At 71.2% G+C, this 115,343-nt stretch carries 86 protein-coding genes (1 of these 86 running past the window's edge); 53 read left to right on the top strand and 33 right to left on the bottom strand.

Annotated features, from left to right (window positions below; translation table 11 throughout):
• Both ABD347_RS28890 and ABD347_RS28885 read left to right on the top strand, forming a co-directional pair.
• Window positions 1-601, top strand: partial view of a gamma-aminobutyraldehyde dehydrogenase gene (locus ABD347_RS28890; protein WP_344366737.1) — the 3' portion only. Its footprint begins 836 nt before the window's first position; the window shows 601 of its 1,437 coding nt (coding positions 837-1,437); the start codon falls outside the window, past its left edge; it ends in the stop codon at window positions 599-601.
• Between the two features lie 113 nt (window positions 602-714).
• The gene (locus ABD347_RS28885) at window positions 715-930 is read left to right on the top strand and encodes a hypothetical protein (protein ID WP_344366736.1); all 216 of its coding nucleotides are present in this window, start codon (window positions 715-717) and stop codon (window positions 928-930) included.
• A 195-nt stretch (window positions 931-1,125) separates the two neighbouring features.
• Here ABD347_RS28885 and ABD347_RS28880 read toward each other — a convergent pair whose 3' ends face one another.
• On the bottom strand, window positions 1,126-2,994 hold the full coding sequence (locus ABD347_RS28880) for a serine/threonine-protein kinase (protein WP_344366734.1): 1,869 nt from the start codon (window positions 2,992-2,994) through the stop codon (window positions 1,126-1,128).
• A 105-nt stretch (window positions 2,995-3,099) separates the two neighbouring features.
• On the opposite strand from ABD347_RS28880, the gene ABD347_RS28875 reads away from it, so the two are divergent.
• Window positions 3,100-3,633, top strand: a complete 534-nt coding sequence (locus ABD347_RS28875; RefSeq protein WP_344366732.1) for a hypothetical protein — start codon at window positions 3,100-3,102, stop codon at window positions 3,631-3,633.
• Window positions 3,634-3,822: 189 nt separating this feature from the next.
• Here the strand turns inward: ABD347_RS28875 and ABD347_RS28870 are convergent, their stop codons facing one another.
• From ABD347_RS28870 to ABD347_RS28860, 3 genes are read right to left on the bottom strand one after another with little or no spacing between them, the layout of a single operon-like run.
• Complete coding sequence (locus tag ABD347_RS28870) at window positions 3,823-4,608, bottom strand: SAM-dependent methyltransferase (RefSeq protein WP_344366731.1); 786 nt, start codon at window positions 4,606-4,608, stop codon at window positions 3,823-3,825.
• Window positions 4,605-5,309, bottom strand: coding sequence for a glycerophosphodiester phosphodiesterase (locus ABD347_RS28865; protein WP_344366908.1), 705 nt, complete (start codon window positions 5,307-5,309; stop codon window positions 4,605-4,607). The genes ABD347_RS28870 and ABD347_RS28865 overlap by 4 nt, the downstream gene beginning before the upstream one ends.
• Window positions 5,309-6,334, bottom strand: a complete 1,026-nt coding sequence (locus ABD347_RS28860) for an adenosine deaminase (protein ID WP_344366729.1) — start codon at window positions 6,332-6,334, stop codon at window positions 5,309-5,311. The genes ABD347_RS28865 and ABD347_RS28860 overlap by 1 nt, the downstream gene beginning before the upstream one ends.
• 93 nt (window positions 6,335-6,427) lie before the next feature.
• On the opposite strand from ABD347_RS28860, the gene ABD347_RS28855 reads away from it, so the two are divergent.
• Window positions 6,428-7,102, top strand: a complete 675-nt coding sequence (locus ABD347_RS28855) for a DUF4190 domain-containing protein (RefSeq protein WP_344366727.1) — start codon at window positions 6,428-6,430, stop codon at window positions 7,100-7,102.
• A 323-nt stretch (window positions 7,103-7,425) separates the two neighbouring features.
• On the opposite strand, the gene ybiA is transcribed toward ABD347_RS28855, so the two are convergent.
• Window positions 7,426-7,983, bottom strand: coding sequence for a riboflavin biosynthesis intermediates N-glycosidase (gene ybiA / locus ABD347_RS28850; RefSeq protein ID WP_344366725.1), 558 nt, complete (start codon window positions 7,981-7,983; stop codon window positions 7,426-7,428).
• Window positions 7,984-8,158: 175 nt separating this feature from the next.
• On the opposite strand from ybiA, the gene ABD347_RS28845 reads away from it, so the two are divergent.
• The 7 genes from ABD347_RS28845 to ABD347_RS28815 all read left to right on the top strand — a co-directional run bounded on the left by ABD347_RS28845 (window position 8,159) and on the right by ABD347_RS28815 (window position 15,945).
• Window positions 8,159-9,664 (top strand): gamma-aminobutyraldehyde dehydrogenase, encoded by a 1,506-nt coding sequence (locus ABD347_RS28845; RefSeq protein ID WP_344366723.1) that lies wholly within the window; start codon window positions 8,159-8,161, stop codon window positions 9,662-9,664.
• A 56-nt stretch (window positions 9,665-9,720) separates the two neighbouring features.
• Window positions 9,721-10,968, top strand: a complete 1,248-nt coding sequence (locus ABD347_RS28840) for a polyamine ABC transporter substrate-binding protein (protein WP_344366722.1) — start codon at window positions 9,721-9,723, stop codon at window positions 10,966-10,968.
• A 44-nt stretch (window positions 10,969-11,012) separates the two neighbouring features.
• Window positions 11,013-12,164 carry an ABC transporter ATP-binding protein gene (locus ABD347_RS28835; RefSeq protein WP_344366721.1) on the top strand — a complete coding sequence of 384 codons (1,152 nt, stop codon included), beginning with the start codon at window positions 11,013-11,015 and terminating at the stop codon, window positions 12,162-12,164.
• Window positions 12,161-13,090: an ABC transporter permease gene (locus ABD347_RS28830; RefSeq protein WP_344366720.1), complete on the top strand. Its 930-nt coding sequence runs from the start codon at window positions 12,161-12,163 to the stop codon at window positions 13,088-13,090. The genes ABD347_RS28835 and ABD347_RS28830 overlap by 4 nt, the downstream gene beginning before the upstream one ends.
• Window positions 13,090-13,884, top strand: coding sequence for an ABC transporter permease (locus ABD347_RS28825; protein ID WP_344366719.1), 795 nt, complete (start codon window positions 13,090-13,092; stop codon window positions 13,882-13,884). The genes ABD347_RS28830 and ABD347_RS28825 overlap by 1 nt, the downstream gene beginning before the upstream one ends.
• A 22-nt stretch (window positions 13,885-13,906) precedes the next feature.
• A complete protein-coding gene (locus tag ABD347_RS28820) occupies window positions 13,907-15,325 on the top strand; it encodes an NAD(P)/FAD-dependent oxidoreductase (RefSeq protein ID WP_344366717.1) in 1,419 nt (472 codons plus the stop codon).
• Between the two features lie 161 nt (window positions 15,326-15,486).
• A complete protein-coding gene (locus tag ABD347_RS28815) occupies window positions 15,487-15,945 on the top strand; it encodes a hypothetical protein (RefSeq protein WP_344366716.1) in 459 nt (152 codons plus the stop codon).
• 221 nt (window positions 15,946-16,166) lie between these two features.
• Here the strand turns inward: ABD347_RS28815 and ABD347_RS28810 are convergent, their stop codons facing one another.
• Together ABD347_RS28810 and gabT are read right to left on the bottom strand one after the other, a co-directional pair.
• Complete coding sequence (locus tag ABD347_RS28810) at window positions 16,167-16,943, bottom strand: phosphatase PAP2 family protein (RefSeq protein WP_344366714.1); 777 nt, start codon at window positions 16,941-16,943, stop codon at window positions 16,167-16,169.
• 97 nt (window positions 16,944-17,040) lie between these two features.
• Entirely contained in the window at window positions 17,041-18,375 is a 1,335-nt protein-coding gene (gene gabT / locus ABD347_RS28805; protein WP_344366712.1) for a 4-aminobutyrate--2-oxoglutarate transaminase, read from the bottom strand.
• 251 nt (window positions 18,376-18,626) lie between these two features.
• Here gabT and ABD347_RS28800 point away from each other — a divergent pair, with 251 nt between their 5' ends.
• From ABD347_RS28800 to ABD347_RS28785, 4 genes are all read left to right on the top strand, one after another.
• Window positions 18,627-20,669 carry a type IV secretory system conjugative DNA transfer family protein gene (locus ABD347_RS28800; RefSeq protein ID WP_344366710.1) on the top strand — a complete coding sequence of 681 codons (2,043 nt, stop codon included), beginning with the start codon at window positions 18,627-18,629 and terminating at the stop codon, window positions 20,667-20,669.
• Window positions 20,670-20,767: 98 nt separating this feature from the next.
• Window positions 20,768-22,330 (top strand): PucR family transcriptional regulator, encoded by a 1,563-nt coding sequence (locus ABD347_RS28795; RefSeq protein ID WP_344366708.1) that lies wholly within the window; start codon window positions 20,768-20,770, stop codon window positions 22,328-22,330.
• Window positions 22,331-22,502: 172 nt separating this feature from the next.
• Window positions 22,503-23,477 carry an EamA family transporter gene (locus ABD347_RS28790; protein WP_344366706.1) on the top strand — a complete coding sequence of 325 codons (975 nt, stop codon included), beginning with the start codon at window positions 22,503-22,505 and terminating at the stop codon, window positions 23,475-23,477.
• A gap of 109 nt (window positions 23,478-23,586) precedes the next feature.
• Window positions 23,587-25,029 (top strand): aldehyde dehydrogenase family protein, encoded by a 1,443-nt coding sequence (locus ABD347_RS28785; RefSeq protein ID WP_344366705.1) that lies wholly within the window; start codon window positions 23,587-23,589, stop codon window positions 25,027-25,029.
• Between the two features lie 192 nt (window positions 25,030-25,221).
• On the opposite strand, the gene ABD347_RS28780 is transcribed toward ABD347_RS28785, so the two are convergent.
• Window positions 25,222-28,383, bottom strand: coding sequence for a DNRLRE domain-containing protein (locus ABD347_RS28780; protein ID WP_344366703.1), 3,162 nt, complete (start codon window positions 28,381-28,383; stop codon window positions 25,222-25,224).
• A 612-nt stretch (window positions 28,384-28,995) separates the two neighbouring features.
• Here ABD347_RS28780 and ABD347_RS28775 point away from each other — a divergent pair.
• The 13 genes from ABD347_RS28775 (at window position 28,996) to ABD347_RS28715 (ending at window position 53,976) form a co-directional block, all read left to right on the top strand.
• Window positions 28,996-36,948: a polymorphic toxin-type HINT domain-containing protein gene (locus ABD347_RS28775; protein ID WP_344366701.1), complete on the top strand. Its 7,953-nt coding sequence runs from the start codon at window positions 28,996-28,998 to the stop codon at window positions 36,946-36,948.
• A complete protein-coding gene (locus tag ABD347_RS28770) occupies window positions 36,948-37,295 on the top strand; it encodes a hypothetical protein (protein ID WP_344366699.1) in 348 nt (115 codons plus the stop codon). Before ABD347_RS28775 ends, ABD347_RS28770 begins: the two co-directional genes overlap by 1 nt.
• A gap of 359 nt (window positions 37,296-37,654) precedes the next feature.
• Window positions 37,655-38,104, top strand: coding sequence for a hypothetical protein (locus ABD347_RS28765; protein WP_344366698.1), 450 nt, complete (start codon window positions 37,655-37,657; stop codon window positions 38,102-38,104).
• A 68-nt stretch (window positions 38,105-38,172) separates the two neighbouring features.
• On the top strand, window positions 38,173-41,484 hold the full coding sequence (locus ABD347_RS28760; protein ID WP_344366696.1) for a hypothetical protein: 3,312 nt from the start codon (window positions 38,173-38,175) through the stop codon (window positions 41,482-41,484).
• A 534-nt stretch (window positions 41,485-42,018) separates the two neighbouring features.
• Window positions 42,019-42,339: a MazG-like family protein gene (locus tag ABD347_RS28755; protein WP_344366695.1), complete on the top strand. Its 321-nt coding sequence runs from the start codon at window positions 42,019-42,021 to the stop codon at window positions 42,337-42,339.
• A 488-nt stretch (window positions 42,340-42,827) separates the two neighbouring features.
• Window positions 42,828-44,765, top strand: a complete 1,938-nt coding sequence (locus ABD347_RS28750) for an acyl-CoA dehydrogenase family protein (RefSeq protein WP_344366694.1) — start codon at window positions 42,828-42,830, stop codon at window positions 44,763-44,765.
• A gap of 385 nt (window positions 44,766-45,150) precedes the next feature.
• Entirely contained in the window at window positions 45,151-46,380 is a 1,230-nt protein-coding gene (gene aroA, locus ABD347_RS28745; RefSeq protein WP_344366692.1) for a 3-phosphoshikimate 1-carboxyvinyltransferase, read from the top strand.
• A 38-nt stretch (window positions 46,381-46,418) separates the two neighbouring features.
• The gene (gene dxr, locus ABD347_RS28740; RefSeq protein WP_344366689.1) at window positions 46,419-47,678 is read left to right on the top strand and encodes a 1-deoxy-D-xylulose-5-phosphate reductoisomerase; all 1,260 of its coding nucleotides are present in this window, start codon (window positions 46,419-46,421) and stop codon (window positions 47,676-47,678) included.
• Complete coding sequence (locus tag ABD347_RS28735; RefSeq protein WP_344366687.1) at window positions 47,675-48,976, top strand: M50 family metallopeptidase; 1,302 nt, start codon at window positions 47,675-47,677, stop codon at window positions 48,974-48,976. Before dxr ends, ABD347_RS28735 begins: the two co-directional genes overlap by 4 nt.
• A 134-nt stretch (window positions 48,977-49,110) precedes the next feature.
• Entirely contained in the window at window positions 49,111-50,265 is a 1,155-nt protein-coding gene (ispG, locus tag ABD347_RS28730; protein ID WP_344366685.1) for a flavodoxin-dependent (E)-4-hydroxy-3-methylbut-2-enyl-diphosphate synthase, read from the top strand.
• Between the two features lie 502 nt (window positions 50,266-50,767).
• Window positions 50,768-51,610, top strand: coding sequence for a GNAT family N-acetyltransferase (locus tag ABD347_RS28725; RefSeq protein WP_344366907.1), 843 nt, complete (start codon window positions 50,768-50,770; stop codon window positions 51,608-51,610).
• A gap of 45 nt (window positions 51,611-51,655) precedes the next feature.
• A complete protein-coding gene (locus tag ABD347_RS28720; protein ID WP_344366682.1) occupies window positions 51,656-52,213 on the top strand; it encodes a GNAT family N-acetyltransferase in 558 nt (185 codons plus the stop codon).
• Between the two features lie 68 nt (window positions 52,214-52,281).
• Window positions 52,282-53,976 carry a proline--tRNA ligase gene (locus ABD347_RS28715; RefSeq protein WP_344366679.1) on the top strand — a complete coding sequence of 565 codons (1,695 nt, stop codon included), beginning with the start codon at window positions 52,282-52,284 and terminating at the stop codon, window positions 53,974-53,976.
• Between the two features lie 89 nt (window positions 53,977-54,065).
• Here the strand turns inward: ABD347_RS28715 and ABD347_RS28710 are convergent, their stop codons facing one another.
• From ABD347_RS28710 to ABD347_RS28695, 4 genes are all read right to left on the bottom strand, one after another.
• Complete coding sequence (locus ABD347_RS28710) at window positions 54,066-55,001, bottom strand: slipin family protein (protein ID WP_344366677.1); 936 nt, start codon at window positions 54,999-55,001, stop codon at window positions 54,066-54,068.
• Between the two features lie 77 nt (window positions 55,002-55,078).
• Window positions 55,079-56,017 carry an aminoglycoside phosphotransferase family protein gene (locus tag ABD347_RS28705; RefSeq protein WP_344366674.1) on the bottom strand — a complete coding sequence of 313 codons (939 nt, stop codon included), beginning with the start codon at window positions 56,015-56,017 and terminating at the stop codon, window positions 55,079-55,081.
• 43 nt (window positions 56,018-56,060) lie between these two features.
• The gene (locus ABD347_RS28700; RefSeq protein ID WP_344366672.1) at window positions 56,061-56,483 is read right to left on the bottom strand and encodes a ferritin-like domain-containing protein; all 423 of its coding nucleotides are present in this window, start codon (window positions 56,481-56,483) and stop codon (window positions 56,061-56,063) included.
• Window positions 56,480-57,061, bottom strand: a complete 582-nt coding sequence (locus tag ABD347_RS28695; protein ID WP_344366670.1) for a hypothetical protein — start codon at window positions 57,059-57,061, stop codon at window positions 56,480-56,482. Before ABD347_RS28695 ends, ABD347_RS28700 begins: the two co-directional genes overlap by 4 nt.
• A 165-nt stretch (window positions 57,062-57,226) precedes the next feature.
• Here ABD347_RS28695 and rimP point away from each other — a divergent pair, with 165 nt between their 5' ends.
• The 9 genes from rimP to ABD347_RS28650 all read left to right on the top strand — a co-directional run bounded on the left by rimP (window position 57,227) and on the right by ABD347_RS28650 (window position 69,238).
• A complete protein-coding gene (gene rimP / locus ABD347_RS28690) occupies window positions 57,227-57,739 on the top strand; it encodes a ribosome maturation factor RimP (RefSeq protein ID WP_344366669.1) in 513 nt (170 codons plus the stop codon).
• Window positions 57,740-57,741: 2 nt separating this feature from the next.
• Window positions 57,742-58,743 carry a transcription termination factor NusA gene (gene nusA, locus ABD347_RS28685; protein WP_344366667.1) on the top strand — a complete coding sequence of 334 codons (1,002 nt, stop codon included), beginning with the start codon at window positions 57,742-57,744 and terminating at the stop codon, window positions 58,741-58,743.
• Between the two features lie 130 nt (window positions 58,744-58,873).
• Entirely contained in the window at window positions 58,874-59,152 is a 279-nt protein-coding gene (locus tag ABD347_RS28680) for a YlxR family protein (RefSeq protein WP_344366666.1), read from the top strand.
• 148 nt (window positions 59,153-59,300) lie between these two features.
• Window positions 59,301-62,312 (top strand): translation initiation factor IF-2, encoded by a 3,012-nt coding sequence (infB, locus tag ABD347_RS28675; RefSeq protein WP_344366665.1) that lies wholly within the window; start codon window positions 59,301-59,303, stop codon window positions 62,310-62,312.
• A 139-nt stretch (window positions 62,313-62,451) separates the two neighbouring features.
• Window positions 62,452-62,745: a DUF503 domain-containing protein gene (locus ABD347_RS28670; protein ID WP_344366664.1), complete on the top strand. Its 294-nt coding sequence runs from the start codon at window positions 62,452-62,454 to the stop codon at window positions 62,743-62,745.
• Between the two features lie 51 nt (window positions 62,746-62,796).
• Complete coding sequence (gene rbfA / locus ABD347_RS28665) at window positions 62,797-63,243, top strand: 30S ribosome-binding factor RbfA (RefSeq protein ID WP_344366662.1); 447 nt, start codon at window positions 62,797-62,799, stop codon at window positions 63,241-63,243.
• The gene (truB, locus tag ABD347_RS28660; RefSeq protein WP_344366660.1) at window positions 63,240-64,169 is read left to right on the top strand and encodes a tRNA pseudouridine(55) synthase TruB; all 930 of its coding nucleotides are present in this window, start codon (window positions 63,240-63,242) and stop codon (window positions 64,167-64,169) included. Before rbfA ends, truB begins: the two co-directional genes overlap by 4 nt.
• A gap of 503 nt (window positions 64,170-64,672) precedes the next feature.
• The gene (locus ABD347_RS28655) at window positions 64,673-68,251 is read left to right on the top strand and encodes a trypsin-like peptidase domain-containing protein (RefSeq protein WP_344366658.1); all 3,579 of its coding nucleotides are present in this window, start codon (window positions 64,673-64,675) and stop codon (window positions 68,249-68,251) included.
• A gap of 42 nt (window positions 68,252-68,293) precedes the next feature.
• On the top strand, window positions 68,294-69,238 hold the full coding sequence (locus ABD347_RS28650; RefSeq protein WP_344366655.1) for a bifunctional riboflavin kinase/FAD synthetase: 945 nt from the start codon (window positions 68,294-68,296) through the stop codon (window positions 69,236-69,238).
• A gap of 184 nt (window positions 69,239-69,422) precedes the next feature.
• Here ABD347_RS28650 and ABD347_RS28645 read toward each other — a convergent pair whose 3' ends face one another.
• The 9 genes from ABD347_RS28645 to eccE form a co-directional block, all read right to left on the bottom strand.
• Complete coding sequence (locus ABD347_RS28645) at window positions 69,423-70,394, bottom strand: ABC transporter ATP-binding protein (protein WP_344366654.1); 972 nt, start codon at window positions 70,392-70,394, stop codon at window positions 69,423-69,425.
• Window positions 70,391-71,350 (bottom strand): ABC transporter ATP-binding protein, encoded by a 960-nt coding sequence (locus tag ABD347_RS28640; protein WP_344366652.1) that lies wholly within the window; start codon window positions 71,348-71,350, stop codon window positions 70,391-70,393. The genes ABD347_RS28645 and ABD347_RS28640 overlap by 4 nt, the downstream gene beginning before the upstream one ends.
• Complete coding sequence (locus ABD347_RS28635) at window positions 71,347-72,219, bottom strand: ABC transporter permease (protein WP_344366651.1); 873 nt, start codon at window positions 72,217-72,219, stop codon at window positions 71,347-71,349. Before ABD347_RS28635 ends, ABD347_RS28640 begins: the two co-directional genes overlap by 4 nt.
• Window positions 72,216-73,244 (bottom strand): ABC transporter permease, encoded by a 1,029-nt coding sequence (locus tag ABD347_RS28630; RefSeq protein ID WP_344366649.1) that lies wholly within the window; start codon window positions 73,242-73,244, stop codon window positions 72,216-72,218. The genes ABD347_RS28635 and ABD347_RS28630 overlap by 4 nt, the downstream gene beginning before the upstream one ends.
• 3 nt (window positions 73,245-73,247) lie before the next feature.
• Window positions 73,248-75,080, bottom strand: a complete 1,833-nt coding sequence (locus tag ABD347_RS28625; protein WP_344366646.1) for an ABC transporter substrate-binding protein — start codon at window positions 75,078-75,080, stop codon at window positions 73,248-73,250.
• A 192-nt stretch (window positions 75,081-75,272) separates the two neighbouring features.
• On the bottom strand, window positions 75,273-78,062 hold the full coding sequence (locus ABD347_RS28620) for an SCO5717 family growth-regulating ATPase (protein ID WP_344366645.1): 2,790 nt from the start codon (window positions 78,060-78,062) through the stop codon (window positions 75,273-75,275).
• 447 nt (window positions 78,063-78,509) lie between these two features.
• Window positions 78,510-78,743 (bottom strand): DUF397 domain-containing protein, encoded by a 234-nt coding sequence (locus tag ABD347_RS28615; RefSeq protein ID WP_344366643.1) that lies wholly within the window; start codon window positions 78,741-78,743, stop codon window positions 78,510-78,512.
• Window positions 78,744-79,071: 328 nt separating this feature from the next.
• Entirely contained in the window at window positions 79,072-79,788 is a 717-nt protein-coding gene (locus ABD347_RS28610) for a hypothetical protein (RefSeq protein WP_344366642.1), read from the bottom strand.
• Complete coding sequence (gene eccE, locus ABD347_RS28605; RefSeq protein WP_344366906.1) at window positions 79,788-81,122, bottom strand: type VII secretion protein EccE; 1,335 nt, start codon at window positions 81,120-81,122, stop codon at window positions 79,788-79,790. The genes ABD347_RS28610 and eccE overlap by 1 nt, the downstream gene beginning before the upstream one ends.
• Before the next feature lie 181 nt (window positions 81,123-81,303).
• Here eccE and eccB point away from each other — a divergent pair, with 181 nt between their 5' ends.
• The 7 genes from eccB (at window position 81,304) to ABD347_RS28570 (ending at window position 88,553) form a co-directional block, all read left to right on the top strand.
• Window positions 81,304-82,830, top strand: coding sequence for a type VII secretion protein EccB (gene eccB, locus ABD347_RS28600; protein WP_344366640.1), 1,527 nt, complete (start codon window positions 81,304-81,306; stop codon window positions 82,828-82,830).
• Window positions 82,831-82,844: 14 nt separating this feature from the next.
• Window positions 82,845-84,101: a type VII secretion-associated serine protease mycosin gene (gene mycP / locus ABD347_RS28595; protein WP_344366638.1), complete on the top strand. Its 1,257-nt coding sequence runs from the start codon at window positions 82,845-82,847 to the stop codon at window positions 84,099-84,101.
• A 121-nt stretch (window positions 84,102-84,222) separates the two neighbouring features.
• On the top strand, window positions 84,223-84,687 hold the full coding sequence (locus tag ABD347_RS28590) for a hypothetical protein (protein WP_344366637.1): 465 nt from the start codon (window positions 84,223-84,225) through the stop codon (window positions 84,685-84,687).
• Window positions 84,688-84,693: 6 nt separating this feature from the next.
• Window positions 84,694-86,445, top strand: a complete 1,752-nt coding sequence (locus tag ABD347_RS28585) for a hypothetical protein (protein WP_344366636.1) — start codon at window positions 84,694-84,696, stop codon at window positions 86,443-86,445.
• 37 nt (window positions 86,446-86,482) lie between these two features.
• A complete protein-coding gene (locus ABD347_RS28580) occupies window positions 86,483-87,739 on the top strand; it encodes a S8 family serine peptidase (RefSeq protein WP_344366634.1) in 1,257 nt (418 codons plus the stop codon).
• 93 nt (window positions 87,740-87,832) lie between these two features.
• The gene (locus tag ABD347_RS28575) at window positions 87,833-88,183 is read left to right on the top strand and encodes a WXG100 family type VII secretion target (protein ID WP_344366632.1); all 351 of its coding nucleotides are present in this window, start codon (window positions 87,833-87,835) and stop codon (window positions 88,181-88,183) included.
• Between the two features lie 67 nt (window positions 88,184-88,250).
• Window positions 88,251-88,553, top strand: coding sequence for a WXG100 family type VII secretion target (locus ABD347_RS28570; RefSeq protein WP_344366630.1), 303 nt, complete (start codon window positions 88,251-88,253; stop codon window positions 88,551-88,553).
• Between the two features lie 287 nt (window positions 88,554-88,840).
• Here ABD347_RS28570 and ABD347_RS28565 read toward each other — a convergent pair whose 3' ends face one another.
• The 10 genes from ABD347_RS28565 to eccCa form a co-directional block, all read right to left on the bottom strand.
• A complete protein-coding gene (locus ABD347_RS28565; protein WP_344366628.1) occupies window positions 88,841-90,883 on the bottom strand; it encodes an outer membrane protein assembly factor BamB family protein in 2,043 nt (680 codons plus the stop codon).
• Between the two features lie 14 nt (window positions 90,884-90,897).
• Complete coding sequence (locus ABD347_RS28560) at window positions 90,898-93,111, bottom strand: protein kinase domain-containing protein (RefSeq protein ID WP_344366627.1); 2,214 nt, start codon at window positions 93,109-93,111, stop codon at window positions 90,898-90,900.
• 11 nt (window positions 93,112-93,122) lie between these two features.
• Complete coding sequence (locus ABD347_RS28555; RefSeq protein WP_344366624.1) at window positions 93,123-94,046, bottom strand: protein kinase family protein; 924 nt, start codon at window positions 94,044-94,046, stop codon at window positions 93,123-93,125.
• Between the two features lie 372 nt (window positions 94,047-94,418).
• On the bottom strand, window positions 94,419-95,036 hold the full coding sequence (locus tag ABD347_RS28550; protein ID WP_344366623.1) for a hypothetical protein: 618 nt from the start codon (window positions 95,034-95,036) through the stop codon (window positions 94,419-94,421).
• On the bottom strand, window positions 95,033-95,263 hold the full coding sequence (locus ABD347_RS28545) for a hypothetical protein (protein WP_344366620.1): 231 nt from the start codon (window positions 95,261-95,263) through the stop codon (window positions 95,033-95,035). Before ABD347_RS28545 ends, ABD347_RS28550 begins: the two co-directional genes overlap by 4 nt.
• A 142-nt stretch (window positions 95,264-95,405) precedes the next feature.
• Window positions 95,406-96,020: a hypothetical protein gene (locus ABD347_RS28540; RefSeq protein WP_344366618.1), complete on the bottom strand. Its 615-nt coding sequence runs from the start codon at window positions 96,018-96,020 to the stop codon at window positions 95,406-95,408.
• A complete protein-coding gene (locus tag ABD347_RS28535; RefSeq protein ID WP_344366617.1) occupies window positions 96,017-97,882 on the bottom strand; it encodes an alpha/beta hydrolase in 1,866 nt (621 codons plus the stop codon). The genes ABD347_RS28540 and ABD347_RS28535 overlap by 4 nt, the downstream gene beginning before the upstream one ends.
• The gene (locus tag ABD347_RS28530) at window positions 97,879-98,316 is read right to left on the bottom strand and encodes an amino acid ABC transporter permease (RefSeq protein ID WP_344366614.1); all 438 of its coding nucleotides are present in this window, start codon (window positions 98,314-98,316) and stop codon (window positions 97,879-97,881) included. The genes ABD347_RS28535 and ABD347_RS28530 overlap by 4 nt, the downstream gene beginning before the upstream one ends.
• A 129-nt stretch (window positions 98,317-98,445) precedes the next feature.
• Window positions 98,446-99,117, bottom strand: coding sequence for a hypothetical protein (locus ABD347_RS28525; RefSeq protein WP_344366612.1), 672 nt, complete (start codon window positions 99,115-99,117; stop codon window positions 98,446-98,448).
• Window positions 99,114-103,085 (bottom strand): type VII secretion protein EccCa, encoded by a 3,972-nt coding sequence (gene eccCa, locus ABD347_RS28520; protein ID WP_344366610.1) that lies wholly within the window; start codon window positions 103,083-103,085, stop codon window positions 99,114-99,116. Before eccCa ends, ABD347_RS28525 begins: the two co-directional genes overlap by 4 nt.
• A gap of 220 nt (window positions 103,086-103,305) precedes the next feature.
• Here eccCa and eccD point away from each other — a divergent pair, with 220 nt between their 5' ends.
• From eccD to ABD347_RS28490, 6 genes are all read left to right on the top strand, one after another.
• The gene (gene eccD / locus ABD347_RS28515; protein WP_344366607.1) at window positions 103,306-104,790 is read left to right on the top strand and encodes a type VII secretion integral membrane protein EccD; all 1,485 of its coding nucleotides are present in this window, start codon (window positions 103,306-103,308) and stop codon (window positions 104,788-104,790) included.
• A 155-nt stretch (window positions 104,791-104,945) separates the two neighbouring features.
• Window positions 104,946-105,236 (top strand): 30S ribosomal protein S15, encoded by a 291-nt coding sequence (gene rpsO / locus ABD347_RS28510; protein ID WP_003958228.1) that lies wholly within the window; start codon window positions 104,946-104,948, stop codon window positions 105,234-105,236.
• Window positions 105,237-105,535: 299 nt separating this feature from the next.
• The gene (locus ABD347_RS28505; RefSeq protein ID WP_344366600.1) at window positions 105,536-107,761 is read left to right on the top strand and encodes a polyribonucleotide nucleotidyltransferase; all 2,226 of its coding nucleotides are present in this window, start codon (window positions 105,536-105,538) and stop codon (window positions 107,759-107,761) included.
• On the top strand, window positions 107,758-109,137 hold the full coding sequence (locus tag ABD347_RS28500; RefSeq protein WP_344366598.1) for a M16 family metallopeptidase: 1,380 nt from the start codon (window positions 107,758-107,760) through the stop codon (window positions 109,135-109,137). Before ABD347_RS28505 ends, ABD347_RS28500 begins: the two co-directional genes overlap by 4 nt.
• A 35-nt stretch (window positions 109,138-109,172) precedes the next feature.
• Window positions 109,173-109,928 (top strand): 4-hydroxy-tetrahydrodipicolinate reductase, encoded by a 756-nt coding sequence (gene dapB, locus ABD347_RS28495; protein ID WP_344366596.1) that lies wholly within the window; start codon window positions 109,173-109,175, stop codon window positions 109,926-109,928.
• A gap of 8 nt (window positions 109,929-109,936) precedes the next feature.
• Window positions 109,937-110,392, top strand: coding sequence for a tetratricopeptide repeat protein (locus tag ABD347_RS28490; RefSeq protein WP_344366593.1), 456 nt, complete (start codon window positions 109,937-109,939; stop codon window positions 110,390-110,392).
• On the opposite strand, the gene ABD347_RS28485 is transcribed toward ABD347_RS28490, so the two are convergent.
• Window positions 110,382-110,933 (bottom strand): hypothetical protein, encoded by a 552-nt coding sequence (locus tag ABD347_RS28485; protein ID WP_344366592.1) that lies wholly within the window; start codon window positions 110,931-110,933, stop codon window positions 110,382-110,384. The two genes, ABD347_RS28490 and ABD347_RS28485, sit on opposite strands and share 11 nt — an antisense overlap.
• A 107-nt stretch (window positions 110,934-111,040) precedes the next feature.
• Complete coding sequence (locus ABD347_RS28480) at window positions 111,041-111,283, bottom strand: hypothetical protein (RefSeq protein ID WP_344366590.1); 243 nt, start codon at window positions 111,281-111,283, stop codon at window positions 111,041-111,043.
• Between the two features lie 187 nt (window positions 111,284-111,470).
• Here ABD347_RS28480 and thyX point away from each other — a divergent pair, with 187 nt between their 5' ends.
• From thyX to ABD347_RS28465, 3 genes are all read left to right on the top strand, one after another.
• Window positions 111,471-112,211 (top strand): FAD-dependent thymidylate synthase, encoded by a 741-nt coding sequence (thyX, locus tag ABD347_RS28475; RefSeq protein ID WP_344366589.1) that lies wholly within the window; start codon window positions 111,471-111,473, stop codon window positions 112,209-112,211.
• Window positions 112,212-112,409: 198 nt separating this feature from the next.
• Window positions 112,410-113,309 (top strand): 4-hydroxy-tetrahydrodipicolinate synthase, encoded by a 900-nt coding sequence (dapA, locus tag ABD347_RS28470; RefSeq protein ID WP_344366586.1) that lies wholly within the window; start codon window positions 112,410-112,412, stop codon window positions 113,307-113,309.
• A 110-nt stretch (window positions 113,310-113,419) separates the two neighbouring features.
• Entirely contained in the window at window positions 113,420-115,105 is a 1,686-nt protein-coding gene (locus ABD347_RS28465) for a ribonuclease J (RefSeq protein WP_344366584.1), read from the top strand.
• Window positions 115,106-115,343 lie beyond the last annotated feature (238 nt).

Below are 115,343 nucleotides of genomic sequence, written 5' to 3'. Positions count from 1 at the left end.
CAACGCCGGCCAGGACTGCACGGCCGCCACGCGCGTGCTCGTGCACGAGTCCATCCACGACGAGTTCGTGGCCGCCCTCGCCAAGGCCGCGTCCGAGACCAGGACCGGTCAGCCGGACGACGCGGACGTGCTGTACGGCCCGCTCAACAACGCCAACCAGCTGGGGCAGGTCAGCGGCTTCATCGACCGCCTCCCCGCCCACGCCAAGGTCGAGGCGGGCGGCCACCGGGTCGGCGACAAGGGCTACTTCTACGCCCCGACCGTCGTCTCCGGCCTCAAGCAGGACGACGAGATCGTCCAGAACGAGGTCTTCGGCCCCGTCATCACCGTCCAGTCCTTCCGCGACGAGGAGCAGGCCCTGGAGTACGCCAACGGTGTCGAGTACGCCCTGGCCTCCTCCGTCTGGACCAAGGACCACGCCCGCGCGATGCGCATGTCCAAGGCGCTGGACTTCGGCTGCGTCTGGATCAACACCCACATCCCGCTGGTCGCCGAAATGCCCCACGGCGGCTTCAAGAAGTCCGGCTACGGCAAGGACCTCTCGGCGTACGGCTTCGAGGACTACACGCGCGTCAAGCACGTGATGACCTCGCTGGGCTGACCCCCGAGACACCACCGCGAACGGGCGGGCCGGGTTCCTCCCGGTCCGCCCGCCGCGTTTTCGCGGCACGTTCCGGGCGTATGAGGCACCGCGCCACGGGTACCCGCAGGCCCATGAACGACATGACGCCGCAGTCGCCACAGGAACGCGCCCGCAAGCGGGCCGAAGAAGAACCCGGAGCCCACTCCGGCGCCGAGCGCCAGGCCGGCCACCGCACCGTCCCCGGCACGGCGAGCGCCGCCGAGGGTTACCGCCCCGGCGAGGGAACGGGCGGCGGTGAACCGCTCAAGGGGGTCGAGGCCGACGAGGACGACACCCGGGAGCGGTAGTCACCGGCAAGCGGTGCGCCGCGCGCCGCGCGCCGGTCCGCACGGGCCGGACCCGGTCCGCACGGGCCGGACCCGGTCCGCACGGGCCGGACCCGGTCCGCACGGGCCGGACCCGGTCCGCACGGGCCGGACCCGGTCCGCGCGGCGGGACGTGACGCGTAACGCGAGTGCCGCGCGGCGAGAGCGTCCGGGTGGTCAGGGGGTGAAGCGGTTCAGCTCCTCGCGGCCGGCGCCCTTCGGCCGGTCCGCGCGGTCCACGTAGAGCTTGCCCTCCCCGGCCGGGGTGATCACCATCGAGCTCCGCACCGGGCACGCGCTCCCGCCCGCGGTGAGCGGCCCCAGGACCAGCCGGTCGCTGTGGGCGCCGGCGAGCGCCCCCTTCCACCTGCAGTCCTTGAAGGAGCCCGCGCCGATCGCCGTGACGACCCCCTCGCCGACCCTTCCCTGCTTGATCGTCAGCCGGAGGCTGTCGACGGCGGGCTGGGTCGGCAGGTCCCAGGTTCCCAGGAACTTCGGGTGGACGGCCGCCGTGCTGGTCTCGGCCGGTCTGAGCGTCGTGCTGGCGCCCATCGACTCCCACAGCAGCGAGCCGTCCGGCTGGGCCGTGAGTGTCTGCCGTGTCGACGACCGTACGCAGTTCCTCGTCCCCTCCGGCACGCTCTTCGACCTGGTGCCCTCACCCAGGACGATCTTCGCGTCGTCGGTGGACAGCAGCGGGGCGCGATCCTGGCAGAGCGCGTAGGGGAGCGTGTACGTGACCGTGGCGACGACCTGGTCCTTCTCACCCTGGACGATGTCGAAGCGCCCCTGGAACTCGCCCTCCGCGCCCGCCTTCATCACACCCTCCCAGGCGCCCAGGTGGGCCTCCGGCACGGCCCCCTCGATCTCGTGGAGCGCGGGCGTCTCCTCCTTTTCGGTGAGCAGGCCGATCAGGAAGAGGAGGAAGACGCTCACCACCGGCAGCCCGACGACGACGCCCAGCACGATCAGTGCCACCCGCGCACCGCCACCGGACCGGCTGCCGGAGGTGTTCGGGAGGCTCGGCGGTACCGACTGAGGCACCGGGTACGGGTACGGCGGGGGCGGCGTCTGGAACGCCGTCGGCGCGTACGGCGGCCCTGGGTACGGCTGCTGCGGCACGGGTGCGTGCGCCGACGCGGGCACCTCGGCGTCCAGGAGCCGCGCCGCCCGCTGCCCGAGCTGCGCGAGCAGCGCGCCCGGCAGCCAGGCCCCGGCGGGTTCCGCGTCCCGCGTCGCCTCGATCAGCTCCGCGACCGAGGGCCGGCCGGCCGGGTCCTTGACCAGGCAGGCCCGGACGAGGCCGGCGAGCCGCTGCGGCACGCCCGCGAGGTCCGGTTCCTCCTGCACGATCCGGTACAGCAGACTGTGCACACCGCTGTCGGCGCTGCCGAAGGGCGTGCGTCCCGTCGCCGCGTACGCCAGGACGGCGCCCAGGCAGAACACGTCCGAAGCGGGCGTGATGCTCTCGCCGCGCACCTGCTCCGGCGACATGAAGCCCGGCGAGCCGACGACCGCGCCGGTGCGGGTGCGTACGTCACCGGCGCCGCTGTGCGCGTCCAGGGCCCGGGCGATGCCGAAGTCGATCACCCGCGGGCCGTCCACGGTCACCAGCACGTTGGACGGCTTCAGGTCGCGGTGCACCAGCCCCACGGAGTGGATGGCCTCCAGCGCCTGCGACAGCCCGCTCGCCAGGGCGCGTACCGACGTCTCGGGCAGCGGCCCGTGGCCGTCGCCGACGACCTCCGACAGGGAGGGGCCGGGGATGTAACCGGTCGCCACCCACGGCATGGCGGCCCCGGTGTCGGCGTCCAGCACCGGTGCCGTCCACCTGCCGCCGACCCGCCGCGCCGCGCCGACCTCCTGGGCGAACCGCCGCCGGAACTCGGGGTCCTGGGCGAGCTGACGCAGAATCAGCTTGACGGCGACGGTCCGGCCGCCCTCGCTGCGCGCGAGGTAGACACGACCCATGCCTCCTTCGCCCAGGCGGCCGAGGAGCCGGTACGGCCCTATCCAGGAAGGGTCTTCCACGCTGATCGGTTGCACGTTCGGATCTTCGCACAGCCGCCCGACGGCCCCGGCGCGCAGGGCGGGCGCACGGTACCGGGACCCCCGGTAAAAGGCGGGTAAACCCGGGCGTACGCTGCGGACATGAGCGAGACCCGCGCCCTATTGCGGCGCATACGCGTGTGGTTGGTGGTTTTCATCGTCTGCCTGGTGCTGAGCGGGGCGACGGCCTTCCCCCTCGTCACCGAACTGCACCTCCTCGAAGGCGCTCTGAACGGCTGGGCGTCCCCCGTCGCCGACACCTTCCCCGCCCTCCGGGAGTGGATCGAGCGCGTCCGCGCCGGCGTCGACACCGCCGACCGGCAGTACCCCTTCCTCCTCTACGGGACCGACTGGCTCGCGTTCGCGCACCTCGTCATCGCCGTCGCCTTCTACGGGCCCTACCGCGACCCCGTACGCAACATCTGGGTGATCGAGTTCGGCGTGATCGCCTGCGCCGGGATCATCCCGCTCGCCCTGATCTGCGGCCCCATCCGGGACATCCCCTTCTGGTGGACGGTGATCGACATGTCGTTCGGGGTCTTCGGGGTGATACCGCTGCTCGTCGTACGCCGCATGATCAAGCGCCTGGAAGCGCTGACCGCGCCGGTGCTCAGCATGCGAACGCTGCCCGCGTGATCGGCTCGGCCACCGCCGGAGAGGTCCTCGGTGGCCGCGACCATCCCGTCCACGACGGCAGGCCCCGGATCCGGGACGAGGCGCCCGGGGCGTACGGGCGGGCAGCGCCACAGCGACGTCGGCAGCGCTCCTCCAGTGACGCCGGCCACGCCGTCGCGGGCCCGCTGATCGGGGCCCGGGCCGTGCGGGTCACGGCTTGCGGGCGACCAGGCCGAACTGGGCCACCTCCGCCGACGCCGCGAACCGCCAGCTCGCGCACGACACGATGCCCGGTTCCAGCAGCTCCAGCCCCTCCACGAACGAGGCGATCTCGGCGCGACTGCGCGCGGTGATGGGCGGTGTGGCGTTCTTGTTCCAGAACTCCATCGCCTCCGCGTTGCCCTCGCCGCCCAGCTCCAGGGTCGGATGGGTCAGCACCAGGTGACTGCCGGACGGCACCCCCGCCATCAGCGTCCGCACGATCGAACGCGCCTCGTCCGTGTCCAGCACGAAGTTGAGGATGCCGAGCATCATCACGGCGACCGGCCGGTCGAGGTCCAGGATGGGCCGGGCGGCCTCCAGGATCCGGTCCGGCCGGTGGGCGTCCGCGTCGATGTACTCGGTCGCACCCTGCGGGGAGCTGGTGAGCAGCGCGCGGGCGTGCGTGAGGACGATCGGGTCGTTGTCCACGTACACGACCCGGGCGTCGGGCGCGACGCGCTGCGCGACCTCGTGCGTGTTGTCGACGGTCGGCAGACCCGTGCCGATGTCCAGGAACTGCCGTACGCCCGCCTCGCCCGCCAGATACGTCACGGCCCGGCCGAGGAACGCCCGGTCGGCGCGGGCGACTTCGCCGATGCTGGGGTACATGGCGACGACCCGGTCGCCGACCTCGCGGTCGACCGGGTAGTTGTCCTTGCCACCGAGCCAGTAGTTCCAGACGCGGGCGTTGTGCGCGATGTCGGTGCGGATCCTGCCTGTGCTGTCCGGGGTCACGTGCGGTTTCCCTTCAGTACGGCGCTCAGAGCGTCCACGCGGTTGGTGGTGATCGAGTCCACCCCGTCGGCGATCAGCCTACGCATGGTCCTGCGGGTGTCGGCCGTCCAGGCCGAGACCAGCAGCCCGTCCCGGTGGGCCCGCTCCGTCAGCGCCCGACCGACCAGCCCGAAACGGTAGTTGAGCCAGCGCGGTGCCACCGCCTCCAGCAGCACCGGGCGCGGCGGGGCGAGGGTCGTCCACGTCAGGGCGATCTCGGCGCCCGGGGCGGCGGCCCGGACCAGCAGCATCGCGGCGGCGCTGGAGCAGTAGTACACGCGGTCGTCCGCGCCGCACTCGCGGACGGTGCCGACGACGGCGCGCACCGACCGCTCCGTGGCGCCCGGCAGGTCGATCATCACCCGCCGGTCGCCGACCGCGTCCAGCGCCTCGCGCAGGGTCGGCACGCCCTCCGGGCCGGTCAGCGCGCGCAGCCGGTCCAGCGTGACCTGCGCCAGCGGCCGGTCGACGCCCCACAGGCGCTTCAGCGAATCGTCGTGCAGGAGCACCGGGACGCCGTCCCGGGTGAGCCGTACGTCGATCTCGACGGCGTCCGCGCCGCGCGCGAAGGCCGAGCGGAGCGACGCGAGTGTGTTCTCACGGACGCGGTACGGGTCGCCCCGGTGCGCGACGGCGGCGACGGGGCGCGGCGACGGGCGCATCAGCGGCGGAGCCACTCGGTGGTGTAGCTGTCGATCTCGGCGGTGATCCTGGCCTTGCCGGCCGGGTCGAGGAACGACGCCTCCACCGCGTTCTTGGCGAGGCCGGCCACACCCCGCTCGTCGAGGCCGAGGAGGCGGGCGGCGACCTCGTACTCGTGGTTGAGGTCGGTGCCGAACATCGGCGGGTCGTCGGAATTGATGGTGACGAGCACGCCGGCGTCCACCATCTCCCTGATGGGGTGCTCGTCGAGGTGCGCGACGGCGCGGGTGGCGATGTTGGAGGTCGGGCACACCTCCAGGGCGATGCGGTGCTCGGCGAGGTGTGCCAGCAGCTTCGGGTCCTTGGTGGAGCTGGTGCCGTGGCCGATGCGCTCGGCGCGCAGCTCGGTCAGGGCGTCCCACACGGTCTGCGGGCCGGTCGTCTCACCGGCGTGCGGGACGGAGTGCAGGCCGGCGGCGATGGCGCGGTCGAAGTACGGCTTGAACTGCGGGCGCGGTACGCCGATCTCGGGGCCGCCCAGCCCGAACGACACCAGGCCCTCGGGCCGCAGGTCCACCGCGAGCCGCGCGGTCTCCTCGGCGGCCTCCAGACCGGCCTCGCCGGGGATGTCGAAGCACCAGCGCAGGATGACGCCGAGTTCGGTCTCGGCGGCGAGGCGGGCGTCCTCGATGGCGGCCATGAACGCCTTCTCGTCGATGCCGCGCCGGGTGGAGCTGTACGGGGTGATGGTGAGCTCCGCGTACCGGATGTTCTGACGGGCCATGTCCCGGGCGACCTCGTACGTCAGCAGCCGGACGTCCTCCGGGGTGCGGATGAGGTCCACGACCGACAGGTACACCTCGATGAAGTGGGCGAAGTCGGTGAAGACGAAGTAGTCGACCAGCGCCTCGGGGTCGGTGGGGACCTTGGAGTCGGGGTGCCGGGCGGCCAGCTCGGCGACGATGCGGGGCGAGGCGGAGCCCACGTGGTGGACGTGGAGCTCGGCCTTGGGCAGCCCCGCGATGAAGGGGTGCAGATCGGTCATCGGGGTCCTCCGTGTGGGGTTCGCTCGCCGGGCTGGTCAGGGATCATCGTAGGACGGCCGTTAGCATGAACCGGACACGATGGGGGAGGGTCCATGGCAGGCAAGAGCGACTCGCACGACCCGTGGGCTCCGCCCGGGAGCAGGCCGCCCCAGGACCGTGTCGGACCGGCGCCCCACCAGCCGCCGCCGGGCCCGCCCGGTGTGCACGACCAGCCCACGATGACGTCGGTACCGGGTGCCGGGGCCGGCGGTGAGCCGCCACCGCCCCCGATAGCCCCGGGCGGCCCCGCTCAGCCCGCACCGGGCCCGTACGGCTACCCCGCCCCCACCCCGCCCGCCGGGACCTACGGCTACCCCGCGCCCGTCCCGCCCGCCGGCGCGTACGGCTACCCCGGTTACCCCGGCTACGGAGGCTACGGGCAGACAGGCTGGCAGCCGGCGCCGGCCAATGGCATGGGCGTCACCGCGCTCGTCCTCGGCATCGTCTCGATGGTCTTCTTCTGCGTGTGGGGCCTGGGCGTCATCGCGGGCATCCTGGCGCTGGTCTTCGGCATCCTCGGCCGCAAGAAGGCCCAGCGGGGCGAGGCCGACAATCACGGTGTGGCACTCGCCGGGATCATCCTCGGCGCGGTGGGCATCGTGGTCAGCGGTGTGTTCCTGGCGTTCCTGATCTGGGCGGTCACGACCTCCGAAGGCGGGTCCGACCATCAGGACCAGCGCGGCGGCGACCCCTTCGACACGTCCCTGGTCCTTCCGACGCGCGACTGACGCGCCCGCGACCGAGGCGCCCGGGGTGGGAGATGCCCGGGGCCTGGGGCGCCCGGGACCGGCTCCCGCGCCGGCCGGCGGAGGCGGTGGTCCCTGACGCCGGTGCCGCCCCGGTGCCGCCCCCGGAGCCCGCCCACCCACGAGGCCGGCGGCCCGGGGCCCGGGTTCCGTGACCGACCGCCGGGCGACAGCCCGCGCGGCGGCACGGGCACGGCCCCGTCCCGGTCGTGGCCGACTGCCGGTCCATGGGCCCGGGCGCGCGACTCGGGCGCCCGCACTCCCGGAAGGGCGCGGCCCCGCCGGCCGGCCCGGGGGCCGCACCGTCAGCCGGTGGCCGCCGCCCGGAGCTTCGCGCGGGCGTCCATCAGGGCGAAGCCCAGGAGGTTCAGGCCGCGCCAGTGCGCGGGGGACTCCGCGCGGGGGTCGTCGGCGGCCAGACCGATGCCCCAGACGCGGTCCAGGGGGCTCGCCTCCACCAGGACACGGTCGCCCGTCGACAGCAGGAACGTCCGCAGCTCCGGGTCCGAGGCGAACTTGTGCTCGCCGCCCCGCACCACGATCCCGAACCGCTCCCGCTTCCATATCGTCTCGTCGAAGCAGCGCACCAGCCGGCCCGCCTTCTTCGCGAGCGCCGGGTCGGGCGCCTCGACGGCCTGCCGCTCGGCGTCCGCGTCGCCGAAGAGCCGGGCCTTGGACGCCATCATCCAGTGCTCCGCCGTCGCGTACTCCACGCCGTCGACGGTGAACGGCGACGGCCACCACTGGCTCAGGCAGCTCGCCCCGAGCGTCCCGTCCCGCTTCGGCGTGTGTCCCCAGAAGTGCAGGAACTTGACGCGCTTACCGGTGCTGACCTGCTCGATCAGCTCGTGGATCCTTTCCATGCACGCCAGTCTGGCAGTCGCCACTGACACAACGTACGGAGATTCCGCCGCCCACCCGACACTTGGTCGACCGATTCCGTCGCGTAACCAAAAGGCAACAACGGAATCCCTTGTTGCCCTCCATCGCCTCTGTCAGGATCGGCACTCAATTCAAGCCGGGACAACGGAGAGCGTCATGGGCAACCCCTTCCAGGGACTCGACCGCTTCGCGGCCGGGGCGCAGTACATCGACGGGCGCCTGCGGCCCGGTACGTCGGGGCGCCGGCACACCGTCGTCGACCCCGCCACCGGGGAGGAGGTCCTCGACTACGTCCTCGCCTCCACCGCCGACGTGGACGCCGCCGTCGCCGCCGCCCGGGACGCGCTGCCCGGCTGGGCGGGCGCGACCCCCGGCGAGCGCTCCGACGCGATGCACCGGTTCGCCGCCCGGCTGGCGGAGCGGGCCGAGGACCTCGCCCACGCCGAGTCCCTCCAGTGCGGCAAGCCGATCAGGCTGACGCGCGAGTTCGACGTGCCGGGCACGGTCGACAACACGGCCTTCTTCGCCGGGGCCGCCCGGCACCTCCAGGGGCAGTCGGCCGGCGAGTACAGCGGCGACCACACCTCGTACGTCCGCCGCGAACCCATCGGCGTCATCGGCTCCATCGCGCCCTGGAACTACCCCCTGCAGATGGCCGCCTGGAAGGTCCTCCCGGCCATCGCCGCCGGCAACACCATCGTGCTCAAGCCCGCCGAACTGACCCCGCTCACCTCGCTGATGTTCGCGCAGGCCGCCACCGACGCGGGCGTCCCCGACGGTGTCGTCAACATCGTCACCGGCGCGGGCAGGGACGCGGGCGAGCACCTCGTCGGGCACCCGGACGTCGCCATGACGTCGTTCACCGGCTCCACCGCCGTCGGCCGGCGCGTCGCCGAGATCGCCACCTCCACCGTCAAGCGCCTCCACCTCGAACTCGGCGGCAAGGCGCCCTTCGTCGTCTTCGACGACGCCGACCTGGAGGCCGCCGTCCACGGCGCGGTCGCCGGCGCGCTGATCAACACCGGCCAGGACTGCACCGCCGCCACGCGCGCGTACGTCCAGCGCCCGCTGTACGACGCGTTCGTGGAGCAGGTCGCCGACCTGATGGCGACCGTCCGCATCGGCGACCCGTTCCACGAGGACACCGACCTCGGCCCACTCATCAGCCACGCCCAGCGCGACCGCGTCGCCGCCTTCGTCGACCGCGCCCGCGCGTACGCCACCGTCGTCACCGGCGGCGTGGCACCCCACAACGACGGCGCCTACTACCGCCCCACGCTGATCACCGATGCCGCACAGGACAGCGAGATCGTCCAGGCCGAGATCTTCGGCCCCGTCCTGGTCGTGCTGCCCTTCGACAGCGACGAGGAGGGCCTGGCCCTGGCCAACGACACACCGTACGGCCTCGCCGCCTCGGCCTGGACCCGTGACGTGTACCGCGCCGGCCGCGCCACCCGCGAGATCAAGGCCGGATGCGTCTGGGTCAACGACCACATCCCGATCATCAGCGAGATGCCGCACGGCGGCTACAAGGCATCCGGCTTCGGAAAGGACATGTCAACCTACTCCTTCGAGGAGTACACGCAGGTCAAGCACGTGATGTACGACAACACGGCGGTGGCCCGGAAGGACTGGCACCGCACGATCTTCGGGGACCGATAGCCAAGAGCGGTCCGCCCGACCAGCGGTCGCCGCCCCTCACCCGAAAGGCACAGCGCATGGAGCAGTACGAGCCCGACAGCCTGTCCGCGGCCCAGGCCGCCGCGACGCGGCGCAGCCTGACGAACGGCAGGGGAGCCCTCACCCGCCGTTCCCTGCTGCGCGCCACGGGCGTCGGCGCGCTCACGATCGGCGGTGTCGCCGGTCTGGGCGCCTGTGGAATCCCGCCCGCCAAGCGGGAGGGCGAGGGCCCCGCCTCCACCGACTTCTCGGCCGAGGAGAAGCAGCTCAACTTCTCCAACTGGACCCAGTACATCGACATCAGCGACGACGAGAAGTCCCGCCCCTCCCTGGAGGCGTTCACCAAGCGCACCGGGATCAAGGTCAAGTACACCGAGGACATCAACGACAACGTCGAGTTCTTCGGCAAGATCAAGCCACAGCTCGCCGCCGGCCAGGACACCGGCCGGGACCTGATCTGCGTCACCGACTGGCTCGCCGCCCGCATCATCCGCCTCGGCTGGGCGCAGAAGCTCGACCCGGCCAACCTCCCCCACGCGTACGCGAACCTGTCCTCCCAGTTCCGCCGCCCCGACTGGGACCCGGGCCGCTCCTACTCGTACCCCTGGACCGGCATCTCCACGGTCATCGCCTACAACAAGAGGGCCACCGGCGGCCGCAAGGTCGACTCCGTCACCCAGCTCCTGGACGACCCCAAGCTCAAGGGCCGGGTCGCGTTCCTCTCCGAGATGCGCGACTCGGTCGGGATGACCCTCATCGACATGGGCAAGGACCCGGGGAAGTTCACCGACGCCGAGTTCGACGCGGCGATCGGCCGCCTCCAGAAGGGCGTCGACACCCAGCAGATCCGCCGCTTCACCGGCAACGACTACACGGGCGACCTGGCCAAGGGCGACCTCGCCGCCTGCCTCGCCTGGGCCGGTGACGTCATCCAGCTCCAGGCCGACAACCCCGACATCCAGTTCGCGATCCCCAACGCCGGCTACATCACCTCCAGCGACAACCTCCTGGTCCCCGCCCAGGCCCGGCACAAGACCAACGCCGAGAAGCTCATCGACTACTACTACGAGCTCCCCAACGCCGCCCGGCTCGCCGCCTACATCAACTACGTCTGCCCGGTCGAGGGCGTGCGCGAGGAACTCAGCCGGATCGACCCGGCGCTGGCGTCGAACACCCTGATCCTCCCCGACGGGGCGATGGCCGCGAAGTCCCGCGCCTTCCGCTCCCTCACCAGCGAGGAAGAGACGGCGTACGAGCAGAAGTTCGCCAAGCTCATCGGTGCCTGAGCCGACCGCCGTCCACCCAACGAAACCCCTGGGATCGCGAACCCATGACTGACAGCACGAACACCGGCGGCGACGTCCGCCTCTCCGGGATCAGCAAGACCTACGGCTCCTTCACCGCCGTCCACCCGCTCGACCTGACCATCCCGCAGGGCTCCTTCTTCGCCCTCCTCGGCGCCTCCGGATGCGGCAAGACCACCACCCTGCGTATGATCGCCGGCCTGGAGGAGCCCACCACGGGCACCGTCCACCTCGGCGACAAGGACGTCACCGACCTGCCCCCGCACAAGCGGCCCGTCAACACCGTCTTCCAGTCGTACGCCCTGTTCCCGCACCTGAACATCTACGAGAACGTCGCCTTCGGCCTGCGCCGGCGCGGCATCACGTCGGTGAGGAAACAGGTCGGCGACATGCTCGACCTCGTACAGCTCGGCGAGAAGGCCGGCCACAAACCGCACCAGCTCTCCGGCGGCCAGCAGCAGCGCGTCGCCGTCGCCCGCGCCCTCATCAACCACCCCCAGGTGCTCCTGCTCGACGAACCGCTCGGAGCCCTCGACCTCAAGCTGCGCCGCCAGATGCAGCTGGAGCTCAAGCGCATCCAGACCGAGGTCGGCATCACCTTCGTCCACGTCACCCACGACCAGGAGGAGGCCATGACCATGGCCGACACCGTCGCGGTGATGAACGGCGGCCGGGTCGAGCAACTGGGCGCGCCCGCCGACCTCTACGAGAACCCCCGCACCACCTTCGTCGCCAACTTCCTCGGCACGTCCAACCTCATCGAGGCCGAGGTCCTCGAGGCGGCCTCCGACCTCACGGTCACGGCCGGCGGCGGCACGCTGAGGCTGCCCGCCGACCGGTGCGGCGCCGACACCCGCACCGGCGGCAAGCTGCTCGTCGGCATCCGCCCGGAGAAGATCACGCTCGCCCACGCCGACGACGCGGGCGCGATCCCCGACGGGCGCAACCGGGTCACCGGCCGGATCGTCGACACCTCCTTCATCGGCGTCTCCACCCAGTACGTCGTCGACAGCCCCGCGGGCACCGCCCTCCAGGTCTACGAGCAGAACGTCGAGCGCGACTCCCGGCTCGCCCCCGGCGCCGAAGTCGTCCTCCACTGGAACCCGGCACACACCTTCGGCCTGGACGCGGCCCAGGCCATCGACGCGGGCGTGGAAACGGTGGAGGACGCCGCGTGACGATCACCGAGGCACCACCCGCACCGCACGCGCCGGACCGGCCGGCCGTACGGAAGACGGCCACCCGCAAACGGCTCGTCCCCTACTGGCTGCTCCTGCCCGGCATCCTCTGGCTGCTGGTCTTCTTCGCGCTGCCGATGGTCTACCAGGCCTCCACCTCCGTGCAGACCGGCAACCTGGAGCAGGGCTTCCAGGTCACCTGGCACTTCGCGACCTACTGGGAGGCCTTCACCGCGTACTGGCCGCAGTTCGTCCGTTCCCTGCTGTACGCGGGCACCGCCACCTTCCTGTGCCTGCTGCTCGGCTACCCGCTCGCGTACCTGATCGCCTTCCGGGCGGGCCGCTGGCGCAACCTGCTCCTGGTCCTCGTCATCGCCCCGTTCTTCACCAGCTTCCTCATCCGGACGCTGGCCTGGAAGACGATCCTCGCGGACGGCGGCGCCGTCGTCGGCGCCCTGGACGCCCTGTACGTCCTGGACGTCACCAACTGGCTCGGCTGGACCCAGGGCGACCGCGTCCTGGCCACCCCCATGGCGGTGGTCTGCGGCCTCACGTACAACTTCCTGCCCTTCATGATCCTGCCGCTCTACACCTCCCTGGAGCGGATCGACGGCCGGCTGCACGAGGCCGCGAAGGACCTGTACGCCTCGCCCGCCACCACCTTCCGCAAGGTGACCTTCCCGCTGTCCATGCCGGGTGTCGTGTCGGGCACGCTCCTCACGTTCATCCCGGCCAGCGGCGACTACGTCAACGCCGAACTGCTCGGCTCGACCGACACCAAGATGGTCGGCAACGTCATCCAGTCGCAGTTCCTGCGGGTGCTGGACTACCCCACGGCGGCCGCGCTGTCCTTCATCCTGATGGCCATCGTGCTGATCATGGTCACCGTCTACATCCGCCGGGCCGGAACGGAGGACCTGGTCTGATGCGCCTGCTCCGCAAGAACCTCGTCGTCGTCGCGGGTCTGCTGACCCTCGCCTACCTGATCCTTCCGAACATCGTCGTGATGGTGTTCTCCTTCAACGATCCGGCGGGGCGCTTCAACTACTCCTGGCGCGAGTTCTCCACCGACGCCTGGCGGGACCCCTGCGGCGTCGCCGACCTGTGCGGCTCGCTCGCGCTGTCGCTCCAGATCGCCGCCTGGGCGACGCTCGGCGCCACCCTCCTCGGCACGATGATCGCCTTCGCGCTGGTCCGCTACCGCTTCCGGGCCCGTGGCGCGATCAACTCGCTGATCTTCCTGCCGATGTCCATGCCCGAGGTCGTCATGGCCGCCTCGCTGCTCACCCTGTTCCTCAACATGGGGGTGCGGCTCGGCTTCTGGACGGTCCTCATCGCCCACATCATGTTCTGCCTGAGCTTCGTCGTGGTGGCGGTCAAGGCACGGGTGATGTCCATGGACCCCCGCCTGGAGGAGGCCGCCAGGGACCTGTACGCGGGTCCCGTGCAGACCTTCCTGCGGGTCACCCTGCCCATCGCCGCACCGGGCATCGCGGCCGGAGCCCTGCTCGCCTTCGCGCTGTCGTTCGACGACTTCATCATCACCAACTTCAACGCGGGCTCGACCGTCACCTTCCCCATGTTCGTGTGGGGCTCGGCGCAGCGCGGCACGCCCGTACAGATCAACGTCATCGGCACGGCGATGTTCGTCATCGCGGTCCTGGTGGTGGTGGCCGGTCAGGTCGCGGCCGGCCGACGCAAGCGCACAGACGTCTCATGAGTTCCTGAGGGAGTTGGAAGCCATGGCCCCAGTCGCCATGCGTAGTGCCGCACGATCACTCTCGGACGCCCGGCCCGTCCCCTTCTGGCTGGAAGACCCCGGCAAGCCCGCCCCGCTGCCCGCCCTCACCGGCACCGAGCACTGCGACCTGCTGGTCGTGGGCGGCGGCTACAGCGGCCTGTGGACCGCGCTGCTCGCCAAGGAGCGGGACCCCGCGCGGGACGTCGTCCTCATCGAGGGCCGGGAGGTGGGCTGGGCCGCCTCCGGCCGCAACGGCGGCTTCTGCGCCGCCTCCCTCACCCACGGCTTCGGCAACGGACTGGCCCGCTGGCCCGACGAGCTGGCCACCCTCGAAGACCTGGGCATCCGGAACCTCGACGCCATCGAGGCGGCCGTCTCCACGTACGGCATCGACTGCGACTTCGAGCGCCCCGGCGAGATCGACGTCGCCACCGAGCCCCACCAGATGGCGGAACTCACCGCCCTGTACGAGGAGGCCGACCGCCTCGGCCTCGCCGGCGGCCTGGAGCTCCTCGACCGGGACGCCGTACGCGCCCAGGTCGACTCGCCCACCTTCCTGGGCGGCCTGTGGGACCGGCGGGGCGTCGCCATGCTGCACCCGGCCAAGCTGGCGTGGGGCCTCAAGCGGGCCTGCGTCGACCTCGGCGTACGCGTTTACGAGAACACCCGGGGCCTGGAACTCGCCCGCGCGGGGGCCGGTATGGCCGTACGCACCCCCTACGGGCGGGTCTTCGCCCGCCAGGTCGCGCTCGGCACCAACGTCTTCCCGTCGCTCGTCAAGCGCGTCCGCGCCTACACCGTCCCCGTCTACGACTACGCCCTGATGACCGAGCCGCTGACGGACGAGCAACTGGAGTCCATCGGCTGGAAGAACCGCCAGGGCCTCGGGGACAGCGCAAACCAGTTCCACTACTTCCGGCTCTCCGCCGACAACCGCGTCCTGTGGGGCGGCTACGACGCCGTCTACCCGTTCGGCGGCCGGGTCAGCGCCGAACACGACGACCGACCGGAGACGTACCTCAGACTCGCCGAGCACTTCTTCGGCTGCTTCCCGCAGCTGGAGGGCGTGCGGTTCAGCCACGCCTGGGGCGGCGCCATCGACACCTGTTCGAGGTTCTCGGCGTTCTTCGGCACCGCGCACGCGGGACGCGTCGCGTACGCGGCGGGCTTCACCGGCCTGGGCGTGGGCGCGACGCGGTTCGGCGCCGACGTGATGCTCGACCTGCTGGCGGGGGAGCGGACCGAACGTACGGAGCTGGAGATGGTGCGCACCAAGCCGCTCCCGTTCCCGCCGGAGCCGATCGCCTGGGCGGGTATCGGGCTGACCAAGTGGTCACTGGCCCGGGCCGACGCCAACGGGGGACGGCGGAACCTGTGGCTGAAGGCACTGGACCGGCTCGGGCTCGGCTTCGACAGCTGATCCCGCACGGGCCGTTCGCGCCGGGTGTGCGCCCCCATTGACCAGCTTCACCACCACACCGGTGCCCCAGCCGCGTAATGATCCCCGCGGACCCCCCTCTCCCTGTGTGAACGCACTGCCCTCCGGGGCAGTGACAGACACGGACATGGAGGCAGCGGGCGATGACTGGTACGGGGGCCAAGGCCGCGGTGGAGTGGCTGGCAGCGGTGGCGCCGGACCCCGGTGCCTGCCGGTGGGAGTGGGAGCGCAACCCCTACGGGGTCGCGCTCCTGCCCGCCGGCCGGCGCTGGGACGTGATCATCACTCCGGCCGGGCTGGGCGGGCCCGCACTCGACGTCCTGTGCCGGCTCGTGGACCGGCCCGGCCCCGTGCTCGCCGATTCCGGTGACACGCGCCTGGGGTTCTTCGTCCCCGTGGGCACCGCCGCGCGCTGGGTGGGCACCGGGACACGGGCCGCCGGCCGTGGCGCGTGGGTCGTCGTCCCGTACCCGGGACGGGCGACCGGAGCGGCCCGCTGGCTGGTGCTGCCGGACGGCAGCGGCACCCTGAACGACCCGGCGCTGCTGGAGCTGGCGATGCACGAGGCGGCGGCGCGACTGGCACGCCACCGGGAGCCATGAGCACCGGCCGGGCGCGGCACGGGCTGGCGGCCGGGTGGGGTCACGGGCTGGGCGCGGTCACGGGTTCGGCGCCCCCGACGCCCCGTCGCGGGCGGGCCACGGCCGCACCGCGCCGGGGGTGGTGAGCAAGACGCTCGACTTCGCCACGCGGGCGGCGGACCGGGGCGCCTACCGGACGCGCACCACCCGGCCGGGGCCGCGCGCACCGGTGCCCCGGTCGGTCACCCGCGACCGGTTCGTCGACCGGGAGCTGTCCCGAGACTCCTGCGCGTACCGATCGTGGCGAACAGGCACGCACTGCCCACCACGTCCAGCGGCCAGTGGTAGCCCCGCAGCACCAGCCCCACGCCCGTCGCCACGGTGAGCAGGACGGCGACGGGCATCAGGCGCCGGTCGACCAGCAGCGCCGCGCCGCAGTACGCCACCAGCGCGGTGGCCGTGTGCCCCGACGGGTAGTAGCCGGTCTCCGTGGTGAGCGGGCCGACCCGGTCCACGAGCAGTTTCATCGGTACGACCAGGGCCGGCACCAGGACCATGGCGAGCCCCGCGTACAGCACCTGGACGCGGCGGCCGCGCCACAGCGCGTACGCCATCGCGGCGGCCAGGACGGGGAGGGCGACCTGCGTGTTCCCCAGGTCGGCGAGGAACTCGGTCAGCGGCGCGGGGCCCCGGCCGGCCAGGGCGCGGCTCGCGCGCTCGTCCAGGCGGGCCAGGGGGCCGTGGGCCACGACCTGCCAGGTGACGATCCCGAAGAGGAGTACCGAGAGGAGGGGGAGGAGAGCCGGCCGCCCGGGAACAGGGGGGGTGGTTCCGGGGCGGCCGGCTGGACCGGTGTGCCGCGCGCCCCGGGGGGTGTGGGGCGGGCGACCGTCCGATCGGTGAGGAGTTCCGGAGCCGAAAGCTCCGGCGGTGTGCGCGAGGGCACGACCAGGACGAGGCTGGGGATGCTCCGTCCCGGAGCCGCCCGCAGTTCCCTGCGGACGGGGTGTTTCTCTCATCGGCAGAAACCGTACGGCAGAGAACCGGGGGGCCGACAGACGGATCTCCATCCCGCCATCGGCCCCCCACGGCTTCTTCACAACCGGCCGCCGCGCGTCACACGCCGGCGAACGCGTTCTCGATGATGTCGAGGCCCTCGTTCAGCAGGTCCTCGCCGATGACCAGCGGCGGCAGGAAACGCAGCACGTTGCCGTAGGTGCCACAGGTCAGGACCAGCACGCCCTCGGCGTGGCAGGCCTTGGCGAGCGCGCCGGCGGCCTCCGGGTTCGGCTCCTTGGTCGCCGGGTCCTTCACCAGCTCGATCGCGATCATGGCGCCGCGGCCGCGGATGTCGCCGATGATCTCGTACTTCTCCTGCATGGCGGCGAGGCGGCCCTTCATGACCTCCTCGATGCGCTTGGCCCTGCCGTTGAGGTCGAGCTCCTTCATCGTCTCGATGGCGCCCAGCGCACCGGCGCAGGCCACCGGGTTACCGCCGTACGTGCCGCCCAGGCCACCGCCGTGCACGGAGTCCATGATCTCGGCGCGGCCGGTGACGGCGGCGAGCGGCAGGCCGCCCGCGATGCCCTTGGCGGTGGTGATCAGGTCCGGGACGACACCCTCGTCCTCGCAGGCGAACCACTGGCCGGTACGGCAGAAGCCGGACTGGATCTCGTCGGCGACGAAGACGATCCCGTTGTCGTTGGCGAACTTCACGATCGCCGGCAGGAAGCCCTTGGCCGGCTCGATGAAGCCGCCCTCGCCCAGCACCGGCTCGATGATGATCGCGGCGACGTTCTCGGCACCGATCTGCTTGGTGATCTGGTCGATCGCCTGCGCGGCGGCCTCGGGGCCGCAGTTCTCCGCGCCGGTCGGCCAGCGGTAGCCGTACGCCACCGGCACGCGGTAGACCTCGGGCGCGAACGGACCGAAGCCGTGCTTGTACGGCATGTTCTTGGCGGTCAGCGCCATCGTGAGGTTCGTACGGCCGTGGTAGCCGTGGTCGAAGACGACGACGGCCTGGCGCTTGGTGTACGAACGCGCGATCTTGACCGCGTTCTCGACGGCCTCGGCACCGCTGTTGAACAGCGCGGACTTCTTCGCGTGGTCACCCGGGGTCAGCTCGGCGAGCGCCTCGCACACCTCGACGTAGCCCTCGTACGGCGTGACCATGAAACACGTGTGCGTGAACTGCTCCAGCTGGGCGCTCGCCCGGCGCACGACGGCTTCGGCGGAGGCGCCCACGGAGGTCACGGCGATACCGGAACCGAAGTCGATCAGGCGGTTGCCGTCCACGTCCTCGATCACGCCGCCACCGGCGCGGGTCGTGAAGACCGGCAGCACGGAGCCCACGCCGCCCGCGACCGCGGACAGGCGGCGGGCCTGAAGCTCCTGCGACTTCGGGCCGGGGATGGCGGTGACGACGCGGCGCTCCTGCGGGATTTCGGTCATGCGGGGCTCCTGGGGTGGGGTCTTTCGGACGCTGCTTCTCTTTCTTCCGCAGGCTAGGCGGGGTGACGGGCAGGAGGCATGCTCCGTTCGGGAGTGATCGGTGCCGTGTCCTTGTCCGGGACGGACATAGCGCCCCCCGGGCACACCGCCGTCCCACAGTTGTCCACAGGTCGGTGAACCGCCCGGCCCGGGCGGCTAGATTGACAGGGGCACAGACGCGCGGGACCTGGCTGGTCAGGGGGCAGGGGTTCATGGACACCGACGGTACGTACGAGGCACGGCGCGGCCACGTCGCCAAACCGCCCGTGCCGCCTCCGCCCCGGCACGCCCCGGCGCCCGCCGGCGGCGGCACCGCCCAGTGGCTGCGCACGCCCCGGCCGGCGGCCGAGCCCGGGGTGTGGCGCTTCGGGCACCGGCCACGCCCGGAGGAGGAGCCGGAGACGGTACCCGCCCGGCGGCTGTTCGCCGGCGCGGTGATCGCCCTGCTCAGCGGCTGGCTCCTGTGGTCCCTGCTCTGGAACGGGTACCTGGGCTACTACTGGCTCTGGCCGCTCCTGGTGCTCACCCCCGACGAGTGGCGCTCGGAGCCCGGCACCTGGGCCACGGCCAGCTACCTCTACTACGCCATCGTCGGCGGCGGTCTCCTGGTGTTCTTCGCCCGGATCGGGCACATCCCCGAGATCTGGCGCCGGTACGCCGGAAAGAAGGACACCCCGCCCCCGCCGCCGCCCCCGGACGCCGACCCCGTCGACTGGCCCGACCTGCGTGACGCCGGGCTCACGGACGCGGCGGCCCGGCTGGCCGACGCCACCAGGTCCGGGACGCTGCGCGACGTCGACTACGCCCGCATCCGGCGGGCCTGGCAGGGCGTGCGGACCCACCCCGACCGGCTCGCCGCGTTCACCGACGCCGTCCGTGCCCACGGGCCCGCCGCCTGCGCGCACCCGTCGGGCGTGCGCGACCTGCCCGTCCGCACCGCCGCGCACGACCTGGCCACCGCCCAGGTGCGGATCGGCACCGCGGCCGACCACCCCCGCAACCCGTACGCCCGCCGGACGACCGGGGTCGCCCTGGAGCCCGCCGTGCTCGGCACCTCGCTCCTGGCCGTCGGGCCGGCCGGGTCCGGGAAGACGGTCCGGCTGGTCCGCCCGGTCGTGGAGTCCCTCTGCCTCCAGGCGCTCGCCAACCGCGCCGCCGTGATCGCGGTGACCGCCCACGGCTCCGCGCTCGCACCGGACCAGGCGTTCGACGTCGTCGTCTCCGTGGGCCGCCCCGACTCCACCCACGACCTCGACCTGTACGGCGGCGCCGACGACCCCGACGAGGCCGCCCGGATGCTCGCCGAGGCCCTCGTCGGCGACCTCGTCCCCGACAGCCGCCGCGCCGCCACCGCGCTTGCCCAGCTCATCGGCCCCTACCGCGCCGCGCACGGCCACTTCCCCGCCGTACCGGAGCTGCGCGAACTGCTCGGCGGCGCGCCCAAGGCACTGGCCGAGCTGCGCGCGGCCGTGGCCGACGACCCGGCGCAGCTGCGCGAGCTGGACGCCCGGGAGAGGCAGGCCGAGCGCGGCGACGACGTCGGGGTGCTGCTGGCGGAGCGGATCGCGTTCCTCGACCGGCCCGCCTTCGCCCGGTTCTTCCGCACCGACTCCGAAGGGCGCCGCTTCTCGCCCCGCGCCGTCGAGCACCCGCTGCGCGTCCGCGTCGACCTGCCCGAGCGCGGGCACGCCGAGGCGTCCCGGATCGTCGCCCGGCTGCTACTGGCCCAGTTCACCGAGGCGGCGCTGGGCCGGGCCGACCGGTCGCTGTTCGCCTGCCTGGTGCTGGACGACGCCACCTACACGGTCACCGCCGACTCCGTACGCGCCGTCCAGCGGCTGCGCTCGGCCCACGCGGGCGTCGTCCTGGCGCTGCGCACGCTGGAGGACGTGCCGGAGGCGCTGCGCGGCCCGCTGCTGGGCGCGGTGGGGTGCAGGATGGCGTTCGCCGGGATCGCGGCCTGGGACGGCGGGCGGTTCGCCGAGACCTGGGGCACCGAGTGGGTACAGACCCGGGACGTCACCAACCGGCAGATCATCTCCGACGAGCCGCTCACCAAGGCGCTCCACTTCCTCCGCCGCCTGGCCACGGGCAAGGCGGCGACGGCCGAGGCGGTCACCGTGCGGGAGGTCGAGCGGCAGCGCTGGTCCGCCTCCGACCTGGCACACGCGGTGCCTCCCGGGCATGCCGTACTGTCCCTGACCGGAGTGCGCGGGGAGCATGTCCCGCCGCTCCTGGTCGACCTGCGGACCTGATGTGACATGACAACCTGGCAGAATTGAAAAGTGTCGTTCATACGGGACGGCGAAAAACCCCTCCGTGCCTCACCTCCCGAAAGTCCGACGGTCCCGCCATGCCGCTCACGCTCGCCTCGCTCGTCCAGCACTCGGCGCTGAAGCTCACGGTCCGCGCCGGGGAGGACCGCCTCGACACGCCCGTGCGATGGGCGCACGTCAGCGAGCTCGCCGACCCCGTCCCGTACATGGAGGGCGGTGAGCTGCTGATGGTCACCGCCATGAAGCTCGACGCCGAGAACCCCGAGGCCATGCGCCGCTACGTCAAGCGGCTGGCCGACGCCGGGGTCGTCGGGCTCGGCTTCGCCGTCGGCGTCAACTACGACGAGATCCCGCAGGCGCTCGTGGACGCCGCGCGTGACGAGGGCCTGCCGCTGCTGGAGGTGCCGCGCCGCACCCCGTTCCTCGCCATCTCCAAGGCGGTGTCGGCGGCGCTGGCGGCGGACCAGTACCGCGCGGTGACGGCCGGGTTCGAGGCCCAGCGCGAGATGACGCGCTCCGCCCTCGCCGAGGGCCCGGCCGCGGTCGTGGCACGGCTGGCCGCCCACGTCGACGGCTGGGCGGCGCTGTACGACGCGTCCGGCGCCGTACTGGCCGCCGCGCCCGAGTGGGCGGCCCGCCGGGCGGCGCGGCTCACCCCGGACGTGCAGCGGCTGCGGGAGCGGTCGGCGCCCGCCAGCGCGGTGGTGGGCGGCACCGACGACCGGGTCGAGCTCCAGTCCCTCGGCAGCGGGCGGCGGGTGCGCGGCGCTCTGGCGGTCGGCACGGGAGCGCCCCTCGGGACGGCGGAACGTTACGCCGTCCATTCGGCCATCGCCCTGCTGACGCTCACCACCGAGCGGTCCCGCTCCCTCCAGGCGGCCGAGCAGCGGCTCGGCGTGGCGGTGCTGCGCATGATGCTGGCCGGGCAGCCGGACCACGCCAGGACGGTGGCGGGCGACCTGTACGGAGGGCTGCTCGACGCCCCGTTCCGGCTGCTGATCGCGGAGCCGGTGCCGGCGGAGCGCGACCCGGCCGCCGAAGCACCGCTGCCCGCGCTCGCCGAGACCTTGGAAGCGGCGGCCGCGCGCACCGCCGAGGCCGTGCTGACGGTGCCGGAGGGCGACGAGCGGCTGGTGGTGCTGGCGGAGGACGGGGGCGCTGCGGCCGCCGCCTGCGAGGCGTACGCCGGGAAGGAGGCGGAGGAGGCGGGCGTCGTGATCGGGCTGTCCGCCCCGGCCGGCCCCATAGCGGCGGCCGCCGCGTACAAACAGGCCGAACAGGCCCTGTCGGTGGCCCGCCGGCGCGGCCGGGCCCTGGTCGAGCACGAGGAGCTGGCGGCCGGCTCCGTCCTGCCCCTCCTCGCGGACGACGCGGTGCGCGCCTTCGCCGACGGCATGCTCCGGGCCCTGTACGAGCACGACGCGACCGGCCGCGGCGACCTGGTCGCCTCCTTGCGCGCCTGGCTCTCCCGCCACGGCCAGTGGGACGCGGCGGCCGCGGACCTGGGCGTCCACCGACACACGCTGCGCTACAGGATGCGCCGCGTCGAGGAGATCCTGGGCCGCTCGCTGGACGACCCGGACGTGCGGATGGAGCTGTGGCTCGCCCTCAAGGCCACCGGCGGAGCCCCCACGCCCTGACGGCGGCACCGGCCTCGCGTCACACGACCGCGTCACGCAGCCGCGCACACAGTCACGCAGGTCGTGCGGTCACGTCGCTGAGGCGCCGGACAGTTGACCCGAACGTCGAAATCCTGCCCGATCCCGGGCAGGATTTTGCTGTCCGGGTCGCAGGCTCCATAGTCTCCCGTGCATGACAAGCCCCGCCGCGGAACCGGCCCCCATCACCCCCGTCACCGCCGCCGCCCCGGCCCGCAGAGGCCGGACCGGACCGCCCGCCCGCCGCATCACCGGCGCCGTGTGGGCCGCGCTGGCGATCGTGTACGTGGTGTGGGGCTCCACCTACCTCGGCATCCGCGTCGTCGTCGAGACCATGCCGCCCTTCCTCTCCGCCGGCGCCCGGTTCGTCGTCGCCGGCGTACTCCTCGCCGCCCTGCTGGCCTGGCGGAAGGGGCCCGGCGTGCTCAAGGTCGGCCGTCGGCAACTCGCCTCCGCCGCCGTCGTCGGACTGCTCCTGCTGCTCGGCGGCAACGGACTCGTCGTCCTCGCCGAGACCTCCGTCCCGTCCGGTCTCGCCGCCCTGCTCGTCGCGGTCGTCCCCGCCTGGGTCGTCCTGCTCCGCACCGGCTTCGGCGAACGCCCCGGCGCCGGCGCGTACAGCGGCGTCCTCCTCGGCCTCGCCGGGCTCGCCGTCCTCACCCTCCCCGGCCTCAGCGGCGAGGTGCGGATCGGCGGCGTCCTCACCGTCGTCGCGGCCTCGCTCCTGTGGTCGGCCGGGTCCTTCTCCGCGTCCCGCATCCCCATGCCCGCCAACCCCTTCACGGCCAGCGCCTACGAGATGATCGCCGGCGGCTTCGGCTGCCTCCTCGTCGGCCTGGCCCGCGGCGAACACCACGGCCTGGACCTGGCCGGCTTCTCCACCCGCTCCTGGACCGCCTTGGGCTACCTCGTCCTCTTCGGTTCGTTGATCGGCTTCACCGCGTACGCCTGGCTCCTGCAGACCGCCCCGCTCTCCCTCGTCGCCACCTACGCCTACGTCAACCCCATCGTCGCCGTCGCGCTCGGCGCGCTGATCCTCAACGAAGCCGTCACCTGGCCGATCGCCCTGGGCGGAGCCGTCGTCGTGGCCGGGGTATGCCTCATCGTCAGTACGGAACGGCGAAACTGACACCAGGCACCACTCCATCTCGGACAAGCGACCGCGCGCTGTCCCGGCCCTACCGTGTGAGCAGAGGAACCCCCCACCCCGCACAGCTTCGAAAGGGCCGGATCCACTCATGACTGCCACCGCCTTCTGGCTCGCCGGCCGCCAGGCCACCGGCGAGACCACCTTCGACGTCACCTCCCCGTGGGACGGCCGCACCGTCGGTCAGGTGAGCGTGCCCACCGAGGCCCAGGTCGAAGAGGCCGTGGCCGCCGCCCACGCGGTGACCGACGAGTTCGCCGCCACCCCGGCCCACGTCCGCGCCGCCGCCCTCGACCATGTGTCGAAGCGGCTCGTCGAGCGCACCGAGGAGATCGCCCAGCTGATCTCCGCCGAGAACGGCAAGCCCATCAAGTGGGCCCGCGGCGAGGTCGGGCGTGCCGTCTCCGTCTTCCGCTTCGCCGCCGAGGAGGCCCGCCGCTTCAACGGCGGCGACGCCCAGCGCCTCGACACCGACGCCGGCGGCACCGGCCGCCTCGGCCTGACCCGCCGCTTCCCCAAGGGCGTCGTCCTCGGCATCGCGCCGTTCAACTTCCCGCTGAACCTGTGCGCCCACAAGGTCGCCCCGGCCATCGCCGTCGGCGCCCCCATCATCCTCAAGCCCGCCCCGGCCACCCCGCTCTCCGGCCTCATCCTGGGCGAGCTGCTCGCCGAGACCGACCTCCCGGCCGGCTCCTGGTCGATCCTGCCGGTCACCAACGACCGCATGCCGGCCCTGGTCAAGGACGAGCGCCTGCCGGTCATCTCCTTCACCGGCTCCGACAAGGTCGGCTACGCCATCCAGGAGTCCGTGCCCCACAAGCACTGCACCCTGGAGCTGGGCGGCAACGCCGCCGCCGTCGTCCTCGGCGACTGGTCCTCCGAGGAGGACCTGGACTGGGCGGCGACCCGCATCGCCACCTTCTCCAACTACCAGGGCGGCCAGTCCTGCATCTCCGTGCAGCGGGTCATCGCCGACGCCTCCGTCTACGACCGCCTGGTCGCCAAGGTCGTCACCGCCGTCGAGGCGCAGGGCACCGGTGACCCGTCCGACGACGCCACCGACGTCGGCCCCCTGGTCAGCGAGGACGCCGCCAAGCGCGTCGAGTCCTGGGTCGACGAGGCCGTCGCCGCGGGCGCCAAGCTGCTCACGGGCGGCAAGCGCGAAGGTGCCACCTACGCCCCGACCGTGCTGGAGAACCTGCCCGCCGGCACCACCCTCGCCTGCGAGGAGGTCTTCGGCCCGGTCCTCACCCTGCACAAGGTCGACGGCGAGACCGAGGCGTTCGCCACGGTCAACGACTCCAAGTTCGGCCTCCAGGCGGGCGTGTTCACCCACGACCTCCAGACCGCCTTCCGCGCCCACCGCGCCCTCGAGGTCGGTGGCGTGATCATCGGCGACGTCCCGTCCTACCGCGCCGACCAGATGCCGTACGGCGGCGCCAAGCAGTCCGGCGTCGGCCGCGAAGGCGTGCGGTACGCGATGGACGACTACACCTACGAGCGCGTGCTGGTCCTCACGGGCCTCGCCCTGTAACGGCACGCCACTCGTACGGCCCTGACCGGCGGCCGGAGCCCACTGTGCGGGGGCTCCGGCCGTCTCTCTTCTCGTCCCTCCGAGGACTTCACCCCGGCAGCCCCGGCAGCCCCGGCAGTCCGAGAGGTCCGGGAGAACGGGTGAGCCCCCGGTGCGTCGCGCCGGGGGCTCACCGCTGTGCGGATCGGGACGTCAGCCGAAGGACTTGATGGGGTTCCAGTCCACCGACAGCACCGTCTTGACCGCCGCGCCCGTGTTGGTCGTCGTCGGGTGGTACACCTTCATGTTCCCGGTGTCGGCGAACCGGGCCCAGATGTCCGGGACCCCGTCGTTGCTGACGTCGGGCATGCCGATCGCGGCGGACACGTTCGCCGCGGTCCAGCCGGTACCGAAGGTGACGTCGCCGTCGACGGAGTTGGCGGCCAGCTTGATCGACTCCAGGTCCACGCTGCCCGCGACGGCGCCGGGCTTGCCGTGGCGGACGTACATGTTGCCGTTGTCCACGTTGCGCCAGAGCAGGTCGGGCGTGCCGTCCTTGTTCATGTCCGCGAGGTTGACGATGTCGCGCGGGGCCCAGGCGGCGCCCTCCATGAGCGTGGCGGCCTGGAAGGTGGCGCCGGAGTAGCCGGACAGGACCCAGAAGGCCGTGCCGGCCCGCAGGGCCAGGTCGGGCATCTTGTCGCCGGTGATGTCGCCGATCGCCTTCAGCTGCGTCCAGGTGGACGGCGCCGGGGCGTTGGCGGGCAGGCGGATCCTGATGCGGTCGTCGACGTTGAAGCTGCCGTAGCCGTCGCCCGGGTAGAGCCAGAACTGGCCGTCCGGGGCGACCGCGAACAGGTCGGTCGAGCCGTCACCGGGGTAGGTGTCGTTGTAGTGCGCGATCAGCGCGGCCTTGGTGCCGTCCCACCAGTGGCCGGCGGGGTCGAGCTTCTTGCCGGCGGTCACATAGGAGGCGGCCAGGCATCGGTAGAGCTCGCCCTCGGGCGAACCGACGCAGTTCCGCAGGTTGCCGTTGGCCTCGACGACGATGAGGTCGGCGATGGCGTCGCCACCCGTGTCGCCGGGGCCGTCGGCCCTGTCGCGCGGCGGGAGGTAGAACGTGTAGTCGCCCCGGATACTCCGGTTTCCGTGGACGTCGTAGGCGTAGACGGTCAGCACGTTCGGGCCCGCGTGCTTGGGCTGTACACCGGTGATCTTGACGGTGCCGTTGACCGGGGGCGGCGCATCGACGTAGCCGACGCCCTCGAAGGCCCATCGGAACTTGGACGCGCCGGCCGCCGTGAAGGTGAAGTCACCCGACGCGCCGAACTTCACCGACGCCCACGTCTTGCCGTCGCTCGTGGCCTCCGTGAACACGGTGCTGGTGATGTCGGGCTGCGGCGGCGCGGTCGGGTCGACGGTGATCCGGCACGGCTCGGTGCCGTCCGGGAAGAACGTCGAGACCGCGCCCGCGGCGTCCTCGGCGCGTACGTCCCACGAGTAGAGGGTGTTGGCCGTGATGTTCGCCAGCAGAGGATCGGTTGCCTGGATGATCATCTTGCCGTAGCCGCTGGAGTCCGGCGTGGCGACGTACTCGCTCTTGGTGGTCGCGCCGGTCTTCCAGAAGCGGAAGCGCAGCTTCGGCAGGGTGCCGTCGGGGTCGTAGCCCTTGGCCTTCAGGGTGATGGTGGTCCGGCCGATGGTGACGCTGTCGCTCGGCCCGGGCACGCACGCGCCACCGGGCGAGGAGGTGCCGGAGGTCGGCTGGGACGGGGGACGGTTGTACTGGCCCTCCAGCACGGCGCCGGTCGCGGCGAACTTGCGCCAGGTCTGGGTGTCGGACTCGCTGGTCGCGCGCATGCCGAAGGTGAGGTTGGACCAGCCGTTGTCCGCGCCCTTCTGAGCCGCGGCCGTCACGGTGAACGACTCGTACGCGTCCGGGCAGGAGGTGGACCAGCCGTGCGCGAAGGACTTCTTGTGCAGCACCTGTGACCAGCTCGGCTGCGCGTTCCAGGTCGTGCCGGAGGAGATCGATCCGGTCAGCCAGAACTCCATCTGACGGTCGGTGCAGGACCAGGAGTGGTTGTTCTTGACCTTGAACGTGGCCCAGTCGAACTTCGCCCCCTTGTAGCTGGAGGAGAAGTTCATGCGCCAGAAGGAGCGGGCGAGGCCGCCGGTGTCGCTCTCGTAGCCGACGCGGGCGTCGGAGGTGCCGGAGGAGAAGTTCGTACCGTTCCAGAAGCTGGAGTTCGGGTACTTCTTGTACGCCACCGTCCAGGCCAGCCAGCCGCTGTTGAGCGGAGGGTCGATGAAGACCGGGTATTCCGTGCCCTTGTGCGTGAGCAGGCCGGTCTTGGCGACGTTCAGGTGGAGGCGGGCCTCACCGGTGCCGTTGCCGTCGAGGGTGACGGGCAGCTGCGCGGAGCGGGCGCCGGGCTCGATGCCGGTCAGACCCGACAGCTTCAGCACGTCGGCCGTGGTGGCGACCGAGGTGTGCCGCGGGGTACCCGCCGGAACCTCGGAGTCGCGGCCGCTGGAGTCCCAGGCGAACGGGGTCGGGATGCTGCCGACCTCCTGGCCCGCCTTGTCCAGGACCTGGACCCGGTTCGCCTTCGCGTCCGTACGGAAGACCGCGGTCTTCGAGCGCAGGCCGTACGAGACGGTGGCGAGGTCCTTGTTCTGCGCGGCCTGCTTGTTCTTGACGATCAGGAGCTGGCCGAAGCCGCCCTCCTCACGCACCACCAGCAGCAGGTCGACACCCGGGAACACCTCGGGGTACAGCGCGCGGGGCCCGTCGAGCACCGGCTCGGGCAGGGTGCCCGGCCAGGTGTAGGCGATGGTGTGGCCGCCCAGGTCGACCTCGGCGAGGATGCTTTCGTCCGTTACGTCCTGGTCGAGGACGCTCTGGTTCGCGACGCCCTCGGCGAGGGGCAGGCGGCTGTACGAGCGGTCGGCGCGAGCTGCCCCGGTGCCGTCGGCGAAGCGGACGGGCACGACGGCGTTGACCGGGCGGACGCCCAGCGGGCCGGCGCCCTTCGTCCGGCGCAGCGTGCTGTCGATCGGGGCCCACTTGCCCTCGGCGTTCTTCGCGCGCTGTGGCAGGGCGTGGATCCGGGTGCGCATCTTGCCGTCGGGCATCGCCCAGACCAGCTGGGTCTGGGTGGTCGCCGTGTCGACGAGTACCTTCTTGCCGGTCCGCTTGGCCTCGGCCGCGGCGGCGGCCTCGTCACGCGGACCGGTCGACGCCTGCTTGGCGTCCGTGACGGGGGACTTGGCGGCCGGGGGCGCGCTCGCCTGCCACCAGGGCAGGAGCGCTGCGGTGAGTGCGGCCAGTACGAGGCCGAGGGTGAGTGACAGCCGTGTGCGCGTGCGCACGAACGGGCTGAGAAGACGAGGCGGCGCTGGCACGGCGGTCTACTCCCGTGTGGACCAGAGGGATCTTCGGACGGTTTTCGGACAGCACGGACAGCCCCGACGGACGGACCGCGGGGCGCAGGGCGCGCACACGATCACACGATCGGCAGGCGGCGTCCACGCATGAAGGATTTATGAATATGTTATGTGCCATGTGGTAGGCGTGTGATGAGGCGTCAGCCCGCCCGGCTTTGGACGCTATTGATGGGCCGGTAGATCCTGATTGCGATCGATGCCCGAACCATCGCGAAGATCGACAGTGCGGAGATCTGCTCGCGATTGCACCGTGGCGGATCTCACTTCCGTGGCACCTCGGCCACCATCCACGATCTTGTAAATGCAGCGCACATGACAGAAAGTTCGCACGCACGCGCCTGAGCCGGGCGCGTGCTCTTTGGTGTTTCCGCACCTCCTCCGTTGTGTTGTTCGTCTGGGTGGGAGTCGACGCGTATGCGTGCTTCAGTTCCACTGTCATGGGTGGGGCGGGATCGCCTGGCCATGACAGAGTCACAACGACGGCGCCGTCGGCGAAGCCGCACGGCGACCGTCCTTTTGTTGTCATCGGTATTGACGGTGACGAGTCTGGGCTCGCAGGCCCTGGCCGTTCCCGGCGACGGGATGAGCCGTGAGGAGACGACGTCTCAGGTCGAACTGCCGGACATCCCGAAGAGCACGACGGTCCCCGAGGACGCCGAGGCTCAGAAGACGCTGAGCACGGCGCCGGAGCAGCCGATCACGCCGTACACGCCCGTGGCGACGGATCCCTGGAAGGCGGACACCGGTAAGGCGGACCCGTCGACGGCGACGCCGGGTTCCACGGTCCAGGTCGTGAACGAGACCACTTCGGCGCTTCTCCCGGTCGGTGTGGGTGTGCCGGTGGGGCAGGATCCGGCGTCGATCGCCGGTGACTGGCAGGTTGCGGTCAAGGCGACGACCACGTCCGAGGACACCGGCGTGCCTGGCATGATCATGGAGGTGGTGCCGCCGGCGACGGCGGATCCGGCGGCGCGGGTTCTCCTCGACGTCGACACGACCACCTTCAAGGACCGCTACGGTCAGCTGGCCGCCGAGCGTTTCGGTCTCGTGCTGCTGCCGAGCTGCGTGATCGACTCCCCGGAGGCGGGCGACTGCGCTCCGGACGCGGGCGTCCAGACCATGGCGGTCGGGGACGAGCCGGACGTCGAGGTCGAACGGCTGCGCAGCACCGTCAAGGTGGTCCCGGCGTCGAAGACCAAGCTGAAGGCGACGTCGGCGAAGACCAGGAGTGCTGCGACCCGGCAGATCCTGTCCGGTGCGGTTCCGGTCGCCAACCTGCTGCCGGACAAGGAGACGCCGTCGAAGGTGTCGGGCGCCTCGGTGCGCAAGGCCGGGTTCTCGTCGTCCGTGGACGCCTCGGGCCGCCAGGTCGTGGGTGCGATGGACACCGGTTCCTCGGCGTCCGGTGACTTCACCGCCTCTCCGCTGCTGTCCTCCGGTTCCTGGGCGGCCGGTTCGTCGAACGGTGCCTTCACCTACTCGTACCAGGTGCAGGTCCCGGAGGCCGCCGGCGGTCTGATGCCGAAGGTCGACCTGTCGTACAACTCGCAGTCGGTCGACGGCCGCACCTCGGCGTCGAACAACCAGGCCTCCTGGATCGGCGACGGCTGGGACTACAACCCGGGTTCCATCACCCGGACCTACGTCAACTGCCGTCAGGACGCCAAGAAGAGCGGGTCGAACAACTCCACCCACAAGACCGCGGACCTGTGCTGGGGCTCGGACAACGCCACCCTGTCGCTCGGCGGCATGACCACCGAGCTGGTGTGGGACGACACCAAGGGTCCGCTGGGTGCCGACGGCAAGCCCGTGGGGCAGTGGTTCACCGCCAACGGTGACGGCTCCAGGATCGAGCGGATCAAGGGCCACGCCACCGGCAACGGTGCGAAGGACGGCGAGTACTGGCGTGTCACCACCAAGGACGGCACCAAGTACCACTTCGGTCTGAACAAGCTTCCGGGCTGGTCGGACAACGGCACCGCCGCCGACGACCCGCAGACCAAGTCGGTCCTCACCGTGCCGGTCTACGGCAACCACTCGGGCGAGGACTGCTACCAGGGTCCGACCACGGCCGACTGGAAGAACTCCTCCTGCACCCAGGGCTGGCGCTGGAGCCTCGACTACGTCGAGGACATCCACGGCAACGCCATGTCCCTGTGGTGGCAGAAGGAGGAGAACTACTACGCGAAGAACTTCTATTTCAAGGGTCCGGTCAAGTACGACCGCGGCGGCTACCTGTCGCACATCTACTACGGCCAGCGCAAGGACTCGATCTTCTCCGCGACGGCCCCGGCCCGCGTCGGCTTCACCGTCGCCGAGCGCTGCTACGACGCGTCGGCCACGCACACCTGCAGCGAGGAGAACTTCACCTCCAAGGACCCGGGCAAGTACCGCATCTGGTACGACACCCCGGCCGACCTGCGCTGCCAGGCGGTCACCTCGACGTACACGAGGAAGTGCTGGAACGCCGGCCCGACGTTCTGGACCCGCAAGCGCCTGGACAAGATCACCACCTCCGCGCAGCGTCGTACCGACACCACCGCGCGTCAGGTCGTCGACGAGTACCGGCTCAAGCAGAACTTCCCTGTTCTGAAGACCGGTGCGAACACGGCGCTGTGGCTGGAGTCGATCCAGCGCACCGGCTACGCCCGTCTGGGTTCCAACGACGCGTCGGTGACGCTGAACGCGGTGCGGTTCGAGTCCAACGAAGAGGACATGCCCAACCGCGTCCTGCGCGGCGGCAGCGGCGAGACCGACCCGCGGCCCGGGTTCTCACGTCTGCGCATCGAGCGCGTGATCAACGAGTACGGCGGCGAGACGGTCGTCACCTACAAGCCCCGTGAGGGCCAGTGCCTCTCCGGCACGGGCCTGCCGGGCAAGACCGACACCGCGGAGCTGAAGTCCAACACGCGTCTGTGCTACCCGCAGTTCTGGCACCCGGACGCCGATGTGGAGGACATCGACTGGTTCAACAAGTACGTGGTCCAGTCGATCGAGGAGCTGCCGAACGTCGACGGCTCGTACTCGACGCTGACCTCGTACGAGTACAAGAACGCGGGCTGGAAGCTCGCCGACGCGGAGTTCTCGAAGAAGTCCACCCGGACCTACTCCACCTTCGCGGGCTTCCAGCAGACCGCGGTGATCACGGGCGAGAAGGAGGCCACCGCCGACAGTGGCGAGGGCTCCACCCCGGCCGAGGACACGCCGGGAGTCGACAGCCCGAAGACCAAGGCGGTCACGCGCTTCTACCGCGGCATGGGCGACACCGTCCCCATGACGGACATCACGGGCGCCACGCTCACCCGCGACGGTCAGACCGTCTACGACCGCGAGGCGTTCGCCGGCCGTATCGCCGAGGAGTTCAGCTACACCAACGCGACCGACCCCGACACCAACTGGCTCACCCGCAGCCTCACCGTCCCGGCGGCCACCGAGCTCGCCAGCCGTGACCGCGGCGACGGCCTGGACCCGCTGAAGGCCTGGCGCGTCACCGAGCCCGACGAGATCGCGTACACCAAGTCCTCGGGCACGGGTGACGACACCCGCACCCTGCGGACCGTGCGGTCCAGGACGACGTTCGAGTCGGCCCACGGTCTGCCGACCCTGGTGGAGTCACAGGGCGACACCGGCAAGACCGGCGACGAGTCCTGCACCAAGCTGGAGTACCTGCACCACACCGACAAGAACCTCATCGGTCTGTCCAAGCAGGTCCTCCTCTCCCCGACGCTCTGCGCCAACGCCGACTGGGCCGACCTCAGCACCCTGAGCGGCGCCGCCCGTACCGCGTACGACGGCACCGCGTACGGCACCGCTCTCAGCGCCACGACCCGCGGTCTCGCCACCGAGACCTGGTCGCTGAACGACAAGGGCACCGGTTTCCAGACCGGCGGCACGGTCGGCTTCGACGCCGTCGGCAGGGTGATCCGGCAGACGGACCCGGACCAGATGGCACAGCCGGTCCCGAAGTCCTCCACGATCGCCTTCGACCCGCCCATCGGGCAGGTCTTCAAGGTCACCGAGACCAACCCGCTCGGTCACACCCAGGTCCAGGAGCTGGAGCCGGGCCGTGCGGTCGCGCTGAAGACGACCGATGCCAACGGTCACGTGAGCGAGGCGAAGTACGACCCGCTGGGCCGTCTCGCCGAAGCCTGGGCCCCGGGTCGCACCCCGGCCGCGGGTGCCGTGCCGGACTTCCGCGCCGAGTACGTGATCCCGGCCGAGGAGACCGACCCGACCGACCCGGATGGCCGCAAGATCCGCAAGCCTCCGTACATCACGACCTACAGCCGTGGTCACGAGGACCGGGTCGAGAAGTCCGTCACCATCTACGACGGTCTGGGCCGCGAGCGCCAGACGCAGGAGGAGGCGGACGGCGGCGGCCGTCTGATCACCGACACGCTGTACAACAGGGCCGGTGAGGTCTACCAGACCAACAACGCCTACCTGAACCAGGACGACCCGGGCGGCCAGCTGTTCACGCCGCGTGCGGACACCACGGTTCCGAACATCACCCGCTACAAGTACGACGGCCTCGGCCGCGTGCTCGAGGAGATGCCGGTCCTCACGGTGAAGGCCCCGGGGACCACCGAGGCCATCTCCCAGGCGGTGCCGGAGAAGGCGACCCGCTACGAGTACGGCCAGGACTGGTCGAAAGTGATCCACCCGCAGGGGGCCTCCTCCTACCGGGTCTACACCGACGCCCTCGGCCGCACCGTCCGCACGGACACGTTCAACCCGGCGGCGCCCGACGGCTACACGTCGACGCGCTACGAGTACAACAACCGCGGCCAGGTGGCCAAGGCGACCAGCTCGGTCGACCCGGCCCACCCGTGGTCGTGGACGTACGACAAGCGTGGCCGGATGGCCACCGCGACCGACCCGGACACGGGCACCACGCGGAAGACCTACGACCACCGTGATCGTCCGCTGACCACGACCAACGACCGTGGTGTGACGGTCTGGAACAGCTACGACGAGCTGTCCCGGCCGAAGCAGGAGCGCCTGAACGGCTCGACCGGCACGCTGCTGTCCGAGTTCACGTACGACACCGCCCTCGGCGGCAAGGGCATGCCCGCCACCGCCGTCCGTCACACCGACGGCCTGGCGTACACGCAGAAGATCAACGGCTACACCAAGGACTACCAGCCGACCTCCTCGACGCTGTCACTGCCGTTGACGATCGCCGGTACCTGGGGTCTGCCGACGGAGTACACCTACGGCTTCACCTACTCCGATACCGGTCAGCTGGAGGAGGCCAACCTCCCCAAGGTCGGCAAGCTCGACGCGGAGAAGCTGGTCGTCCGCTACAACAAGGACGGCAAGCCGGTCTCCCTCTCGGGCAAGGACTGGTACGGCACGGAGACCGTCTACTCGCCGTACGGCCAGGTGATGCGTTCGACCCTGGGGGCGCAGCCGTACCGGGTGTGGGCGCAGAACTCGTTCGACGAGTCCACCGGTGAGCTGCAGAAGCAGATGGTCTACCGCGAGCAGACCCCGCTGCCCAACAACAACCTGGTGACGAACCGCGAGTACACCTACGACCCGGCCGGCAACGTCACGGGCATCCGTGAGCACGCCACCGGTATCGAGGAGCGGCAGTGCTTCACCTATGACCCGCTGGGCCAGCTGAAGTCGGCCTGGACCTCCAAGGACCAGGCTTCCTGCACCGGCCCGAAGAACGCCGACGGCACGCTCAACGTCGCCGCCGGCGCGGACACCTCCGGCTACTGGCAGGAGTACGAGTACGACCTGCTGGGCAACCGGACCAAGCTGGTCGAGAAGGACCTGACCGGCGCCACGGCCAAGGACGCGACCACCACGTACACGTACGGTGTGGGCGCGGCCAAGAGCCAGCCGCACACGCTCACCACGGTGTCGAAGACCTACACCACCCCCGCGGGTGCGCAGGTCAAGGCGGAGGCCGAGCGTCTGTACGAGCTCACCGGTGAGACCAAGTCGATCACCTCGCTCCAGAACGGCGACAAGCAGACGCTGTCCTGGACGCACGACGGCAAGGTCGACCGGATCACCGGCCAGGGCACCGGCGGCAAGACCCCGTACGTGGGTCTCGCCGACAATTGCCTCGACCTCAAGTCCGGCCTCGCCGCCGCCTCTCAGCCGATCCAGCTCTTCAGCTGCAACACTTCGGTCGCCCAGAACTGGAAGTTCACCCCCACTCCGGCCCCCGTGGCCGGGACACAGGCCGACCCCAACCGGGGCACGCTCACCGCCTACGACAACTGGTGTGTCCAGCCGGCCGCGAACACGGCGGGGTCTGCGCTCCAGCTCCAGAAGTGCAATGGCACGGCCGCGCAGGAGCTGAAGCGGAACACCGCCGGTCAGCTCACGCACATCGCGTCGGGCCTGTGCCTGGCGGTGCAGGGCGCCAACTCGGCCAGCGGCACGCCGATCGTGCTGGCGACCTGCGACGGCACGTCCGCCGCGCAGCTGTGGGCGCCGCAGAACGACACCCGTCACATCTACGGCCCCGACGGTGAGCGCCTGCTGACCATCAAGGGCAAGCAGGCCACCCTCCACCTGGGCGAGGCCGAGGTGACCGTCCAGCAGGGCGGTGCCCTGGTCAACTCGCAGCGCACCTACGCCACCCCTGGTGGCTCGGTCATGCGCTATGCCTACGGCACGGGTTCGGAACAGCTGGTCGCTCAGACGGGTGACCACCAGGGCTCCACCTACGCCGAGGTCGCGATGAGCGGCACCATGGCGGTGCGGATCCGCAAGCAGGACCCGTTCGGCAACCAGCGCGGCGCCGATACCGTCGGCGTCAACCTGCAGAGCCACACGGGTTTCCTGGGCAAGACGAGGGACGACGCCTCCGGCTTCCAGCCGCTGGGCGCACGTCTGTACGACCCGGTGGTCGGACGGTTCCTGTCGGCCGACCCGTTGATGGACCTGAACGACCCGCTGCAGGCCAACGGGTACGTCTACGCCCACAACAACCCGGTCACGCACTCCGACCCGACCGGTCTGGCCATCACCCTGACCGCTTCGGAGAAGGCGGCCGCCCTCGCGGGCGCGGGCCTGTCCGCGGCCCAGGTCGCGCAGGCGCAGGCCACCATGGGCAAGTCCCTGACCTCGGTGATCCTCGCGGCTGCCTGGAGCACCCTGAGCGACTTCATCGGACTCAGCGACGCCATGGCCTGCTTCGGCGGCGACATGTGGTCCTGCGGCAGCATGATCGTCGGTGCGATCCCGTGGACCAAGCTGGGCAAGATCCCGTCGGTGCTCAAGGCAGTCAACCGCACGATCAACGCCATCCAGGCGTTCCAGAAGGCGAAGAAGGCCGCCCAAGCCGTCCTCAAGGCCGCCAAGGCCGCCGAGGCAGCGGCATTGAAGGCCAAGAAGGCCGCCATCGAGAAGGCCAAGAAGGAGGCCGCGCAACGCGCCAAGAAGAAGGCAGCCGAAGCGGCGAAGAGAAAGGCCGACGCGGCGGCCGCCGCGAAGAAGAAAACCGGCAACCCCGTCCAGAAGCAGTCCCAGGCGAAGGCGGCCCCCAAGGCGTCCTCCCAGCCCAAGGGCTCCGGCGGCGGCAAGGTCAGCACCTCCAAGCCCGGTGGCTCCAGCGGTGGTTCCTCGCGAAGCAACGGCGGATCCAGCGGCGGTTCCTGCAAGACGGCGGACAACAGCTTCACGCCGGGCACGAAGGTGCTGATGGCCGATGGCTCCACCAAGCCGATCGAGCAGGTCAAGACGGGCGACAAGGTCGTCGCGACCGACCCGAAGACCGGGGAGACCCGGGTCACGACGGTCACCGCGGAGATCAAGGGCTCGGGTCTCAAGCGCCTGGTCAAGGTCACGATCGACACGGATGGCAAGGCCGGCTCGAAGACGGCGGAGATGACCGCGACAGACGGCCACCCGTTCTGGGTCGCCGAGGTCGGCAAGTGGATCGACGCCACCGACTTGAAGTCGGGCCAGTGGCTCCAGACCAGCGCGGGCACCTACGTCCAGATCACCTCGATCGAGCGCTGGACCAGCCAGGACGCCACGGTCCACAACCTGACCGTCTCCGACCTCCACACGTACTATGTGGCGGCGAGTGTCAGGAACGTCCTTGTACACAACTGCAACGAGGAAATCAAGGACGTAGCCCTCGGGACCAGTGACAACGGGCTGGAGGAATTCGCCAATGATAATGGGTACAGGCATTTCATGGGCGATGCGACCTTCGAAGATGCTCTGGCCAGTGTCCGAGACGTCGCGAACGAGCACCCTGAGACCCACATCCACGTCCGTCTTGACGGATTCGCGATGACCAGCGGCAAGAAGGGCACTCCGGCCGAGCTCTTCGATGACGCCGTCACGCAGGGACAAGGCGACAATTGGTATACCACGCAGAGGGAGATGGCGATCCTGGAGCGTGCCTTCCGGGTCGGCAACCTCAGTTCGAGTAGACTTTCCTTCTACATGGGTGGGGAGAACATCACTAATGAGATCCTCTCAGGTTCCAGATTCCTAGGAGGAGGTTCCTGATGAGGCTCATCGCTGAATGGGATCGCCCTTTCCGCATCTGGCACTACTCGGTAAGCTACCGCCGTCTGCTCCTGCGCAGCCTGTCGGAGACCTCGCCGAGCAGAGTCGATGTCCTCTTCTCCAACGTGCACTTCCTGCACATGTCGACCGCCTGCGATCAGCTCGAGATTTCCGTGGACGCGGAGTTTCGCCCGCCGGTTTCGATCGACCTTGAAGGCACCCCAGGCAAGTGGTTCCTGCTCAACGGTGGCGCCGGCTACCTCCACGGGACGCATTGCCAGTGGCACGAGGATGACGGAAACGCTCTGACTCCATCCAGATTCGGACCGTTCAAGAGGACGGACTGACACTCGGGTCGGCGACCCCACAGTTGTCCTGTTGTTGAGGGCGGCGACTCCCCGGAGTCGTCGCCCTCAACCAGTTCGTCGAGTTGCAGTGGCCGGGGCGCGCTGGCCCGGCACCTATGCCTTTCGGGAGACCGCCTTCCCCTTGTACCTGAGGTCGGAGGAGATCAGATGCTCCGACCCGTACACCGTGGCCCCCACGCTGATCGGCGGCGAGGCTGGTCCTGCGTCTCGACGACTTCTCCGGAGGGGTTCTCGGACCCGTGGCGGCTCGCGCTGGCGGAGAGTGCGGTTCCCCCGGAACCGTGTCTGTCGTAGCGTGTGCTGAGCCTGGTGGCAGCGCGTACGGAGGGTGATTGGACGTGGATCCGGTATCGGTGGGGTTGCTGGCGGCGCTCGCGGGCGGCGTCGGCGGTGAGGTGGGCCGGCAGACGTGGGCGGGGCTGAGCGCCCTGGTGCGGCGCCCGTTCCAGTCCGGGCGGGGTTCCGGCCAGGTCTCTGCGGTCAGCTCCGGCGAAGCCGAGCTGGTGGCCTTGGGCCAGGCGCCGGCCGATGTGACGCGTGCGCAGGCGCTCAGCACCGCTCTGGCAGTGCGGGCAGCGGTGGACGACGAATTCGGGGACGGGCTTCGGCAATGGCATGAGCAGGCGAAGCTGGTACGCACCGGTGACGGCGAAGTAATCAACATGATCAGTGGTGGTACTCAGAACGGCCCCGTGGTACAGGGTCGGGACTTCTCGGGGATCTCCATCACCACCGCACCACCGTCCCCGGCCGTTCCTGGGGACAGCACGCCGCGCCGACAGGACTGAGCGCCCCACCGCCGGGGGGTTCCCCGGTTGTCGGTCGTTCACAGTCGGCTTTCGGGGGGGGTGGTTGCGTGGAGCTTCTGTGGGAAGGGCTGCTGCTGGCGACGGTACGCGGTGATGAGGACGGGGCCCGTTCCCGTCGGGAAGCCTTGGCCGCCCTCGTACGTGCTCCCCTGCCTCCCGGCATTGAATGTCCCACCGGAGAGGCCGAGCTCGCGGCCGTGACCGCCGCTCCTTCCGATCCCGCCCTCGCCGGAGCGCTCGCCCTCGCTCTCGGCGAGAGAGCTCAGGCCCAGCCAGGTTTCGCAGAGGCTCTCGCCGCCCTCTGGGCCGCGGGGGACGGTGCCCACGTCAATCTCATAGCCGGCGGCGAACAGAACGGTCCGGTCTTCCAGATCGGCACCAACAACGGGCCGATCACCGTGCAGACCTCGCCGCCGGCTCCCCTGCCAGTCCATTTACAGGACTCCCAGGGATGGCCGCGGGCCCGCGACTGGGACAGCCTGCTCGCCGGCGTACACCGCGCACGCCCAGGGCAGGACGGCAGCGTCCTGCCCCCGTACGTCCCTCGGGACATCGACGAGGAGCTGCGCGTCCTGCTGACCGCAGCCGCCCGCGACGGCGGACTGGTCCTGGTCACCGGCGACTCCACGTCGGGCAAGACGCGGGCCGCTTTCGAGGCGCTGCGTGCCTCGCTCCCCGACCACCGCGTTGTGCAGCCGGCCGACCACACCGAACTTCCCGCGGTGGCCCGCGCCGTGGCCCGCTCCTCGGAGCCCTGTGTCGTATGGCTGGACGACCTGGAGCGCTACCTCGGACCCGGACCGGACAGCCTGACCCCCGCATTGCTGAGCCACTTTGCCGCCGGCACCACCGCCGTCCTCGCCACCATGAGACTGCGGCAGTACGAGACCTACACGGCTGACGACGACACGGCGCGAGGTACCGCCGGGGCCAACGGCGGGGCTTACAAGGGGGTGCTGGCCGCCGCCCGCCGCGTGAACCTGGACCGTATGTGGAGCGGCACCGAGCTGGCCCGAGCCCGCGCCTGCGCCGACGACCGCATCACGCATGCCTTGGCCCACCACGGCCCCCATGGCATCGCCGAGTACCTTGCCGCCGGCCCCGCCCTGTTGGACGAGTGGCACAGCGCCGACCGCCCCGGCGGCCACCCGCGCGGCGCCGCGCTGGTGGCCACCGCGGTCGACCTGTCTCGCACCGGTCTGCCGGGCCCCTACCCGCGCTCGCTGCTGCTCCGCCTGCACGAACAACGCCTCGCCCAGGCCGGAGGCGCACTGCTGCGGCCCGAGACGGCGGACGAGGCGTTCGCCTGGGCAGGCGCGCTTCGCTTCGGCGTGACCAGCCTGCTCCTGCCGGGCGACGAGCCGGACACCTGGATGCCGTTCGACTATCTCGTCGACCGCACCGAAAACCCCCTGCCACCGGAAGTGTGGGACGAGGCGCTGATGGCGGCCCCTGAACCGGCCGCCCGGTTCGCCGTCGGCTTCTCCGCCCTCCAGGCCGACCTGCCGCACGTGGCGGAGGCCGCCTGGCGACCGCACGCCCACACCGTCCCGATAATCGCCTCCTGGCTCGGCAGGCTGCTGGATGCACAGGAGCGGCCCGGCGAGGCGGAAGAGGTGCTGCGTGCCGCGATCAGGGCCGGTTCCGTCATGGCCGCCACCGATCTGGGGCTGCTGCTCGCCCGCACCCACCGCCCCCACGAGGCCGAAGTCTGGCTGCGGCTGGCCGCTCGCCACGACGACGCCCGCGCCATGTACCTCCATGGCGAACTCCTGCGCCAAACCGGCCGGGAAGCGGACGCCGAGGACTGGTTCCGACGTGCCGAGGCAGCCGGCAGCCAGGCCGCCACCACCGCCTACGGGATTCTGCTCGCCGACCTGGGCCGCACGGAGGCGGCCGAAGAGCAGCTGAACCGGGCAGTGGACGCGGACCTTCCAGGGGCCGCGGCCGCCCTCGGGCTGCTGCTCGTACGGACCGGCAGACCGGAGGAGGCAAAGGAGCTCACGCACCGTCCCCTGCGCGAATCCGGCTTCGCCCGCATGCGCCTCGCCTTCGGCTGTAACAATGCCGGATTCCTCGATCGACCCGACCGAGCGGAACTGGAGTACGCCCGTACCGCCCTGCTCTCCCGTATCGAGGCCGCCGGTGCACCTGGCGGCGGGGTGTTCCTGCTGTCTCCGGATCTGGCGGAGGCCGACGAGTACACCCACTGGTCGGCCAATCGCGGCGATCTGTTCGCCGCCCTGGACCTGGCCGGCCTCGGCCCAGGCGACTCTCCCCGCTTCGAGGACGAACTCCACCGGCGTATCGTCGAGACCGGCCGCAGCGGGGACAACGCACAGGCAGCGGCCCTCGCCCGTCCTGCGGCGGACGAGGGCGACAGTACGGCCAGAAGGATGCTCATCTTGGCGCTCTCGGCGCTGGGCCGCGAAGACGCGGCCCTGCCCTACGCACGCGCCGCTGCGGAGGACGGCGAGGACCGCGAGGACCGCGAGGTTTGGGACCTGGCCAAGCTGCTGTACCTAACGGGGCGCCAAGAAGAGGCAGAGCAATACCTTCCGCTTTTCGGCGAGGAGCAGGCAAAGGACGCCTACCACGAGGCCAGCTTCTTCCGCGGCATTGAATACATCGCCCGTGTGGAGGAACAGGAGGGAATTCGGCGTGAACGTCCCGAGCTGTGCGACCTGAGCTCAGCCGAATGCCGACGCAGGGTCGAAGGTTACCTGCGACTCGCCGCCCGCCTCGGACACTCCGAGGCCGCTGCCCAACTCGCCGATGTACTCGACAAGTCCGGCCGGAGCGCCGAGTCCACCCCTTACCATCGCCGGGCCGCCGACGGCGGAGACCTCCGGGCAGCCTTCATCACCGCCGAACGACTGCAGCAGGACGGCGACGTGCAGGCGGCGGAACGCTATTACCGCCGCGCCGCCGACCGGGACCACTCCAAGGCTGCCCGGCAACTCGCCCGCCTGCTCGGTCGGTCCGGCCGCCGGGGCGAAGCCCGTGTCTACCGGCGCCGCGCAGCCCAGGCCGACCGCCGGGCCGATCGCCTCGAAGCAGGCATCCTCCAGCGTGTCGCCTGGTGCCTGCTGACGCTCGGCTCCCTTGGGCTGCTTTCCTGGGTGCCCTTCCTCTACGTGGCACTCCGACGCGGCCGTCGTCGTGACTGGTGGACCTGTGCCGCCTTCTTCGTGGTCCAGGCAGTCGTCGTCACAGGGGTGGTCCTCGTCGCACGTAGCCCCGGGGACCGCACTCTGGAGGTGCTGCAACCGCTCTTCGGTAGCCTGATGCACCTCACCCTCGCGTCAGGCACGCTGATGCTGGCCTTCGCCACCTTCGACAGGCGGAGGGCAGACTGACCCCACCGTCAGGGTCGTACGGCTTCGCTCGCTGCGAACAGCCCGCGCCGCCACCATTACATCTGGAACGGGATGGCCGTCGTGTCGAACCGGCCTCCCTCGCCCGCCGCGTGACCTGCTGTACGTACGGGCACGGGGCGCGTAAGGCCGAGGACCGGCTGACGGACCACTCCGCGCCGGCGGTGGGCCCGGCCGTCACCGCGACAGAGTCGCCCCGCGTGCCCGGCCCCGACCGCGCCCGCGACCTGGTGCCGGCGCTGTAGTGCCCCCGTGAGGAGAGCTGTGCCGGACACTTTCAAGCCGAGCGGGGGCGGAGCCTCCCCCATGCAGTACGTGGCGGTCAGCATCAGCCTGCTCCGGCCCCGCGCCCAGGCCGACGGCGACACGGGGCGGGCCGCCTGGCGGCGTATCCGGCGCTGGTCCGGACGCCGGTGGCTACGTGGCCCTGACCGCCCTCGTGGGCGCGCGGCCCGGCCGTGTGGCCTGCGTAGCTCGACCCGCTGACAACCCCAGTAGAGCGACGAGGAGAAGAGCATGGACCGGACGACGTGGGACGGCGTGCACAAGCTGCGGGACTGGCTTGACGAGGAGGCCACTCCGGCCGCGGCCGGTGACGTGAAGCTGTTGCGGGTGCTCAAGATCGGGGAGGAGTTCGGGGAGGTCGCGGAGGCCCTGCACGGCGTGCTCGGCGCCAACCCGCGTAAGGGCAATTCCCATACGTGGCAGGACGTCGAGAAGGAGTTGGGCGACGTCATCGTGACCGCCATGGTGGCCCTGGCCACGATCACTCCGGACGCGGAGAACGTCTTGGACGCGCGGCTCCTGGGGCTCCTGGAGCGGTTGAACCTGGACTGACCCGGATCCGGACAGACCACTGCCCCGATGGCCAGGCGGCTGGTGCTGGGGCAGTGGTGTGTCTGCCACCGGGGGAGGCCCTTCACGGCGCACTCGGTGCCGACCCGCGCAAGGGTGCCTCGCACACCTGGCAAGACCTGGAGAAGGAGCCGTGCCACGTCTCCGTGACGATCATGGTCGCCCTCACCACGCTCAGCCCCCTCGGGGAGAAACCGCTGTGCGGGGCCGTTCCCCGTCGTGTTCCCACGGGAACGCGACCGGTCAGAGGAATGGGGAGATGCGGGCGGACGAGTGAAAACGAGGGCGGCTGCGATCACCGTTTGGGCAGGTCAGAGCAGTATCCCAGGTCAAAGGCGGTCTGAGAATCGCACCGTGCGGGGGCTCCGGCCGCCTTTTCGTACCCGCCGTAATCGGGTAATACGGTCGAGTAGCACCGGCCGGCAGGACCACCGGCCGGACGCCCCCCAACGCGGCGAGGTGAGCCCACCATGTCCGGCCCCCACCACCAGCCCAAAGTCTCCGAGCGCGAAGCCCGTCAGGTCGCCGAGGCCGCCCGTGAACAGGACTGGCGCAAGCCCAGTTTCGCCAAGGAGCTGTTCCTCGGCCGGTTCCGGCTCGACCTGATCCACCCGCATCCGCTGCCCCCCACCGAACAGGCGCAGCGGGGCGAGGAGTTCCTCGCCAAGCTGCGCGACTTCTGCGAGACGAAGATCGACGGCGCCCTGATCGAGCGCGAGGCGCGCATCCCCGACGCCGTCATCGACGGCCTCAAGGAGCTCGGCGCCCTCGGGATGAAGATCGACACCAAGTACGGCGGCCTCGGCCTCACCCAGGTGTACTACAACAAGGCCCTCGCCCTGGTCGGCTCCGTCAGCCCCGCCGTCGGCGCCCTGCTCTCCGCCCATCAGTCGATCGGACTGCCGCAGCCGCTCAAACAGTTCGGCAGCCCCGAACAGAAGGAGACCTACCTCCCGCGCCTCGCCCGCACCGACATCTCCGCCTTCCTCCTCACCGAACCCGACGTCGGCTCCGACCCGGCGCGACTCGCCACCACCGCCGTCCCGGACGGCGACGACTACGTCATCGACGGCGTCAAGCTGTGGACCACCAACGGGGTGGTCGCGGACCTGATGGTCGTCATGGCCCGCGTACCGAAGTCCGAAGGCCACAAGGGCGGCATCACCGCGTTCATCGTCGAGGCCGGCTCGGACGGCGTCACCGTCGAGAACCGCAACGCCTTCATGGGCCTGCGCGGCCTGGAGAACGGCGTCACCCGCTTCCACCAGGTCCGCGTCCCCGCGGCCAACCGCATCGGCCCCGAGGGCGCAGGCCTCAGGATCGCGCTCACCACCCTCAACACCGGGCGCCTCTCCCTGCCCGCCATGTGCGTCGGCGCCGGCAAGTGGTGCCTGAAGATCGCCCGCGAATGGACCTCCGTACGCGAGCAGTGGGGCAAGCCCGTCGCCCGGCACGAAGCCGTGGGCGCGAAGATCTCCTTCATCGCCGCCACCACGTTCGCCCTCGAAGCCGTCGTCGACCTGGCCAGCCAGATGGCCGACGAGGACCGCAACGACATCCGCATCGAAGCCGCCCTCGCCAAGCTGTACGGCTCGGAAATGGCCTGGCTCATCGCCGACGAACTCGTCCAGATCCGCGGCGGCCGCGGCTACGAGACCGCCGAGTCCCTCGCCGCCCGCGGCGAACGGGCCGTCCCCGCCGAGCAGCTCCTGCGCGACCTGCGGATCAACCGCATCTTCGAGGGCTCCACCGAGATCATGCACCTGCTGATCGCCCGCGAGGCCGTCGACGCCCACCTCGCGGTCGCCGGCGACATCATCGACCCCGACAAGACACTCGGCGACAAGGCCAGGGCGGGCGCCCAGGCCGGCGTGTTCTACGCCCGCTGGCTGCCGAAGCTCGTCGCCGGACCGGGCCAGCTGCCGCGCGCCTACGGGGACTTCCACCCCACCGGCCACGCCGACCTGTCGGCCCACCTCCGCTACGTCGAACGCACCTCCCGCAAGCTGGCCCGGTCCACCTTCTACGCCATGTCCCGCTGGCAGGGCCGCATGGAGACCAAGCAGGGCTTCCTCGGCCGGATCGTCGACATCGGCGCCGAGCTGTTCGCGATGAGCGCCGCCTGTGTGCGGGCCGAGCTGCTGCGCTCCACGGGCGACCACGGCCGCGAGGCGTACCAGCTGGCGGACGTCTTCTGCCGCCAGTCCCGCATCCGCGTCGAGGAGCTGTTCGGCCGACTCTGGACCAACACCGACGACATCGACGGCAAGGTCGTCAAGGGCGTCCTGTCCGGCACGTACACCTGGCTGGAGGAGGGCATCATCGATCCCAGCGGCGACGGCCCCTGGATCGCCGACGCCACTCCCGGCCCGGCGACCCGGGAGAACGTCCACCGCCCCATCCGGTGATCGTTCCGGGTGGGTGGACAGCACCACCCGCCCGGCCGGGCGCCGCCGGCCCCTCGGCGGCGCCCGCCGCTCGCCGGGGACGAAGGCCCCCATCGCCGTTGCCACCGGCCACCGGCCGGGCGTGAGCAGCGCCCGTCGTCCGGTACGCGCGGTGCTCCGCCCGTAGGGCCGCGCCGGGCGAACCGCACCGCCGGGTCGCGCCGCACCCGCGCCAGGACGCCCCAGGCACCGCCCCGCGCCCCCGGCACCGCCCCGCGCCCCCGGCCTCCGGGCGCCCTCGCCGCCCCCACGCCCCCGGGCGCACCGCACACCGCCTGCCGCCGGACGCCGACCAGCACCTGAGACGCCCGGCGCCCGTCCCGCCCCGGACGGCAGGATGGGCGCCGTGACCGTCATCGACATCCCCGGCTCCAAGTCCGTCACCGCCCGCGCCCTGTTCCTCGCCGCGGCGGCGGAAGGCACCACCAGGCTCCTCCGCCCGCTCGCCTCCGACGACACCGAAGGGTTCGCCGAGGGGCTCCTCGCCCTCGGGTACGAGGTCGAACGCGCGCCCGGCGAGTGGCGCGTCCACGGCCGCCCCGCCGGGCCCGCCGCCGCGGCCGCCGACGTCTACTGCCGGGACGGCGCCACCACCGCCCGGTTCCTGCCGGCGCTCGCCGCCGCGGGACACGGCGACTTCCGGTTCGACGCCTCCGCGCAGATGCGCCGCCGCCCCCTCGCACCGCTCACCGACGCCCTGCGCACCCTGGGCGCCGACATCCGCCACGAGGAGGCCGAGGGCCACCACCCGCTGCGGATCGCCGCGTCCGGCATCAAGGGCGGGGCGCTCACCCTGGACGCCGGGCAGTCGTCCCAGTACCTCACCGCCCTGCTGATGCTCGGCCCGCTCACCACCGAGGGGCTGTCGATCACCGTCACTGACCTGGTCTCGGAGCCGTACGTCGAGATCACCCTCGCCATGATGCGGTCCTTCGGTGCCGTACCCGCCCGCGAGGGCGACGTCTTCACCGTCCCCCCGACCGGCTACCGCGCCACCACGTACGCCATCGAGCCCGACGCCTCGACCTCCAGCTACTTCTTCGCCGCCGCCGCGCTCACCGGTCGCGAGGTCACCGTCGAGGGCCTCGGTACCGGCGCCCTCCAGGGCGACCTGGCCTTCGTCGACGTCCTGCGCCGCATGGGTGCCGACGTGACGATCACCGCCGACGGCACCACCGTGCGCGGCACCGGCCGCCTCAGTGGCCTCACCGTCAACATGCGGGACATCTCCGACACCATGCCGACCCTCGCCGCCCTCGCCCCGTACGCCGACGGCCCGGTCCGGATCGAGGACGTGGCGAACACCCGGGTCAAGGAGTGCGACCGGCTGGAGGCGTGCGCCGAGAACCTGCGGCGCCTCGGCGTCGCGGTCACCACCGGCCCCGACTGGATCGAGATCCACCCCGGCACCCCCGGCCCCGCCGAGATCATCACCCACGGCGACCACCGCATCGTCATGTCCTTCGCTGTCACGGGCCTCCGCACCCCCGGCATCTCCTTCGACGACCCCGGCTGCGTACGCAAGACGTTCCCGGACTTCCACGCCCATTGGGGGAAGTTCACTTCCCCGGCTTAGGGGATGCCGGGTCCTGGCACGCCGCGGATGCGGCAAGAATGGGGGGCATGAGCGACAGCCCAGCCCCCCTCGCAGACCCGCACATCGCCTTCGATCCATCCGAAGGCCGCCGGGACATCGTCGTCCTCGGCTCCACCGGGTCCATCGGCACCCAGGCCATCGACCTGGTGCTGCGCAACCCCGACCGCTTCCGCGTCACCGCCCTGTCCGCCGCCGGCGGCCGGGCCGGGCTCCTCGCCGAGCAGGCGCGGCGGCTTGGGGTGCGTACGGTGGCCGTGGCGCGCGAGGAGGCCGTGCCCGTACTGCGGGAGGCGCTGAGGGAGCAGTACGGCTCCGAGCCGCTGCCCGAGATCCTCGCCGGACCGGACGCCGCCACCCAGGTCGCCGCCTCCGACTGCCACACCGTGCTCAACGGCATCACCGGCTCCATCGGCCTCGCGCCGACCCTCGCCGCCCTCGAAGCGGGCCGGACCCTCGCCCTCGCCAACAAGGAGTCGCTGATCGTCGGCGGCCCGCTGGTGAAGGCCCTCGCCAAGCCGGGCCAGATCATCCCGGTCGACTCCGAGCACGCCGCGCTCTTCCAGGCGCTGGCCGCCGGCACCCGGGCCGACGTCCGGAAACTGGTCGTCACCGCCTCCGGCGGCCCCTTCCGCGGCCGTACGCGGGAGGAGCTGGCCCACGTCACCCGCGAGGACGCGCTCGCGCACCCCACCTGGGCCATGGGGCCGGTGATCACGGTCAACAGCGCCACGCTCGTCAACAAGGGTCTGGAAGTCATCGAGGCACACCTGCTCTACGACATTCCCTTCGACCGCATCGAGGTGGTCGTCCACCCGCAGTCGTATGTCCACTCGATGGTCGAGTTCACCGACGGGTCCACCCTCGCCCAGGCCACTCCGCCCGACATGCGCGGGCCGATCGCCATCGGCATCGGCTGGCCCGACCGCGTCCCCGACGCCGCGCCCGCCTTCGACTGGTCCAAGGCGTCCACCTGGGAATTCCTCCCGCTCGACACGGAAGCCTTCCCGTCCGTCGGCCTCGCCCGCCACGTCGGACAGCTCGGCGGCACGGCCCCGGCCGTGTTCAACGCCGCGAACGAGGAGTGCGTGGAGGCGTTCCTCGCCGGGCGGCTCCCCTTCAACGGCATCATGGACACCGTCACGGCCGTCGTGACCGAGCACGGAACCCCGGCCGGGGGAACCTCCCTGACCACCCGGCACGTCCTGGAGGCGGAGACCTGGGCGCGCGCCCGGGCCCGTGAACTGACGGCGAAGGCGACCGCGGAGGCTCGCGCATGACTCTTCTGTTGACGATCCTCGGCATCGGGCTCTTCGCCGTCGGACTGCTCTTCTCCATCGCCTGGCACGAGCTGGGCCACCTGTCCACGGCCAAGCTCTTCGGCATCCGCGTGCCGCAGTACATGGTGGGCTTCGGCCCCACCATCTGGTCGCGGAAGAAGGGCGAGACGGAGTACGGCATCAAGGCCATCCCCGCCGGTGGCTACATCCGCATGATCGGCATGTTCCCGCCCGGCGACGACGGCCGCATAGAGGCCCGCTCCACCTCCCCGTTCCGCGGCATGATCGAGGACGCCCGGTCGGCGGCGTACGAAGAGCTCCAGCCGGGTGACGAGACGCGGCTGTTCTACACGCGCAAGCCCTGGAAGCGCGTCATCGTCATGTTCGCCGGACCGTTCATGAACCTGATCCTCGCCGTCGCGATCTTCCTCGGCGTCTCGATGACGTTCGGGTACGCGACCCAGACGACCGAGGTCGCCGGCGTGCAGAAGTGCGTCATCGAACAGAGCGAGAAGCGCGACACCTGCGCCGAGGACGACCCGGTGTCCCCCGCCCACGCCGCCGGCCTCAAGGTGGGCGACAAGATCGTCGCCTTCGACGGCAGGCCCGTCGACGACTGGGCGACGCTCTCCCAGCGCATCCGGGACACCATCGGCCCCACGGACCTCACCGTCGTCCGCGACGGCGAGGAACTGACCCTCCACCCCACGCTGATCAAGAACGAAGTGGTCCAGAAGGACGAGGACGGCGAGGTCGTCGACGGCAAGTTCGTACCGGCCGGCTACCTCGGCTTCGCCGCCAGGACGGAGATCCTGCCGCTCAGCTTCGGCCAGTCCGTCGAGCGCATGGGCGACATGCTCGAGAACGGTGTCGAGTCCATCGTCGCCCTGCCCTCCAAGGTCCCGGACCTGTGGAACGCGGCCTTCAGCGACGGCGAGCGCAAGGCGGACTCCCCGGTGGGCGTCGTCGGCGCCGCCCGGATCAGCGGCGAGGTGATGAACCTGGACATCCCCACGCAGAACATCATCGCGACGTTCCTCACCCTGCTGGCCGGCTTCAACCTCTCCCTCTTCCTGTTCAACATGCTGCCCCTGCTGCCCCTGGACGGCGGGCACATCGCGGGCGCGTTCTGGGAGTCCGTACGCCGGAACCTGGCGAAGGTCTTCCGGCGGCCCGACCCGGGACCGTTCGACGTCGCCAGGCTGATGCCGGTCGCCTACGTGGTGGCGGGAGTCTTCATCTGCTTCACCCTGCTCGTCCTGGTCGCGGACATCGTCAACCCGGTGAAGATCTCCTAGACCGCGTACGTACGCGTGAACGACAACGGCCGGACACCCCGCGGTGTCCGGCCGTGTCATCGGGGGGCTGTAATCTCGAAGCTGGAGCCCGCCGATCTCGGGACCTCGATCCACACCTTGGGGTTGCACAGCAGATGACCGCGATTTCTCTCGGTATCCCGTCCGTTCCGACCAAGCTGGCCGACCGCCGTGTCAGTCGCAAGATCCAGGTCGGGTCGGTTGCCGTGGGCGGGGACGCGCCCGTGTCGGTGCAGTCGATGACGACGACGCGGACTTCCGACATCGGTGCCACGCTCCAGCAGATCGCGGAGCTGACGGCGTCGGGGTGTCAGATCGTGCGGGTGGCCTGTCCCACGCAGGACGACGCGGACGCGTTGGCGACGATCGCGCGGAAGTCGCAGATCCCGGTGATCGCGGACATTCACTTCCAGCCGAAGTACGTGTTCGCCGCGATTGACGCGGGGTGTGCGGCGGTGCGGGTCAATCCGGGCAACATCAAGCAGTTCGACGACAAGGTCAAGGAGATCGCGAAGGCCGCCGGCGACGCGGGCACTCCCATCCGCATCGGCGTCAACGCGGGCTCCCTCGACAAGCGGCTGCTGGAGAAGTACGGCAAGGCCACCCCCGAGGCGCTGGTCGAGTCCGCGCTGTGGGAGGCGTCCCTCTTCGAGGAGCACGGCTTCCGGGACATCAAGATCTCGGTCAAGCACAACGACCCGGTCGTCATGGTCAACGCCTACCGCCAGCTCGCCGCCCGGTGCGACTACCCGCTGCACCTTGGCGTCACCGAGGCGGGTCCCGCCTTCCAGGGCACCATCAAGTCGGCCGTCGCCTTCGGTGCTCTGCTCTCCGAGGGCATCGGCGACACCATCCGCGTCTCCCTCTCCGCCCCGCCGGCGGAGGAGGTCAAGGTCGGCATCCAGATCCTGGAGTCCCTCAACCTGCGCCAGCGCCGCCTGGAGATCGTCTCCTGCCCCTCCTGCGGCCGCGCCCAGGTGGACGTCTACAAGCTCGCCGACCAGGTCAGCGCCGGCCTCGACGGCCTGGAGGTCCCGCTGCGCGTCGCCGTCATGGGCTGCGTCGTGAACGGCCCGGGCGAGGCGCGCGAGGCGGACCTGGGTGTCGCCTCCGGCAACGGCAAGGGCCAGATCTTCGTGAAGGGCGAGGTCATCAAGACCGTCCCGGAGTCGAAGATCGTCGAGACGCTGATCGAGGAGGCGATGAAGATCGCCGAGCAGATGGAGAAGGACGGCGTCGCGTCGGGAGAACCCGCCGTCACCATCAGCTGACGAGCGCCATTCCGTACCCGGCGTACGGCTGTCTCCTCGTGCCCCGCACCCGGGTTCCGGCCCGGGTGGGGCCGTGCAGGGTCGCCCCCGCAGGGGTTGGCGGCGACGGGCGGGTTCCCCGACTCGTTCCCAAGGCCGCCGACCCCGAGGAGGCGAGCCCGGAGGGGCCCCGCCCACCCCCACCGCGCCCCCCGCCCCGTGGGGCACCGGGCAGAGGTCCCGCCCGTTGTGCCCACCCGTTCCGCCTCAGCGGAACGACTGCCCACAACGGCGAAGCCACCGCCCCACGCCACACACCGCCCACGGCCAGGCCTCCGTCACACACCCGCCCCCGCCACGCACCCCCCCCGCACCCGCCCACGGCCCCCGCCACGCACCGCCCCCCGCAGCCGCCCGCGGCCGGGCTCGCCCGGGGAGGGGCCGGCGTCGGCCGGACGTATCCGCGGCGGCGCCGGGTACAGTGCCAGGACCCGTATGGAACGCATGGTGAGGCCCCCTCGTGTTGACGCAGACCACCACCCGGGTGCTCGAGCCCAGCGACCTCGGCGCCGCGCTCGCCGTTCTGGAGAGCGAGCCCGTCGCCAACGCGTTCGTCACCTCCCGCGTGCAGGTCGCGGGGCTCGACCCGTGGCGCCTCGGTGGCGAGATGTGGGGCTGGTACGCGGACGGGCGGCTGCGCTCGCTCTGCTACTCCGGCGCCAACCTCGTCCCGATCTGCGCCACGCCCGAAGCCGTCCGCGCTTTCGCCGACCGCGCCCGCCGGGCCGGGCGCCGCTGCTCGTCGATCGTCGGCCCCGCGGAGCCCACCGCGCGGCTGTGGCGGCTCCTCGAGCCGAGCTGGGGCCCCGCGCGGGACGTCCGCGCCCGTCAGCCGCTGATGGTCACCGACCGGCCGTCCCCGGACGTCGAGCCCGACCCGTACGTCCGCCGCATCCGCAAGGAGGAGATGGACGTGATCATGCCGGCGTGCGTGGCCATGTTCACCGAGGAGGTCGGCATCTCGCCGATGGCCGGCGACGGCGGCCTGCTGTACCAGGCACGCGTCGCCGAACTCGTCGGCGCCGGCCGCTCCTTCGCCCGTGTCGACGACGGCAAGGTCGTCTTCAAGGCGGAGATCGGCGCGGCCACCTCCCAGGCCTGCCAGATCCAGGGCGTCTGGGTCGCCCCCGAGTACCGGGGCCGGGGCCTGTCCGAGACCGGGATGGCCGCCGTGCTGCGGTACGCCCTCGACGACGTCGCGCCGGTCGTCTCGCTGTACGTCAACGACTACAACCTCCCGGCCAGGGCCGCCTACCGCCGCGTCGGGTTCCAGGAGGTCGGTGCCTTCATGAGCGTGCTCTTCTGACGCGCTCGAGCGTGCCCTTCCGAAGCGCTTGTAAGGTTCGGTCGCATGGATGACGTCGTGATCCGTCCCGCCGACCTCGCCGCGCACGTGGACGCCGCCCTCGCCGTACAGGCCGTCGCCTTCGGGCTGACCGAGGACGAGGTCGCGGTCCGTCGCCACATCGTGCTTCGCCACCTGCGCAGCCCGGACGCGTGCGCCTACGCCGCGACGACCTCCGCCGGGCGGCTGGTCGGCTTCGTGTACGGGATGCCCAACGACCGCACCCACTGGTGGTCGACGGTCGTCCAGCCGTACCTGGTCCGTGAGGGCAACGACGCCTGGCTCGACGACTCCTTCGTCATCACCGAGCTCCATGTCCACCCCGACTTCCAGGGCCGTGGCATCGGCCGGCAGCTGATCACCGGCATCACGGACGCCGTCGAGCAGCCGCGTTCCATCCTCTCCGCCATCGACGTCGAGAATCCGGCCCGCTTCCTCTACCGGGCCCTCGGCTACACGGACCTCGCCCGGCGGGTCCACTTCCCGAGCGCCGCGAAGCCGTACGCGGTGATGGGCGCGCCGCTGCCGCTGCTGCGCCGGGAGGGGTCCCCGGGGCGGAACTGATTTCCGCCAGCAGCCGCCCCGGAGCTAACCTCCTAGCCATCACACTTTTCACCGCAGGAGAGTTCCCCATGGCCCAGGTCCAGCGCATGTCCCGGTTGATGGTCAAGACACTGCGCGACGACCCGGCGGACGCCGAGACGCTCAGCCACAAGCTGCTCGTCCGCGCCGGTTACGTCCGTCGCAACGCCGCGGGCATCTGGTCCTGGCTGCCGCTGGGCATGAGGGTCCTGGAGAACGTCTCCCGCGTGGTGCGCGAGGAGATGGACGCGATCGGCGGGCAGGAGGTCCTGCTGCCGGCGCTGCTGCCCAAGGAGCCCTACGAGGCGACGGGCCGCTGGGAGGAGTACGGCGCCGAGCTGTTCCGCCTCAAGGACCGCAAGGGCGCCGACTACCTGCTCGGCCCCACCCACGAGGAGATCTTCACCCAGCTGGTCAAGGACCAGTGCACGTCCTACAAGGACCTGCCGGTGATCCTCTACCAGATCCAGACGAAGTACCGCGACGAGGCGCGTCCCCGGTCCGGCATCCTGCGCGGCCGCGAGTTCCAGATGAAGGACTCGTACTCCTTCGACACGACGGACGAGGGCCTGGCCGAGTCGTACGCGCTGCACCGTGAGGCGTACATCAAGATCTTCGACCGGCTCGGGCTCCGGCACAAGATCGTCTCCGCGGTGTCGGGTGCCATGGGCGGCTCGGCCTCCGAGGAGTTCCTCGCCCCGGCCGCCGCCGGTGAGGACACTTTCGTGTACTGCCCGAACTGCGACTACGCCGCCAACACGGAGGCCGTCACCTTCACGCAGCAGCCGGAGGACCCCACCGCGCACGGCCCGGTCGAGGAGCTGGACACCCCCGACACGCCGACCATCGAGACGCTCGCGGCGCACCTGGGCGTCCCGGCCTCCCACACGCTGAAGAACCTGCTGGTCAAGGTCGACGGCGAGATCGTCGCCGTCGGTGTCCCCGGCGACCGCGAGGTGGACCTCGGCAAGCTGGAGGACCACCTGGCCCCGGCGGCCGTCGAGCTGGTCACCGGCGAGGACTTCGAGGGCCGCGACGACCTCGTGCGCGGTTACGTCGGCCCGCAGGGTCTCGACAAGGTCCGGTACATCGCCGACCCGCGCGTCTCGCCCGGCACGGCCTGGATCACCGGTGCCAACAAGCCCGACACGCACGCGAAGAACGTGGTCGCCGGGCGTGACTTCGAGGTCGACCAGTATCTGGACGTCGTCGTGGTGGAGGAGGGCGACCCCTGCCCGAACTGCGGCGGCCACCTCAAGATCGACCGCGCCATCGAGATCGGTCACATCTTCCAGCTCGGCCGCAAGTACGCCGACGCCTTCCAGCTGGACGTCCTGGGCCAGAACGGCAAGCCCGTCCGCGTCACCATGGGCTCGTACGGCATCGGCGTCTCCCGCGCGGTCGCGGCCCTTGCCGAGCAGCACGCCGACGAGCAGGGCCTGTGCTGGCCCCGCGAGATCGCCCCGGCCGACGTCCACGTCGTCGCGGCCGGCAAGGCCCTCCAGACGGAGCTCGCCCTCGACGTGGCGGGCAAGCTCGGCGAGGCCGGCCTGCGGGTCCTGGTCGACGACCGGGCCGGGGTGTCGCCGGGTGTGAAGTTCACGGACGCCGAGCTCATCGGCGTACCGAAGATCCTCGTCGCCGGCCGCCGCTCGGGCGAGGGCGTCGTCGAGCTGAAGGACCGCCGCACCGGTGAGCGCGAGGAGCTGACGGTCGACGAGGCGATCGCCCGCCTCGGCGCGTAGGGCGGCGGTTCGGATACAGCCGTCCACCCGGCTCGGCGCGCAGGGCGGCGATACAGCCGTCCACCCGGCTCGGCGCGCAGGGCGGCGGCTCAGATACAGCCGGCCGTACCGGCGTCGTCGTCCCGCGCCTGGGGCGCCGTCGCCGGCGCCCGTGCCGGTGCCGGTTCGGGTGCCGCGTCCAGCGCGTCGTGCAGGTGCGGGTCGTGGACGTGCAGTGAGGCCGGGTGCGGGGCGGCGGAGGGCCGCCGGGGCTCCGGGGACGGATCCTGCGCCGCCCGCTCCAGGAAGCGCAGCAGCTCCACCGGGAACGGCAGCACCAGCGTCGAGTTCTTCTCGGCGGCGACGGCGACGATGGTCTGGAGCAGCCGCAGCTGGAGCGCGGAGGGGGTCTCCGACATCACCCCCGCCGCCTCGGCCAGCTTCTTCGACGCCTGGAGTTCGGCGTCCGCGTTGATGACCCGGGCCCGCCGCTCGCGGTCGGCCTCCGCCTGGCGGGCCATCGAGCGCTTCATCGTCTCCGGCAGCGAGACGTCCTTGATCTCGACCCGGTCGATGGTCACACCCCACTCGACGGCCGGGTTGTCGATCATCAGCTCCAGCCCCTGGTTGAGCTTCTCCCGGTTCGAGAGGAGGTCGTCGAGGTCGCTCTTGCCGATGATCGAGCGGAGCGAGGTCTGGGCGATCTGGGAGACCGCGAAGCGGTAGTCCTCGACCCGGATGATCGCCGCCGCCGCGTCCACGACCTTGAAATAGATCACCGCGTCGACCCGGACCGTGACGTTGTCGCGGGTGATGCCGTCCTGGGCGGGCACCGGCATGGTCACGATCTGCATGTTGACCTTGTGCATGCGGTCGATGAACGGGACCACCATGGTGAACCCGGGTCCCCGGATGCCGCTGCGGAGCCGCCCGAAGCGCAGCACCACGCCCTTCTCGTACTGTTTGACGACCCTGGCGGCGGCCGCCACGTACACCACGGCGGCCGAACCCACAGCCGTCGCCGCTGCCAGCAGTTCCTCGACCATGACGGCCCTCCCGTCCGAGCCGGGTGGTACGGGTGCGTTATCCCCAATATCGCACCTATAGGGCCATTCGGGGAGTTCTAGAGCCAGCCGGCGAACTCCAGCAGCAGCTCCCCGTCCTGCCGTCGCCCGGCCGCCAGCGCCCGCGTCCCCGACTCCACGGCCCGGAACAGCGTCCAGCGGCGCAGCCGCTCGCGGTCCACGTCGAGGGAGTCGGCCAGCTTGTTCACCCGGCGGCGCCCCGACGAGGGGCCGGAGGCCGCCGCGACGAGGTCCTCGACCCGGTCGCGGACCAGCCGGGCCAGGTCGTACGCGCGTTCGCCGACGAGCGGATCGGGGCCGACCGCAAGCCAGGGCGCGCGCTCACCGGCGAGCACCTTGCCCTGCCGGAAGTTGCCGTGCAGCAGCAGCGCCTCGGGAGCGTCCGCCACCAGCTCGTCCCTGGCGTCCAGGGCGGCGGACACCAGTGCGGCCGTCTCGGTGTCCTTCACCGCCCGCATCGCCTCCGCCTGCCGCGCGGTCCGCTCGGCGACCGACTCGAAGCCGTGGCCCTCCGGCGGGTCCACCCACAGTCGCCGCACCGTACCGGCCGCCTCCAGCAGCGCCTTGGACTCCGGCAGGGAGCGCAGGCTCACCTCCGTGTGCAGCCGCTCCAGCAGCAGGCCCGCCCGGGCCGCCCCCGCCCCGGCCGCCTCCGGGCTGCCCGCCTCCGCCCCGGACGGCTCCAGCAGGCGTACCGTGCCCCAGCCGTTCCAGTGCGCGAGCGCCGCCCGCTCCAGGTCCGGCGCGGCGAACGGCGGCGCCACCTTCAGCGCGGCGGGGGTGCCGTCCGGCAGCCTCACGAGCGCGACGAGGCTGCTGCGGCCACCCGGCGCGATCACCCGTTCGACGTCCAGGTGCCGCAGGTCGACCGCCCGCCGGGCGAGCTCCGGAAGCCGGGCGAGCCAGTCGCCCGCGGCCGCGTCGCCGTACGTCTCGCCGAGAGCCCGCACCAGTCGCTGCGGCGGTTCAAAACCCATGCGTGCGTTGTTCCCTCTCGAAGTTCCCTCTCGGAGCCCGGCCTCACAGTCGCTCGACGAGCCCTGGAAAGGCTACGCCGCTGCCCCGCCACCGCACGGCCCGGACCGCCGCCTCCCGCAGCGCGCTCGCCGCCTCGCGCCGCAGCGGCCCCTCCGCGGACCGTACGAGGTCGGAGTAGACGCCCGCGACCCGGTCCTCCAGCTCCGCCGCCAGCCGTACGGCCGCGGCCGCGTCCGGCACCGGGAACGGCAGGGCGTACGCGGCGGCGGACGCGGCGGGCCTGCCGCCCAGGTCGCGCACCGCGCGCGCCAGCGCGTCCCGCCGGGCCCGGTGTGCGGCGTACGCGGCGGTCGCCTCCGCCGCCCGTCCGTCACCGATCCGGCCGCCGACGACCCCGTACCCGTACACGGCCGCGTGCTCGGCGGCCAGCGCCGCCTGGGCGGCCTCCAGGGCGGCCTCGCTCATGACGGGGTCCCTTCACTGGTCAGCAGGTAGGCGTGCGCGGCCGCCGCGGCGGCGACGGACGCCAGCAGCCGGGCGTACTCGGGCGGGGCGGTGAGCAGGACGGCGGCGTGCGCGTCGGCGGTCCGCCGCGCCGCCGCGGCCAGCTCCGCGACCGCGACGCCGGGGTCGGCGGGCACGGTGCCCACCGGAGCGGCCGGGCCGCCCGGAGGCACCGCCGCCCGGGCCGGGGGCTCCGGCGCGGTGGGCACGCCCGCGGTGGCCGGGCCGCTCGGCGAGGGTGACGTTCCCGGGGGCGCCAGGGCCGCGACATGGGCCGCCCCCGCCGCGCGCAGCGGGGCCAGCCGGTGGGCCAGGGAGGGGTGTACGGCGAGGACCTCGTCGTACTTGGCCAGCAGCGTCGCGCTCGTCGCGGCCGACCGGCGCCGCAGCGCCGTCTCCGCGCGCGCGGAGCGTTCGGCAGCCGAAGCGGACGCCGTGCCGCCCTCGTCGTCCGCTGTGCACGCGCCGAGCACACCGGCCGCCGCCACCGCGCCCGACGCGATGAGCGCGTGTCTGCGTGTCGTTCCCGTACGCCTCACGCGTCACTCCCTCAGCAGCCGGACCAGCCGGACCCGAAGATCACCGCAGGCGAGCGTACCTGCGGCTTGTCGCGAGGTGGACGGCAACACCCCCCGCGACCGGATACCCTTTGATCTGACACGCGACGATCCCACAACAGCACACGCGGCCGAGGAGTCACCCGGATGAGCACCACCCAGAGCGAAAGGCTGCGCGGGCTGCTGGAACCGCTGGTCAACGCGGAGGACCTGGACCTCGAGGAGATCGAGGTGTCCCGGGCGGGCCGGAGGCGGATGCTGAGGATCGTCGTCGACTCGGACGAGGGCGTGGAACTCGACGCCTGTGCCGAGCTGAGCCGCGCCATCTCCGACAAGCTCGACGAGACGGACGCGATGGGCGACGAGGAGTACGTCCTCGAAGTCAGCTCGCCGGGCGCGGACCGCCCGCTGACCGAGCACCGCCACTACGTACGCGCCACCGGCCGCCTGGTGAAGCTCCAGCTGACCGCCCAGGGGGCGGAGGGAGGGGGCGAGCTGGTGGCCCGCATCCTCTCCGTGGACGACGAGGGCCTCGATCTCGAGGTGCCGGGTGTGAAGGGGCGCAAGCCCACCGCCCGCCGCGTGGCGTTCGGGGACATCGCCAAGGCGCGCGTGGAGATCGAGTTCAACCGCAAGGACAAGAAGGAAGAGGAGGCGTAGCCGTGGACATCGACGTGAAGCTCCTGAGGGGCTTGGCACAGGAGAAGGAGATCGCCTTCGACCTGCTGGTCGAGGCCATCGAGTCGGCCCTCCTCATCGCCTACCACCGCACCGAGGGAGCCCGACGTCACGCCCGTGTCGTGCTGGACCGGCAGACCGGTCATGTGACGGTGTGGGCGAAGGAGGATCCGGCCGACCTGGAGGAGGGGCAGGAGCCCAAGGAGTTCGACGACACGCCGTCGGACTTCGGCCGGATCGCGGCGAGCACCGCCCGTCAGGTCATCCAGCAGCGGCTGCGGGACGCCGAGAACGACGTCACCTTCGGCGAGTACGCCCGCCGTGAGGGCGACATCGTCGCCGGCATGGTGCAGCAGGGCAAGGACCCCAAGAACGTCCTGGTGAAGCTGGACGACAAGCTGGAAGCCATCCTCCCGGTGCAGGAGCAGGTGCCGGGCGAGGAGTACACGCACGGGCTGCGGCTGCGTACGTACGTCGTCCGCGTCGCCAAGGGCGTGCGCGGCCCGTCGGTCACCCTGTCCCGGACGCACCCCAACCTGGTGAAGAAGCTGTTCGCCCTGGAGGTGCCGGAGATCGCGGACGGGTCCGTCGAGATCGCGGCGATCGCCCGTGAGGCCGGTCACCGCACCAAGATCGCGGTCCGGTCCACCCGTTCGGGCCTCAACGCCAAGGGCGCCTGCATCGGCCCGATGGGCAGCCGGGTGCGCAACGTGATGGCCGAGCTGCACGGTGAGAAGATCGACATCGTGGACTGGTCGGACGACCCGGCCGACATGGTGGCGAACGCGCTCTCCCCGGCGCGCGTCTCCAAGGTGGAGGTCGTCGACCTGGCCGCCAGGTCCGCCCGGGTGACCGTGCCGGACTACCAGTTGTCGCTGGCCATCGGCAAGGAGGGGCAGAACGCCCGTCTGGCCGCACGCCTGACCGGCTGGCGCATCGACATCCGCCCGGACACCGAGCAGCAGCCCGCCGGCGACCAGGACTGACGAGCGTTCCCCGGCGCGTCCGGGGAATAGAACGCGTCATCGTCACGTTGTGCGATGGCGAGATCACGACAACAACCGTTCGATTTTTGCCCCAAAGGGGTGAGGTCGGTGCGGGGAGGTAGACTTAACCGTGTCTGGCCGGACGCACACCCGCGCCTGCCCTGAGCGAACCTGTGTGGGGTGCCGGGAGCGAGCGGCCAAGCACGATCTGCTGCGCATCGTGGTGATCATGGGCGAGTGCGCCCCCGATCCACGCGGTACGCTGCCCGGCCGGGGTGCTTATGTGCATCCCGCCTCGGTCTGTTTCGACCTGGCGGTCCGCCGCCGGGCGTTCCCGAGGGCCTTCAGGGTCCAGGGACCGCTCGACGTCGCGAACGTCCGCCGGTACGTCGAGCAGCCGGCACCGTAAGAAGAAGTACGGCACGGAACACCGTGCGGTCAGGTACCTCGCGAGTTGGAAGTAGGTCGAGATTGCGATGAGCACTCGATGAGTACGCGATGAGTACGCCCATGAAGTAGCGACGGTCCGGCGGTAACCCGGACCTAAAAGGAGCGATGTGGCTAAGGTCCGGGTATACGAACTCGCCAAGGAGTTCGGTGTGGAGAGCAAGGTCGTCATGGCCAAGCTCCAGGAACTCGGTGAATTCGTCCGTTCGGCGTCTTCGACGATCGAAGCGCCGGTTGTACGCAAGCTGACCGACGCGCTGCAGGGTCCCGGCGGCAACGCCGGCAAGTCCGCAGCGAAGCCCGGCGCACCCCGCAAGGCCGCGCCGGCCAAGCCCTCCCCCTCGGCGGCGAGCCGCCCGGGAGGCACCCCCGCCCCGTCCGCGCCCTCCCCGGCGCAGGCGGCCCGTCCCGCTGCCCCGAAGCCCGGCGCCCCCGCGCCGAAGCCCGCGGCGGCCGACACGCCCCCCGCAGCGGCAGGCCGCGCGGGAGGCAGCACGGCGCCGGTCCCCGGCCCGCGTCCCACCCCGGGTCCCAAGCCCGCGGCGGCGCCCAAGCCGGCGCCCGCCTCGCCGGCCCCGGCGAACCCGGAGTTCACCGCGCCCCCGTCGGCCCCGGCCGCCGGTTCCCGGCCCGGTGCCACCCCCGGTCCCCGTCCCGCCGGCCGCCCGCAGGGCGAGCGCGGTCAGGGCGGCGAGCGCGGTGGCGAGCGCGGCGGCCGTCCCGGTGGCGCCCCGCGTCCCGGCGGCGACCGTCAGGCGCCCCGTCCGGGTGCCCCGCGTCCCGCGGGTCCGCGTCCGGGCAACAACCCGTTCACCTCCGGTGGCTCCACCGGCATGGCGCGCCCGCAGGCGCCCCGTCCCGGCGGTGCCCCGCGTCCCGGTGGCCCCGGTGCCCCGGGCGGTCCGCGTCCGCAGGGCGCCGGTCAGGGCGGCCCCCGTCCGCAGGCCGGTCCCGGCGGCCCGCGTCCCACTCCCGGCGGCATGCCGCGTCCCCAGGCCCCGCGCCCGGGTGGCGGCCCCGCCGGTAACCGCCCGAACCCGGGCATGATGCCGCAGCGTCCGGCTGCCGGTCCCCGTCCCGGCGGTGGCCCCGGCGGTGGCCGCGGTCCCGGTGGTGGCGGTCGTCCCGGCGGTGCCGGCGGCGGCGGTCGTCCCGGCTTCGGTGGCCGTCCCGGTGGCCCCGGCGGCCGTGGTGGCACGCAGGGCGCCTTCGGCCGTCCCGGCGGCCCGGCGCGTCGTGGCCGTAAGTCGAAGCGGCAGAGGCGCCAGGAGTACGAGGCCATGCAGGCCCCGTCGGTCGGCGGCGTGATGCTGCCTCGCGGCAACGGCGAGACCGTTCGCCTGTCGCGCGGTGCGTCCCTCACCGACTTCGCCGAGAAGATCAACGCCAACCCGGCGTCGCTCGTCGCGGTCATGATGAACCTCGGCGAGATGGTCACCGCCACGCAGTCCGTCTCGGACGAGACGCTGCAGCTGCTCGGCGACGAGATGAACTACCAGGTTCAGATCGTCAGCCCCGAGGAGGAGGACCGCGAGCTGCTCGAGTCCTTCGACCTCGAGTGGGGCGAGGACGAGGGCGGCGAGGAGAACCTCGAGTCCCGCCCGCCGGTCGTGACCGTCATGGGTCACGTCGACCACGGTAAGACCCGACTGCTGGACGCGATCCGCAAGACGAACGTCGTCGCGGGCGAGGCCGGCGGCATCACGCAGCACATCGGTGCGTACCAGGTCGCCACCGAGGTCAACGGCGAGGACCGCAAGATCACCTTCATCGACACCCCGGGTCACGAGGCGTTCACCGCCATGCGTGCCCGTGGTGCGAAGTCCACCGACATCGCGATCCTCGTGGTCGCGGCCAACGACGGTGTGATGCCCCAGACGATCGAGGCGCTGAACCACGCCAAGGCGGCCGACGTGCCGATCGTGGTCGCGGTCAACAAGATCGACGTCGAGGGTGCCGACCCGGTCAAGGTGCGCGGTCAGCTGACCGAGTACGGCCTGGTGGCCGAGGAGTACGGCGGCGACACCATGTTCGTCGACATCTCCGCCAAGCAGGGTCTGCACATCGACTCCCTGCTGGAGGCCGTGATCCTCACGGCCGACGCCTCCCTCGACCTCCGGGCCAACCCGGAGCAGGACGCGCAGGGTATTGCCATCGAGGCCCACCTGGACAAGGGCCGCGGCGCCGTCGCGACCGTCCTGGTCCAGCGAGGCACGCTGCGGGTCGGCGACACGATGGTCGCGGGCGACGCCTACGGCCGCGTCCGCGCCATGCTCGACGACAAGGGCGAGAACGTGGAAGAGGCGGGTCCGGCGACTCCGGTCCTCGTCCTCGGTCTCACCAACGTCCCGGGCGCCGGCGACAACTTCCTGGTGGTCGACGAGGACCGTACGGCCCGTCAGATCGCCGAGAAGCGTGCCGCCCGTGAGCGCAACGCCGCGTTCGCCAAGCGCGTGCGCCGCGTCTCCCTCGAGGACCTGGACAAGGTGCTCAAGGCCGGCGAGATCCAGCAGCTCAACCTCATCATCAAGGGTGACGCTTCCGGTTCCGTCGAGGCGCTCGAGTCGTCGCTGCTCCAGCTGGACGTCGGCGAAGAGGTCGACATCCGGGTCCTGCACCGCGGTGTCGGTGCGGTCACGGAGTCGGACATCGACCTGGCGATGGGCTCCGACGCCATCGTCATCGGCTTCAACGTCCGCGCGGCCGGCCGTGCCGCGCAGATGGCGGAGCGCGAGGGCGTCGACGTCCGGTACTACTCGGTGATCTACCAGGCCATCGAGGAGATCGAGGCGGCCCTCAAGGGCATGCTCAAGCCGGAGTACGAAGAGGTCGAGCTGGGTACGGCGGAGATCCGCGAGGTCTTCCGCTCGTCCAAGCTGGGCAACATCGCGGGTGTCCTCATCCGCTCCGGCGAGGTCAAGCGCAACACCAAGGCGCGCCTCATCCGCGACGGCAAGGTCATCGCGGAGAACCTCAACATCGAGGGTCTGCGTCGCTTCAAGGACGACGTCACCGAGATCCGCGAGGGCTTCGAGGGTGGTATCAACCTCGGAAACTTCAACGACATCAAGGTCGACGACGTCATCGCGACGTACGAGATGCGCGAGAAGCCGCGCGGCTGATCGCAGTCACGGCAGCCGGGGCCGGTCGGCGGAAGTATTTCCGTCGATCGGCCCCGGCCGTTCCGTGTACGGTTCTTGGTGTCCCTGCCAAGCGGTTGGCGGGGCACTGAACCCGAACCGGCGGGACATCCGGGCACACATGTATGTGGGGACTCTGTCCTTCGACCTGCTCCTCGGCGACGTACGGTCGTTGAAGGAGAAGCGGTCCGTCGTCCGCCCGATCATCGCGGAGCTCCAACGCAAGTTCGCGGTGAGCGTGGCGGAGACCGGCTCCCAGAACCTCCACCGCCGGGCCCAGATCGGCCTCGCGGTGGTGTCCGGGGACGTCGGACACCTGACGGACGTGCTGGACCGGTGCGAGCGTATGGTCGCGGGCCGGCCCGAGGTGGAGCTGCTGTCGGTACGACGGCGCATGCACACCGATGAAGACTGAACGTGTCGCACTGTGGCACGACGAACGTAGGACGAAAGAGGAGAAGGACCGGTGGCCGACAACGCGCGGGCCCGCAAGCTGGCCGATCGCATCCAGGTCGTGGTCGCGGAGACCCTGGACCGGCGTATCAAGGATCCGCGACTGGGCTTCGTGACCATCACGGACGCCCGGGTCACCGGCGACCTGCGGGAGGCCACGGTCTTCTACACGGTCTACGGCGACGAGGAGGAGCGGGCGGCGTCCGCGGCGGCGCTGGAGTCCGCCAAGGGCGTCCTGCGCTCCGAGGTGGGCAGGCAGACCGGTGTCCGCTTCACACCGAGCCTGACCTTCGTCCCGGACGCCCTGCCGGACAACGCCCGCACCATCGAGGACCTCCTCCACAAGGCGCGGGCCAAGGACGAGGAGGTGCGCGAGGTGTCGACCGGCAAGACGTACGCCGGCGAAGCCGACCCGTACCGCAAGCCGGAGGACGAGGACGAGGACGACGCCTCCGCATGACACAGCACACCAAGACGCCCGACGGCCTCGTCATCGTCGACAAGCCGTCGGGCTTCACTTCGCACGACGTCGTCGCCAAGATGCGCGGGATCGCCAGGACCCGCCGCGTCGGACACGCGGGGACGCTCGACCCGATGGCGACCGGTGTCCTGGTCCTCGGCGTCGAGAAGGCCACCAAGCTCCTCGGTCACCTCGCGCTGACCGAGAAGGAGTACCTGGGCACCATCCGGCTCGGGCAGGACACCGTCACCGACGACGCGGAGGGCGAGATCACCTCGTCGACCGACGCCTCCCGGGTCACCCGCGAGGCCGTCGACGGTGAGGTCGCCAAACTGACCGGCGCCATCATGCAGGTGCCGTCCAAGGTCAGCGCGATCAAGATCGACGGCAAGCGGTCGTACGCGCGCGTGCGGGGCGGCGAGGAGTTCGACATCCCGGCCCGGCCGGTGACGGTCTCGTCCTTCCAGGTGTACGACATGCGCGACGCCGTCGCGGAGGACGGCACGCCCGTCGTGGACCTGGTCGTCTCGGTGGTCTGCTCCTCCGGGACGTACATCCGCGCCCTCGCCCGGGACGTGGGCGCCGGGCTCGGCGTCGGCGGCCATCTGACGGCCTTGCGGCGCACCCGCGTCGGCCCGTACAAGCTGGACGCCGCCCGGACCCTGGACCAGCTCCAGGAGGACCTCACCGTCATGCCGATCGCCGACGCAGCGGCTGCCGCCTTCCCCCGCTGGGACGTGGACGAGCGGCGGGCGAAGCTGCTGCTGAACGGTGTGCGGCTGGACATGCCGGCCGTGGGTGCGTCCGGGGCCGGAGGCTCCGGGGGAGGCACGGTCCCGGTGGCGGTCTTCGGCCCGGAGGACCGGTTCCTGGCGCTGGTGGAGGAGAAGAACGGCAAGGCGAAGAGCCTCGCGGTCTTCGGCTGACCGGGTGCCCGGGTGCCCGGGTGCCCGGGTGTCGGCCGCGGCCGCGGCGGTTCCTGGACCGGCTGTGGCGGGGGCCGGCTGACGGGTGAACCGCGGCGGAGGCCCGGAGGGTTTCCGGGGGTGGCTCTGGCTGTGGCCGGGGGTGGGTTCCCGCGGTGGTCTCCGGGGGCCGCTCCGGCAGTGGACCGGCTGTGGCCTCCGGCAGGGGCACCGGAGGTGGCCGGGTGGCCCCTCGGTGGGGTCCCGTCGGGAGGGACCGGGGCGATGGGGCGCGCGCAGTGGCGGCCGATCGCCCGGACGCGGGCTTCGTGCCGCCGTGGAGCGGGCGGCGGGCGTCCCGGCGCCGGCGCCCGCTCCACGACCCCCCTCCCACTGGGTCTATCCGCCCGACAGCCCGAATTCACCCACTTGGCCAGGCGCTCGGAGTGAATGGCGGGGGCACTCGGGGGCGCTTTTCCCTCGCGTTCTTCACCCGGTGATCAACACCGTCCTACCGTCGAATCATGGAACGCGGGGAACGGGCGACGCTGGTGCGGATCTGTGATCCGGCGGGCCGGACCCGCGGGGTCGGCTTCGTCGCCGACGACGAGGGCACGGTACTGACCAGCCACGAAGCCGTGGACGGACTCGTCAAGGTCGTGGTGCGCGGGACCGGGACCGAGGAGCGGGACGCACCCGCCTGGACCGCGGAGGGCGACGCCATCACGCCGCTGCCCGAGGCCGACCTGGCGCTCGTGCGCACCGAGGGGCTGGGGGTGGCCCCGCTGCCCGTCGCGGGCCGGGGGCGCGTCGAGGCCGGGACGTACGTACGGATCGCCGCGCGCGGCTGGCGCGAGGCACGGGTGCTCGGCACCGCCCGGGTCACCTACACGGCGTCCGACCGGTTCCACCTCCTCGGTGACGTCCTGGAGCTCGCCATCGGGACGGAGGGCCGCGAGGCGCTCCGGCTGGGCGGCGAAGCCGCGGGCGGTCCCGTCCTGGACGCCTCGACAGGCACCGTGCTCGGCCTGCTCGGCACGGCGCTGCACGCCGGGCACCGGGCGGCCGGCCTCGCCGTACCGCTCGCGCGGGCCGCCGCCGCGACACCCGACGGACCGCTGGCCGCGCTGCTGCGGCGGAACGCCGCCACCGTCCCGGCGTACGGCGACGACCTCAACCTCGCCGGCGCGCTCCACCTCACCGCCACCACGAGCGGCACCGTCTGCGGGCCCAGCGCCTGGCCCGACCCGGTGGAACGGCGCGCCGTCGCCCGGGAGCTGGACACGTTCACCGGGGCGGACGCCCTGGTGTTCGCCCTCGTCGGCGACCCGGGGAGCGGCCGGACCACCGAACTGCGAGCCCTCGCCGACCGCCGGGCGCTCGGCGACGCGCCCGCCCCCACCCTCTGGCTGCGCGGCGCCGACCTGCGCGCCGACGACACCTCCCTGGCCGACGCCGTCGCCCGGGCACTGCGGCAGGCCGGCCGCATCGTGGCCTGCTCGGGCACGCCCGGCGACATGGGCACCGCCACGCCCGCGCGGGTGGCCCGGCTCGCCCGGGACTGGGGCCGCCCCCTGCTCGTCCTCCTGGACGCCCCGGAGGAGATGCCGCCCCTCCTCGCGCACCGGCTCGCCGCGTGGACCGCCGGGACGGTGGGCTGGCTGCGCGCCCACCACGTCCGGCTCGTCGTCGCCTGCCGGCCCGAGCACTGGGAACAGGCGGGCGCGCTGTACCCCGCGGGGACCCTGTACCGGCCCGGGCGGCCCGCGTGGCGGCTGCCGGACGCCCTGCGGATCGGCGACCTGTCCGGACGCGAGACCGGCCGGGCGCGCGAACGGTACGGGCTGCCCGGTGACGCCCTCGCGGCGGACGACGCCCGGCACCCACTGGCCCTGCGGCTCCTCGCCGAGGTGCGGGAGGCCCTGCCCGCGGAGGTGCCGGGGCGGCCCCGCCGGGACGAGGTCTTCGCGGCCCATCTGGACCTGATGTGCCTGCGCGTCGCCGTCCGGATCGCCGCCGCGTCCCGGCCCGCCCTGCGTGGCGGTGCCGTGCGGCGGCTCGCCGCCCGGGTGGCGGGGCGCGTGCACGAGGCGGCGCGGCGCTGCCTGGGTCCCGGGCAGGGGCAACTGGACAGGGAGGCGTTCGAGGAGTTGTTCCCCTGGTCCACCGGCTGGGCGGCCGCCGTCCTCACGGAGGGCCTGCTCGTCCCGGCGGGCGCCGGCTACCGGTTCGCCCACGAGGAGGTGGGCGACTGGATCCAGGGCGCGCACCTGGACCTGGACGCGGCGCTCGACGCGCTGGTCCACGGTGACGCCCCGGAGGCACTGCCCGTACCCCGCCACCGGATCGGCCCGGTCATCCAGGCGCTGCTGCTCCTGGACCGCGTCCAGGGGCCGGCCGCCCTGGCCCGGCGGCTGGAAGGCCTGATCGACGCTCTGGACGACGCGGGCGCGGGCGTGGACGCGAGCGGAGACGGGAACGGGAACGGGAGCGAGGACGGAGACCGGAGCGGGCACCGCGGCGGCGACGCCGTCTGGTGGGGCGCCCGGCTGCTGGGCGAGACCCTGCTCAGGGTGCCCGACGTGCGGCCCTGCCTCGGCGTGCTGCGGCTGCTCGCCGACCGCGTCGCCGCCCGCTCGCTCCACGCGGGCGGACCCGGAGGCCTGGGCGGGTTCGAGGAGTTCGGCCCCTGGTTCTGGGAACGGCTCCGGCTCGGCGAGGACGACCGCCTCGACCTGCTGCGGCGCCTCGTCCCCGCCGACGGCGCGCCCGGGACACGGGACGTGCCGCGCTACCTGGACGCCGTGGCGGTACGACTGGCGGCCGACCCCCGGGGCGTCCAACCCCTGCTGTGCCGCTGGTTCACCGACGAGCGGCCGCTGACAGCCCACCCCGGCGCGGCGCGGCCCACCGTCGCCGGGGCCGCGCAGGCCCTGCTGTACGCGCACCGCGACCTGGCGGTCGACGACCTGTGCGAGGCGCTCGTCACCACCGCGCACCCGCGCGCCGACGAGCTGCTCGCCGCCCTCGCCGAGGACGAGCCGGCCGCGCTGTGCCGGGCCGTCGACCGCTGGGCCCACGACGACACCCGGCCCGGCCGGCGCGCCGCCGCCGCCGCGTACGGTCTGCGGCTCGCCGCACAGGTCACCGCCGACGCCGAGCGCGAGCACCTCCGGTACGCCGCTCTCGCGCTCCTGGCCCGCCGGGAGGACCCGGCCCTGCGCGGACCGGCGCTCGGCATCCTCGTATACGACCCGCGGGGCCGGCCCCGGTACCTCCGCGAAGCCCTGGCCGCCTTCCTCGCCGGCGACCCCGGACTGCCGCCGAGCGCGGTGGCAGCCGCCCTGCACACCCACCCCGAGCCGGTCCTCGCCGCGTTCCGGGCCCGGCTTCTCGACGGCGGCCCCGGCGCCGGCGCCGTACTGGCGGAGCTCGCCGGGGTCCGCACGCCCGCGCTCGCCCGCAGGGCCGCAGACCTGGTCCGCGCCTACGTCCAGCACCACCCCGAGGGCGCCGCCCACGCCGCCGCGTACGTCGACCGGCGCCTGGAGCAGGGCCCGGCCGCCCGGGCCGTCCTCTTCCCCCTGGTCAGCGACGTGCTGCGGGGCTGCCCCCTGGAGGTCCGCACCGCACTGGCCCCGGTTCTCGCGGCACCCGGCACGCGCGCGTCGCGTCCGTTGCGGGACGAGCTCCTCGACGTGCTCCTGGAGTACGAGCAGTACGAGAGCCGTGATCTGGCCGTGCTCGACGCGCTGTTGCGGGCGGCCGCTCTCGGAGCCGGGCGACGGCCCGAGGCACGCACCCGGGAACTGGTCCACCGCACCGGGCTGCTGCTCGTCCGCACACCCGAGGGCGCGACCTGCTTCGACCGGCGCCTCGTCGAGCTCGCCCGGGAGACGCCGGGCTTCGCGGACCTGGTCGCGGGATGGCTGCGGCGGGCGCCGGCGGACTGGGCGCTCGTCGTCGGCCCCAGCGCCCGGTGGACCATCGAGAACCTGGCCGTCGACCCGGGCGTCGATCCGCTCGGCGCCCCGCCCGGACCGGTCCATCCGATGCCGATGCGGGCCGGAAGCCGCGGGCATGGCAGTCTTAGACCTGCGTAATCGGTCAATGACGTACACGGGTTCGGGCGAGGAGCGGTCACAGTGCAGCGCTGGCGTGGCTTGGAGGACATCCCCCAGGACTGGGGGCGCAGCGTCGTCACCATCGGCTCGTACGACGGAGTGCACCGCGGCCACCAGCTGATCATCGGGCGGGCGGTGGAGCGGGCGCGTGAACTCGGCCTCCCGTCGGTCGTCGTGACCTTCGACCCCCACCCCTCCGAGGTCGTCCGCCCGGGCAGCCATCCGCCGCTGCTCGCCCCGCACCACCGGCGCGCCGAACTGATGGCGGAGCTGGGTGTCGACGCGGTGCTCGTGCTGCCGTTCACCGCCGAGTTCTCGCAGCTGTCGCCGGCCGACTTCATCGTGAAGGTCCTCGTCGACAAGCTGCACGCGCGTGCTGTCATCGAGGGTCCGAACTTCCGCTTCGGCCACAGGGCGGCCGGGAACGTCGCCTTCCTGCGCGAGATGGGCGAGACGTACGACTACGAGGTCGAGGTCGTCGACCTGTACGTGCGCGGCGAGGCGGGCGGCGGCGAGCCGTTCTCCTCGACCCTGACGCGGCGCCTGGTCGCCGAGGGCGACATCGAGGGCGCCGCCGAGATCCTGGGCCGTCCGCACCGCGTCGAGGGCGTCGTGGTGCGCGGCGCCCAGCGTGGCCGTGAGCTCGGCTACCCGACGGCGAACGTCGAGACCCTGCCGCACACGGCGATCCCGGCGGACGGCGTCTACGCCGGCTGGCTCACGGCGGCGGGGGAGCGGATGCCGGCCGCGATCTCGGTCGGCACGAACCCCCAGTTCGATGGCACGGAGCGGACGGTCGAGGCGTACGCGATCGACCGGGTCGGCCTCGACCTGTACGGGTTGCACGTGGCGGTCGACTTCCTGGCGTACGTACGGGGCCAGAAGAAGTTCGCGTCCATCGAGGCGCTGCTGGAGGCGATCGGGGCGGACGTGAAGCGCTGCCGAGAGCTCACCTCCGGCCGGTAGGCCCACGCACCGGGCGCGTCGGGCCCGCGCTTCGGGGCGGTGGTTCCGTCCTGCGGGCGGGTCCGTGCTTCGGGTGGTGGCGGTGGTTCCGTCCTGCGGGCGGGTCCGTGCTTCGGGTGGTGGGGTACTCCGTCGGGGCGGCTGCGGCCCCACCCGGGCCGGCGGCCGGCTGCGGGCCGGTGGGTCAGGGCGCCACGCCGTGGACGTGGCACGCCGCCGCGCGGCCGTGGCCGGGCAGGAGAGGCAGGTCGCGCGTGCGGCACGCGGCGGCCAGGTCCGCCCGGTCCGCCTCACCGGACGCCAGCACCGGACACCGCGCGTGGAAACGGCACCCCGCGGGGACGCGGGCCGGGTCCGGGGGCTCGCCCGCGAGGACCACCGGTGCGGTGTCGGATTCCGGGAGGACCGAGAGGAGTGCCCGCGTGTACGGGTGACGGGGGGCCGAGAGGACCTCCTCCACCGTGCCCGTCTCGACGATGCGGCCCAGGTACATCACCGCCACCCGGTCGGCGATGTTCCACGCCAGCCCGAGGTCGTGCGTGACGACCAGCGCGGACAGGCCCAGCTCGTCACGGAGGCGCAGCAGCAGGGCCAGGATCTCGCCGCGTACGGACGCGTCCAGGGAGGCGACCGGCTCGTCCGCGACGATGAGTTCGGGTTCGAGGACCAGTGCCCCGGCGATGACCACGCGCTGCCGCTGGCCGCCCGACAGCTCGTGCGGGTAGCGCAGGAAGAACCGCTCCGGGGGGCGCAGCCCGGCGCGGGCGAGCGCGGAGGCGACGGCGGCGCGTTCGTCACCGTCGTACGCGTGGACACGCAGGCCCTCGGCGACCGCGTCGTACACGGTGTGCCGGGGGTTGAGCGAGCCGCTCGGGTCCTGGAGCACGAGCTGCACGCGCCGCCGGTAGGCCTTGAGGTCGCGGGAGGCGTACGAGAGGGGTGACCCGGCGAAGCCGACCGAGCCGGACGTGGGGCGGACCAGCCCCATCAGCGCCCGCGCCAGGGTCGTCTTGCCGCAGCCCGACTCGCCGACGAGCGCGACGATCTCCCCGGTGCCGATGTCCAGGTGGACCCCGTCCACGGCACGGGCGGCGGGGCCGCCGCGCCGGCCCGGGAAGGTGATGTGCAGGTCGGAGGCGGTGAGCAGGGGGTTCATACGGGGCTCCCGGTCGTCAGGACGCAGGCCGCCCGGTGCCCGGGTGCCGCCAGGGCGAGGGGCGGGTCCTGCGACGCGCAGGAGTCCAGCGCCACCGGGCAGCGCGGGTGGAACGTACAGCCGGACGGCAGCGCGGCGGGGTCCGGCGGGTCGCCGGGCAGGCCGCGGGGGGCGAGGCGCGACGCCGGGTCGCCGATGCGCGGGAAGGCGGCGGACAGGGCCCGGCCGTAGGGGTGGCGGGACGCGTCGTACACCTCCCGCGCCGGGCCCTCCTCGACGACCCGTCCCGCGTACATGACCGCCAGCCGGTCGCAGGTGTCGGCCAGGACGGCCAGGTCGTGGCTGATCATGACGAGGCTGATGTCCTGCTCGGTCACCAGCCGCTCCAGCAGCCGCAGGATCTGCGCCTGGATCATCACGTCGAGCGCGGTGGTCGGCTCGTCGGCCACGATCAGCCGCGGGTCGCACGCCAGCGCCATCGCGATCATCACCCGTTGCCGCTGTCCACCGGACAGCTCGTGGGGGTGGGCGTCGGCGCGGGCGGCCGGCAGCCCCACCTGCTCCAGCAGCGTGCCCACCCGCTTGCGGGCCGCGCCCGGGGTGGCCCGCCGGTGGACGAGGAGAGGCTCGGCGATCTGGTCGCCGATCCGGTGCACGGCGTTGAGCGAGTGCATGGCGCCCTGGAACACGATCGACGCGCCCGCCCACCGTACGGCCCGCAGCCGTCCCCACCGCATGGTCAGGACGTCCTCACCGTCCAGCAGGATCTCGCCGGTCAGCCGCGCCGACGCGGGCAGCAGCCGCAGCAGCGCGAGCGCCAGTGTGGACTTGCCGCACCCCGACTCGCCCGCGATGCCCAGCTTCCGCCCCGCCGCGACGGTCAGGTCGACACCCCGTACGGCGGGAGTTCCGGTTCCGTACGTGACGTGCAGGCCCCTGATGTCGAGCTGGCTCAACGTCCCACCCCCAGCTTCGGGTTGAGCACGGTCTCGATCGCCCGCCCGCACAGGGTGAAGGCGAGGGCGACGACCGCGATGGCGATCCCGGGCGGCGCCAGGTACCACCAGTGCCCGGACGAGACCGCGCCCGCCTCGCGCGCGTCCTGGAGCATGCCGCCCCAGGAGACGACCGTCGGGTCGCCCAGCCCCAGGAAGGCCAGCGTCGCCTCGGTGAGGATCGCGCTGGAGATGCACAGCGTGGTCTGCGACAGCACCAGCGGCATGACGTTGGGCAGGACGTGACGGCTCATGATGTGCCGGTGGCCGCCGCCGAGCGCCTTGGCGCGTTCGATGTACGGGCGGGACTCCACCGCGATGGTCTGCGCCCGCACCAGCCGGGCCGTGGTGGGCCAGCTGGTGACGCCGATGGCCAGGATCACCGTCCACACGCTCCGCGACAGGACGGTGGCCAGCACCAGCGCGGGCATGACCAGGAACCAGTCGGTGACCCGCATGGCGATCGTGGAGAACCAGCCGCCGAAGTGGCCCGCGAGGATGCCGATCAGGGTGCCGATGGCGACGGAGAGCGCGGCGGCCAGCAGCCCCACGGCGAGCGAGACGCGTGCGCCCCACAGCAGAAGGCCGAGCAGTGACCGCCCGAACTGGTCGGTGCCGAGCGGGAACCGCCCGCTCGGTGACTCCAGCGCCGTACCGGGCGCGTCCGTCACACTCCGCACGTCACCGCCGACGAGCAGCGGAGCGGCGAGGGCGACCAGCGCGATCAGGACGAGGGCGCCGAGCCCGTACAGCCCGGCCCGCCGGCGCCGGTACTGGCGCCAGAAGCGTGCCATCGACGCGCGTCGCCTGGTCCATGTCAGGGATGTCATCGGCCCACCCGGGGGTCGAGCAGCGGGTACAGCAGGTCGGCGAGGAGGTTCATCAGGATCATCGCGCCGGCGAAGACCACGAACAGGCCCTGTACGAGAGGCAGATCGGGCACCGACAGCGCCTGGTAGAACAGTCCGCCGAGGCCGGGCCACGAGAACACCGTCTCGACGAGGATCGATCCGGCGGCCACGTGCCCCAGATTGATGAAGATCATGGTGACGGTCGGCAGCAGCGCGTTCGGTACGGCGTGCCTGCGGCGTACCAGGTCGTCGCGGAGGCCCTTCGCCCGCGCGGTCGTCAGGTAGTCCCCGCCCATCTCGTCGAGGAGCGAGGCACGCATCACCAGCAGTGTCTGCGCGTACCCCACGGCGACCAGCGTGAGGACGGGCAGCACCATGTGGTGGGCGACGTCGAGGACGTACGCGAGGCCCGTCTCGTCCCCGGACTGCATGCCGCCCGTCGGGAACATGCCGGGAACCGGGCCCACGCCCACCGAGAAGACGATGATGAGCAGCAGCCCCAGCCAGAACGACGGCACCGACCACAGGGTGAGGGCGACACCCGTGTGCAGCTTGTCGCCGAGGCCGCCGTGGCGCCACGCCGAACGGGTACCGAGCCACAGCCCGAGCACCGAGTAGAGGACGACGGCGACGCCGGTCAGCAGGAGTGTCGCCGGGAGCTTCTGCGCGATCAGCTCGCCGACGGGCGCGCGGAACTGGTAGGACATGCCGAGATCGCCGGTCAGCGCCTTGGCGCAGTAGTCCGTGAACTGCTGCCACAGCGGCAGGTCGAGCCCGAACTGGCGGCGTAACGTGGCCATTTGCTCGGCGGACGTCGGCATGCCGTGGGTCATGGCCTTGACCGGGTCGCCGGGGACGATGCGGAAGAGGAAGAAGCTGGTGACGAGCACGGCGAGGAGGGAGACCGCCGCGCCGCCCAGCTTGCCCGCCAGGTAGCGCGGATAGGCGCTCGGTGTCGTACGCGGGTGCCGCACCACATCGGCGGGCGAGCTGACCGTCGTCATCGCCTACTCGCGGTCGTCGGCGGTGGAGCGGCGGCGTACGGCGGCCCAGACGCCCACGGCGAGCAGCACCAGCGCGGCGGGGCCGATCACGAGCCACACGCCTGCCGGGGAACCGGAGTCCTCGCCGCCGCTCGCCGCGGCCGCCGGCTCCGCGGACCACCAGCTCCAGTAACCGTCCTGGCCGTAGATGTTGCCGCCGTCCGACGGCATCGTGGTGATGGACTCGATGTGGTCGGTGCGGTAGGCCTCGACCGCGTTGGGGTACGCCATGACGTTCATGTACCCGGTGTCGTACAGCCGCGACTGCAGCCGCTTGACCAGATCGGCCCGCTTCGCGGGGTCGTACTCGACCGCCTGCTTGGCGTAGAGCTCGTCGTACCGCTTGTCACAGATGAAGTTGTCGGTCGCCCCGGTGTCCTTGGGGGTGGCGGGGAGCGCGGCGCAGGTGTGGATCGACAGCACGAAGTCGGGGTCGGGGTTGACCGACCAGCCGTCGAAGGCGAGGTCGTAGTCGCCCTTGAGCCAGGGGTCGGAGACGTTGTCCAGACAGTCGACCTTCAGCCCGATGCCGAGCTCGCCCCACCACTCCTGCAGGTACTTGCCGATCGCCTTGTCATTGGGGTCGGTCGCGTGGCACAGGATCCGGAAGTCCAGTGGCCTGCCGTCCCCGCCGACGCGCTTGCCGCTGCTGTTCTTCCGGTACCCGGCCCGGTCGAGGAGCTGTTCCGCCTTGGCGGGGTCGTGACCGATCCGCTGGGCGGCCGCCGGCTTCCAGAAGTACGTGCCGAAGCGCGGCGGGATGTAGCCCTCACCCTCCACCGCGTGGCCCTGGAAGACCTTGTCCACGATCGTCCCGCGGTCGACGGCGTGGAACAGCGCCTTGCGGACCGCCGGGTCGAGGAGCGCCGGGTGGCCGGTGCCGAACTTCCTGCCGTCCTTCGAGCGCGCGCCGGGGTTGGTCGCGAGTGCGAGGAACCGGCGCCCGGGCGCGTCGTTCACCTTGATGTCCTCGGCCGACTTCAGGGAAGCGGCCTGGGCGGGGGTGAGGTTGGGGACGAAGGACACCTCGCCCTTGCGCAGCGCTGCGACCGCGGCGTCGCCGTCCTTGTAGTAGCGCAGCACCAACTCGTCGAACTTCGGCGCCCCGCGCCAGAAGTCCTTGTTCGGCTTCAGCTTCACGTACTGGTCGACCTTGTAGTCGGTGATGACGAACGGGCCGTTGCCGACGATCGGGAACCGCTTGTCGTTGTTGAACTTCGAGAAGTCGCCGACCTGCTCCCAGATGTGCTTGGGCACGATGGGGACGTCGAGCGCCGTCATGGTGGCCTGCGGCTTCTTCAGCTTGATGACCAGCGTCCGAGGGTCGGGCGCGGTGACCTTCTCGAAGTTGGCGGTGAAGCTGCCGTTGGCGGTGGCGGCGTTCTGGTCCGTCATCATCTTGGTGAACGTCCAGGCGGCGTCCTCGGCGGTGGCCCGTCTGCCGTCCGACCACATGGAGTCGGTACGGATCGTGTACGTCCACGTCAGCTTGTCGGGCGACGACTTCCACGCGGTGGCGAGGCCGGGGATGGTGCGCGCGTCCTTGGCGTCGTAGTTGGTCAGGTACTCGTACGCGAGCCGGTGGATGCTGGTGGAGACCAGCCGCTGGGCGAGGAAGGGGCTCAGGGAGTCCACGCTCTGCGAGACGGCGACGGTGAGGACGGTCCTGTCGTCCCCCTCACCCCTCGCTTGTGCGGTGGGGGCGACGGCGAGCGGGGTGACGGCGACGGCCGAGGCGAGAAGCAGGCGGAGGGGGCGGCGGGGAGCCAGGGAGCGGTGCGGAGCCATGGTGACCATGAGGTTGTCCTCGTGTCGATCTTGGGGCGCCAGCTGGTGAAGCGAAGGTTTATCAGCGGGGACGGAGCCGCGTCAACGATCCGTCAGCGATCCGCCGACGAAGTGTCAAACCCGTTGTGTACTGCGGAAACGCAGGAAGGGCCCGCACCGTGGTGACGGTGCGGGCCCTCATTGGTCCAGTCCTCTGTCGCGCTACTGCTGAGGGGCTGGCGGCGCCTGCGGAGGCTGCTGCTGCGGCCATCCGGGCTGCGGCTGCTGGGGGTGCTGGGGGTGTTGCGGATGCTGGGGGTGTTGCGGGTCCTGTGCTTGCTGGGGGTGGGGCGGGTGCTGAGGCTGGGGGGCTTGGGGGGCTTGGGGGGCTTGGGGGGGTTGGGGCGCTTGTTGGGGATTCTGCGCCGGGGGCATGGGCAGGCCGGGCTGCTGGTACGGCTGCCATCCCTGCTGTGGGTACGGCTGACCCGGCATCGGCTGCTGGGGCGGGTACGGCTGGCCGGGCATCGGCTGCTGCCCCGGCGTGGGCTGCGGTCCGGGCATGGCCTGGCCCGGCACCGGCGGTGCCATCTGCGGGGGCATGGAGCCATGACCGTCGCCGGTCCACAGCCCCTGCGCCTGCTGCGCCCGTGCGAAGTCCTCGGCGACCATCGCGGAGAGGTTGAAGTACGCCTCCCGTGTCTTCGGCCGCATCATGTCGAGGTCCACCTCGGCACCGGCCGCCAGGTGCTCGTCGAACGGCACCACGATCACTCCGCGGCAACGCGTCTCGAAGTGCTGCACGATGTCGTCGACCTTGATCATCTTGCCGGTCTCGCGGACACCGGAAATCACGGTGATCGAGCGCTGCACCAGCTCGGCGTATCCGTGCGCGGACAGCCAGTCGAGCGTCGTCGACGCGCTGGACGCACCGTCGACGGACGGGGTCGAGATGATGATCAGCTGGTCGGCGAGGTCCAGTACACCGCGCATCGCGCTGTAGAGCAGCCCGGTGCCGGAGTCGGTGAGGATGACCGGGTACTGCTTGCCCAGGACGTCGATCGCCCGCCGGTAGTCCTCGTCGTTGAACGTCGTCGAGACGGCCGGGTCCACGTCGTTGGCGATGATCTCCAGGCCGGAGGGTGCCTGCGAGGTGAAGCGGCGGATGTCCATGTACGAGTTGAGGTACGGGATCGCCTGGACGAGGTCGCGGATGGTGGCCCCGGTCTCGCGGCGCACGCGCCGGCCGAGCGTACCGGCGTCCGGGTTGGCGTCGATCGCGAGGATCTTGTCCTGCCGCTCGGTCGCCAGGGTGGCGCCCAGGGCGGTGGTGGTCGTCGTCTTGCCGACGCCGCCCTTGAGGGAGATGACCGCGATCCGGTAGCAGGACAGCACCGGCGTACGGATCAGCTCCAGCTTGCGCTGCCGCTCCGCCTCCTCCTTCTTGCCGCCGAGCTTGAAGCGCGCCGCGGCGGAGGGGTTACGGCTCGACTTGGCCTTCTGCTTGTTGTTGCGCAGCAGCCGGTCGGACGACAGCTCGACGGCCGCCGTGTAGCCGAGGGGCGCCCCGGGCACGGACCGCTCGCGCTGGTCGTGCGTGACGGAGGTGGGCCAGGCGCCCCCGGTCCTGGGGTCGACGGGCGGCTGCTGAGGGTGTTGCGGCTGCTGTTGTGGTGGCTGGTGCGGCTGCTGGTGGGGGTGGGGGTGGGGGTGCGCGGGCTGCCGGCCGGGCTGGGGCTGCTGCGGGAACCCGTACCCGCCTTGCGGTGCGGGAGCGGAAGGCTGCTGCGGCTGCGGCTGCGGCTGCCCGGGGTGGGGGAAGCCGTACCCGCCCTGGGGTGCGGCGGCGTCGGGCTGCGGCTGTCCGGGGTATGGCTGCGCGGGCTGCGGCTGTCCGGGGTGGGGGAAGCCGTACCCGCCCTGAGCCTGTGCCTGCCCGGGGTGCGGCTGCCCCGGGTGGGGGAAGCCGTACCCGCCCTGGGGGGCCGCCTGCGGCGGCAGCGGCACGGCGGGCGCTGCCGGAGCTGTCGGCTCCGGTGCCGGTGCCGACGCTGCGGGCCACTGCTGCGCGCCCGTCGGCGTGCCCGTCGGCGCGGCCGGCTGGAACGCGGGGGGCAGCGGCGGGAGCCCCGGCCCCTGCTGGGCGGGCGGCGGCGGAGCCCACGCCTGCGCGGGTTCGGGCGCGGGCACGGGTGCGTGGGCGTGCGGCGCGGTGTGCTGCGGCGCGGCGCCCTGGGGCGCGGGATCGGCCACCGCGTCCGCGGCCTCGCCCGGCGGCTCCTGGGCCCCGGCCTCCTCCGCCCCGGCCTCCTCCGCCCCGGCTCCGGAGGCGTCGGTCTCACCGGCCGCGTCCGTACCGGCGGCGTCGTCCACCGGAGCACCGGCTTCGGCGGCCTGGCCCTCACCCGCGTGCGGGCCCTCGGGGGCGCCTGCGGCTCCGTCCGCCGGCTTCGCCGCCTCCCGCTCCGCGATCTCGGCCATCTCCCGCTTCAACGCGGCCGGGGAGAAGCGCATGGTGGCGCCGCTCTCCACGTCACCGCCACCGAACGGCTGCCCGCCCGTCGCCCCCTGCTCGGCCGAAGCGGCCTCGACCGGGGACCCCTCGACCGGAGACCCCTCGGCCGAAACGGCCCCGACCGGAGCGGGCTCGGCGGGAGCGGGGGCAGCCGGCGGAGCCACCGGGGCGGCGGGGGTGGCCGGAGGAGTCGGCGGAGCGGCCGGGGGAGGCGTACCCGGGCTCCAGTCCTGCTCCGGGCTGTCGCTCCGCGGCTCCGGGGAACCCGGCACGGCCACCGGGGCCGCCCCGTGCGGAGGCGGGGGAGGCGTGACCGGCTGGGTGGCCGGTGGGGTGGCCGCGCCACCGCCCGACGACGTGTCCCCCGCGTTCTGCGTGTACCAGGCGGGCGGGGTGTAGTCGATGGTGAACTCACCCGTCATCTCGGCGGGATCCGCGTCGGACTCCTCGACGGGAATGCTCCAGCTCCCGTGGATGTCGTCCCGATCGCCGTTCACTTTGCCTCCTGGTGTGGTCGAGCACCCTTGTGCCGTCGTGGGTGGGGGCCACCGTTGTTCCGATCGGCCCGGCTCTCCCCCGGGGGCGTGGCGACATGCCCGCATGTCTGCACCGCGCCCTCACCCACCCTAATCGCCAACACCGCCCGCCCGGCAGGCCCGCCCGTCGTAGGCCCGCGCCGGGCGTCCCGCGTACTGCCCTCATGTGACCCGGCTACGGCGGAGCGTGAGGAACAGAGCGGAGTAAACCGGCGTAATTCACCGGAAGCGGGGCGGCCCCTCCCGGCCGACGGGCGGACCCAACGATCCGGCCTCGCCCCGGGGGCCCGGGCCCGGACCGCCGCCCGTGACCGGCTTCCCCGGCGGACGCCTGTCACCCCGTACGACGAACACGAGCTCTCGGCGCAGGCCTACGGCGCAGGATGCGGCGCAGGTGTCAGCGCGACCTCAGCGCAGGTCGAACTCGCCATCACGCGCGCCGAGCACGAACGCCCGCCATTCGGCCTCCGTGTACCGCAGGACCGTCTCGGGGTCCAGGGACGAGCGCATGGCGACGGCTCCGTCCGGGAGGTACGCGATCTCCACGCGCTCCTCGTCCGCGCTCGTGCCCGGGGCGCCGTGCCACTCGACGCCGGAAATGTCGAGTGCGTACAGCTTGTCCTTCTCCTCTGCGGTGCCCATCGCGGTTCCCTTCGATCACGGCCGGCTGGAACAACGGGCGCCATCCAAACGCCCTGTGGCGGCGCGTAGTTGTCTGTGCCCCAAACGTCACCATCGGTATCCTAGGTCAGCCCGGCCCTGGTGGACGGAGCGCTTCCACGGATCGGTACACAGATCGGCGCGCGTATCCGCGCACGGACCGGCGCACTTATCCGTGCACGGACCGGCGCACTTATCCGTGCACCGAGCGGCGCACGGAGCGGTACGCCGTTCCGCGAGCCCGCCCTCGGTACTGCCGCCGCGTCCGCCGTGGACGTACATCACCCGGGGGAGTGAGAGGCGGCGGGGTTCAGTCGATCCGGCGGGGCATACCCAGCAGGCCGGACTCCGCGTCCGTGGCGCTGGTCATCACCCAGTGCCGCTCGCGTCCGGCGCACCACAGGGTCACGCCGTCCGCCAGGGTCGGCAGCGCCTCCGTCTCGGTCCGGTGCAGACCCAGTATCCGGCCGATCTGCCGCGCTTCCTCGGGTGAGACGCGCTGCACGCCCACGAGCGTGGACATCCGCATCAAACGGGGCGCCACAGGGCTGAGATACGGCAGCAGCGTCAGCACGGACTGCCACGGCGACGACACGACACGCCCGCGGGGCGGCCGCATGCCGCAGTCGCGCACCACGACGACCGGGCTGCCCACGGTCGCGCCCAGGGGCGGGACGCGGCCGACCTCGTGGAGGGTGACGCACTCCAGCCCGGCGCCCGCGGACTGCGCCAGAGTGGTCCACTCCCGAGGGCGTCCGGTCTCCACCGCCACCCGCGCGCCGGTGCCCGCCGCGCGCAGGGCCAGCACCTGCGCCGTCCACAGGCCGCCGATCAGGAGGACGTCGTACGGCGTCGAACGGTGGAACCCGATCAGCTGCGGGTGGCCCTCCGCGTCGTCGCCGATCACCACACCGTCGTCCCCGACCGGCAGGGCCAGCACGCCCAGGTGGTCGGTGGCCACGCTGTGGCCCGCGTGATCCGGGCCGAACAGCCCGCGCATGCCGCGTACGGAAGGAGTGCGGGCCATCAGCGGGTACCCCCCAACGGCAGCGTCGCCAGGACGCCCGGGAGCTGCTCGCGGTCCAGTCGGCGCAGGCCGACCTTCGCCGAGCGCGCGGCCTGCTCCAGCGCCCGTCGTACGCCCACGAGTTCGGTGTCGGAGCCGCCGGTGATGCGGATGTGGCTGAGGATGTTCATCGCTCCCTGGCGCGTGCCGCGGCGGAGGGTGAAGCTGACGGTGGTCGCGTACGCCGGGACGGAGGTGAGGAGGGACACCAGCTTGGGCAGCGGCGTCGCGCCCCGGCCCAGCTCGGGCCAGCGGCCGACCGCGTACGTGGTGTGCCACCGGTCGTCGCACCGCCAGACGCGTGACGTCTCGGCCGTACGGCGCTGGGGCGTCGCACCGGGCTGTGACGCCCGCCCCGCCAGGCGGGGGTTCGCACAAGAAGCAGTGGCCACCGTGGAGTTGAGCTCCTCCTGGTCCAGGGCCACCGCCTGGAACCCCGCTCCGGTCAGCCGGCTCGCCACGTGGTCCGCCACGCGCACCAGGCAGCGCTGCGCCCCTTCGAGGCCGCCGCCACGCGCCTTCACGGCCTCCGCGCAGAGCTCGGGGTCGAGCTTGACGGCCACCCACGTCATGCGCAGTGCGGGGGCGCCGGTCCGCTCGTGCAGGGGAGCGTAGGAGAGGCGCGCCACGGCCTGCTGCGGCAGGTGCGGAGCGGGAGCCGGGCGCACCTGCTGCACCAACTGCGCGGACTCCAGGACGATGTCGTCGACCTTGAGGGCTTCCGCCAGGACGGACAGGGGCAGCGCGCGGGCGCCGGAAGCGGGGCGCAACCCGGTCCCGTGCGTCTCGATCCGTACGACCGCGGTCAGGAAGGTGCCGTCGCCGAGCATGCCGACGGTACGGCGGTTCCGGTCGACGTACGGGAACGGCCGGAAGCCCGGCACGTTCTCCGCGACGCCGGCCAGCGAGGGGTCGGCGTCCGGGAGGGGAGCGGTGGCGCCGCGCCTGCGCGCGCGCAGGGCGAGTGCGGTGGAGAGCCAGTCCTGAAGTGCCCGGCCCCTGCGGCGGATCACCGCGAACAGCACCAGCAGGCAGGCCACGGCGCACGTCGGGACGAGCCAGAGCCCGCCGAGCGCGACACCGACCGCGGCCAGGGCCAGCGCCGCCTCCATGAGCACCAACTGCCGCAGCTGGAGCGGACCGACACGGCCGGTGCGTGTCAGGGGGCGCGGCGTCGTCGTCGCCGGAGCCTCCGGAACCCGGGGCGACGGACGGGCGTTACTCCGTTGCCGTCGGGAACGGTCGGGAGCTCGTCCGGTACTCCGCCCATTGCGCGCGCGCGTCGCCGTACCCATCGCCGCGTTGCCCCCTCGTGTCCGCATTCGCCAAAATCCCATGGGCGTTGACCGGGCGATCACCCTACCTGAGCGGGGGGCTACAGGTACCGGCAGGCATAGTAGTGCGCGGCGCGACGGCCGCGGGTTTCGATGCGTGTGGGAACCTGGGCGCCCAGAGGGGATGAGGGGCAGCGGACAAATGGCATCACGACGGGACGAACTCAACGCCTACACCTTCGCAAAGCGGAGGCTCATTGCGCAGTTCGTGCAGCCGAACACCACCGGGTCGGAGGAGGGCGCGCCGCGCCCCCTGCGCGCGGTGGCGCCCGGAGCCATCGCCGGGGTGGTGATCCTCGCGGTCTTCGCCGCCTGGGGCATGTTCAAGCCGGTGGCGCCGCGGCAGTGGGACGCCCCGGGCGAGAACGTCATCATCGCCAGCAAGTCGACCACCCGGTACGTGGTGCTGAAGACCGGTGGCAAGACCCAGCTCCACCCGGTCCTGAACATGTCCTCCGCCAAGCTCCTGCTCAACCCCGACAAGGGCAAGGTCATCAACGTCGACGAGTCGGTGCTCGACAGCGGCAGAATCCCGCACGGCGCCACCCTCGGCATCCCCTACGCCCCCGACCGGCTGCCCGACCCCAAGGAGGCCGGCGCCGCCAAGCGCTGGGCGGTCTGCGAGCGGCCCGGAGAGGGCGGCCGGGCCATCCAGAAGGCCGCGTTCGTCTTCGCCGACCGCGAGAAGGGCAGGACCGAGGGAGCGAACCGCCTGCGCGGCGGAGAGCTGCTCTACGTCGAGGGCCCGGACAAGACCCGTTACGTCGTCGACGCCGGCGGCACCGCGTACCCGGTGGAGAAGGACGAACTGCTCCTGCGCCAGCTCGTCGGTCAGGGGCGTGCCGCCCAACGGGTGTCCGCCGCCTGGCTGGACACCCTCCACAAGGGCGACACCATCACCTTCCCCACCGTCCCCGGTCAGGCCGGGGAGCCCGCCGGTGTCGACGGGTTGCTCGACCCCGAGGACAACGCGGTGGGCATGGTCCTCACCGCCACGGACGGGACGAAGAAGCAGCAGTACGTCGTCCTCAAGGGACGGGTCGCTCCGATCTCCGACTTCACGGCGAAGCTCCTGCTCAACAGCAGGGAGCTGATCGAGCTGGGGCAGGCCGGCCAGGCGAAGTCGGTCAGCGCCGGAGCCTTCGAGCCGGGCGAGGCGTTCGGCAAGGACAAGAAGTGGCCCCGGTCCGCCCCGAAGCCCGTCAACGAGGCAGGTATCGCCGAGGGAAGCCGTAACACCGTGTGCAACGTCCTGCGCGAGGTGGACGGCGACACCGGCGCGACCTCGCTCAGCACCTGGGCGGGCACCGACTTCCCGGCGACCCTGCCGACCGGCTCCAGCAGTGCCTACGTCACCCCCGGCTCCGGCCAGCTGTTCCGGCAGTTCAAGGGGTCCACCACGGACTCGGGCTTCCTCTTCCTCGTCACCGACACTGGACTGCGTTACGCCATGCAGTCCAACGGCGACAGCGCCACGGCCGACTCCGGGATCGGTTCGTCCGGCTCCAAGGAGGAGAAGCAGGCTCGGCAGCACGAGGCACAGCAGGCCCAGAACCGCCTCGGCTACAAGGGCGTCGACCCGGTGCCGGTCCCCGCGGCCTGGTCGGCCTTCCTCCCGACCGGCCCCCGGCTGTCCACCGGGGCCGCCCGTCAGCCGCAGGGCTCCTGAGGACCGGTGCGCACATGACCTCCACGTACCGACGCCTGCTGACGGCCGCGGCCGCCGGCGCGCTCACCCTCGTAGCCGTACCCGCCGGCCCCGCCGTGGCCGACGGCACCCAGTGCACCTTCCCCGGCAAGCCGTACGAGGGCCGGCCCTGGTCCCTCCAGCGGGTGCTGCTGGACGAGGTGTGGAAGCAGTCCACCGGCAAGGGGGTGCGGGTCGCCGTCATCGACACCGGTGTCGACGTCAAGCACCCTCAGCTGGCCAAGGCAGTGGACACCGGAAGCGGCGTCAACCTGCTCCCCAAGGACCTCAAGGACGACAACGGCAACGAGATCGAGCGTGGCAAGGAGGACGGCACCACGGACACGGTGGGCCACGGCACCAAGGTCGCCGGCATCATCGCCGCCCGCCCGGCCAAGGGCACCGGTTTCGTGGGCCTCGCACCCGACGCCACCATCATCCCCATCCAGCAGAACGACGCCGAGGGCCACGGCACCGCCGAGACCCTGGCGTCCGCCATCAGGCACGCCATCGACGAAGAAGCCGACGTCATCAACATCTCGCAGGACACGGCCAAGGCGGTGGAACCCGCCCCCGAGCTGAAGGAGGCGGTGAACGACGCCCTGGCCGAGGAGATCGTCGTCGTGGCCTCGGCCGGCAACGACGGCCTGGGCGGCAACGTCAAGCGGACCTACCCGGCCTCGTACGACGGAGTCCTGGCCGTGGCCTCCTCCGACCGCAACAACGAGCGGGCGCCCTTCTCCCAGTCCGGCGACTTCGTCGGGATCGCCGCGCCGGGCGTGGACATGGTCTCCACCGTTCCCGGCGGCGGCCACTGCGCGGACAACGGCACCAGCTTCTCCGCCCCGTACGTCGCGGGCCTCGCCGCCCTCATCAAGGCCAAGCACAAGGACTGGACGGGGAAGCAGATCGTCGCCCAGATCCAGCAGACCGCCGAACGGTCCGTCGCCGGCCACGACCGCCTCGTCGGCTGGGGCGTCGTCGACCCGGTCCGTGCCCTCACCGAGGACGACAAGCCCATCGAGGCCCCGGTCGCCCACGAGGGAGTCTCCCGCGCCGAGCCCCCCACCCCGGCCGAACTCCACCTCGGCGAAACCCCGGACCAGCGCAACGCCCGCCTCGCGACGTACGTGGTGATCGGCGGCGGCGTCCTGGTCGCGGCCATCGCCGGCGCCGCGGTGACCCTACGGGACTCCCGGCGCCGTGCGAGACGGGTCGCGCGCTCATCGCCGCACGGGAGGGAAGTGGCGTGACGAACAAGGCGCTTGGGGCTGTCAGAGCCAGTGACTAGAGTGACCACGGCACTGAGTGTCAGCAGAAGCAAACGGGGAGGATTGAGCATCGTGCTCGACGGAGTGGGTTACGGGGGCGGTCATGGCAGGTGACCTCAAGCTCGGAGTGGACGCGCTGATCACGTTCCGGTCGCGTGTCGACGCGGTGCTCACGCAGCTGGAAGGCGGAGACGGGGGCGCTGCCAAGGTCGCGGCGGAACGGGTGACGCGTACCTCGTTCGGCGGCGACAAATTCGATGACGCCCAAGGCTTCTACTTGCAGTACAACCGGGTCCACAAGGCCCTGGTCTCCCTGTCGAAGTCCCTGGGCGACCAGATCGAGCTGCTGGCCATCGGCGTGCACGCGGCCGACGTCGGCTACGACAACGTGGACGAGGCGCAGCGTCGCCGCTTCCACGAGATTCAGGCCCGCCTCTCGGAGGAGCGGGAGGCCGCGCTCGCGCTCAAGGAACAGGCGGAGCGCGCGAAGCAGGGCGACAAGCCTGCCGCAGCGCCCTCCGACCAACCTCTCAGCGGTGACAAGGGCGTCAAACAGGGACTGGGGTAACGGGTGATGAGTGAAGAGAAGCAGCCGAAGAAGCCGCTGACCCCGCAGGAGCATGAGGAGGCGCAGCGGAAGACCGACGGCCTGGTCCAGCAACAGGCTGCCTTCGTCGACATGACGGGGGGCGTGTCGGATCTCATCGACATTTTCGGCCCTGGCACTGGCTATGTCGCGCTGGGCAAGACCGCCTTCGACGGTAAGCAGCTCAACGAACTGCTCGACATGGTCGAGCCGGCCAACCCGGCCGACTTGGAGCACGCCGGCGACGCTCTGGAAAAGGCGACGGTCGCCATCAACGCCGCGGCCAAGGATCTGGGCGACTTCGTCAAGGCCACCGAGTGGGAGGGTGAGGGAGCCGCCGCATTCCGGACGTACGGACACGAGGTGGTCCGTTACGCGTGGGATGTCGCCACGCTCGCCAACGTCGTCGGCGCCCAGATGAAGGTCGCCAGTACGGGCCTCGCCTCGGTACGCAACGCCATGCCGCCGCGCGACGACCGCCCTGCCGACGAGCAGAAGAAGCCGCACCAGTTGAGTGCGGCGGAACGCCAGGAGAGCAACCCGAAGTACCAGAAGGCCGTCAAGGTCGAGAAGGACCGACAGGAAGCCATCAACCAGATGAACCGACTGGGGTCGTACTACGCGATCTCGCAGTCGACGCTGGCTTCTCAGGTGCTCCCGGAGCCGCCGGCGGCGTACAAGGCGGCAGTGCCGATGCCGACGGCGGTGAAAGCGGACGCATCCACCGGAGCATTCGGAGCCGCTGAGCCGGGCTGGTCAAGGACTTCCTCGGTGTCGCCGAGCGTTGATCGTCCGGAGGTCGGTACTGACACCGGCTCGGCACGGCCGGAACTCACGGGTAAGCCGGCCGACATGGCGGGCCCCAGCACGTCAGTGCAGATCGACAGCGTGCTGGCCCCTCCCGCCCCCGCTCCTGCCCCGGCCCCGGTAGCGCCACCCTCGACCGGCCCGACCGGCCCGGTCACTGGCAACCCTCTTCCGATGCCTACGAACTTCGGTCCCGTACGCCCCACCCCGTCCCGCGCCCAGGGCGCACCGGGTGCACCCCGGAGCGGTGGTAGCCAGGGCAAACCCACGCTCGGCCGCTCTCCCGTCACGGGGACTGGCGGACCTGGCCAGACAGGGCGAACCGGTCCAGCAGTCGGGCGGGCGACAACACCCACGAACGGGCCGACATCGTCAACCGGGCGCTCCACCGGCCCCACGGTCGGGCGCCCCGGGATGCCGGGCGCTCACCAGGCCACGGGCCGCCCCGCGTCGGACGGCAGCGGTCCCGTGACCGGCCGTAGCGCCGGCATGCCAGGGCAGACCACCTCCGGGCGTCAGGGCGGCACTAGCACTCCTCGTGCCGGTCATTCGAACGGGATCGTCGGTGGTACGCCTCAACGTGCGACCACCGGATCCATCGGATCGCGCATTCCCAGGGCCACGGTCATTGGGGCAGAGGGCTCGACCACGGGCCGTTCTACGGCGGCGAGGCCTAGCCAGTCCGGGGTCGTCGGTGCCGTGGGTAACAACTCTGCACGTCCCTCAGGGCGAGGCACGCCCAGCGCGAACGGCGTCGTCGGGACCCCGCGCGGAGGGGTAACGGGCACTGGGGGCGTCGGCCGCTCGGGCAGGCGCCAGTCCCGTGACGAGGGCCAGGAGCAGACGGGCTCTACGCGCCCCGACTACCTGACCGAAGACGAAAAGACGTGGGCTGGACGGCGGCAAGGCGCTGTGCCCCCGGTGATCGACTAGCCATCCGGAAGACTCGGAAGTCAAGGTGACGCCAGTAATGAACCAGGTATTTCGGCGCAATGCGCTGTATGGCTACCGGCGCGGAGTGCTCTACGCCGTAGCCTTGACCGCCGCTTGGTCGGTGAGTGTCGGCGGTACCGCCGCGGCAGCGCCCATCACCGACCCTCAGTCGAGGCAGTGGTACCTGGAAGCCATGACCGCTGAGAAGATCTGGAAAACCTCAACAGGTGAGGGCATCAAGGTCGCGGTAATCGACAGTGGCGTCAATCCTTCTACACCGTCTCTCAAGGGACAGGTTCTCAAGGGAGTGGACTTCAGCGGAGCTGCGGGTGAGGCCTCGGATGACTTTGACGGGCACGGTACGTCGATGGCTGAGCTCATCGCCGGCACCGGGAAGGGTGGAGGCCTCAAAGGCCTGGCCCCGGGAGCCAAGATCATCCCGTATCGCGTGTCCGACACCGAACTGCAGAACCAGGAGAAGGTGAATGCCTTCGACATGGAGCAGGCCATCCGGGCTGCTGTCGACAGCGAGGCACACATCATCAATGTCTCGATGGGCTCCGAGTACTACAACACGGCCATCCGTGATGGAGTGAAGTACGCTCAGCGAAAAGGTAAGTTGCTTTTCGCCTCCTCGGGAAACGAGGCCACGAAGGGCAACAAAAAGGCGTATCCGGCTGCGTATCCCGAGGCGATCGCGGTCGCGGCGTCGGGACCAGATGGCAATGTAGGCGACTATTCCGTCCATGGTGCCTTTGTCGACATCGCTGCCCCTGGCAGCGAAATCCCCACATACTGCGACAAGGCATTGACGCGTTACTGCCTCTCGCAAGGGACCAGTATCGCCACCGCCATCGCCTCCGCCTCCGCCGCCCTCATCTGGTCCAAGCACCCGGACTGGAACGGCAACCAGGTCCTCCGGGTCATGTTCGAGTCCGCGGCACGGGATTGGAAGCCCGGCACGATCAGCACGTACCTCGGCCATGGCATCGTCCGCCCCGGGGCCCACATCAACCGGGGTCTGGGCAAGCCGGGGGACCCGAACATCACACCTCTCACGAACGAGAGGGTCGGTGGCACCGCTTCCGCCTCGCCCAAGCCTTCCGCACCGGCTTCGACAAAGCCGCAGGAGGGCAAGCCCGGGTCGGAGGTGACCGCGGCAGGCGCCAGCAAGGATGCGGCTCAGGAGACCGACGGTGACAGCAAGTCGGGTCTTGTCATCGGAGGAGTGGCCCTCGTGGTCGCCCTCGCGGGAGCGGCGTACGCGATCGCGCGCCGACGGCGCAGCGCCTGACCGGGAGCCCACGGCCAACAGACTTCACCTCTCACCACTTGGTGAAGCACAACCCAGCAAGTCACACCCGTAGTTCAGAAGGGAAACGCAACCGTGTCACAGGGCCAGCGGCTTTCAGACAGCCAGGTAATCCAGCTCGAAAGGCACCTGCTCGAGAAGTTCAACTCGATCAAGGGCCAGCTCCAGCAGATCCAGGGCACCATCGACAGCCTTGAAGGCCAGTGGAAGGGTATCGGCGCCGGGGCCTTCAACGTGAAGCAGCAGGAGATCAACACCTCCATGGTGCGCCTCGGCAACATCCTTGCGAAGTTCCTCGAAGGCATGAGCGCCTCGAGGAAGATCAAGGACGGCACGGAGGACGACGTCCTGCGTGCCGTGCAGAGCATCAACGTCGATCTCGGTGTCGGCACCGCTGCGCCGAAGTCGAGCATCAGCAGCTACTGAGTGGCTCTGTGCGCTCGCTTCCAGTAGACGGAAGCCGAATGACAACTACACGTGAGGTGAGGGAACCATGGGTATGAATTCAGGCGACGAGCTCGTCGTCAAGTACGACGGCCTCGACATTGCCGCGACCACACTCGGCAACCAGGCGAAGAAGCTCGAAGAGGACCTGCGGGACATCAAGACCGCCATGGCCACCGTCGCCGCCGGCTGGGAGGGCGAGGCGCACGCCGCCTACGTCCAGGAACAGATCAAGTGGGACAAGGAAGCCTCGGACATTCACCAGGCCCTCATGCAGATCGGCCAGGTCGTTGCCAGGGCCGGTGGTGACTACATGGGCGGCGACAAGAAGGCCGCCAGCTACTTCGCGTAATCCCCGATACGACGCGCAGTTCAGGGTGGGCACGCGCGAGGGGTGCCCACCCTGTTCTTTCGCCTCGCCACAACGTGGCACCGACGGCGATACGCGGGAATAGCTGGGCATGACAGAAACGCGAAACTGAGACGTTCCATGCGCTCGCCACGCCCGCATCACCCGCTGCTCGTTGCTGGGGCGGCCAAAACAACTGGCAGAATCCGACCGAGACTCGATCCGACCGAGGACTGGCCCGGGAGCGTACCTGGGGGAGCCAGAGTCCGTACGCGCTGCTGGGTCCGGGTTCAGGGCCTGACGGGAAAGGCGGCAATGGAGCCGGCGTGCGTGACGAAGACGCGATTGCCGTCACCGGCGCATGTGTACAGGCCGAAGTCTTCGGGAGAGTGCAGCAACATCTCCTCGCCGGAGCGGGTGTCCACGGCGATCACTCCGCTCTCATTGGCCTTGGCGATCCAGACTGTGCCCCCCTGGACGACGGGTGGCAGATCGACCTTGTGTCCGCCCGACTCGTAGACATTCCATTCCTCCTTGCCGTCGCCCGCTCGGAGCCGGTGGAGGTAGTGGTTGGCGGCGTACACCTCATTGCCGCGGACGGCTGGAGGCCCCCATGCGCGGGACCCGCCAGGAACGCTCCACAACTCCGTTCCATCGGTGAGCGACCGCGAGGTGAGCGTGGTGCCACCGAGGAAGACCTTGTCACCGACCACGGCAGGCATGACCGCTGATGTTCCCTGGGCGTCGAGATCCCAGACGGCCTTGCCGGTGGCCGTGTCCAGAGCGATCACATTGCCGTCCGACGGGAAGAGGACCAGTCGCCCGTCTGAGGCTGCAGCTGCCGGAGGCTCGGCTCCGGATGTCCGCACAGGCGTGGGTACCGACCAGAGCAACTTGCCGGTGGTGACGCCGAAGGCCTGCAACTGCCGCTCCTCGGTCATCACGTACACCGCCTTGCCGTCCGAGGCCAGGAGCTTGCTGACGGAGAGGGGAACCGACCACGCTTGTTCGCCTGTCGAGGCGATGAACGCGCATAGGGATCCCGCAGCATCCGCTGCCAGCACGAGCCGATCGGCAGCCGTGAGAACGCCCGCGGATGTCCTCGCATCCGAGGCTGTCCACTTCTGCTTCCCGTCGGTCACCCGGTGGGCGGCCAGCCCGCCGTCGGCCGAGCCGAAGACCACGACGTCCCGGACGGGGAGGGGAGCCGGTGTCCTGATGTCTGGTCCGCTGATCGGGCCCCACAGAGGGGCCAACTCCTCATCGGGCTTGAGCATGGCGGCCACAGGCCGCTCTGCGGCGGCCGGGATCACCGGCTTCTTCGGCGGCGCGGGCTCGCGCAGCTTCCACCAGGCACCCGCACTGGCGACGCCGAGCGCGACACTTCCACCGGTCAAAGAGGCCAGCAGACGCCGACGAGTGGGGGTCGTGTCGCTGGTTCGCTGCAAGGCCGAGGCAACGGACTTGGCAGCTTCCTCACGCCGTCCGATCTCCTCCGCCAGAGGACCCCGGCGCCAAGCCCTGTCCGCGCCCCGAGGAGGAGCGAAGGCCTGCACGAGTTGAGCGGGAAGAGGGCGCTGGGCCGGCTCCTTGGCCAGGCAGGGGAACAGCAGGGCCCGGGCTCCCTCGGGGACGTACCGCAGGTCCGGTTCACCGTGGACGACTTGGTACTGCACGCCTGCGACATGCGGACCGTCGTAGGCTCGCACCCCGCTCGCCGCGTATGCGAGTAGGGCGCCCAATGAGAAGACGTCGGCCGCAGGTCCGACCCGCTGCCCGAGCACTTGCTCAGGTGCGCCGTAACCAGGGGTGACCGGGATCTGGCCGGTCGTGGTCAGGGTCATTCCGTGCTCGGGACGGGCGATGCCGAAGTCGATGACGCGCGGACCGGCCGAGGTCAGCACGACGTTGGACGGCTTCAGGTCACGGTGGACGAGACCGGCCGCGTGGATGTCCCGGAGCGTGCGGGCGAGAGCCGCCGCGAGGGCGCGCAGTCCGGCCTCGTCCAGTGGCCCGAACGTCTCGATGGCCTCCTCGAGCGTCGGGCCCGCCAGGAACTCCGCAGCGATCCAGGGGCGGCCTCCCTCCACCTGCGAGCCGAGGACCCTGGCCACACCGGGGCTGGTCACGGCCTGCGCGGTGGCGGCCTCCCGTACGAAGCGCTGAGCCAGGTGCAGGTCGTGGGAGAGCTCGGGACGCAGGACCTTGACCGCTGCAGTGCGGCCCGCGTTGTCCCGTCCGAAGTAGACCTTTCCCATCCCGCCCTCACCCAGGGTGCCGAGGATCCGGTACGGGCCAAGGCGCAGGGGATCGCCTGTGCTGAGGGGGATCATCTGTACGCGCTTTCTCATTCGAGGGGCAGAGCAGCCATGGCCGCCCTGTCGACGTAGATCAGGCGCTTGCTTCCTTCGTGCGCCGCGAACTTGGTGGGGGAGCTCCGGTAAATCCAGGACGATGTGTGGGTGCGGAGGTCAATGGCGCTGATGCCTGTGTTGACCCTGACGTAGACGTACTTGGTTCCGACGACCGGTGGATGCTCGAGGTCGGGGGCCTCGTCCTTTGTCAGGTCCTCCCGCTCCTCCCACAGCAGCTCGCCGGTCCCCGCGTTCAGCGCGACGAGACCGCGGATGCCCTCGGCCGCGTAGACGACATCGTTCTTCATGGTGGGGGCGCCATAGGGCCGGGCGCGGTCCGCGGCCTGGCCGATGTCACGGCCGTCACCGAATTGCCAGGCAACTTCTCCATCGGAGAGCCGGAGCGCCCATACGTTACCGCCTGCGACGTAGACGTGCTTCTCATCCATCGCCAAGGGGTCGGGGACGACGTGGCTCTTATAGTCGAGGCTCCAGGGCAGGTACGTGCTCCATGCTTGCTCACCGGTGCGGAGGTCGACGGCGGAGATGTGCATGTTGCTGCCCACGGCGTCGGGGTCCGGGTCCTCCTTCTCGTACCTGAAGAAGATCAACCGGTCACCGGAAGTCCGGACGGCGATACCTGGGTCCGAGGCGATGACCTGCCGCACCTTGTTCTCCCAGAGCTTTTTGCCCGACCGGAGATCGATCGCCAGCACGTACCAGTCATCGATCTGTTCGAGGCCGGTGTCGTGGCCCGGGATGCTCTTCCTGGCCGCCATGCAGAGCATGTCCTCTGCCGCGATGAGGGCCGCCGCGTCCTGATAGGAGGCGCGGAAACCGGCGAGGCGGGTGATGCGGCGGTGCGGTGTCCCGTCGGAGGGGGTGAAGGCGTGTACGGACAGTGCCTTGCCGTCGTCGTCGTCCGGGAAATAGACGCCGTACAGCTTCGGCCCGCCCCCAACGACCTGATGGGGCTCGATCACCACACCGTGCGACGACCACAGCTCTTGACCGTTCTTCGCACCGAAGGCCACGAAGGCCCCGTCCCGCCATGTCGCGATCGCATCGCCGATGGGCAGGAGAAGGGGTGGTGTGCCGCTGATGGGGACCCGCCACAGCTCCTGAGGCCCACCGTCTGCCGTGGACTTGGCGGTCTCGGCGTTGTCGCCCGTCCTCTGTCTGCCGGACCACACCCACGCCCCCGCCCCTGCCGCGCCCGCCCCCACCAGCGAACCGCCGGCCACCGAGAGCAGCTTGCGCCGTGACATGCCCCGGCGGGCCGAGGGCGGGGCGGTGTACGGACCTTCCATCGGGGCCGGCAGGCGGTACGGGTGGTGCTGCCAGACCGTCGACGCGCGGCGGGCGATGTCGGCGAGCAGCGGGGCCGGCAGGTGGTCGGCGAACTCGCCGCGACCGTTGTGGAGTTCGGCTACGATCTCCCGGGTGGTGGGGCGCTGACCGGGGCCCTTGGCCAGGCAGCGGGCGAGGACCGGGGCCAGACCGGCAGGGACTCCGGACAGGTCGGGCTCGGCGTAGCGGACGCGGTAGAGGAGGTCGGCCGCCTGGCCGGTGCCGAAGGGACCGTGGCCGGTTGAGGCGAAGACAAGGACCCCGGCGAGGGCGAATACGTCGCCCGCGGGCGTGTGCTCCTGGCCCGTGGCCTGTTCCGGAGACATGAAGGCGGGGGTGCCCGCGGCGGTGCCGGTGCGGGTGAGGCGGGCGTCGCCGGCGGCGCGGGCGATGCCGAAGTCGATGATCTTTGGGCCGTGGGCCGTGATCATGACGTTGGAGGGCTTCAGATCACGGTGGACCACGTCGGAGGCGTGGAGCTGCGAGAGGGCGCCGGCGAGGGCCGCGCCCAGGGCCCGGACGGACGGCTCGGGCAGGGGGCCGCAGAGGGTGACGGCGTCGTCGAGGGGTGGGCCGAGGACATACTCGGTGGCGAGCCAGGGGGTTTCGGCGCCGGGGTCGGCGTCGACAACGTTGGCGCCGTGGTGGCCGCCGATGATGCGCGCGGCGTCGGTCTCCAAGTGGAAGCGGGTGCGTGCGGCGGTGTCGGCGGCGATGTGGGCGTGCATGGTCTTGAGGGCGACGGTGCGGCCGCCGACCGTGCGGGCCAGGTAGACCGTGCCCATGCCGCCGTGGCCGAGTCGGGCGAGCAGGCGGTGGCCGCCCATCTCGGCCGGGTCGTCATGAGTCAAAGGCACGAGCATCGTCTTCAGATCCTGGTGGTGGGCTGGGGGACACGGATCTCGGCCGCCAGGATCTGGGCCGACTGGCGGGCGAGTGCCGCGACCACTCGGCCCGGCAACCAGCCGGGGGACAGCAGCGACGCCGACGAGTCCAGAACAGTCGCCGACGGCGCGGACGAGGCCGGCGGGAGGGCGAGCAACAGTTCGGACGCCATCGGGCGGGCAGCCGCGTCGCGGGCCAGGCAGTGGGAGATCACTGGGCGCAGGGAGGCGGGGAGTTCGGAGCGGTCCGGGACCGTGTGGCCGGTGGCGGCGTACGCGAGCACCGCGCCAAGCCCGTGGATGTCGCCCGCGGGACGCGGGCGCCCGCCTGCCGCCGCCTCGGGCGCCAGGCTGCCCGGCCCCAGCCCGGGACGGCCGCTGCGCTGCTCGCCGTCCGGCGCGGCCGCACGCACGGAGCCGTAACAGGTGAGTCGCGGCCCGTCCCAGGCGAGCAACACCGCGGCGGGGGAGAGGCCCGCGTGGGTGATGCCCGCCGCGTGTGCGGCCGCGAGCGTGTCGGCGAGGGCGGTGCCCAGGGCCCGTACGGTGTGCTCGGGCAACGGGCCGCCATGCACGGCGAGGGCGACGGGCAGGGGTAGTACGGGGAAATAGGGGGTGGCGTACCAGGGCGTGGCCGGAGTGGGCGACACCTCGGTCACGGGCAACACCCACGGCCCGGCCAACGCACGCGCCGCCTGCGCCTCGACGAGGAAGCGACTGGGATCGACACCGCTGAGCGGCGCGCTGATCAGGACCGTACGCTCGCCGTCCGCGCTGCGCGCGACGAACCGGTGCTCTGGCACGGGCGGGTGGCCGGGGCCCGTCGGGTCGAGCCGGGTGATCAGGTGGTACGGGCCGATGCGGCGAGGGCCGTTGCCGGAGGGCCGCTCGGTGCGCCCTCGTTCCATCTGCGAATCCCCCTCTGACAATGAACGACCGCCGAAGCCTATCGAGAGGCATTGACGACTCCGCACGCACGGGCGGCCGCCGCCTGTCACCGGACTCGCCGGGGGCGGCCAACTTCTGTCCCTGTACGGGTGTCCTTCTCCGGACGCGAACATGGGGCGCTCCACCCGGCCAGGAAGCCAGCCCCCCGAGTGGAGGAATGCGAACCGTTCCACGACGTCGCCAGTCGCAGACTCCCCTTCACCATCGATGCCAGGGCCATGGACCAAGCGGAGTGATCAGGGGTGGGCTCGCGCGAGGGAGGCTCCGGGACCCCGTGGCGGCTCCCGGGCGGTCTGTGTTGTGTGCTCAAGTGCGTGGAGCGCGGCCCGGTTTCATGAAGCCGGCCCCTTGCAGTCCGCCGAGTCGGCGACGGCCTTCGCGTAGGCGAGCAGTAGGTCCTCGGCCGCGTCTGCGTTCGAGAACTCCTCGCTGTAGATGAGGAGTCTGACGAAAAGCTGGTTCAGGTCGGGATGGTCCTTGGCAGCCACCGGGCAGGGGACGCGGCGTACGCCGCCCTTTCCGGACCACATGTACGTCCCGTCCGCGCTGGTGTGCTCGCCGAGGTCGATGTACGGGTTGCTGTAAGCCACCATCCGCACGGACGGGTCCGCCCACCATTCGGAGATGGCGCTGAACACCGTAGTGCCATCGACGACGACACGGCAGTGCATGCGGCCCACCTCGCGTGACCGCGCAAGCGTCTTCAGGGTCTTGCCGCTCCTCGGCAGGACCGGGTCGACTGCGGCGGCAGGCACCGGGGTTCCGCAGAGGTCCGACGGCACGGCGAAGGAACGCTTGGCCTCCGGTTGGGAGCAGGCGGTGAGCGCCAGCGCGAGGTGGGCGGCCACCGCGAGAACGGCGACCCGTCGCCGTGCCCGCTGCCGTCGCCGAGCCGACGACGGGGCGTCCTCCGCCCGCGCCGTGTCCGTGTGCGTGCCGGTATGTGTCATGCGGCGGGAACCTTCGTGGTGAGGCGGTCCACCATGGCGTTGGTGGCTGCGTCGCGGAAAGCGGCGAGGGACACCGTACGCTCGCCGTCCGCGCTGCGCGCGACGAACCGGTGCTCGGGCACGGGCGGGTGGCCGGGGCCGGTGGGGTCGAGCCTAGTGATCAGGTGGTACGGGCCGATGCGGCGAGGGCCGTTGCCGGAGGGCCGCTCCGTGCGCCCTCGTTCCATCCGCTGATTTCCTCAGGAATTGAAGAACCGCCGGGGCCCGTTCGGCGGCGAGGGCGACGACGCCGTGAACGGTACGGGCGGGGCCCCACGGCCAGTCAGGGACCGGCTACGCCCCGCTTGCGACCTCCGAGCCGACCGGCCGTCAGCCGCCGTTGGTGGACGGCGACGGTACCGGGGTCTCTGCCGACCAGAACGGGGACTTGATGTACGGCAGTCCCTTGGCCTCCGGGGAGTTCGGGTCGAGTGTCTTCCTCGGAGGTTCGGTGACCTCGGACTCCGTCACGCAGGGCGATGAGACACTGAAGAAGGCCTGCCCCTTGTCACCGATCTTGACGGTGACCTCGAAGCCTTCGGAAGTACGAGCGAAGATCGCCGGCCTTTCCTTGCTCGGGCGCACTGTGGTGATCTCGTAGCCCTCCTTCTTCCAGTAGCGCTCGACGACGCCCATGAAGCTGCCGCGTCGCTCCGCGGAAATCACGGTCATGACGTGCCGACGGCGAATGACCTGACCGGTCCCCGTGCTGTCGTTCTTGAAATCGGTGCAGATGGGGTCGCCAGACGGTCCCCGCTGTGTCTCCACCCTCGGCTGGATCGCGGCCAAGGTGTCGTCCAGGATCTTTTCCGCCCGGTTGCCTGCCTGCTGCATGTTCACGTTCTGCGCCTTTCCCTTGGGGCCGGTCTCGGCGTCGTCGCCGATCAGGCCACAGCCGGATACGGTGAGCACGGCCAGCGCCACGGCCAGAATTCGGTGTTTCATCGATGCTTCTCCGGGACGACGTCTTCGGGACGGCCTACGACGACTGCGGCGATGTTCTCAGCCGACACGCGATCCTTGGTGGGGTTGAAGTAGTTGGAGTGTGCGGGGGTGGCGCCGTCACCACCGACGACCGGCAGTGGACCATCGTCCACCTTGAAACGGTTGGCTCCGAAGGCCTCGCTGGCCGGGTCCTTGCCGAACCAGATGTCATCGTCTCCCTGGTCGCCAATGTCGCCGGCCAGGTAGGCCATCAGCGGACCACCGCCCATGAAGATGCCCGCGGCGGTGACTTCCTTCTGGGAGGGCAGCATGGTGACCGGGTCGTGTTCGGCCGCGCCCACGTACACATGCTCCTTGCCGACGCCCAGGTCCTCTGCCCTGTCCACGCCGACACCGGGGCTGCCGAGCAGCACGATGTCGTCCGCACCGGGGATGCCGCCGGCCTCCTGGGTGGCGGCACCGACCACTCGCGAGCCGTAGGAGTGTCCGATGGCTGTGAGGTGCGGGTCCTCGTGGTCATTGGTAGCCGCCAGTCCGCTCATGAATGAGTTATAGGCGGGAGCACCCTTCTCAGCCCGCTCGGCGGACATCACCTCGGTGTTCGAGAGCAGGGTCTCGGCGTCCACACCACCTAGCTGCGGGGGATCGTAGCCCAGCCACACGATCGCCGAGCTGGAGGAATCGTTCTCACGGGCCAGGACAGCGGTGTCGTACGCGCGCTTGACGTCGTTCTTGGCGAAGTCGGAGTCCAGTGCCGTGCCGAGGCCCGGCACGTACGCGGCGACGTTCCTCGAGGTGTCGGGGTTGCCGAAGGCCACGGCGGCCCGGCCGGTCCCCTCGTCGCCGATGCTGAGCAGGTAGGCCGGCGGGGATTTCGGGTTCTCCAGGCGCTTCGCCGCGTACTCGTCCAGCTGCGTCCGGATCTCCTTGAGCCCACCGAGCCGCGCCTCCGCCGTCTCGCCCTCCTTCCCCTCGAACTTGGCGATCAACAGGTCGAGGTTCTCCCGGTTGGCCTCGTCCCGCACCAGCGCCGGGATTCCGTCGAGGTTGCCGAGGACGTCGGGGTAGCTCGCGAGGAACTCCTGGCGCTGCTCATCGCTCAGTTTGTCCCACCACTCCTTGCGCTCGGCGGGCGACTTGTCGAGCGGGATCTCCCGCTTCATGAACTCGTGCGACGCGTCGCGCACGGCGTCCATGTCCGCCGCGGCGTCGGCCCATGTCTTGGCGTCGACGGTGAGGCCGTTCGCCGCCTTGAGCTTGCTCAGCGCCTGCTGGTAACGCCCGTCGGTCTCCCGGGCGTCACGCAGCGCCAGGGCGATGCGGTCGGCGATGTCCTGGGCCTTGGCGTGGTGCGGGTTCGGGTTGATCAGTCCGCCGTTGGCCGGTCCCTGCAAGCTTGGGCTCCCCGAACCGTACAGTCCGGGCGTGTACAGCCCGTTGTTGCCGACGGCCTTGCCGCCCGGGACCGGTTGGCCGGTCAGTTCGTTCTGGCCGCCGGCCGGGTAGTCGACACTGCCATCGTCGTTGACGGTGTACGAGTTGGCCGCCGCGTCGGCGAGGGCCTCCTTCAGCCGCCGTTGGGGCGAGGCAAGCTCGGTGGAGAGCCCGGTGACGGTTGTACGGATCAGACCGCACTCCGTCTTGATGTACTCGTAGTTGCTGCTCAGACGCTTGAATCTGCCCACGGCGGCCTTGGCGGACTCACTCTCCTGCGTCTTCGACAGCGCACCACCCATGTCACCGTCGACCCGGGTCTGTGCCGCGTCGGCATGCCGGGACGCCGCTCCCCAGCTGTCGGCGGCGTCGTCGAGTTCCGTCAGCTTCAGATCACGTAGCTGTTGCCACGTCAGAGCGGAGCTCACTTGGGCTCACCACCCTTCGGCGTCTTCACACCGTCCGCCTTCGCACCGGTCGCGGTGTCCACCCCACCCAGGTCCTTCGGCACTTGCCGCAGCGCGGGCTCCAGCGCGTTGCACTCGTCACCCACAGCCTTGAGCCGCTTCTCCCACGACGTCAGGACGCTCTTCAGCTCAGCGAGACTGGCTAGTCCCGCGAGACCGCCCGCCATGCCCGCGTGTCCCGTCGTCAGAGTGCTCTTCGATGTGTCCGTGCTGACCCCCAGCTCGTGAGCCGTGGCGGCGGCGCGATTCCACGGCGCCGAGGAATGCTTCAGCCCTGTGCCATCGGCGGCCGTACCACTGCCCCCTTGATCGGCGGGAAGCTGGTTCAGCTGCATCTGCGCCGAGTTGCGCTCCGCAGCCGAGGCCTTCAGCTGGTCCCATTCGTCCCAAGCCATCTGTGTGTCTTCCCCGTTCGGTTTCATCTGTCCGGCAGCGCGGCCCTGGAGGTAGTTCCGGCGCCCCGCTCCGCCCCCGTACAACGATGGGCGCTTCGATCGCGCTTCAACCTAGGTGATGCACCGTTGCTACTCGCAAGGGCTGTCCACCACATCCGTCGTCACCCCGTACCTCAGGTTGTCGAGCGCGTACTCCCTCTCGGACTGACCCGGCAGCGGCGTCGCCGTCACCGTCAGGCAGATCCCGTCGATGTCGTAGCGCTCGACGAACGATCCCTTGGTGCCCGACCCTGCGCCTGACCCTGTGTCCGACCCGGTGCCGGGTTCCGGGACGGACCCGTCCTGCCTGCTGGTCCCCGGGCCCCAGGCACCACCGGACTCCTCGTGATCCACCAGCGACGCGACCGGATCGACCCGCTCGGGCCCCCTGAGCATGGGGTCGATGAACTCGTCCCACGCGCCCTCACCGCCGCCGGGCCACTTGTACCGGCCCTCACCGGCCTCCGTCTCCAGGTTCAGCGCCGCGTGCTCCACCCGCTCCAGGACCTCCGCGCGATCCGGACCCGTCTCGAAGACGCCCGCGAGCCGCAACATGCCGATCGCCTGCCAGCCCAGGTACACCCCGAGTACCACCAATGCCACCCGGCGCCACATGAACGACGCCGCCGACGGCTCGTGCGCCTCCGGGTTGTCGAAGTGCCGCGCCCGGAAGCGCCACCAGAGCTTGCGCGGATCGACGAGCAGCGCGAAGGCGAGGAACGCCACCGCGAACGCTCCCGCGAACACGGCCGCGCCGATCATTCGGAAAGCTCCGGCATGAGGCCCGTCTGCACCAGCGGATTCCCCCGCTGCCGTGAGACGAAGACGCCCCGGCCCACCGGCATCGGCCGCATCCGCACGCCACCGAGCACGTCGCCCTCCTGCGGGTCACCGGACAGGAGGACGCCCTGGGCACCGAGCTCCATCATCCGCTGCATGAACGGTTCGTAGGAGGCGCGGCTGGCACCGGCCCCACTGCGGGCGATGATGAAGCGGACGCCCACGTCACGCGCGAACGGCAGGTGCTCCGTGAGCTTGGCCAGCGGGTTGCCGCTCGACGTGGACACCAGGTCGTAGTCGTCGACGACCACGTACACCGACGGGCCGCGCCACCAGCTGCGGTCGCGCAACTGCTGCGCCGTGACGTCGGCGGAGGGGGTGCGGCGCTGCATCAGGTCGGCGAGCGCGTCCACATGGTGGTCCATGTTGTTGGACATCGGGACGTACTCCGCCAGGTGCGAAGGCGGCGTCACGTCCAGCAGCGCCCGCCGGTTGTCGATCACGAAGAACTTGGCGGAGTCCCCGTCGTACCGCTCGCACAGCTGCTTGATGAGCAGCCGCAGCATGTTCGACTTGCCCGACTCGCTCTCACCGAACACCAGGAAGAACGGGTCGCGGTCGAAGTTGACGAAGACCGGCTCCAGGTTGTTCTCGTCGATGGCGAACGCCACACCCCGCTGCGGCTCCGCGTGCCCGGCGGGAAGGCTCCGCGCCGGCAGCTCGCGGGGGAGCAGACGTACCTTCGGGGCGGCGGGGCCGGTCCAGTGGCGGCTGATCTCCTTCACCATCGCGGCCGTGGCCTCGGCCAGGTCGCTGTCGGAGTTGATGCTGTCGATGCGCGGCACGGCCGCCATGAAGTGGAGCTTCTCCGGGACGAGACCGCGGCCCGGCACACCGCTGGGGACGTTGACGGCGATCTTGCGGTCGACCTCCGAGTCCATGGTGTCGCCCAGCCGCAGTTCCAGCCGGTTCATCAGGTGGTCCTTGATGTTGGAACGCACCTCCATCGAACGCGACGCCGTGAGGATCACGTGGATGCCGTAACCCAGGCCACGCGCCGCCATGTCCAGGACGGCGGGTTCGAGACCTTCGTAGTCCGTGCGGAAGTTGCCCCAGCCGTCGATGACGAGGAAGACATCGCCCCAGGGCTGGTCCGTCACCGGGATCTCCCCGCGGGCACGGAGCCTGCGGTACGTGGCGATGGAGTCGACGCCGGTGCTGCGGAAGTACTCCTCGCGCCGCGACAGCACGCCGTACACCTCGGCGACCGTACGCCGCACCTTCTCCGGATCGAGGCGCGACGCCACTCCGCCCACGTGCGGCAACTCCGCGATCGCCGACAGGCCACCGCCACCGAAGTCGAGGCCGTAGAACTGGACCTCCTGCGGCGTGTGCGTCAGCGCGAAGCCCGCGACGAGGGTGCGCAGCAGCGTCGACTTGCCCGACTGCGGACCACCGATGATCTGCATGTGACCGGCCGCACCGGAGAAGTCCCGGTACAGCACGTCCCGCCGCTGCTCGAAGGGCTTGTCGACCACACCGAGGGGCACCACCAGCCGGCCCGCGCCCTCGTACCCGGGCTGCGTCAGCCCGCGGTCCTCCACGCCCGCGAGGCCGGGCAGCAGCTCGTCCAGCGGAGGCGGGTTGTCCAGCGGCGGCAGCCACACCTGGTGTGCCTCGGCGCCCCGCCCCTCCAGCCGCCGCACGATCACGTCGAGTACGGAGTCGGCCAGCGCGTCGTCCTCCGCGGGCCGCGCCGCGGGTACGTGTGCCCGGGCGGCCGGCTCGACGTACCGTACCGGGACGGGAGCGGCGGTGAACACAACCGGCCGCCGGTCCACCGGGAGCGGACCGCCCGGCAGCGCGGCCTGCTGGTGGGAGCGGTACACACCGGAGACGTACGCCGCCTTGAACCGCACCATCTCGTCCGTGCCGTACTTGAGGTAGCCGGAGCCGGGGACGTTGGGGAGCGTGTACGCGTCGGGGACACCGATCGCCGCGCGCGACTCGGCCGCGGAGAAGGTCCGCAGGCCGATCCGGTACGACAGGTAGGTCTCCAGGCCGCGCAGCCGGCCCTCCTCCAGGCGCTGGGACGCCAGCAGCAGGTGGACGCCGAGCGACCGGCCGATCCGGCCGATCTGCACGAACATCTCGATGAAGTCCGGCATGGCGGTGAGAAGTTCGCTGAACTCGTCGATGACCAGGACGAGCGAGGGGATCGGCTGCAGCGGGGCGCCCGCGGCGCGCGCCTTCTCGTAGTCGTGGATGTTGGCGTAGTTGCCCGCGTCGCGCAGCATCTCCTGGCGCCGGTTGAGCTCGCCGCGGATGGAGTCACCCATGCGGTCGACCAGCGTCAGGTCGTCCGCCAGGTTGGTGATCACCGCTGCGACGTGCGGCATCTGGGACATGCCCGCGAAGGTGGCGCCGCCCTTGAAGTCCGCGAGGACGAAGTTGAGGGTCTCCGACGAGTGCGTGACCGCGAGCCCCAGCACCAGCGTGCGCAACAGTTCCGACTTGCCGGATCCGGTGGCGCCCACGCACAGGCCGTGCGGGCCCATGCCCTCCTGGGCGGCCTCCTTCAGGTCCAGCATGACGGGCGAGCCGTCCTCGCCCACGCCGATCGGCACCCTCAGCCGCTCCGACTGCGACCGGGGCCGCCAGGTGCGGCTGACGTCGACCGACGCGGCGTCGCCGAGGTTCAGCAGGTCGGTGAAGTCCAGGTTGGCGAGGAGCGGTTCGTCGTCGTCCGAGCCCGAGGCGATGCGCAGCGGGGCGAGCTGACGGGCGAGGGCCTCCGCGGCCTCCAGCCCGAGGTGGTCGGGCGTCCCGTCGTACACCAGGCCGTGGCCGGACTCCAGCCGGAGGGAGTCGGGGCGTACGGTCACCGACAGGCCGCCGCGCGCCCCGTGCGGTTCACCCGGTACGACCTCGATGATCGTCACGCCCTGCAGCCCCTCCGGCGTGGCGAGCGCCGACGTCGCGGGGACCGACTGGCCGTCGAGGACGACCACGATGTGCGGCTGGTCCAGCAGCGGCTGGCCGGCACCGTGGAAACGGGGGCGCCCCTCCAGGCGTACGGACAGCATGTCCTGGAGGTCGCGCGCGTCCGTGGTGATCAGGCGCCGGCTGCCCGCGCCGTCACCGGGGCCGGGTGCCTGGACGTGCGGAAGCCACTTGGCCCACTCCCAGTGCGGTGCCGCGGCGGAGTCGGCGGCCACGGCGATGACCAGGTCCTCGGGGGAGTGCAGGGCGGCGAGGGAGCCGAGCACGGCCCGTGCCGACGAACGCGCGGAGTCGGCCTCCCCGCTGACCGTCAGGTGGTAGAAGGCCCGCAGGGACACGGCCATGGGCAGGCCGTCGAGCGTGCCGTGGGCCGAGAGGAACTGCTGCATGGCTCCCGCCGTGAGCGGCTCCAGCTCGTCCACGGGGGCGGTCTCGGGGGCTTCGAGCGGTGTGGCGAGCTGCTGGGCACCCAGGCCGATGCGTACCTGCCCGAAGTCGTCGTCACCGACGCGCCGTTCCCACACCCGGCTGCCCTCGGCGACCAGCGCCCACAGCTGCTCGGGCGACGGATGGAGGTAGAACTGCGCGTCGCGCTGCAAACGCGCCGTCCTGAGCACCGAACGCCGGGTCTGCGTCAGGTACTTGAGGTAATCGCGCCGCAGATCGGCGAGCTGCCCCTGGGTCCCCCGCCGGTAGCGCACGAGCATCGCGACGGCCATGGCGACCGTGGAGGCGATCATCACCATGCCCATGATGCGCATGACGGGGTTCGGCGTCATGAAGAAGAAGACGACCGAACCGCCCATGCCGAGCGTCGGCAGCAACTGCATCAGCACGCCCTCCTGCTGACCCCTCGGCAGCTCGGGCGGCGGTTGCAGCTGCACCGGGTCGCCCGGCACTTCGGTGGGCAGGGCCCGTGGTGGGCGCTTGACGACGATCTGACTCACAGCTCACCAATTCCCTTGCCGGACGGAAATGTTCCTATCGGCGCCCCCGTGGCGACGGGCTCCATCCGCGCTGGGATCCTACTGGCGGAGGGGGTCACGGGCGGGCGGTAGGGTGGCGCGACGTGTTGGCGCGGGCATGAACCAACGCAAATTTCGGGTCATCTCGACCGAGCCTGGCCGACGATCCACGAATCACCACGAGGGGATGCAGCAGGTGAGTATGACGGCCTCAGCCGCGGCCACCGGAACCGGTCACCCGGCACCCGCGACTCCGTCCGCCGGCGGAACGGGATTCTGCCGTGTCACTGTCGTCGCACCGGATGGCCGTGTCGACGTCGCACTGCCCGAGGACATCCCCGTCGCCGACCTCTACCCGGAGATCCTCCGGCTGTCGGGCCAGAGCCCGGCCCCCGGCGCCCCGGTCGGCTACCACCTCGTACGCCGCGACGGCACGGTGCTCGACAGCGCGCGCTCCCTCGCCGCCCAGCGCATCCTCGACGGCGAACTGCTCTCCCTGCGGCCCTTCGCCGAATCGCTGCCGCCGGCGGTCTTCGACGACGTGTCCGACGCCGTCGCCTCGGCGGTCGTCCGGGACCGCACCCTGTGGACCGACGAGCTGATGCGCGGCGCCGGTCTCTTCGGCGGCTCGGCCCTGCTGGTGCTGCTGGCCTTCGTGCTGTGGTCGTCCGGCCCGCGGCACGACATGCACGGCCTGCCGGGCATCCTCGCCGCGGTCGGCGGTGTGCTGTTGCTGGCGCTCGCCGGTGTCCGGGCCCGCGTGTACGACGACCGCGGCTCGGCCGTGGCCCTGGGCGTCGGCGCGATGGCGAACGCCGCCGTCGCCGGTGCCGGGCTGCTGGCGCCGGCGGCGGGCCAGGGTAACGGCAAGCTGCAGTTCCTGCTCGCCTGCGCGGCCGTGCTCGTCGTCTCCGTCGTCCTCACGCTGGTCGCGCCCGGCGGGGACGGACCCTTCGTCGCGTTCGTCTTCGCGTCCGGTGTGGGGGCCCTGGTGACCTTCGTCGCCATCATCACCACGATGACCGCGACCGAGACGGCCGCCGTGTGCTCGCCGCTCGCCGTGGGCGCGCTGGCCTTCCTCCCGGGCCTCTCCACCCGCTTCGCCCGGCTCCCCATCGGTTTCGAGCCGCCCCGCACCGCGGTCACCGGCTACGGAGACGACCCCGAGCCCCAGGGGCCGGTGGACGCCGAGCGGATCGCCGCCCAGGTCCGGCGGGGGCACGAGCTCCTGGTGGGTCTCGTCGGGGGCTGCGCGCTGGTGGCGGTGGGCTCCGCCGCGGTGCTCGGCTTCTCCGGCGACGTGTGGGGGCAGCTGCTGGCCCTCGCCACCGGCGTGGCCATGCTGATGCGCGCCCACCTCTTCCGCTACACCGCCCAGGTCGGCTGCGCCCTCGCGGCGGGCCTCGGCGCCCTCGTCCTGCTGGGACTGGGCCTCTGCCTCGACCCGCCAGCCGAGCTGTGGCGCGACGCCGCGGCGCTGCACATCCGTACGGTGTGGCTGGCCGCCGCGGTCGCGGGGGTCGCCGCGCTGATCATCGCCATCGGCCTGATCGTGCCGCGCAAGGGCGTCACCCCCTTCTGGGGTCGCTTCCTGGAGATCGCGGAGACGTTCGTCCTCCTGACGCTCATCCCTCTGTGCCTCGCCGTCTTCGACGTGTACCACTCGATCCGGGCCACGACCTCCTGAGCGGCTGGTACGCTGTGTAACGGCCGTTTGTGTACGCGCTTCCGGATGATCTGGAAGCAGCGCCCATCGGACCTTCGCCTCCGAGTCACGGAAGCTCCCCTGAGAACAAGACCAGGGGCACTCGTGGGCGCATCGAACACCAAGAGGAGTACCGAGTGTCTCTCGACGCCGCTACGAAGAAGCAGATCATGGCCGAGTTCGGCACCAAGGAGGGCGACACCGGCTCCCCCGAGGTCCAGGTCGCGATGCTCTCCCGCCGCATCTCGGACCTGACCGAGCACCTCAAGACCCACAAGCACGACCACCACTCCCGTCGTGGTCTGCTGATCCTGGTCGGCCAGCGCCGCCGCCTGCTGCAGTACCTGGCCAAGAAGGACATCCAGCGCTTCCGCGCGCTGGTCGACCGCCTCGGCATCCGCCGCGGTGCGGCCGGCGGCGCCAAGTAAGACGCCGTGAAGGGAGCGGTTCCCACGCTTAGGGGGCCGCTCCCTTTGCCGTACATGCGGAGTGTCGCCTCCCCTTTGTAGGCTGGTTACACAACGCCATAACGGAAAAGCGACAATCACATACTGGAGAGGTGCTCCGGCGCCGTCGCCGGTCCTCGGTAGTGGCCCCCGGGAGAGATCACCCCGGGCGCTTCGATCGAAGACCGGCCCCGCACCCACGGCGCACTTCTCCGCCCCGTCCCCTCGCCACACGGGCGTACCGGGACGCAAAGACGACAAGCAACGGAGAATTCGCTTTGGTGGAGAACGAGACCCACTACGCCGAGGCCGTCATCGACAACGGCACCTTCGGCACCCGCACCATCCGCTTCGAGACGGGCCGCCTGGCCAAGCAGGCCGCCGGCTCCGCCGTGGCGTACCTGGACGACGACACCATGGTGCTGTCGGCCACCACCGCTTCCAAGAAGCCCAAGGACCAGCTCGACTTCTTCCCCCTGACGGTGGACGTCGAGGAGCGGATGTACGCGGCCGGCAAGATCCCCGGCTCCTTCTTCCGCCGTGAGGGCCGGCCCTCCGAGGACGCGATCCTCACCTGTCGCCTGATCGACCGCCCGCTGCGCCCCTCCTTCAAGAAGGGCCTGCGCAACGAGATCCAGATCGTCGAGACGATCATGGCGCTCAACCCCGACCACCTGTACGACGTGGTCGCGATCAACGCCGCCTCCTGCTCCACGCAGCTGGCCGGCCTGCCCTTCTCCGGCCCGATCGGCGGCACCCGTGTCGCCCTGATCAACGGCCAGTGGGTCGCGTTCCCGACGCACACCGAGCTCGAGGACGCCGTCTTCGACATGGTCGTCGCGGGCCGCGTCCTGGAGGACGGCGACGTCGCGATCATGATGGTCGAGGCCGAGGCCACCGAGAAGACCGTCCAGCTCGTCCAGGGCGGCGCCGAGGCCCCCACCGAGGAGGTCGTCGCCGCCGGTCTCGAGGCCGCGAAGCCCTTCATCAAGGTCCTCTGCAAGGCCCAGTCGGACCTCGCCGCCAAGGCCGCCAAGCCGGTCGGCGAGTTCCCGGTGTTCCTCGAGTACCAGGACGACGTCCTGGAGGCGCTGACCGCCGCGGTGAAGAGCGAGCTCTCCCAGGCGCTCACCATCGCCGGCAAGCAGGAGCGCGAGACCGAGCTGGACCGCGTCAAGGAGATCGCCGCCGAGAAGCTGCTCCCGCAGTTCGAGGGCCGCGAGAAGGAAATCTCCGCCGCGTACCGGGCGCTGACCAAGAAGCTGGTCCGCGAGCGCGTCATCAAGGACAAGGTCCGCATCGACGGCCGTGGCCTGACGGACATCCGTACGCTCGCCGCCGAGGTCGAGGCCATCCCGCGCGTGCACGGCTCCGCGCTGTTCGAGCGTGGCGAGACCCAGATCCTGGGCGTCACCACCCTCAACATGCTCCGCATGGAGCAGCAGCTGGACACCCTCTCCCCGGTGACCCGCAAGCGCTACATGCACAACTACAACTTCCCGCCGTACTCCGTCGGTGAGACCGGCCGCGTCGGTTCGCCGAAGCGCCGCGAGATCGGCCACGGCGCGCTCGCCGAGCGCGCGATCGTGCCGGTGCTGCCGACGCGCGAGGAGTTCCCGTACGCGATCCGCCAGGTGTCCGAGGCCCTCGGCTCCAACGGCTCGACCTCCATGGGCTCGGTCTGCGCCTCCACCATGTCGCTGCTGAACGCCGGTGTGCCCCTGAAGGCCCCGGTCGCCGGCATCGCCATGGGCCTCATCTCCGAGGAGGTCGACGGGAAGACGCACTACGTCGCGCTGACCGACATCCTCGGCGCCGAGGACGCCTTCGGCGACATGGACTTCAAGGTCGCCGGCACCAAGGAGTTCGTCACCGCCCTCCAGCTCGACACCAAGCTGGACGGCATCCCGGCCTCCGTCCTGGCCGCGGCCCTCAAGCAGGCCCGCGACGCCCGCCTCCACATCCTCGACGTGATGATGGAAGCGATCGACACGCCGGACGAGATGTCCCCCAACGCCCCGCGGATCATCACCGTGAAGATCCCCGTGGACAAGATCGGTGAGGTCATCGGCCCCAAGGGCAAGATGATCAACCAGATCCAGGAGGACACCGGCGCCGAGATCACGATCGAGGACGACGGCACCATCTACATCGGTGCCCAGGTCGGTTCGCAGGCCGAGGCCGCCCGCGCCACGATCAACGGCATCGCCAACCCGACCATGCCGGAGGTCGGCGAGCGGTACCTGGGTACGGTCGTCAAGACCACCACCTTCGGTGCGTTCGTCTCCCTGATGCCCGGCAAGGACGGCCTGCTGCACATCTCGCAGATCCGCAAGCTCGCCGGTGGCAAGCGCGTGGAGAACGTCGAGGACGTGCTCGCGGTCGGCTCCAAGGTCCAGGTCGAGATCGCCGAGATCGACCAGCGCGGCAAGCTCTCCCTCATCCCCGTCATCGCGGACGAGGACGCTGCCGCCGACGGCGAGACGAAGGACGACACCGACCAGTGACGTCCCGTAGTCCGAAGACGACGGCCCGCACCTCCTCGGAGGCGCGGGCCGTCGCCCGTACCCAAACGCTTCTCAAGGGCAAGGACGGCATCGGCACCGTCCGCCGTACGACCCTTCCCGGCGGCCTCCGCATCGTCACCGAGACGCTGCCCTCCGTGCGCTCCGCCACCTTCGGCATCTGGGCGCACGTCGGCTCCCGTGACGAGACGCCCGCCCTGGGCGGCGCCACGCACTACCTGGAGCACCTCCTCTTCAAGGGCACGCACCGGCGGAGCGCCCTCGACATCTCCTCCGCCCTCGACGCGGTCGGCGGCGAGATGAACGCCTTCACGGCGAAGGAGTACACCTGCTACTACGCGCGGGTGCTCGACACCGACCTGCCGCTCGCCATCGACGTCGTGTGCGACATGCTCACCGGCTCGCTGATCCGCCAGGAGGACGTCGACGCCGAGCGCGGCGTCATCCTCGAAGAGATCGCGATGACCGAGGACGACCCGGGTGACGTCGTCCACGACCTGTTCGCCAGGACGATGTTCGGCGACACCCCGCTGGGCCGCCCGGTCCTCGGCACGGTCGACACCGTCGAGGCGCTCACCGCGGACCGCATCCGCCGCTTCTACAAGAAGCACTACGACCCCACGCACCTCGTCGTCGCCGCCGCCGGCAACATCGACCACGCCACGGTCGTACGCCAGGTCCGCCGCGCCTTCGAGAAGGCCGGCGCCCTCACCCGTACGGACGCCGCCCCGGTCGCCCCGCGCGACGGCCGGCGCGCCATTCGCACGGCGGGCCGGGTCGAGGTGCTCAGCCGCCGCACCGAGCAGGCCCACGTGGTCCTCGGTGTGCCGGGCCTCGCCCGCACCGACGACCGCCGCTGGGCCCTGGGCGTGCTGAACACGGCCCTCGGCGGTGGCATGTCCTCGCGCCTCTTCCAGGAGGTCCGCGAGAAGCGCGGCCTGGCCTACAGCGTCTACTCGTACACGTCGGGCTTCGCCGACTGCGGCCTCTTCGGCGTGTACGCGGGCTGCCGCCCCAACCAGGTCCACGACGTGCTGAGCATCTGCCGGGACGAGCTGGACCGGGTCGCCCGCGAGGGCCTCGGCGACGACGAGATCGCACGGGCGATCGGTCAGCTGAAGGGCTCCACCGTCCTCGGCCTGGAGGACACCGGAGCGCTGATGAACCGCATCGGCAAGAGCGAGCTGTGCTGGGGCGACCAGATGTCGGTAGACGACATGCTGGCCCGGATGGCCGCGGTCACCCCTGATGATGTACGAGACGTGGCCGCCGAGCTCCTGGGGCAGCGCCCGTCGCTGTCGGTGATCGGCCCCCTGAAGGACAAGCAGGCGGACCGCCTCCACACCGCGGTCGCGTAACGCCACTCCTGGACGGAACCGAAGGAAGTACGAGCATGAGCAGCAAGCTGCGGGTCGCGGTGATCGGAGCCAAGGGACGCATCGGCTCCGAAGCCGTACGCGCCGTCGAGGCCGCCGACGACATGGAACTGGTCGCGGCCCTCGGCCGGGGCGACAAGCTGGAGACGCTCGCCGAGAACGGCGCCCAGGTGGCGGTGGAGCTCACCACCCCGGCCTCCGTGATGGGCAACCTCGACTTCTGCGTGCGCCACGGCATCCACGCCGTCGTCGGCACCACGGGCTGGACCGAGGAGCGCCTCACCCAGCTCAACGGCTGGCTGAAGGCCTCCCCGGAGACCGGTGTCCTGATCGCCCCGAACTTCTCCATCGGAGCGGTCCTCACCATGAAGTTCGCGCAGATCGCCGCGCCGTACTTCGAGTCGGTCGAGGTCGTCGAGCTCCACCACCCCAACAAGGTGGACGCCCCCTCCGGCACCGCCACCCGCACCGCCCAGCTCATCGCCGCCGCCCGTGCCGAGGCGGGCCGCGCCCCCCAGCCGGACGCGACGACCACGGCGCTGGACGGCGCGCGAGGCGCCGACGTGGACGGGGTCCCGGTGCACGCCGTACGCCTCAGGGGCCTCCTGGCCCACCAGGAGGTACTGCTCGGCGGGGAGGGCGAGACGCTCACGGTCCGCCATGACTCGCTGCACCACAGCAGCTTCATGCCGGGCATCCTGCTCGGGGCCCGCCGCGTGGTGACCACTCCCGGCCTCACCTTCGGCCTGGAACACTTCCTGGATCTGGGCTGATCACCGTCATGCGCGCCAAGATCACGTACTTCGTCACGGCAGCCGTCCTGGTCGTCTACTTCGTCCTGGTCGGCAGCCGTGGCGTGATGCTGATCCAGCAGGGCACCGCGCTCACCGTCACCTTCGGTTGCGCGGTGCTCGTCCTGCCGGTGATCGGTGTCTGGTTCCTCTGGAAGAACACCCAGTTCGTGGCCAGGGCCAACCGGCTCGCGGCCGAACTGGAGGCCGAAGGCGGCCTGCCCGTCGACGAGTTGAAGCGCACCCCCGGTGGCCGTATCGACCGCGACTCGGCCGACGCCGTCTTCGCCAAGCGGCGCGAGGAGACCGAGGACTCACCGGACGACTGGCGCTGCTGGTTCCGGCTCGCGGTCGCCTACCACGACGCCCGCGACACCCCGCGCGCCCGCAAGGCGATGCAGCGCGCGATCGCCCTGCACGGAGGCGGGCAGCCGGTCAGGAACTGACCGCGTACTCCGCGCTCCAGGCCTCGACCGTGTCGGCCGCCCGGTCGAACGCCTCAACCCGGGACAGGAAGTCCGCGTTGTGGTCGGTGAGCAGCGCCAGCTGCTCACCACCACCCTTGTGCACGACGACGAGGGCCTGCCCCTGCACCGTCCGCGGCAGTCCGAGCCACCGCACGGGCTGCTGCACCGTGCGTACGCCCCCGGACTGCGACCACGGAAGCGTCGTCGTGCGGAAGAAGGAGACGCGCCGCAGACCGTGCCGGCTCACCCAGGCCCCCATACGGAGCGCCCGCAGCGCACCGATGATCACCACCGCCGCCAGCCCGAAGCACACGGCGGTTGCCGACAGGCTCCCCGCGAAGGCGGTGATCATGGTGGCCAGGAGCATGAACGAGGCGAGCAGCAGTGCCACCGCCGCCGCCGCGACCCGCCAGGGCCCCGGACGGTACGGGCGGCGCCATTGATCGTGGTCGTCGAACGGCAGCGCGACGTCCTCGTCGGTGTCGAAACCACGGTCGGCCGTCAGGAAGGGCAGGGGCACGGCTGGTCCTCACTCATACGCACGCTCGATGGGGCTGTGCCGGGTGAGGCTACCCAGCGGTTCGACGACCGGCCACCTCAGGGTGGCCATACGGGGCAGAGCCCGCGTCAACGCCCTTGGGACGCCTCGGACTGCTGACGGTGACCGGTGGCGGCGGGCCCCGCCTCCAGCGCCGGAAGGCCGAAGAGCAACGATCCGACCAGACCGGCCACGACGGTCAGCCCGATCAGCGTACGACCGGTGACCTCGGAAATACTGGGACGCTGCCGAGCCGGGGGAGTGACGTTACTGCGGAAGCGGTCGGCCTCGGCGACGAACGCGAACGGGACTGCCTCACGCCGGCGGAACATGTGAGAACCCTCCTGGGTAACTCGTGGTGGACGCTGCTACTGGGTCAGACGCGCGACGCAGCGCTTTGGTGCCCCATTTCCCCGGAATGATCGAACGATGTGGGCCGCCCTCGCCTCGTCCTCCGCTGTCGGTGCCGGGCCGTAGAGTGGGCGCCGCCCGAGCGATGCAATTGGAAGGACCCCGCCGGTGACCGACACCCCCGCCGAAGACCTCAAGCCCAGCTTCCGCAGTGATGTGACCGTCGAGCTTGTCAAGCACAGCGCCGCCGACTCCGACGTCCTGTGGGCCGCCCGCGTCTCCACGGCCGGCGAGCAGTCCCTGGAGGAGCTGCAGAAGGACCCGGAGCGCTCCAAGGGGCTGATCAACTACCTGATGCGGGACCGGCACGGCAGCCCCTTCGAGCACAATTCGATGACGTTCTTCATCAGTGCTCCGATCTTCGTCTTCCGCGAGTTCATGCGGCACCGGGTCGGCTGGTCGTACAACGAGGAGTCCGGCCGATACCGGGAGCTCCAGCCGGTCTTCTACGTCCCGGACGCCTCGCGCAAGCTCGTCCAGCAGGGCCGTCCCGGCAAGTACGTCTTCGTCGAGGGCACCGAGGACCAGCAGGCGCTCGTGGGGCGCACGATGGAGGCCTCGTACCTCCAGGCGTACGAGGCGTACCAGGAGATGCTCGCCGCGGGCGTCGCCCGTGAGGTCGCCCGGTCGGTCCTCCCCGTGGGCCTCTTCTCGTCCATGTACGCCACGTGCAACGCCCGCTCGCTGATGCACTTCCTCGGCCTGCGCACCCAGCACGAGCTGGCCAAGGTCCCGTCCTTCCCGCAGCGGGAGATCGAGATGGTCGGCGAGAAGATGGAGCAGGAGTGGGCGCGCCTGATGCCGCTGACCTACGCCGCCTTCAACGCGAACGGGCGCGTCGCCCCGTAGCCCGGCAGGTCACGGCGCGGCACAGATGTACGGATCGCCCGCCCGAAGTGTCCGTATTGCGGCGTTTCAAGAAGTTCATCTAGGCTGATCAAACGGACCCGGCACTGCTTGAACCCCCGAGCAGGCAGTGCCGGGCTCCGCCTCCCTCACGTCCCCCGAGGGGGCCCCGCGGGCAGAGCAGCGAGTAGCGTGTTACCCATGGCTCCGATCTCCACTCCGCAGACCCCCTTCGGGCGGGTCCTCACCGCCATGGTCACGCCCTTCACGGCGGACGGCGCACTCGACCTCGACGGCGCTCAGCGGCTCGCCGCCCACCTGGTCGACGCAGGCAACGACGGCCTGGTCGTCAACGGCACCACCGGCGAGTCCCCGACCACCAGCGACGTGGAGAAAGACCAGCTGGTACGGGCCGTACTGGAGGCGGTGGGCGACCGCGCCCATGTCGTCGCCGGCATCGGAACCAATGACACCCACCACTCGGTCGAGCTCGCCCGCGCCGCCGAGCGCGCCGGCGCGCACGGTCTGCTCGCCGTCACCCCGTACTACAACAAGCCCCCGCAAGAGGGCCTCTTCCGTCACTTCACCGCCATCGCGGACGCCACCGGCCTCCCCGTGATGCTCTACGACATCCCCGGCCGCAGCGGCGTCCCGATCGACACCGAGACGATCGTCCGCCTCGCCGCCCACCCGAGGATCGTCGCCAACAAGGACGCCAAGGGCGACCTCGGCCGCGCCAGCTGGGCCATCGCCCGCAGCGGTCTCGCCTGGTACTCCGGTGATGACATGCTCAACCTGCCGCTGCTCTCCGTCGGCGCCTGCGGCTTCGTCTCCGTCGTCGGCCACGTCGTCACCCCGGAGCTCCGCGCCCTGCTCGACGCCTACCTCAATGGCGACGTCCAGAAGGCCACCGAGGTCCACCAGCGGCTGCTCCCCGTCTTCACAGGTATGTTCCGTACGCAGGGCGTGATCACCACCAAGGCCGCCCTCTCCCTCCAGGGCCTCCCCGCCGGGCCGCTGCGCCTGCCGCTGGTCGAGCTCACCCCGGAGGAAACCGCCCAGCTCAAGATCGACCTCGGCGCGGGCGGGGTACAGCTCTAGTCACAGACTTCATAACTGAATACGAATTCACATCCGACAACAGCAAGTGCACGAATGCATGCGCGCCACGTGCCTCACTGGTACGTGGCGCGCGTGGTGAGGAGAGTCTTTTGAGTCATCCGCATCCTGAACTGGGCGCGCCCCCGAAGCTGCCCAAGGGCGGCCTGCGCGTCACCCCGCTCGGCGGTCTCGGCGAGATCGGCCGGAACATGACCGTCTTCGAGTTCGACGGCCGCCTGCTGATCGTCGACTGCGGCGTGCTCTTCCCCGAGGAGGAGCAGCCCGGTATCGACCTGATCCTGCCGGACTTCACCACCCTCCGGGACCGCCTCGACGACGTCGAGGGCATCGTCCTGACGCACGGGCACGAGGACCACATCGGCGGCGTCCCGTACCTGCTCCGGATGAAGCCCGACATCCCGCTCATCGGCTCCAAGCTGACCCTCGCGCTCATCGAGGCCAAGCTCCAGGAGCACCGCATCCGCCCGTACACCCTCGAGGTCGTCGAAGGGCAGCGCGAGCAGCTCGGCCCCTTCGACTGCGAGTTCGTGGCGGTCAACCACTCCATCCCGGACGCGCTGGCCGTCGCCATCCGCACACCCGCGGGCATGGTCGTCCACACCGGCGACTTCAAGATGGACCAGCTTCCGCTGGACAACCGCCTGACGGACCTCCACGCCTTCGCGCGTCTGAGCGAGGAGGGCATCGACCTCCTCCTGTCGGACTCCACGAACGCCGAGGTGCCGGGCTTCGTCCCGCCCGAGCGTGACATCTCCAATGTCATGCGCTCGGTCTTCGCGGGCGCGCAGAAGCGGATCATCGTGGCCAGCTTCGCCAGCCACGTGCACCGCATCCAGCAGATCCTGGACGCGGCCCACGAGTACGGCAGGAGAGTCGCCTTCGTCGGGCGATCGATGGTCCGGAACATGGGCATCGCCCGCGACCTGGGCTACCTTCGCGTCCCGGCCGGCCTGGTCGTCGACGTCAAGACCCTCGACGACCTGCCGGACCACGAGGTCGTGCTGGTCTGCACGGGTTCCCAGGGCGAGCCGATGGCCGCCCTGTCCCGCATGGCCAACCGCGACCACCAGATCCGTATCGTCCAGGGCGACACGGTGATCCTGGCGTCCTCCCTGATCCCGGGCAACGAGAACGCGGTCTACCGCGTGATCAACGGCCTCACCCGCTGGGGCGCCAACGTCGTCCACAAGGGCAACGCCAAGGTCCACGTCTCGGGCCACGCCTCGGCCGGCGAGCTGCTGTACTTCTACAACATCTGCCGGCCGAAGAACCTGATGCCGGTGCACGGCGAATGGCGCCACCTCCGCGCCAACGCCGAGCTCGGCGCCCTGACGGGCGTCCCCAAGGACCGCATCGTCATCGCCGAGGACGGGGTCGTGGTCGACCTCGTGGACGGCAAGGCCAGGATCGTCGGCAAGGTCCAGGCGGGATACGTCTACGTCGACGGCCTGTCGGTCGGCGACGTCACCGAGGTGCACCTGAAGGACCGCCGCATCCTCGGCGACGAGGGCATCATCTCCGTCTTCGTGGTGGTCGACTCCACGACCGGCAAGGTCGTCGGCGGCCCGCACATCCAGGCCAGGGGCTCCGGCATCGAGGACGGCGCGTTCGACGCGGTCATCCCGAAGGTCCATGAGGCCATCGCCAAGTCGGCCGCCGACGGCGTCGCGGAGCCGCATCAGCTCCAGCAGCTCATCCGCCGGACCATCGGCAAGTGGGTCTCGGACACCTACCGTCGACGCCCGATGATCCTCCCGGTGGTCGTCGAGGTCTGACGCTCCACCAGCTCGTCCGCGGAGCGGGGCCCCTCGATTTGCATCGGGGCGCCCCGCTCCAGTACGTTTACGGCTCCGCCTGATCGGGAACCCGGCACATCTCTGTGCCTAGCAGGGTGCCCAGGAAGGGCGGGGAATTCCGACTCAGAATCTCTGATAAAGTCGGATCAGCCGAAAGGCAGAGGCCCTCCAACGGCCACCGGAAACAGAATCCGAACCGGAAACGGAACGGGAAAAG

This window comes from Streptomyces gobitricini (assembly GCF_039532985.1).
Classification (GTDB): domain Bacteria; phylum Actinomycetota; class Actinomycetes; order Streptomycetales; family Streptomycetaceae; genus Streptomyces; species Streptomyces gobitricini.
The sequence above is the reverse complement of the archived record's forward strand: the minus strand, read 5'-3'. Positions and strand labels throughout refer to the sequence as shown.

What these genes read in the sequence shown, in the direction of transcription:
- ABD347_RS28845 (WP_344366723.1), top strand. Translation starts at nt 8,159, where the DNA reads ATGGGCAACCCCTTCCAGGGACTCGACCGCTTCGCGGCCGGGGCGCAG.
- ABD347_RS28790 (WP_344366706.1), top strand. Translation starts at nt 22,503, where the DNA reads ATGACAAGCCCCGCCGCGGAACCGGCCCCCATCACCCCCGTCACCGCC.
- ABD347_RS28800 (WP_344366710.1), top strand. Translation starts at nt 18,627, where the DNA reads ATGGACACCGACGGTACGTACGAGGCACGGCGCGGCCACGTCGCCAAA.
- ABD347_RS28550 (WP_344366623.1), bottom strand. Translation starts at nt 95,036, where the DNA reads ATGACACATACCGGCACGCACACGGACACGGCGCGGGCGGAGGACGCC.
- ABD347_RS28590 (WP_344366637.1), top strand. Translation starts at nt 84,223, where the DNA reads ATGGCAGGTGACCTCAAGCTCGGAGTGGACGCGCTGATCACGTTCCGG.
- ABD347_RS28565 (WP_344366628.1), bottom strand. Translation starts at nt 90,883, where the DNA reads ATGATCCCCCTCAGCACAGGCGATCCCCTGCGCCTTGGCCCGTACCGG.
- ABD347_RS28735 (WP_344366687.1), top strand. Translation starts at nt 47,675, where the DNA reads ATGACTCTTCTGTTGACGATCCTCGGCATCGGGCTCTTCGCCGTCGGA.
- ABD347_RS28645 (WP_344366654.1), bottom strand. Translation starts at nt 70,394, where the DNA reads ATGAACCCCCTGCTCACCGCCTCCGACCTGCACATCACCTTCCCGGGC.
- truB (WP_344366660.1), top strand. Translation starts at nt 63,240, where the DNA reads ATGACACAGCACACCAAGACGCCCGACGGCCTCGTCATCGTCGACAAG.
- ABD347_RS28820 (WP_344366717.1), top strand. Translation starts at nt 13,907, where the DNA reads ATGGCCCCAGTCGCCATGCGTAGTGCCGCACGATCACTCTCGGACGCC.
- ABD347_RS28825 (WP_344366719.1), top strand. Translation starts at nt 13,090, where the DNA reads ATGCGCCTGCTCCGCAAGAACCTCGTCGTCGTCGCGGGTCTGCTGACC.
- ABD347_RS28570 (WP_344366630.1), top strand. Translation starts at nt 88,251, where the DNA reads ATGGGTATGAATTCAGGCGACGAGCTCGTCGTCAAGTACGACGGCCTC.
- ABD347_RS28630 (WP_344366649.1), bottom strand. Translation starts at nt 73,244, where the DNA reads ATGACGACGGTCAGCTCGCCCGCCGATGTGGTGCGGCACCCGCGTACG.
- ABD347_RS28585 (WP_344366636.1), top strand. Translation starts at nt 84,694, where the DNA reads ATGAGTGAAGAGAAGCAGCCGAAGAAGCCGCTGACCCCGCAGGAGCAT.
- ABD347_RS28655 (WP_344366658.1), top strand. Translation starts at nt 64,673, where the DNA reads ATGGAACGCGGGGAACGGGCGACGCTGGTGCGGATCTGTGATCCGGCG.
- dapA (WP_344366586.1), top strand. Translation starts at nt 112,410, where the DNA reads ATGGCTCCGATCTCCACTCCGCAGACCCCCTTCGGGCGGGTCCTCACC.
- ybiA (WP_344366725.1), bottom strand. Translation starts at nt 7,983, where the DNA reads ATGGAAAGGATCCACGAGCTGATCGAGCAGGTCAGCACCGGTAAGCGC.
- ABD347_RS28855 (WP_344366727.1), top strand. Translation starts at nt 6,428, where the DNA reads ATGGCAGGCAAGAGCGACTCGCACGACCCGTGGGCTCCGCCCGGGAGC.
- rimP (WP_344366669.1), top strand. Translation starts at nt 57,227, where the DNA reads ATGAGCACCACCCAGAGCGAAAGGCTGCGCGGGCTGCTGGAACCGCTG.
- ABD347_RS28885 (WP_344366736.1), top strand. Translation starts at nt 715, where the DNA reads ATGAACGACATGACGCCGCAGTCGCCACAGGAACGCGCCCGCAAGCGG.
- ABD347_RS28540 (WP_344366618.1), bottom strand. Translation starts at nt 96,020, where the DNA reads ATGAAACACCGAATTCTGGCCGTGGCGCTGGCCGTGCTCACCGTATCC.
- ABD347_RS28700 (WP_344366672.1), bottom strand. Translation starts at nt 56,483, where the DNA reads ATGAGCGAGGCCGCCCTGGAGGCCGCCCAGGCGGCGCTGGCCGCCGAG.
- ABD347_RS28770 (WP_344366699.1), top strand. Translation starts at nt 36,948, where the DNA reads ATGAGGCTCATCGCTGAATGGGATCGCCCTTTCCGCATCTGGCACTAC.
- ABD347_RS28835 (WP_344366721.1), top strand. Translation starts at nt 11,013, where the DNA reads ATGACTGACAGCACGAACACCGGCGGCGACGTCCGCCTCTCCGGGATC.
- ABD347_RS28670 (WP_344366664.1), top strand. Translation starts at nt 62,452, where the DNA reads ATGTATGTGGGGACTCTGTCCTTCGACCTGCTCCTCGGCGACGTACGG.
- eccB (WP_344366640.1), top strand. Translation starts at nt 81,304, where the DNA reads ATGGCATCACGACGGGACGAACTCAACGCCTACACCTTCGCAAAGCGG.
- ABD347_RS28480 (WP_344366590.1), bottom strand. Translation starts at nt 111,283, where the DNA reads ATGTTCCGCCGGCGTGAGGCAGTCCCGTTCGCGTTCGTCGCCGAGGCC.
- dxr (WP_344366689.1), top strand. Translation starts at nt 46,419, where the DNA reads ATGGGGGGCATGAGCGACAGCCCAGCCCCCCTCGCAGACCCGCACATC.
- mycP (WP_344366638.1), top strand. Translation starts at nt 82,845, where the DNA reads ATGACCTCCACGTACCGACGCCTGCTGACGGCCGCGGCCGCCGGCGCG.
- gabT (WP_344366712.1), bottom strand. Translation starts at nt 18,375, where the DNA reads ATGACCGAAATCCCGCAGGAGCGCCGCGTCGTCACCGCCATCCCCGGC.
- ABD347_RS28750 (WP_344366694.1), top strand. Translation starts at nt 42,828, where the DNA reads ATGTCCGGCCCCCACCACCAGCCCAAAGTCTCCGAGCGCGAAGCCCGT.
- ABD347_RS28525 (WP_344366612.1), bottom strand. Translation starts at nt 99,117, where the DNA reads ATGATCGGCGCGGCCGTGTTCGCGGGAGCGTTCGCGGTGGCGTTCCTC.
- ABD347_RS28795 (WP_344366708.1), top strand. Translation starts at nt 20,768, where the DNA reads ATGCCGCTCACGCTCGCCTCGCTCGTCCAGCACTCGGCGCTGAAGCTC.
- ABD347_RS28755 (WP_344366695.1), top strand. Translation starts at nt 42,019, where the DNA reads ATGGACCGGACGACGTGGGACGGCGTGCACAAGCTGCGGGACTGGCTT.
- ABD347_RS28610 (WP_344366642.1), bottom strand. Translation starts at nt 79,788, where the DNA reads ATGGCCCGCACTCCTTCCGTACGCGGCATGCGCGGGCTGTTCGGCCCG.
- ABD347_RS28555 (WP_344366624.1), bottom strand. Translation starts at nt 94,046, where the DNA reads ATGGAACGAGGGCGCACCGAGCGGCCCTCCGGCAACGGCCCTCGCCGC.
- ABD347_RS28875 (WP_344366732.1), top strand. Translation starts at nt 3,100, where the DNA reads ATGAGCGAGACCCGCGCCCTATTGCGGCGCATACGCGTGTGGTTGGTG.
- ABD347_RS28705 (WP_344366674.1), bottom strand. Translation starts at nt 56,017, where the DNA reads ATGGGTTTTGAACCGCCGCAGCGACTGGTGCGGGCTCTCGGCGAGACG.
- eccD (WP_344366607.1), top strand. Translation starts at nt 103,306, where the DNA reads ATGACGGCCTCAGCCGCGGCCACCGGAACCGGTCACCCGGCACCCGCG.
- ABD347_RS28710 (WP_344366677.1), bottom strand. Translation starts at nt 55,001, where the DNA reads ATGGTCGAGGAACTGCTGGCAGCGGCGACGGCTGTGGGTTCGGCCGCC.
- ABD347_RS28860 (WP_344366729.1), bottom strand. Translation starts at nt 6,334, where the DNA reads ATGACCGATCTGCACCCCTTCATCGCGGGGCTGCCCAAGGCCGAGCTC.
- ABD347_RS28490 (WP_344366593.1), top strand. Translation starts at nt 109,937, where the DNA reads ATGCGCGCCAAGATCACGTACTTCGTCACGGCAGCCGTCCTGGTCGTC.
- ABD347_RS28580 (WP_344366634.1), top strand. Translation starts at nt 86,483, where the DNA reads ATGAACCAGGTATTTCGGCGCAATGCGCTGTATGGCTACCGGCGCGGA.
- ABD347_RS28615 (WP_344366643.1), bottom strand. Translation starts at nt 78,743, where the DNA reads ATGGGCACCGCAGAGGAGAAGGACAAGCTGTACGCACTCGACATTTCC.
- ABD347_RS28715 (WP_344366679.1), top strand. Translation starts at nt 52,282, where the DNA reads ATGGCCCAGGTCCAGCGCATGTCCCGGTTGATGGTCAAGACACTGCGC.
- ABD347_RS28635 (WP_344366651.1), bottom strand. Translation starts at nt 72,219, where the DNA reads ATGACATCCCTGACATGGACCAGGCGACGCGCGTCGATGGCACGCTTC.
- ABD347_RS28785 (WP_344366705.1), top strand. Translation starts at nt 23,587, where the DNA reads ATGACTGCCACCGCCTTCTGGCTCGCCGGCCGCCAGGCCACCGGCGAG.
- ABD347_RS28815 (WP_344366716.1), top strand. Translation starts at nt 15,487, where the DNA reads ATGACTGGTACGGGGGCCAAGGCCGCGGTGGAGTGGCTGGCAGCGGTG.
- ABD347_RS28865 (WP_344366908.1), bottom strand. Translation starts at nt 5,309, where the DNA reads ATGCGCCCGTCGCCGCGCCCCGTCGCCGCCGTCGCGCACCGGGGCGAC.
- eccE (WP_344366906.1), bottom strand. Translation starts at nt 81,122, where the DNA reads ATGGGTACGGCGACGCGCGCGCGCAATGGGCGGAGTACCGGACGAGCT.
- ABD347_RS28720 (WP_344366682.1), top strand. Translation starts at nt 51,656, where the DNA reads ATGGATGACGTCGTGATCCGTCCCGCCGACCTCGCCGCGCACGTGGAC.
- ABD347_RS28625 (WP_344366646.1), bottom strand. Translation starts at nt 75,080, where the DNA reads ATGGTCACCATGGCTCCGCACCGCTCCCTGGCTCCCCGCCGCCCCCTC.
- ABD347_RS28840 (WP_344366722.1), top strand. Translation starts at nt 9,721, where the DNA reads ATGGAGCAGTACGAGCCCGACAGCCTGTCCGCGGCCCAGGCCGCCGCG.
- ABD347_RS28545 (WP_344366620.1), bottom strand. Translation starts at nt 95,263, where the DNA reads ATGGAACGAGGGCGCACGGAGCGGCCCTCCGGCAACGGCCCTCGCCGC.
- ABD347_RS28530 (WP_344366614.1), bottom strand. Translation starts at nt 98,316, where the DNA reads ATGGCTTGGGACGAATGGGACCAGCTGAAGGCCTCGGCTGCGGAGCGC.
- ispG (WP_344366685.1), top strand. Translation starts at nt 49,111, where the DNA reads ATGACCGCGATTTCTCTCGGTATCCCGTCCGTTCCGACCAAGCTGGCC.
- dapB (WP_344366596.1), top strand. Translation starts at nt 109,173, where the DNA reads ATGAGCAGCAAGCTGCGGGTCGCGGTGATCGGAGCCAAGGGACGCATC.
- ABD347_RS28810 (WP_344366714.1), bottom strand. Translation starts at nt 16,943, where the DNA reads ATGAGAGAAACACCCCGTCCGCAGGGAACTGCGGGCGGCTCCGGGACG.